We start from the raw sequence: 115,343 nt of genomic DNA on the forward strand, positions 1-115,343 counted from the left end.
TCCGGTATCGCCCACCTCCACAACATCATCCTCGCCGGGTGACACCAGCACCGTTGCCGGGCAACGCCTTCACCGAGTTACGAGACGTCCTTTAGGCACGTGGCGCGACAGATCAAGAGGCGATAGATACAGGATTTGCTCCACGCTCAGCCCATACTGCATTCGTCGTTTGTAGGCAAGCCAACCTGAGTTGGCGGCCTCTATCGTCGGCCGCTTTCACTTGGCCAACGACACCAGAAGTACCCGAAAGGCCGCAGACGGGCCGCCTTGTTGGGGCTTGGAGCGCGATCGATTACGTCTCAATGAACGCGTCCGGAACGAGGCAAAGGACGCCTCTCGTAATATTTAGCACCTGTTCCATTACTCGCAAGCGATGTACCGGCGTGCAATGCACGGTGGTGCCGGCACAGCGTGGCCCCGACTGTAACCTCCGATGGTTCCCGGCGGCCCGGTTCTGCCGGGCCGCCGTCAGTGAACGTCGTTCACCTGGGTTCGCCTGTGGCTGTGGCTTCATTACGAAGCCACTCCTCTGCGGCCTCGATCAAAGAGGTTGACCCCTTCCCGACGGCATAGCGAATCGGCGCGGTCGGCCGTTCCGCTTTAAGGGCGGTGGTGGCGGCATGGGCCGCGGCTCGGTCCATCACCACGAACAGGTCCGCCGCCCGCGCCGCAGCCCGCAGCGAGTCGGTCGCGACACGCTCGGCGCAGACCAGCACCTCGAGGCCGGGATATCGCGAGCGCAGGATCCGGGCGGCGCGCTCCAGCGCTTGTGCCTGAAGTGAGTACAGGGCGATGCGGGTCCCGGGACGAATCGTCGCTGGCTGCTCGCCGATGACTCGCTCCGCTGGCGGGAGGGTGATAGTAAGCCCGAATGACGGGGCGAGGTCAACGGCGACGGCCAGCGCTGCCGACGGGATCCGCCCGGCGTTGTGTGGACCGATTCGCGACAGCATAGGCACGGCGAATCTGTCGAGACTGTCAGCGCGGCCGGGTCGATGTGCCAGGAGGTGTTCGAGCAGGTCCAGACCGAGCGGCACGTCGGCGTCGGTGAGAAAGGGATCCCATCCGGCGCGGACCAGTTCCACCACCTCATCGAATGCCTCCACGTTGAGACCGAGTTCGACGAGGCCATCAATCAGCCGCGCGATTCGCGACACGCGGTGGCGATCCCCACTGTTGTCGTGGTACGCCCACAACTCCAACACGCGGTAACTGAGCGAGCGAACGTCGTCGACCGTCGCATTACTGGTCTTCAGATCGCGCACCAAATCGATGCACACGTCGAGTCCGGGTGACAGGCGCCCCGGCCCGCCGCCTGCCGTGATCTTTTGAATCGCCAGACAGGCGGCGTCGGTTCCACCGGGGACCCGCAGTTCGGAGACGCCGGTCTGTGCGATGGACTCGGCGAGTTCAGGCAGTCGTTGTGGCGTCGTTGAGGCGGCAAACAGGTCGGCGATCCTGTCCGGCAGCGCAGTCGGTTCGATGCCCCTGTCGACGCGCGGTGCCGGGCCGAAGGCGCGGCGGATGGCCTCCTCGCCATGCGCGGCACGGTGACGTGCCAGCAGGGCCAGTGCCGTAGTCGTGAGGGTGTGCGACACCGCCTCGACCACTGCGGGTAAATCGGCAACGTCTGTGGGCATGTGCGATAGCAGATCGACCGCAGCATCGAAGCGCCCGGCCTCAATGGATTCCTGGGCACGGCGGCGAAGTTCCGTGACGGAGGAGCCGGCCAGCTCTGCGTCGTCGGGGCTAGCGGACGGCTGGGCGTCCAGCACGGCGACGATGCCTGGGTCGCTCGCCCAGCCGGCCCGTGTAAGTCGCTCTCGCAGCATGTCGGGTGACTCGCCGGCGGTCAGAGCCCACAGCGTGTAGTACCGGGCGCCTGCCGTGGACCGGATCCTCGACACGGAGTCAATCAGGGCGTTGAAACGGGTGGCGACCGGTCCGAATGCTGCCAGACCGAGTGTATTGGGGAGCTTAGACATGGCCAGGCGCGCCAGAGCGTCAGAAGCCAAGCTTGGCCGGGGCAACTTCAGGAGCGTGTCCAGTTCCGGATGCTGATCGAGTTCGTCCCAGCGTTCGAACGCGGCGAGCACCTGGATTTGGAGGAACATTCGGTTCGCCTGCGATAACCGGTGATCGGAAGCGAGTACTGCGTAGGCCGCTGCGGACTCCTGCTCCGCCCGTGAGGCGCAGGCATCGGCGAGGTCGCCGATAAGGCGTCCGATGGGCAGGGAGAGACGTGCGTTCCGCCGCGGCGCTCCGGCAATCGAGGTTAGTAGGGCCTGGACCGATTCTCGTACCGATATGCGGGCGGCCAGGGGTGTGCCGGCGACTCGAAAGCGGTAGACGTATCGGCTGTCGCCGGCAAGCGCGATTGCCGCCCGCTCCAGCAGGTCACCGGATGGCTTGGCAGCCAGGCTTTGGCCATCGAAGTCGGTCCAGGTCTTGCCGATGTGCGACTGCAGCAACTCCCGCAGCATACGGGATTGCTCCGCCCCGAACGCCATCGCGAAGTAGTGGGTAACGCCGTCGATGCGCGCGGGCAGCACCACTGGCTTCGGAGGGTCCTGGGCAACGAGTTGCTGCGCGATGGTGACGAGTTCGTCGAGTTGCCGCACAGCACCGACGCGCAGTTCGTTGGGCGGGGCGAAGAACGCGTGTTGAAATGATTCCCAGCGCTGTACTACCGGGGCTCCGGCGGCCCGCGTACTCATGCGAACAAGCTCATCAGTTCGGTGGTAACCGTCGCGACGTGGCCAGGGTCGGTGGACACGGTCACCAACTCCCCGTTGATCTCGACTCCTCGGTAGGTCAGGTTCATCGATCCATGGACGATCCAGTCATCGCCACCAATCGCCTTCTCGTGGTCCAGGGCACTCCCGGGTTCGTGTGTTGACTGCCGCGGATGAAATAACGCCTCTGTTCCATCGCGTCGTGCGACATCGTGGAGCCGCTCTACGAAGCGGGTTTGCGGCGCGCCCGGCCCGCAGTGCAGATAGATGTTGGTCTGCTGGGCGAGAAGGGCGCGCAGGATCACCGACAGGCGGATAACCTGTGCTCCCCAGGTCGCATCGAGGGCGCTGAAGCGCCCGCCGCGGTTGTCGAGCAGCGGCACGTCGCTGATCCAGGGCGAGGCGATCAACAGGCGGCGCCCCGGCGCCAGCAGTTCGCTTACGATCAGACTCTGGAGAGCCTCTGCGATAAGACGGTGCGGGCGGGCGGCGAGCCGGTGAATGTAGCGAGTGGTCACTGTGGTGACTCCTCCAAAGACACGTCCACCGCCAACAGTCCGTCATGGCGCGAGGTGGCATCGACGTGCGGGTGGACATGAAGCCAGCCCAACTCGATCGGCTGGATGACGATGTGCTGCAACGCCCGCTTGAGTCGGACTCGGTCATTACTTCCCGACACCAGCCGGCAACGCCCCGCCGTAGCGATGATCTTCGTAAGCTGGTCGGTCCAGTCAGGTTGGTCGACATCGACGTCGTCGTAAGACTCGGGCAAGGTATCCAGCACCAGTGTCCGTTCAGTCATCGGGGGGTCGCTGACGAAACGATTCGATGCTACGAGGGACTGTGCCCGGCGCGCCTCGGCGCTGGGCCACAACAGTCCCTGAAGCACGGATTGCATCCAGGACTGATTCTGCACGGCTCCTTCCGGAACCGCCTTGACCAGTTCAGCGCGGATGATCGGATCGGTTGCAAGAGCCATGCAGATGCTGCGGTGATCAATGGCGAACCCGGCACGCACCTCGACGTTTTCCCAGCGGGTGAGGCATTCCCGCAGCAGCAGGTCGGACTCGCGTCCGGAGTTGGCCCGGAACACGCGGCTGGCCAGTGTGGTGACGGTGGCGTGAGCCGGGCTGACCCCGTAGTTGGTGAGCAGAGCAAGCAGGCTCTGCCAGCAGCCGAGCCGATCCGTGGTGGCGTGGCGGAACCGAAGGGCGGCCTCATCAATCTCAGGCTCTGTGTTGAGCAAGTCCAAGGTATGGCGAAGCGACCGGTCGACCTCCTCCAAGTCAGACGGCTGCAGCGCAGCAACCACGAGGTAGTCGAACTGCCGCGGATCGTCGCTGATACGGGAGGTCAACGACTCCACCATGCCCCCACCGCCGATCATCGCATCGCTAAGGACGAATGCCACTGTCGAGTTGTCGGTGACCGGGTCAACGTCAACAATGCTGTCGAGGTCGGCGTCGAAATCGGGGCAGAGTTGTTGTGCTGCGGCTTGCCAGGCGGCAGCCACCGTGTGCACGTACCGGGCGCGCAACCAGGGAAGCCACGTGTCGTCCGGTTCGGCGGTGAGGAGGCCGGTGCTGTCGGCGATCACATGCATCACCGCAGGGTCAAGTAGCGCGTCGAGCAACTGCTGCTGCCGTGGACTCAGGTCGTTGTCATCGTCTTCGTCCTCGTCTTCTTCGAGTCCGACTAGTCCCTGGCTGAGCACATCGGAGACGAGTTCCCGCCAGCGCCCCGCGGGCAGGCCGGACAGGTGCACCGGGTCAGTGCTATCCCGCACTGCCGCCGCAGCCGCCGCAACAAGGGCTTCCGCGATGTTGTGGGAAAGGAACGGATCGATACGCAGCGCATGCAGCCCCGTGCGAAGCCGGTCGACGAAGATGTCCCGGCGCAACTGCCGAAGCCGGCGTGGTGAGCAGTGAAGGTCAAACTCCGCCAGCGTCTGCGGCACCGCGACAGTCACGACCTGCGCATCGACGCTGGCCTCATACCCCACCGCCGCCGGCTGCCCATGCCAGGTGAAGCTGTTGGCGATCTGCTGGCGCCCGCCGGCACGCCGCAGCACCGCGGCCGACGTTGCCGTGGCATACCGCCAGGTGTGCAGCGCACCGCAGCCGGAGTGCAGATATGCCTCCACAGACAACACAGTGCCAACCAGCGGTCCGCTCCGTGGTCGGAGTACCTTAATCGCGTCGGCAGGTGCCTGTCGGCGCACCTGCCAATGCAGACGACCGTTAGACGACGACTGCACCTCCGGATCTGGCACCTGTGGTGCGGTGACGAGTGGGCGAACCAGAGGAAGCGTTCCGTGATCGTCGGATACCTCTCCGATGACGTCTCCGCATTGTGCAAGGCCCAGTTCGAGTGCGACGGCCTGGCCGTCGGGCGCGGGTTCGATCCAGAGGCCTCGTCCCCGCTCCACCGCCCAGCGCATGGTCACCTTGCCTGGTGCTAACTCATTGAGCGCCATATGCACTGCGATCGATTCACGGGCCGCCTCGTCGTAGCTGGGCGGCGGTTCGATGGCGACCTCAGGCAGGCACAGGTCGCTAAACAGTGCCTTGGGAATAAACTCCGGCAGGGGCGAGTCGTTGACCCACTCCTCCCGCTCGGGTACAGCTTTGCCGTTGTCGTAGGCTGCCCACCGGCTCACTAGCCGGCGCCGAGCCGTGGGCACCGCGTCCAGAAGCAGGGAGCGGGGCTGTTCCCAGCACACCGCCTCGACTTCCTCTAGGCTCAGCCGTAGCGACGAGCCGATGAAGGTCATCAGTTCCTGGCGCTCGGTTCCCCCGTTCATCACCTGGGTGAGCAATTTTGCCACCGCTTCGCGCAGGTGCGCATGAGTGGAATCTGGTTGGACAAACACGCTACGCATGCGTTGGCCACCGGTGCGAGCCGTAACGTCCAATCGGTGCGCCGCCCAGTCAATGAGGCACATCGCCGCCTGCATCTTGCGCACGGACTGGTTGCCCAGCGGCAGACGTTTCTCCGGTAGGGCCGGGGCGAGCAGCGTTTCGTAGTCCTGGTACGCCGTACGGTCGCGTCCGAAGTCTGACAACACCACGACGGTCCACGGGCGCTGCGTCTGCGTCCGCCCGGCGCGTCCTCGGCGCTGCAGGAACGACGCCACGTCGCGAGGGGCTTTGTGCTGCAGGACCGCCCCCACGGATGGGTCGTCAAACCCCACCTCAAGGGAGGACGTGGTCACAACGATGTCGGATCCCACCTTGACGCCGGTGTCCTGCGACGACGTCCGACCGATCCTCAGCCCCTGGTCGTCGAAACCGAGCCGTTCGGGCATCCACCACTGCTGGCCGTCGGCATCTCGCCGTTCCCAATCGGTCACCGGGCCGGACCGTCCGGCAGCGCGGCTTAGGCGCAGACTCGCGAGGGCGACTCCGTTGCGCAAACGCCGACCCGTCTCGGTAAAGCCCTCAGCGGACAGCATTTGTCGATAGAGCCGGTTGACCAGATCGAGGTTGTCGCAGAACGCGAAAACACGGTTTCCATACGCCCCCAGCGAGGTGGGCTGGCGGTCGAGGACACGTCGCAGCAGCATGAGCGACTGGATCGTGCTCGACAACAGAGCGGTTTGCTGGCCGGGGTCGCCACGCAGCACCACCTGGTACTCCCGCCCGCGCGGCCTCATGTCCTCCTGCCGCGGCTCGACGGTGGTCACTGTGCCATCGGCGAGCCCGCAGAGCGTTTCGAAGAAGCGGCCCGCGTTCGCCAAGGTCGCGCTTAGCCCCACCCAGGTGGTGGGCCGACCCAGCAGGCGTCGCCACCGTCGCAGCAGATAAGCAACCTGGGCACCGTTGCTGCCCTCGTAGGTGTGCACCTCGTCGAGTAGCACCAGCCCGGGTCGGCTCGCTGCCTTCGGCCCTACGCCGAACACATGCATGCTCCAGCCGTCGCTTAGAGATCGGTTGAGCATTTCTGTAGTCGTGAACAGCAGGTCGGGCGGGCGAGCGTGCATGGACCGACGGGTCAATGCGACCTCATCGTCGCCGACCTGCTCGCCGCAACGGACGCAGGTCAGCCGCTCGTGCTTCCGCTGCGCGGAAGGGGCATAGTCGGTGAAGCGCCAGACGAGCTCGCCCCCGCACCGGCTTTCAGTCTCTGAGCCGGGGCACGTGAGATACGGGCACACCCAGCCCGTGGCGGCTCTGCGCCACGCCCGGTTGGGGGCTCTTGCCGCTTCGGCCGCTTTCGGGGTGTTGCCAAAGTAGGCGCCAAGGCGAATCTGCCGACCACCCGCCTTGCGCAGCCGCCGCGTCTCGTCAAGGGCCGAGGCGAGTTGGTCCTTGAGCAGTTCGTTGCGTGGATATATCGCTACGACACCGACGCCACGGGGAGACTCGGGCCGGGTGGCGAGATAAGTAAGCGCCGGCAGGTAGAACGCGAGGGTTTTGCCACTGCCGGTACCCGCGCTGACAACCACACCGCGATCGCGACCCGCCATCGCGGCGAACACGTCGATCGTGGAGTCCAACTGAAAGGTCGACAGTTTGCGTCCGTCGAGGATTTGGCGCGCCGCTTCGACCTGTGCATCGGAGAGTTGACGGGCCGCCAACTGTGCCGCGACCGCGTCCGGGGTGAGGTTGCGTTCGGGAAACCAGCGGGGTTCGTGACGGAAGCGGAAGTCGGCGACCAGAGGCGGGGCAGCCTGCCAGGGACGGTTGGGAAACTGCTGGCGAAGATGCGCCATGAGACGCATCGTTTCAGCCATCCGTGTGCGGTACTCCGTCGGCCACCGCCGGTCGAGTTCGAAAAGGAGATTGTGTTGGAGAAGTTGTTCGAGGAGTTCCCGGGGATCGTACGACGGTGCCGCTGTTCTGATGGTCTCAAGAAGATGTTCCTCCGTCCAACTCTCCTCCGTCAGCCCCCAGACTAGGTAACGGGCTTCCACGTCCTCGACAGCGTCGAGCACTCGCAGAAGGCAGGCGGACAGATCATTCACCACTTACGGACCCCGTATCCCTCACCGTTGCCCTCGCTGTCCAGCCACGTGCGGACGGCTGGGGTGACCAGCGACCATGGTGCGCCACTGCCGCCAGCGGCGGCCTCAACGAATGCCTTGATCTCAGGCGGCAGTTCGGCCATACGCCGATCGATTTCTGCACGGACCTCCGCCCAATCCGTTGAGTCCTGTCGCCATCGCTCGACGGCCGCAGGAGCCTCTCGAGCGGTCCCGGTGTATGGACGCGACAGCGACAACTGGATCCTGTTGATGCGGATCTGCAGCGATTCGTGACCCGGCATCGCGGGGATGGGCCGGTCAAGGTCGGCGGGCTTAAGGCGGCGCTGTTCCTCCGTTGCGGCGCGGATGAGGGCCCGCTCCAAAAGTGAGACCGTGACGCCTGCTGCCGCGAGTGCGTCCTGAAACGCGCCGCCTCGTAGACGTTCGGCGAGTTCTCGGTTGGGGTTGGCAGCCTCCGTCGCGGCTCTGCGCAAATTTGGTATTGCCTTCCTAGCCGCTGGCGATATCGCTGGCCGGGCATATTCGACATCGAGCGACGAGAGTTGTTCGCCGATGCGCACGCAGTCCTTGAGGCTGGCAGTCAGGGTCTCTGCACGGTTGCAGGCCGCAGCAATCGCGGTCAACTCTGCCTCGGTTTTCTTCCGATCAGCACGGTCGGCAAGGGCCAGGAGTGTCTGGTTAGCCCGTGTAACCAGCGAGTCGGGTTCGGGACCGGTGTCTGTACGGGGCAACTCGGTCACTGCTTGCCCAGCCCTTCGAGAGTGTCCGCGAGTTCGCGCAGCGCGCGCTGCAGCCGGGCGCGATCGTACGTGTCCGAGGCGCCGCTGGGGGTGCTTGAGGTGTCGCGCAACGAGTGCAGGATGTGATCACACAGCCGCCAGTAGTTGAGCAAGTCGGCAAGAGCGGGAGAAGGATCGACCGTCAGGTGCCAAATCGCCCCGGGGTCTGCCACGGATGGCAGGAGTTTGGTGAGCCGTCGCAGCAGGCTCAACTGCTCATCGGTCACCTTGTCACGCAGCCGGTCATAGGTGGCCTTAGCACCAGCATCGGCCAGCACGGACTCCCTGTGTGCCTGAGATACCAACCTGTCCATGGTCGTCAGCGCCTCTTGGAGATCCTCACCCTCCACGATGTGCTGGCCGATCTCGCGCAGACTGTCCCTCACTGGCCTCCATAAGGAGTCGGCCGCGCTGCTCTGGGCGTCGTGGAACCCGCGGACGCTAACTCGCGTCTCGGACTGGGTGCGCAGTTCGGGAGGAAGTTGGGTCAGTTGCGCGTAACGCATGAGGTCTTTCAGCACGGCCCCTGCGTCGAAGATCGAGGGAGCGCCGTCGCTCTTGCGTTGGGTGAGATTGTCGCGTACGACGCTTAGTGCGGAGGTGCGTTGCCGCGCCACCTCGTCTAGGAACTTGGCCATGCCGGGATTGAGGGGGTCCGGACGTTTCGGTCGGATCATGACGCCAAGGGCTTGACCGGGCGACTCCACCCGACGGCCGTCAACGCGGCTGAGGACTCCCAAGATTGCGAGAGCCGGCCCGAGCCTGGACGACGTCTCCCGCCGCACGTGCTCGACGATCTCTGCTTCCAGCGCGGCCAGTCGGGTCTGTAACTCGAAGAACCAGCGGCCGCCGTTGGGGCCTGCAAGGTTCCCTGAGGCGGCGAGAACTCCCTTCAGGAGCACCGCATCCCGGTCATTAGGGAAGAACTTCATGGTAAGGCTGTCGGGAGGCGTGCTGCCACCGCCGGCTGAGTTGTCCACCCACACGTTGCTGGTCTTGATGGTCACCGGCCCGACCAGAATGCTGGTGCCGGAGCGCTTGACGTTGATTCCGTGTGGGCCGCTCTGTAGGCGAGCAGCCAGCGCGTCGAGAATCCACCTGCGGATCTTCTGCGATGGGTTCGCCCCCAGCCGTACGCCGCCAACCCACTTGTCGATTTCGTGCACTGACGCTGGCGCCGGCGCGACCGGCTCTTCGGGTGTGGCCGGCGCTGCGCCGGCTTCACCGATGTCGGTCAGGCGCACGCCAAAGACGTCAGCGATGCGGCGCATGTGATCGTCGACGACCGGCGGATTGGTCGCGTAGAACGCCCGCAGGCTGATCTCTGGTTGCGGAGTGCTCGACTGTCGGGTGATCGTGTCACGAACCTCGACGGGCACCGACAGCCGAGTGGGCTCGAGACCCGACGCGAAGCGCGCCGAGGGGAACTCGCCCGGCTTGGACAATTCATCCTCGGCGACCTCGAGCGGTTCCCGGATCACCTCCCGGAGAATGTTGCGAGGGTCGAAGCCGCCCTTGGGACTGGCGAGCGTGATCAACCGATCGACTGCCGCACCGTTGAACGGGAACAGCCCGTGGCCCTCGTGGGTCACACCAAACACGGGATGGCACCGATCTCGGTAGATGCAGTCCGTGCATGCGTTGGGAACCTCGTCGCCGGCCTGAGCGGCCGCAGCGAGGACGTGGCGTCCGATGCGACCCGCGTTGAGGTACTTGCCGACGAACGACCTCAGGTCTGCGCTCTGCACCTCGGCGAGATCCACATCCATCGTGTAGTGGATGCCCCGATCGGCGAACGTGGCATATCGGTCGTCGAGATACCCGGAGGTAACCGCGATCGCGGCCCGGATCCGGCAGAGGTTCGCCCGGGCAGGTACCGTCAGCGCCTGAGCTAACTGCGCGTCAATGCCGTGCAACAACACCAGGTCTTCAATGAATAACACCAGTTCGTGGCCACGCCGGGCCAACTCGGCGCGCACGTCCTCGAAGACCTGCAGGAGGTCGCTGGCGCTGCCGGTGAAGACCTCCGCGATCGCGCGCGGGAGGTAGTAGTCCAGAACGGCGGCTGCCGCAGCGCGGAAGGCGCGGTTGGTTGCGAACTCGCGGATCTTGCGTTGAAAGTCGTCCGTGAAGTCGGCAAAGTCATCAGGGTTGATCCGCAGATCGGCTTCGCCGATGTGAAGATCCTCGGCGTCCACGTCCGCCTCGGGACCGTGGCCATCCTTGGCCAGCCTCGCGATTCGCTCGATCGGGCCGCCGGACCGCGACAGTTGCTGTTTGAACGAGTAGTCGCCGACCAGCCGCGCGAGGCGCTCGCGGATGGCCCGCAGGTCCTCCCCCGACATGTTCTGGATGGCGGGAGTGTCGTCGAACTGCACCATTCGGTGCAGATGGTTGAGCAGCGCCAGCATCGCTTCCTGGACCGTGGTGACACGCGATGCCGCCTGCGCCAGGCGGACGCGAATATTGTCTGCGGTAGGGGTATTTATGCCTTCAAGGACGCATTCAATGATGCGGCGCAGGGAGGTGTTGCGCTTCTCGATGTAGACGACGTGCCAGTCGTCGCGGCGCGGGGCGTGGATGCTCAGCCACCGGACGAGGTGACTCTTGCCCGTGCCAACCCGACCGGTGATGAACCGAATGTGGGGTTCGTTCGAGTTGAGCGGCTGACACAGATCCCTTAGGACATCGCCTTCGGTGACGGGTTGGTTGACGCCTGCCTTGGTCCGCCGTGCCAGCGGGACGGATTGATGGACGGCGCTGAACACCGCGTCGGACGCCGGGTCACCAATGTCCAAACCGCCGGCGTCGACCTGCGCAGCAATCTGGATTTCGGCCCGCGACCAGCACGGCGGAATCGGTGTCGACGTCACGAGCGCTCCTTCGCCGGGATCTGAGGATGCCAGTCGAGGTGGGAGACCCGGGCGGCTTCGCCCGGGACCCCGAGTGTGACCACCAGCGTGTCTGTGTCGCTTTCGGCGGGTGGCAAGGTGAGGTGCCCGCCCGCCTCGAGTTGGCGTAGCGACATTGACATCCCTGGAGATAGTTCCTGGGCATCGTCAGGCTTCCAGAGCGTGTGGAGCCCGCCGTCGCTCACCGGCAGTTGCTCAGCACAGCGAGCAACGAACTCGGACGCCCGCATGCGTCCATGTGGCAGGTCGGCGAGGTCTTGCAGCAGGGCACTGCTGGCGTCCACGACGAGTGACCTGCCGGTGATAGGCGTCGCGAACCCGAGGTAGGGAGCCCATCGGCAAAACGACCGATACTGTTCCACGTTGGTTACCGGCCAGTCGCTCTTACGCTGGCCAAACCACCGTTTCTGGGCCTCGTCGAACCTCCGGCCCGTGCCGGTCTCGAAGTCGAATGGCCGCAGCGGCTCCGGTGCGGCGAACATGACTGACACTGCGTTGACCAGGTCCCAGACCCGGGCATCCACACTGCCTTCGTTGGTCATGGATGCGGTACTCCAGACGTGTGACCGCAGAAGCCGACTGAATGAGAAGGCCGTCACCTCCTGGGGGGTGCGCCAGTGCCGGAGAGCGGCTTCGGCTACCTTCACCTCCGCGCGTTCCAACTCCACGATCCCCAGCGCCGCCAGAGCGCTCAGCGACTTCTCAGCGATTAGCCGCCCGCTCGCCGCAGTGCCGTCGATGTCGCGATCCGTCTCCCTATCGGTGTCCAGCGGCTTCATCACTTCTGGGAGGCCGCTCGGCGCCACCAGTTGGATTAGCTCGTCCTTGGCGCACCGTCCACCCCGATGGGCCAACGCTGCGCGAAGCAGGTACCGCATCGCCTCGGGTAGGACGTCGGGAGGGTTGAGCATAGGCACGTCAGATCCTCCTCAACAGATCCTCGATCGTGTAGCTCGGCGTCCACGCCTCGTGCAGGAGTCGCCGTGGATCCGCTGGGTCACGACGCGTTGCGGGCGTTAGCACAATGCCGAGCGGCTGACGGGCGAGCAGGGATATCGCTCGGGCAAGTACTGCGTCGTCGATCGCCGTGTCGACCATGAGGAGGGTAGGGGCCCGCCAGGGGGTATCGAGTTGCTCCGCCCACGTGTGGAGGTCCTCCACCCACCATGGCTCAGTTGCACCTGTACGCCAAGCGACAGCCTCCGAATTCGCGACGACGACGGAGACGCCCCGGCGGAGGAGACGATCACCTAAAGCTCGTATGGCTGTATGGTCATGGGGAAATGTCAGCCGCACGCTCATCCTGCCGCTCTCTGCCAGGCGCCGCAGGTCGTCGGCGGCCTGCGCATGTAGATGTCCGGCCACCAGAGTGATGCTGGCCCGGGCTCGGGTGGGCAACCGTCCAGTACGCCGACAATGTGGACAGCCGCCGCACGCCACCGTCACAGAAAACTGGTTTCCATCCTCGTCTTCTAGCCGATACCGGCGTGCCAGATACCGGTTCGTGCATTCATTGAGACCGCGAACGAGGGTTGTCGCGGCGGTCAGCGCGGCATCGCTAGCCGTCAAGGTGGACCGCCGGCCCTGAGTGAGTCGCTGTGCGAACTTCGTCGCATCGTCGATGTCGCTGTGGACGAGTTCGATAGTGGCAGCGGTTCGCTGGGTGTCGAAGAACGCTTCCATATCATCATCTGATGCATCCGCAGGCACCTCCTGCGGCGTCGGCCACCGCCGCTTGATCATTCCCGCCCGACTCATCGCAGACAGCGTCTGTACGTTCCAGTAGATATTGGCGTCGCTCGCCGGGTAGGTGACCCCGGCGTGTTCGGCGCGCAGGTCAACGGTGAGCTCATCACCCAACCACCGTCCGTTACGCATGCTCTGCCAGCGTTGCCAGGCTAGATCCGGACCGATTAGACGTTCACGCGCCATGTCATTGGCCACATCCACGTCCGCGTGCGTCCACAAGAGCAGCGACGTTGCCGCATAACCGTCGCGGCCGCAGCGCCCAACTTCCTGATAAAGCCGGTCGACGGACTCAGGTACGCAGACGTGCACGACGGTGCGGACGTCTGGGATGTCGATTCCGAGGCCGAAAGCCGAAGTGGCCACCACGATGTCCAAGTCCTCAGCCGGAGCACCGTCTAGGCGCAGGCCGTGGACGGCCGCCTGCCTGTCGCTCGGCTTCGGGTTGCCGGCGATTCTTGTCACGGCGCCGAACCCTGCGTCGGCCAGCCAGGAAAGCACGGTCCCGGTGTTGGTAGAACGGTCCGAAAGGTGCAGCGTGGTGTAGACCAAAGCAGGCCGAGGAAGATGCCGCAACGCCTCGATCAACTTATCGCGCTTGTCGGCCTCGTCTGCGCAGTGTGCTGACCACCACGCCGGCTCTGGTCGGGTCGTCTGCCCGGACACGAGGAGACGGTGGCGACCGGGAAACAGCCGGGTCAGCGTCGCCAGGCCGTAGGTGTCCAACGTTCCGGTGAGCAGGACGGTGGCTGCTTGGCGGCCCTGCGGGGCGATGTCGAGCAGACGGTCCCGAAGACCGGCGAACGTCTGAAACGCCGGCCGGAAGGCATCTCCCCACTCCGCCACCATATGGGCTTCATCGATGGCGATGAGATCAAGGGTTCCCCGTTCGGCTGCCTGCATTAGAGGCATGGCGAGCCCGGTGCAGGCTGCCTCCGGTGCAGCGATGGTCAGCCACTGCGAACCTGCCGCGATGCCGTTACGGATGCGTTCCTTGTCCGATGCATCGGCTGCGCCAACATAGGCGAACCGGTCGCGGCCGTCGCCGACTAGGCGCCGTACGCGCCTCTCGAGATCCATTGCAAGAGAGACAGTGGGCACCACGATGATCGCCTGACGCGGCCGATTGCGGAATGCTCGTGTGAGGACCACATCACTCTTACCTGATCCCGTCGGCAGCACGGCGATGACTGTGTCGCCAGCGCCGGCTAGGGCGGCCGCCCGGAGTGCGTCGCGCTGTGCCAGGCTTTTAGCCACTACACGATTCATTGTCTGCTTGTAGAACGGGTCCGCGGGTACAGCCTCGTCGGACCGTCGTGGCAGACGGCGGCTCGGAGCGTCGTCCGGCGACGTGATGTCGTAGTGGTCGAGCCATGTCGGCTTCCACGCCGTCGGTCGCACGGTCGTGCCCTCGTGGAGCAGGCCGTAACCCGACCATAAGTGCGTATTCCAGTGCTCGAGCGGCGTACCGGCCAGGGTCAGCGATGCGTAGCCTGCAGCCACCAGTTCCGCACGGATCATCACGGCGATGTCGGCGGTTGACGCCTTGCGCCAGGACAGCCGGCGATCCAGCCGACGGTTCCGCGCGCGGAGCTCGTCAAAAGTCACGCTGGGCATGCTCATGCCTCCGGCCCTGTGAGGAAGACGACGCCACAGGAGTCGATCGTGACTTGCGGAGCCTCGACGGCCGCCAAGACTGCTTCCAGGATGCGCGGGTCGTTCGAAGCCTCTGCCCCGGCACGGCGACGCGCCTGCACCACGGCCTCCTCCTGCGCACGCATCGCCTTGGCTCCGGCGGACGCGTCAGATGTGTGTCGCTGCACAATGGGACGGCACACCACCCATCGCAACGCGTCGCGAGCCGCCTGTTCGCACTGATCCGCCCAGTTCACCGCCCGGGTCAACTGTTCCAACCGTTCCGGGCGGCTCCCGAGATCATCGCCGGCAGTGGTGTCGAGTCCCCGGCACACCTCGTCTGGGGGCTCGCCCTGTCCGGGCCGCCACCACACTCGCTGGGACAGCGGCGGAAACAGTTGGCCCAGCCGCGCTCTGGCGGCCGCCGCAGCCGCTTGGCCGACCACCCTCAGGTCGTCTATGGGCGTGGGATCGGGTGCGACGACGACGCTAAACATGAATACCGTCACGACGGAGCCGGGCTCCCGGCGCGGTTGGTAGATCTCAGCCGCGAAGGCTCGCCCTCGATCGTCGTACATCGCCAGGTCCGCGAACCGATCGACAATCGGTTCGCCCCACCGAAGCAACCCGGCACCGCTTACCGCCCTGGCGCGCCGGTGAGCGTAATGGCGGCGCAGGTTAGCCGGTCCGATCTTGTGGACATCCGACTCCGTGACGCGGGGCGGGCGCCTGGTGCTGACGCCGAAGCGGGTAAGGTGCTTGTCCACATCCTCAGTGAATCCGAGCACCTTGACGGCATAGCCGCGGAATGCGCTCAGGGTAGCGTCTGGGCGATCGCCCTCGACCATGCTTCGGGCCAACTGCCCGTCCTCCGCGCGATCCTCGATCGCGTCGAGCAGGTCCTGTCCCTCGATACGCCTCCGCTGCTTATCGAGATTCTCTCTGCGTCCGGCCATGCGTTCGCTGGCGTCGGGAAGCCCTCGGTCAATGGCGTCAGCGAGAAAGTCACGTTCTACATCTGGAAGCACGTACTGCAGGGTTGCGCTGGACTCGCCGAACAGGCTCAGCCCTTCGTCAATGGCGTTCCGCCATCCTCCCAGGTTCGCGTCGAGCGTCTCGGATTGCTCTCGAAACGTTGTCGAGCGAACGGGCGTCTTGGCTGAGTGGCGTTGTGGAGCCCATCGGTCAAACCGTCCCAAACGCTGTTCGATGCGGGCGATGTTCACGGGCAGGTCAAGGTGCAAGACGTTTTCAATGACCTGCAGGTTGATGCCTTCCTCCCCGCTCCGGTCCATCACGATCACGGCTCGAGACGGCTCGTCGACGAAGTGGCGGGCCGCCTTGCCGCGTTCAGCAGCGCTCATCGTCGACAACAGGCGCACCACGCGGCCAGTACCGAACTGGGCCTCCAGACGCTGCGCGGCGGCTTCAGCCGTCTTAGGGAAAGAGCATGCCACCGCGACACGATGACTCCCGATATACGGCCACGCCCACTGCACCACGGCCGTTAGCCGGTCATCGTCAGTGGCCAGGTCGAGGATCGCCTCGATCTGGTCGGCGATCGAGATGCCAAGCGCAGTACCGGCGAAGGCAGCCAGCGATGCCGTCTCTGCAGCGTCAAGATCGTGGCCAGTCTCGCCACGCAGGGCCATCGCAAGATCCGCGAGCGCAATTACCGGTGCCGTGGCTCGGCCGAGAACAGTGCGAAAGAACTCTTGGGCGTGGTGCGGCTCCAGCGCGGCCAACTCGACACGCAGATCATCAATCATCCTCAGGACGGCAGGGCGCCTTGGATCCGGATCAGTCACCAACCAATCCCGCCCCACGGTGCGGCCACGTACAGGGAACAGGCGGGCCAACGAGGCAGTCCTGCGCGTCCGGATCATGCGGCGATGGATGCGGTGCGTCTCGGCGAGTTGCGTTCGGACGCGGTGGCAAACCGCTCGGACAGCATCGGTGTCACGGCTTGCGATAAGGCGCTCAAGCACGTCCAACTCCTGCTGCAGCCAATGCTCATGGGGCAGCATCTGCCGCAGCGCCGAACATGGCTCATCGAGGAACATCACCGGGGCATCATCGCTGAGAGCGGCCAGGGCCTGCGCGAGTTCATCGCGGATCTCGACCCGATGCCGGAACTCCCGAATACTGTCGAGTGGGTAGGCAGAGGGGTCGAGTAGGTGAAGCATTCTCAGGAAGCCATCTTCGTTTGACCGCACAGGAGTCGCGGACAGCAGCAGCGCACTTGACGCTGCGTGGCTAATCTCGCACAGGCGTCGGTAGTCCCTACCACCGTGACCATTCGCGGCAGTAACCTGGTGCGCCTCGTCGATGATTACGATCATCCGCTCCGTCGGGGCGACCGACGGGATGGCAGAGTGAGGAAGCACCCGGACCCGACCTGGAAACTGATCGACGCGAAACTTCGAGAGCAACTCGTCCCGCCACTGGTCGGACAACCCGTCCGGCGCGAGAACGAGCGCCTCACCGGTCTCATTGAGGAGGAGTTGCCGCAACACCATCCCCGCCTCGACCGTCTTGCCCAGGCCGACCTCGTCCGCGAGCAGGTATCGCTTGACAGGGTCGGCAAGGATGCGCCGCGCGGCTCCAACCTGGTGAGCGTGAGTCTCGACGCCCGAGGACCAGATCCCGGCCAACCCCTGAGCGGCGACACGCTGACGGAGAACATCCCTCACGAACGCAGTACGACGGTCATGCACGAACCGACTCTCGACGGTGCCGGCCTTCAAGAGCGCCACCGGGTCATGAACGGGCTGTGACCACCGAACGTACAGCCGATCGGCCGGGATGCACTCGGAGCGGCCGTTGGGAAAATCGACCAGGTATGATTCATCGCTCGAATCACATTCATCGATGAATCCGGCCTGCCATGTTCCGCCGTGGAGGCACCAGACTCGCTGATGCCGCTGCAGCCGCACTAACCGAAGGGCAGCATTGCCCACTGGTATCGCTATCTCCTCCGTCGCAGGCCCGTCGAAAAAGCGAACAACTCCCGATTCTTTGCCGAGCTTCCCGATGCCATACACCGGATGCCGGACGAACACATCGTCACTCTTGGCAACTGCGTCATTCATGGTGCGCTCTCACCTGCTCAACGGGCGGAGCATCCCCTGCCTGAGACACCCCCACCCTTACCCATAGGGGTTCAACCGCGAGGCTCGGGACCTTCAGGTCCGACCACGCCAACCCCGGCCGAGATCCGTGATCCCACGGCCGGCCCGCCGTCACATATGCTGACAGCACCCTCGCGCAGGCGCGCAGATCCAACCTCCCCACTGGCGGTCCCCGGACCCTACCCGCACAAGTCCCACCTGCGGGACCCCCGATGTTCCGCCAATCGGCTGGCCTCTGTTGACCTCTTCCCGCCGTCAATTGCCTTCGGGGTCAATATTGCGCCGAGGCAACTACTTGCCGACGATGTACCCCTCGCCTGCTCAGCGGCGGGACGGCGGCTCCTGACCGGCGTCGCGACCCTCACCGCAGCGTCGGCCGTCAAGACGATTCACGCGCGCGAAGCACACTGTCGGAGATGCGACAGTGTGCGAAACGACAGCTCCGCGCACATCGCGCGCAGTCGGGGGAGGCAGGTGTAGGGCCGACCGCCTGCTTCAGACAGGCGTCAAACGTCCGTCGCGTAGTACACCCGCTCACTCTCCTCGAACCCATCGAGGAACAGCGCGTACACCGCCGCCATCCGCAGCGCTGCGACCGGCCGCAGCAGCTCGACGGCCCGCTCCCGATCGCGCCCCGGCACGTCCGCCCGCAGCCAACGAAGACATCGGCCGGTTCGGTGACCTTGTCGCCGTCTACCCGAACCGGTCCGAGCGCTCCACAGACCTGCCAGCTGACCAACTGCTCGGCGGAGCACAGGACGTGCAGGCGATCGGGCTGTCGCTCAACCAGTTGTCGCAGGGCTATGCCGATCGCCGGTGGCACGACCTGATCGCGGCCGGCGCGCACGTCCGCCTCATGCTCCTCGGCCCGACGGGCAGGCCGTTCAGGCGCGCGAGGCAAAGGAAGGCTTTCCGGCGGGGCAGCTTTCCGGACTGGCGAAGCTCAACATCGGAAACCCTGGTGCGGATACCCGACAGGCTGCCCGATGGGCTCCAGGGCCGCACGAACCGGCCGTCTACGACGACAGGCTCCGCTTCAACGTGGTCCTGGTCGACGATCTCTGCGTCACCCAGCCGTACCTGGCGGAAAGTCGAGGAGTGGAATCGCCCGCGTTCGTCGTCAGAAGGAGACCGGGCCGGGGTGGGCTGTATCCGGTGTTCGAACAATTCTTCGAGACAAAGTGGCGACCCGGGGCGGCAACTGTGAACGACTACAGACACCTGGTGCCTGTTGCGATCGAAGCGGTTGCGCGGGCGGCCGAGACAATGCGACGTCGGCCACCAGGCGCGCTAATCGTCAAGGGTCATGGACCCGACACCAGTTTCGACAACACCGCAGCGTGAAAGCAGCTACGTTGCCCGAGTGACGGATCTTGGGCGGGGCGTCTACGAGCACCTCATCACCCGTGAGCTGGCCACCCGCCTTCAGCAAGTCGACCCCGCCCTCGTTCAGCACCACAAGCTCGACCCCGCCGACGCCACCGACGCCCTCGCCCGTCACATCGCCGCACTGGCCCACCGCGCCCTGCACGCCGTACCCGCCGGCGACGACAAACTCCACCGCCAGATCGAGCTCGCCAACCGCATCGCCGACGCCATCGCCGCCGAGAGCCCGCAGGCGTCGACGGCACAGGACCAGGTCACCGACGCCAGGCACCTCCTATACGCCATCGCCGCCCCACCCACCCCTCCCGCGCAGCCAGCCTTTCCGCAGCGCCCCACCACCCCGCTCTCCACCGGCGCCCTGCTGGTCAACGGCCGCCACCAGCCGCGCATAGGCCACGAAGTCACCCACGAGATGGCGTCGGCAGAGCAGGTCGACCTGCTCTGCGCGTTCATCAAGTGGTACGGCCTGCGCATCGTCGAGCCCGCCATCCGCGACCTGATCGCCCGGGGCGGCAAGCTGAGGGTCATCACCACGACCTACCTGGGCGCGACCGATCAGCGGGCCCTCGACCGGCTCGCCGAGCTGGGCGCCGAGATCAAGGTGTCCTACGAGACCAGGACCACCCGACTGCACGCCAAGGCGTGGCTGTTCCGCCGCAACAATGGCATGACCACCGCGTACGTCGGCTCGTCGAACCTGTCGAAGACCGCGCTGATCGACGGCGTGGAGTGGAACGTGCGCGTCTCCAACGTCGAGCAGCCGCACGTCATCGACACGTTCACCGCCACCTTCGAGGACTACTGGAACGACCCGGCGTTCGAGGACTACGACGCCACCCGGGATTCCGAGCGGCTGCGGAACGCCCTCAGCGGGGAGCGGCGCAAGGACTCGCCGACGCAGATCGCCAACCTGGACGTGCGGCCGTACCCGTACCAGGCCGAGATCCTGGCCGACCTGGACGCGGAGCGGCAGGTGCACGGCCGGCACCGGAACCTGGTGGTGATGGCGACCGGCACCGGCAAAACGGTCGTCGCGGCGCTGGACTTCCGGCGCCTGCACCGCAAGGGTCAGGTCGACTCGCTGCTCTTCGTCGCCCACCAGGAGCAGATCCTCACCCAGAGCCTGGCGACGTTCCGGCAGGTAATGCTCGACGGCAGCTTCGGCGAAATCCTGGTCGGGGGCAAAACCCCGACCAGGTGGCGGCACGTCTTCGCCTCCATCCAGTCGCTGCACCGGCGGGAGATCGACCCCGAGGCGTACGACATGGTGATCGTCGACGAGTTCCACCACGCGGAGGCACCGACGTACGCCCGACTTTTGGAGCGGCTTCGGCCGCGCGTACTGCTGGGGCTGACGGCGACCCCCGACCGGGCCGACGGTCGGGATGTGCGGCGGTGGTTCGACGGCCGCGTCGCCGTGGAGCTGCACCTGTGGGAGGCGTTGGAGCGGCAGTTACTCGCGCCGTTTCAGTATTTCGGGCTGCACGACGACGTGGACCTGTCGCGGCTGCGCTGGAAGCGCGGTCAGGGGTACGACCTCGGCGAACTCGACGGCCTCTACACCGGCAACGACGCCCGGGCGCGGCTGGTGCTGAAGGCGGTACGCGACACGGTCGACGTGGACCGGATGCGGGCGCTCGGGTTCTGCGTGAGCATCGCCCACGCGCGGTTCATGGCGGAGTGGTTCACCCGGCACGGAGTGCCGGCGGCGGCGGTGACCTCCCAGGTCGACCGGCCCGTGCAGCATGATCTACTGCGGGAGTTCAAGGCCGGCAAGCTGCGGGTGCTCTTCACCGTCGACCTCTTCAACGAGGGCGTCGACCTACCGATGGTCGACACGATCCTGATGCTGCGGCCCACCGAGAGCGCGACGATCTTCCTTCAGCAGCTCGGCCGAGGGCTGCGCCTGGACGACGACAAGCCCTGCCTGACGGTGCTCGACTTCATCGGCGGACAGCACGCCAACTTCCGCTTCGACCTGCGCTGGCGCGCGCTGACCGGCGTCAGCCGCCGGGAGATCAGGGACGCCGTCGAGCAGGACTTTCCGTCGCTGCCCAGCGGATGCCACATCCAGCTCGACCCGGTCGCCCGCAAGGTCGTGCTCGACAACCTGCGCACCGTCATGCCGACGTCGAAGAACGGCCTGCTGGCGGAGCTACGGCACCTCGGGGACGTCGGCCTCGCCGAGTTCCTGCGGGAGACCGGGGTGGAGATCGAGGACGTGTACCGGTCGGCGACCATCGGCGGGTGGACCGGACTGCGTCGGCTCGCCGGGCTGGAGTCGTCGACGCCGGGGCCGGACGACCGGGAGTTGGGCCGGGCCATCGGGCGGATGCTGCACCTCGACGACCCGGACCGCCTAAACATGCTGGCCCGGGTGGCGGCGGGCGAGCGGCCGGACGACGGGCGGCTGTGGGACATGCTGCACTTCGACCTGTGGGGGCCGAACGCGCCGCTGACCTCGCGGGACGAGCGGCTGGCACGGCTCTGGGCGGAGCCGGCCCGCTGCGCCGAGCTGCGGCAGGTGGCCGAGGCGCTGCGCGACCGAATCCACCGGGTCACGCCGAAGCCGCTGTCGGCGGAGGTGCCGCTGCGGGTGCACGCCCGCTACAGCCGCAACGAGGCGTGCGCCGCCTTCGGCATGCCGAACCCGGGATCGCTGCGGGAGGGGGTGAAGTGGCTGCCCGACGCCCAAGCGGATCTCTTCTTCGTCACCCTGGCCAAGTCGGAGCAGCACTACTCCCCCACCACCATGTACGCCGACCGGGCCATCACCGACAGCCTGTTCCAGTGGGAGTCGCAGAGCACCACGTCGTCGGCGTCGGCGACCGGCCAGCGCTACATCCACCACGCCTCGCGCGGCTCGACCGTGCACCTGTTCGTGCGGGAGACCCGGGTCGCGGACCGGGACCTGGGCGCGCCGGCCTACCTCTACGCCGGCCCGATGACCTACCAGGAGCACACCGGCGACCGCCCCATGCGCGTCATCTGGCGGCTGGCGCACGCCCTCCCCGCCGACGTGTACGCCACCGCCCGAGCCATCGCCGCATGAGATCCCGCCAGGAGGGGCGAGCTCCGGCGGGGTCTCGGAGATCTGGCAGGGACCGTAGGTGCCAGGTGGGTCAGTGGTCCTCCGGGTGGGATCTCCTCGCGCCATCGCCGCTCATCGGCGTGCTTCAACCCCTTCGGGGCGGACCAGACGCTGGCGCAGGCTCTGAGCGGGTTGCTATTCGGCGGCGAGGCGCCGGGCGTAGCGGCCAACGGTTTCAGCAAGCGCCAACGTGAAGGCTGTACAGGTGGTGAGGAGAGAGGGAAGACCTTTCAGGTGCTCTGCCAACTCGGTGGCGGCGCCAGGTGATCCGAAGTCATACATGGTCAGCGTGCTGGGATACCACAAGTAGAGGGCTGCCGGGTTGGTGAAGGTCGCTATGCCCCCGTAGGCCATGAAGGTGAGGTCCAGCAGGGCAAACCCGGCGAGGCTTAGCGCCAGAACGGCGGCTGGCCACGGGATTCGAGAAGCGAGTCGCCGGACGGCGACGACAAGGCCGGTCAGGAGCAAGCACCACACCGCGATGGCGACAGCGACAGCTGCCCGAGCCTCGCCGAGGGCGTCGCCCAGGATCGGCACGGACGACAGGGCGAGGATGCTGAGGGCGAGCAGAGCGGGAACGAACAGTGGCCATCCGGCCATAGCAGGTTGCCGGCCCACACGCCATCCGAGCCAGGCCGCCGCGACACCGACCGGGACGACGGCCAGCGCCGTCACGGCTTCGACCAGTGCTCGGCTGGTGCTGGCGTCGATGGTGGCAACGATGAGGATGCTGAGGGAGGCGACTGTGAGCCAGGCCGCGCCGAGCATCGGTGGAATGGCCAGTACCCCGGCCACCCTCGGGGCCCGGGAACGCAGTTGCGGCATCGACACGAAGTTCCCCTGTTCGATGAGGGCGCACCACACGACGTCTATGAGGTCGCGGAGGGGCCGTGGTGATTGGACGAGCAGGTGGACGATTTCCGTGGACGCAACCGGCGGCCGTCGGCGTTCGGGGCGAACCTGACGTCCAGTCTCATGCTGAGTGCCCGTGCGAGACGCTCCAGGACCGGCAGGGTCGGCACAGTGCCGCCCGCCTCGAATCGGGCCACGGCGGACTGGGTCATACCGGCGGACCTCGCCAGCTGGCTCTGGCTCCAACCATTGCGCTTTCGCAGGTGCCGCACCTCCTGCCCGAGCTCGAAGGCGATGCGCGTCGCCTCGTACGCCTCGGCGGCTCCGGGCTCCGCCATCCGGCGGTCACGCAGGTCGTTCCAGTCGACGCGATCACTCATCGCCATAGCGCCAATGCTATGCCGTGGAGTCCCCGACCTGCGCCACCTTGATGTCAGGACATGTGTGCCGAGGCGTCCACCACCCGGTTGCTGGCGATGGCCAACTCCTCGTCGGTGAACAGCGAACGGAAGCGGGGCCGGATCACCACTGCCTCGGCAGTCAGGTCCACCCGCCCCCGCTCCCACAGCGCGGTGAACCCGTCGGAGACCACCGGGTGGTGCAGGAGCTGCCGGGCCGTGGCGAGGCCGCCCTTCTCGGTCACCAGCCGCAGCAGCAGGCTGGCGTGGTAGTTCGCCTCGTCCCGCGCCCGCTCGTACGTACGCACCATCGCGTCGTGGAACGCGGCTTCGAGCGCCCGGCGGTCGGCCGAGACCTCGACCTCCTCGTCCGCCGGCTCGGCCTTTCGGTCGTACGCCCGCACCATCGCCTGGTGCAGCGCCTCCTCCAGTTCCCGCCGGGCGGGCGTCCCCTGCCCCGCCGGCGCGGGCCGCGACCCGGCCGGGCCGCGCTGCTCTGGCGCGGACCGGACCGGCGGCGCGGCCTGGCGGCCGTCGCGGTTCTCGCCGCCCGACAGCCGCAGGAGTCGGGTGACGCTGCGGAAGCGTACGGCGGCGGGGCTGGTGGCCGGGAAGTACTGAACGAGGCCCGCGTGCCGGCCGTGGCTGTCCTCGATCGGCATGTCGCGCTTCATCGACGCCGCGGCAACCACTGCCCGCGCCTCGTGCGGGCGCACCCAGCAGACCAGTCGCGCACCGTTCGGGTGTGCCCGCTCGACGCGGACGTTCGCCCGGTACTTGCGCGCCTCGGCGGAGGCACTGTCGTAGTAGCGGGCCCACCCCAGCACCTTGCCCTCGTGCCGCACGGGCACGTCGCGGCAGTGCTGGTAGCTGTCCAGGGCGGTCACCGCCTCGTACTGCCGCAGCCAGGCCACGTTCCGGTAGCCGGCGGGCACCGGCACGATCCCCTCGTCCGCCGCCTGTGCCGGCTCCTGAGGCGATGGTGGGACTGTGACCGGGGAGGGCCTCGTCGGGGGCGCAACGGTCGGGCGCGGCTCGTCGTCAACCCTGGGCGCCACCGCGGCGGGGCCGGCCGCCGCCTCGGGGCGGACCGGTTCAACGGGGAGGGGCGTCGAGGGGCTGGCCGGCCCGTTCGGCTTCTCGCCGCCGGCCGAGTCCTTCGCCGGGGCGGCAGAGGTGGCCTCGGCGCGAGGCCGGCCCACCAGCGGTTGCTCGATGTCGCCCGGCAGGGCATGGGCATCGGGCTCGGTGTCCGGCGGAACCTCGTCGACCGGCGAATCCGACGCGACGGAGGGCGGCCCAGCGACAAACGACGCCGTGGAGGACGATGCAGCGGCAGACGGCGCGGTCGCACTCGACGGGGCGACCGTCGTGCTGGAAGCCGGGGCAGTCGTGCTGGAAGCCGGGGCAGTCGTGGCGGAGGCCGGCTCGACGACATCCGCGTCGATGACCGGAGCAGCCGTCGGGGACGACACCGCGATGCCCAGCTCGGTGATGCGCTCCCAGAGCGGCTCCAGGGCTGCCTCCGGGTCCCGGCTGAAGACGCTGCCCCGGATGCGGACGAAGACGCAGTTGCCGACGCGCTCCAGCACCGCCTGCCGGCGCATGTCGCTCTCCCACTGGTCCGGCCCGTGGTAGGCGTCGCCGTCGCACTCGATGGCGAGCCGCCGCCCGTCCGGCGCGGGGAGGACGAAGTCGATCCGGTACCCGCCGATGCGGAACTGCGGCAGCGGCCGGTATCCCCGGCCCAGGATGCGCCGGAGCACCGCGCGTTCGAAGTCGCTGTCGCAGCGCCTCTCCAGGTCGTCGTACGCCTCGTCGGCGGCGGTGACGTTCTGGCAGTAGGTGAGCAGCAGCCCCCGGGCGTCGTCCTCGCGCAGGTCGGCGGGCTGGACGGAGTGGAAGACCCAGAGCTGGTCGCGGGCCCGGGAGGCGGCGACGTTGACCCGCCGGTGGTGGTCGCGCTTGGTGAACGCCGAGACGATGCCGTTGTGCGGTGACACGACCGTGGAGACGAGCACGACGTCCCGCTCGTCGCCCTGGAAGGTGTACGAGTCGCCGACGCGCAGCCGACGCCGTTCCATCTCCTCCTCGCCTACCACCTCGCGCAGGCGGGTGAGCAGGTAGACGGCCTGCCCGCTGGTGCTCAGCAGGCTCACCACGCCGATCGTGCGTCCCTCGTACGCGGGGTCGGCGACGATCGCGGCGACCCGCTCGACGAGCGCCTCGGCCTCGGCGACGTTGACGTTGCCGTAGGCGGGGAGGTCCTGGCGGATGCCCTCGGGGACGTGCACGGCGATGACGGGGTCGCCGATGCCGGCGGGCCGGTCGGTGCGCAGCGGCTCGATCTCGCCGCCGTAGTACGTCTGGCTGGAGAAGCCGATGATCGCCGGTACGGAGCGGAAGTGCTCGGTCAGCAGGATGCGCTCCGGCGAGCGCCGTACGGCGTGGTCGTAGAGGCTGCTCTCCGGGTCGAAGTGCTCGGCGGAGGGCACGTCGACCAGATGCGAGTTGATCAGGCCGGTGACCGTGCCGACGAACGACAGCTGCGGGCCGATCTGCTGGTCGTCGCCGACGACGACGGCCCGCTCGGCGAGGCTGAGGATCGGCAGGGAGAACATGTCCGCCTGCGACGCCTCGTCGACGATCACGACGTCGAAGTGGGCGCCGCCGGCGAACTGCTCGATGGCCCGGTCGACGGACATGACCCAGACGGGCACGGCGTCGACCGCGGCGTTCATCGCCCGCTGGGCGTGCGCCTGCCACTGGGCGGCGTTCTTGCCCGTACCCTTGCCGATCTTGCGCAGCGCGGTGGTCCAGTCGGCGAGCGCGGCGCGGCGTCGGTCGTCGAGCGCCTTGGAGACCTCCAGCCAGGAGGACGCGACGACGAGTTCCTGGGTCAGCTTCCGGATCCGCTCCCGCGTCTGCTCGATCCGGCGGCCCAGGGCGACGGGGTCGACGCTGCCGACGACGGCGTCGAACCAGGTCTGCGCGCGGCGCCACTGCCAGCGGTGCGGGCAGTCGGCCCCGGTGCCGCCGATCGCGACGGCGGTGCCGTCCTCGATCTGGGCGGTCCAGCCCGGCGCTGCCGGCCGCAGCCGCTCGGTGAGCTGCGCGAAGCGTTGCGCGTCGGGGCGCAGCGCGGCGAGCCGGCGTACCTCCGCGAGGATGCCGTCCCAGCCGCCGAGGTCGGCGCGCTGGCGGCTCTGGTCGAGCAGCCGCCACAGCTCGCTGGCGTCCGTGCTGGACATGCCCTCCTCGAGCACCGTGCCGAGGGCCCGCTCGTCGACGACGAACCGGTCATGGTCGAACACGGTCGCGCACCGGGAGACCAGGTCGGTGAGGGCGGTCAGCCGGCGTACGTCGACCGCCTGCTCGGCCCGGGGGACCAGCCGGCGGACGGTGGCGTGCAGGGTGGGCCAGCGGCGGCGGTCCCAGTCGAGCGCGGTGGCGGCGTCGGTGAGCAGCCGGCCGACCCACAGGTCGGGCTGGTCGCCGAGGTCGTCGGAGAGGTTGAGCAGTTGCCGCCACTCGGTCCACCGGGTGTTCAGCTCCTGCCGCAGCCGCAGCCGGGTGACGTACGCGACGACGATGTCGACGTCCTCGGTGGTGCGCAGGGGCTCGCCGTCGATGCGGCATTCGGCGGCGAGCCGGGCGAGGGTGCCCTGGAAGAGCCGGCTGACGCCCTTGCCGCTGGCGAACCGCTGCCGCAGCTCCCCGAGCTGGGCGAGGAGTCGGCGCGGCTCGGCGAGCTGCGCCTCGGGGACGCTCGCCTGGTGGCCGGCGAGGATCCGGGCCGCCGCGGTCAGGTCGGCGAGCGCGCGCTGGCAGGCCGCGACGTGGTCCTGCCACATGGTCTGCCAGTTCGGGTCGGCCTGCAGCAGGGTGGCCAGCCGGTCGGTCCACGCGCCCTCCCGGCCGGCGAGCAGGGTCAGCGCCTGACGCAGCTGCCCGACGAGGTCGTCGAGCGCCGGCCGGCCGAACGCCCGTACCTCCGGCAGCAGGACCCCGGCGGCGGCGAGCCGGTCGAGTTCCTCGCGGGCGGCGGCCAGCTCGCGCCGCCCGGCGAGGACGGCGGCCTCCGCGGGCAGCTCGGCCGCCGTGGGCAGGTGCCGCAGCGCCTGCGTGCGGTCCTGCCGGACGGTACGCCGGGCGATGTCGAGCAGCTCGGTGAACTCCTCGGCGTCGAGCGGCGCGGCCACGTCCGGCGCCACGGCGTCGGGGATGTCCCCGTAGCGGTCGGCCCGTTCCCGCAGCCAGTTCCCGACGTCGCTCGGCGACAGCCGGATGCCGTCGATCTCGTAGTGCGCGGACTCGTTCTCGGCCATCGTGCGCAGGCCGGCGAGGGCCTGCCCGAGGTCCCGCTCGGCCTCCTCCAGCTGGCGGCGTAGCCGGTCGACGCGCCGCTGCTCGCCCCGCTTGTCGAGGGTCGCCCCACGGTCGGAGAGTTCGCGGGCTGCCAGTTGGAGCTGCACGAGCTGGTCGGTGGAGCGGCCCAGCACCGCCAGGCACAGCGACTGGATCTCCTGGGGCAGGCCGTCGCGCAGGACCCGCAGCGGGTCCTCCTTCTGCGCCACGACGAGCACCCGCTTGCCGTGCGCCATCAGGTGGCAGATGAGGTTGCGGATGGTGTGGGTCTTGCCGGTGCCGGGCGGGCCCTGCACGGCGACGTTGCGGTGCTGCGCGAGCCGGCGGGCGATGGATTCCTGCGCCTCGTTGGTCGGCAGCGGCATGAGCAGCCGCTCCCCCAGCGGCGCCCACCGGGCCGGCTGGTCCTGCGGCATCTCCAGCCGGCTCGGCTCGTGGGCCAGGATGGCGGCCAGCGAGCCGATGCTCGCGGTGTCGCCGGCGAGCAGCCGCGCGCGCAGTTCCTCCAGGAAGCGGCGCAACATCCGCTGCCGGGGCCGGACGAAGAGCACGCCCGTGTCGTGGACGTGCGGGCCGGCCAGCGCCGCGGCGCCGCTGTCCCGGACGACGGGGTCGTGCCCGAGCCGGCGCAGCGCCCGCTCGAAGAACTCCACCCGGTCGAGGTCGTGCCAGACGTCGAGGTCGAGCTGGCCGCCGGAGCCGGCAAGGGCGAGCAGTTGACCGAGGTAGCGCTCGTCGAGGCCGGTCAGCGGATCGGTCTGGAGCCGGGGGGCGCCCTGCGGCACCACCGTGACCATCGACCGGTCGGCGTCGAACTCGATGGCGACCGGGGTCACCACCAGCGGGTACTGCACCCGGTGCCCGGCGACGTCGGTGCGGATGACGCCGTGGCCCCACACCAGCTCGTGGGTGGCGGCGTCCATGTCGACGCGGTGCTTCAGGTCGAACAGGCTGCGGTGCAGCTGCCGCGTCGTCTCCGTACGCCGGGCCTGGTCTGCCCAGGGGCGCCACTCCCGCTCGCGCCACTGCGCGAACCGCTCCTGGAGCTTCTCGATCGTCTCCTCGTCGCCGACGAGCCGGGGCTCGGCCGCGTACGACGGCGCACCGGCCAGGTACGGCGTGAACTCCGCGGGCGTCCTGATCGGTCTCGTGGCGGCGGGCAGGCCGACCCGCAGCCAGCTGGCGCCGTCGGTGGAGACGCCTACCTCGCAGTCGGCGTGCGCGGGGAAGTCGTGCTGCCAGAAGGCGTCGGCGGTGGGAACCGTCCGGGCCGGCTTCTCCATCTGCGCCCGCACGGCCATCAGGTACTCGACCAGCGAGGTGGCCCGGTCCCGGATCAGTGCGGGCGATTCCGTCGAGGACGTGGAGCGGGAGAGCATGCGGCACCTTTGGTTCTGAATGGATGGACCTGCCACGACGAGGTCGGATCGGCCTGTCGTCAGGAAATCGGCGGGCGCTGCCCGGCCGGTGAGCGCAGGCTGGACCGCCCCGGGCGCGGCGCGGATCGGGTGTGGGGGCGCGGGCGTCGGGCTGGAGCCCCAGGCATGGATGCGCTCCCGCGATGCGACGGCCGGCCCGCTCGTCGCACGAGCAGCCGGTCCCCTCCGCGCTGACGCACGGCTCCCACCTCCCCACTGGCGGTCCCCGGACCCTACCCGCAAGAGTCCTACCAGCGGGACCCCCGATCTTCCACCGATCGGCCGGCGTCGGCTGACTTGTTCCCGCCGTCAATTACCTGCGTAGTCGATATTGCGCACGCGCAACTACTTGCCGGCAACCCGACGTCCGCCCTGCTCAGCGGGAACACCAGCGCCAAGGTCGACACTCGGCGTGGCGTCCACCCCGAACGGCTGGAGCACGTCGGCGGAGCAGCAGTGTCGGAGACGCGACAGCGCACCGAGCTACCGGGCAGGGGTGTCCGTCATCCGCCGAAAAAGGCGACAGCGGGGGCGACCGCCTTCTCCAGGTAGGCGTCGACGTCGGTCGCGTGGTAGATCCGCTCGCTCGCCTCGATGCCGTCGAGGAACATCGCGTACACCGCCGCCATCCGCAGCGCCGCGACCGGCCGCAGCAGCTCCACGGCCCGTTCCGGCTCGCACCCCGGCACCTCGGCCCGCCACCGCGCGCACCACTCGGCGAGCACCAGGGAGGCGGCGGCGTCCGGAAGCCCCTCGGCCAGCCGCAGCGCGTCGAACGCCGGGTGCCCGACGAACGCGTCACCCCAGTCGATGACGACGTGCCGGCCGGCGCTGGCGCGCACGTTGCCGGGGTGCAGGTCGCCGTGCACGAGGGTCTCCGGCAGCCCGCACCCGCGTACCTCGTCGAGCCGCGCCGCCAGGCCCGCCAGCAGGGACGCCACGCAGGAGGTGTCGTAGCCGGCCAACCGGTCGCGGATCCAGCCCGGCAGGGCGTGGGCGCGCAGGTCGGGCACGCCCACCGCGACCAGTTCCGCCGCGTCCGGGACGGACCGCACCTGCACCGGGTGGAAGTCGGCGGCCATCGCCAGGCGCTCCTCGACGGGGGCGGCGTAGCGGTCCTCCCCGGGCACGTGCTCGATCAGCATCCGGCCGTCGCCGTCGTCGGCGAGCAGCGTCGACGTCTTCCCCGGCACGGTCCGGCCGAGCCAGCGCAGCACCGCGGCCTCGTGTCGGAAGAACGCCGGCACCTGCTTCAGCCAGGCCGTCCCGCCCGGGCCGTCGAGCCGCCAGACCGCCGAGAGGTTCCAGGTGCGCTGCTGGGCGACGGTCTCCGCCGGGCGGCCGAGCCGCCGCAGCTCCCCCGTCGCCCAGGCGAGGCTGCGCGCCGGTCCGCCGGACTCGGCGTACGGGGCGCGCAGCGGGTCCGCCGCCAGCGGAATCGGCGTCGGTACGAGCGGCGTGGCGGGCGGCTCGTCGACCTGCCCGAGGTACGTCACCGCGCCGCCCATCGGCCGCGGCCCGTCGCCGGCCAGCAGGCGGAGCACGGCCACCTCGACGCCGTACCGCCGGCGGGCCTCGGCCACGACGGGGCCCACCTCCTGCCACCAGGGCGACGGCACGTCGAAGGGCGGCAGGGCGCCCAGTTCGTCGCCGGCGGTGCCGACCAGGACGAGGGTCACGGTACGGGACACGCCGGGACGCTACCGCCGACCCGCGAACCTCGGCGACAGGTTAAGCCGCTGGCCGGCCGCACCGCCGGTCAGCGCGACTGGCCGCCGGCAGCACCGCCGGTCAACGGGAGAGGATGGCGACGATCTCGGCGTAGCCGCGCCGGCGGGCGTGCTCCAGCGCGTCGACGCCGTCGCGGTCGGGCTGGTGGACGCGCGCGCCGGCGGCCACGAGAATCTCCGCGATCTGCTGGTACGGCCGGCTGCCGTCGCCGAGAATCACACACTCGAGCAGGGCGGTCCAGCCGAGGTTGTTGACGTGATTGACGTCGATGCCGGTGCGCACGACGCGGCGGACGTAGTCGACGTGGCCGCGTTCGCTGGCCGGGATGACGGAGATGCCGCCGTAGCGGTTCACCATCGTCAGGTCCGGACCGGCCGGCAGCAGGACCTCCAGCATCGCGACGCTGCCGGTCACGCCGGTCACCAGCCACGGGGTGTCGTGTTGCTCGTCAAGCGCGTCCGGGTCCGCGCCCGCCTCGACGAGCACCCGGGCGGCCTCGACGTTGTCGTTCGCGGCGGCCAGCAGCAGCGGCGTACGCCGTCGCGCGTCGCGGGCCTCGATGTCGGCGCCGGCGGCCAGCGCCTCGCGCACCTTTGTCGGGTCGCCGGCGCTCGCGGCGGCGAGCAGGTCCTGGTCGGCGGGTCTGGTCACGGTGTCCTCCGGGGCGGGTGCGGTCTCGGGTGCCGCGCATCCGGCCATCGCGACGGCGGCGGCGAGGGCGAGCAGGGCGCGGCGTCTCACAGCCTGATCAGCTTCCGCTCGACGGCGGCGTGCACCGCCGCGGTACGCGAGTCGACGCCGAGCTTGGCGTAGATGCGGACCAGGTGGGTCTTGACGGTGGCCTCGCTGATGAACAACCGTCGACTGATCTCCCGGTTGGCGTGGCCGCGGGCGAGCAGCGTCAGGATCTCCACCTCCCGGGCGCTGAGGGTGGTCTGCGGGCCGCGCATCCGGTCCATCAGCCGGGCGGCGACCGGCGGGGACAGGACGGTCTGCCCGGTCGCGGCGGCGTGCACGGCGCGGAAGAGGTCGTCGGGCGGGCAGTCCTTGAGCAGGTACCCGGTCGCGCCGGCTTCGACGGCGCGCACGATGTCCTCCTGGGTGTCGTACGTGGTGAGCACCAGCACGCGCGGCGGGTCCGGCAGGGCGAGCAGGTTCGCGGTGGCGGCGACGCCGTCGACCCCGTCGCCGAGTTGCAGATCCATCAGCACCACGTCGGGGCGCAGCGCGGCGGCCTGCCGGACGGCGTCACCGGCCGTGGCCGCCTCGGCGACCACGGTCATGTCCGGCCGGTTGCCCAGCAGCGCCCGCAGCCCCGCGCGGACCACCGGGTGGTCGTCGACCAGGATCAGCCGCAACGGGGGCGTCACCGGGTGTCCCGCAACGGCAGGCTGACGGCGAGCGCGGTGCCCTCCCCGGGCGCGCTCTCGACGGCGAGGGTGCCGCCGAGGGACGCGATCCGCTCCCGGATGCCGGTCAGCCCGAAGCCGCTGGTCACGGTGGGGTTGAAACCCGTGCCGTCGTCGTACACGTCGAGCATCACCTCCTGGTCGCCGTAGGTCAGCGTGACGGCGGCCTGCCTTGCCTGCGCGTGGCTGCGGACGTTGGCCAGGGCGCCCTGCGCGACGCGCAGCAGGGCGACCTCGTTGTCGACGCCCAGGGGCGCGACCGTGCCGGTCACGGCGAACCGGACCGGGGTTCCGGTGTCGCGCTCGGTCGCCGCGCAGAGCCGCCGCAGGGCGTCGGTCAGCGAGGCGCCGTCGAGCGCTGGCGAGGCCAGGCCCCGCACGAAGCGGCGCGCCTCGGCCAGGTTCTCCCGGGCCGTCGCGGCGGCCTGCCGCACATGCCCGCGGGCCTGCTCCGGCTCGGCGTCCCAGTCCCGGTCGGCGGCCTGGAGCAGCAGGTTCATGCTCGACAGGCCCTGGGCGAGGGTGTCGTGGATCTCCCGGGAGAGCCGGGCCCGTTCCGCCAGCGTCCCGGCCTCGTGCTGGCTGCGGTCCAGTTCGTCGCGAGCGGCGAGCAGGTCGTCGAGGGCGCGCTGCCGGGCCTGGTTCTGCCGGTCGAGTTCAAGGAAGACGACGGTGGTGATGGCGGCGACGCCCACCGGCCCGAGCACCAGGCTGGGGTCGAGCCGGTCGGCCAGCCGGATCTGCGCGACGATCACCGCGCCGGTCAGCAGCGCGGCCAGCGGCCAGACCGCGCGGCGCGGGAGTTGACGCAGGCCGACGAAGAACAGCGGGATCGCCACGAGGGCGAAGCTCGGCGCGACGAGCACCAGCGCGAGGAAGGTGACGAGCACCGCCGCGAAGCGCGTCGCGGGCGCGGGCCGCCCCAGCTCGTTCGCGGCATACGCGGCCAGCAGCGCCCCGGCCAGCGTCAGCACCACGGCGGTGCGGTCCTCCCAGCCGTGGCGTACGGCGTAGCGGGAGGCGGCGGCGGCCAGCAGGAGCAGGAACCCCCACCGCATCGCCGGGCGCAGCCGGTCCCTCCGCATCGTTCCACCTCCCGCTCCGCACCATTTGATCTTGACAAGTCCAGCGTACGACAGTTCCGGCCCGGCTGAATCAACCATTTGACGTATCGGGGTTGCATCGGGCGCGCCATGCCGGCGCCGTGTGCCGCGGCGAGGCTGGGGGTGCCAGTTCGACCCGACGCCTTCGACCGGAGGAGCACCACATGATCAAGAACATCCGCCGCCGCGCGGCGCTCGGCCTGGGTGCCGCGGCCCTGGGCGTGGCCGCCGTCACCAGCGTCGCCGTCAACGCCTCCGCCGCCGGAACGACGACACCGGCGGGACCCGCCGCCGGGCCGGTGGCGGCGGCGCAGTCCGCCGCGTCGGCGGCCCGGGGCGACGTCGTCGCCAACCCGTCGCTCGACATCGACGCGGCGCTGCGCGCGGCCCAGGCGACCCTGAAGGCGGCCGAGAAGGACGGCCACCGGGTCACCGTCGTCGTCCTCGACCGGTCGGGCACCGTTCAGGTGCAACTCAAGGGCGACGGCGCGGGCCCGCAGACGGCCGAATCCGCCACCCGCAAGGCGTTCACCGCCGTCTCCTTCGGCCAGCCGACCTCCGCGCTCGCCGGCCGGGTCACCGGGCCGGGAGCCACCCTGCGCGACATGCCCGGGACGCTGTTCCTCGCCGGCGGTGTGCCGGTGACCGTCGACCGGCAGGTCGTGGGCGCAATCGGGGTCGGCGGCGCGCCCTCGGGCGACCTCGACGAGCGGTACGCCGACGCCGGCGCGGCCACCCTGCGCTGAGGTCAGCTCACTGACACAGGACCGGGCCCCGGGCGGCAGGCCGGAGCCCGGTCCCTGTCGTGTCTCACGGCGCCGGACCTGTCGCACGGTCATCACATGCCCCGACCTGGGCCGGTCGTCACGTCGCCCGGCCACCCGGTCAGGGCCGGCGGGTGCGGGCCAGGGTGCCGACGACGGCGAGGGATGCCACCGCCGCCCCCGCGACCACCACGGCCATCGGGACGGCGCTGCCCTCGCCGCCCAGCCCGACCAGCGGCGCGGCCATCGCTCCCACCAGCGACTGGATCGTGCCGAGCAGCGCGGCGGCCGTCCCGGCGTGGGCGGGGTGCCGGTCCAGGGCGAGCGCGGTGCCGTTCGGCATCACCATGCCGAGCGAGCCGACGAAGACGAAGAGCGCCACCGCGACCAGCGGCAGGCTGCCGAGGAGCGCGCCCGCGAGCAGGACGGCGGCGGCCAGCAGCCCCAGGCCCAGCGGGCGCACCAGCAGGGTGCGGGGCTCGAAGCGGTCCAGCAGGCGGGCGTTGAGCTGGCCGGCGGCGACCAGGGCGAGCGCGTTGACGCCGAAGATGAGGCTGAACGCGCCGGCCGAGACGCCGAAGACGTCCTGGAAGACGAAGGACGACCCGGAAATGTAGGCGAAGAGCGCGGCGAAGGCGAGGCCCTGCGCCAGCGCGTACCCGAGGAAGATCCGGTCGGTGAAGAGCGAGCGGCCGGCGGCGGCCGTGGCGGCGAGGCCGCCGGTGCTGCGCCGCGCGGCGGGCAGCGTCTCCGGCAGCCGCCACGCGACGGCGACGGCGAGCAGCGCGCCGATCACGGCGAGGGCGACGAAGACGGTACGCCAGTCCCCGAAGCGCAGCACCAGGCTGCCGAAGGCGGGCGCGGCCATCGGGGCGATGCCGAAGACGAGGGTGAGGCGGGAGAAGTACTTCGCGGCCTCGCGGCCGGAGTACAGGTCGCGGACGACGGCGCGGGCGACGACCACGCCCATGCCGCCGGCGAAGCCCTGCGCGAGCCGCGCCGCGGCCAGCGTCTCGGCCGACGGCACGGCCGCGCAGACGAGCGACAGCAGGGTGTACGCGGCGACGCCCACCAGCACGGGTCGGCGCCGCCCGAAGCGGTCGCTGAGCGGGCCGGTGACGAGCTGACCGAGGGCCATGCCGACGAGGCAGGTGGTCAGCGAGAGCTGGATCTGCGCCTGGCTGGCGGAGAGGTCGCGGGTCATCTCCGGGAACGCCGGCAGGTAGGTGTCCAGGGAGAGCGGCCCGAACGCGGTGAGCGTGCCGAGCAGCGCCAGCAGCACGGCGGCGGCCCGCCCGGTGGGCGCGGCGACGCGCTCGTCCGGTCGGACGGGCGGCGCGGTGGCGTGCGGCATGGTGGTCCCCTCATTGACGACTCGGCTCGCATACGATAGCTCTGACAACAGAGCTATTGCGGCGACGAAGGGCCGGACTGTGACGGACGAGACGGTCGACCAGCTCGGCGGGGCGCTCGGCGACCTGCACCGGGTGCTGCGCCGGGCGGCCACCCAGCGGGCCGCCCGCACCGCCCTGCCGGACGCCCAGGTCGAGGTGCTGCGGCTGGTGCAGCGGTGGCCGGGAATCGGCGTGCGCGAGGCCGCCGAACGGCTGGGCACCGCGCCCAACACGGTCAGCACGCTCGTCGGCGAGCTGACCACCGCCGGACTGCTGCACCGGGAGCGGGACCCGGCCGACCGCCGCACCGTCCGGCTGGACCTGACCGACGCGGCGCGGGAGCGGATGGCCGCGTACGGGCGACACCGGCGCGACCTGCTCGCCGCCGCGCTGGCCGAGCTGGACGGCCCGGACCGCGAGGCGCTGCTCGCCGCCGCCCCGGCGCTGCGCCGCCTCGCCGACCGGATGACGGGACGGAGCTGAGCCACCGGAGCCGGGACGGCCCGCGACTTCGGCGCTACGGTGGCGGGGAACGGTGCCCGGTCGCGTCTGGAGGTCGTCGGGTGATGGAGCAGCGGATCAGCCTCGTCACGCTCGGCGTCGCCGACGTGGCCCGGGCACGCGCCTTCTACGAGCGGCTCGGCTGGCGCGGCCAGGAGGTCGACGAGACCGTCTTCTTCCAGGCCGGCGGCCTGGCGCTGGTGCTCTGGGGTCGGGAGAAGCTGGCCGCCGACGCGGGTGTGCGCGACCGGGGCGCGGGCGGGTTCGGCGGGATGACGCTGGCGCAGAACGTCCGCTCCCGGGGCGAGGTGGACGACCTGCTGACGGCGGCAGCCGACGCCGGGGCGGAGGTGACCCGGCCGGCACGCGAGACGTTCTACGGCGGCTACGCCGGCTGCTTCACCGACCCCGACGGGCACGCCTGGGAGATCGCCTGGAACCCGGGCTTCCCCCTCGGCCCGGACGGCACGCTCACCGTCCCCGACCTCGCCCCGCCGGGGTGACGCGCGGTTCGTCGGCAGGGGCGGCAGGTCCCGCCGCCGCGCCCTGACCCCCGGTGCCGCTCCGCCGTCAGGCGGTCACCCGGCGGGGGTACGCCTCGACCTCCCGCGCCCACTGCTCCGCGGCCACGGAGAGGGCGACGGCGGAGACGGTGAGCGTCAGCGGGTAGACCGCGCCGAGCGGCCGCCGCATCCAAGGCGGCAGGGACTCGTACGAGAACTCGACGGTCAGCGCCAGCCGGCGGCGGCGCAGCACCCGGGCGCGGAAGGCCAGGTTGGGCTCGGTGAAGCGCACCACCGCCGAGGGCTCCGCCGGGTCGCCGGTCGTCTCGGCCTGCTGCCGCAGCCAGCCCGCCAGCACGTACGCCTCGGCCACCGTGAGGCAGGGCGTGAAGTGCGACCAGGCCTGCCCGTCGGCGGTGCGGGCGTCGGTCTCGACGAGCAGCCAGTCGTCCCAGTCCGCCGCCTCGTCCGGGTCGTCCGGCGGCTCGACCCCGGGCTGGTAGCCCACCGGCCGGATCCTTACCCGGGCGCCGTCGTCGGAGCGGATCTCCATGCTGCCATCATGACCGATACTCGGGGCGCGGATGGAGGCATCCGCCCAGCTCAGGGTGCCCAGGCTGTCAGCGCACCGGGTCGTGGGTGCCGCGCGGCACGTCGGGCCGGCAGCGGCGCAGCCGGTCGGCGGCCAGCCGCCCACCGACGGCCAGCCCGTACCGCTCCACGGCGGCCAGCCCGTACGCGCTGCACGTCGGGGTGAAGCGGCACTGCCCGGGCCAGCGGTGCGACAGCCAGCGCCGGTAGCCCAGGATCGCGGCCCGCCCGGCCCGGTCCACCAGCGGCGCCCGCCCGGCGGCAGCGGCCGGCGTCGACGCCCGGCCGGGCGCCACGAGCCGGGCGAACAGCGCGCCGAGGGTGAGCAGGAACGAGAAGAGCCCCAGGTCGCAGCAGGGCACGTCGCAGCTGGGCATGTCGCAGTTGCACGCGTCGCAGTTGTCGAAGTAGTCCTTCTTCTTCTTGCGACGCCGGTCGCCCTCCAGGTTGATCACAGGGAACATCATGCGCCGGCCGCGCCACCCGCGAATCCTCGGCCGGCGCTCGGGGTGCTCAGGTCGGGGGCCGGTACGGGAAGTCCCCGATGGAGCACGGTCGGTCACCCGACGATGCTGGGTTGATGACCGACACCGATGCACGCACGTCGACGCGACTCGTGCCGGCGGCCGCCGTCGGCGGCCCGGCGCTGCTGCTGCTCTACGGCCTGCTCCGCCTGGTCGACGGCCTGGACGGCGACCGGGGCGACGGCTGGGCCTGGGACGTCGGCCACACCTTCTTCCTCGCCGGGATCCTGCTCTTCGGCGCGCTGGTCGTCGGCCTGCGCCGGCTGCTGCTCGCCGCCGCGCCCCGGCGACGGGTGCTCACCGAGTCCGCGACCACGCTGGGGCTGGTCGGGGTGGCCGCCTTCGTCTGGGTGATCCTCGGCGACCTGTTCCCGGGCCTCGCCGACGCCGCGCCGCTGCCCGATCCGGCCATGGCGCTGGGGCCGCTGCTGTTCCAGGTCGGCATCCTCGTCCTGCTGGCGCAGGCGGGGCGCACCCGGCCCCGGCTGCTGCCGGCGTGGGTGCCCGTGCCGGTCCTGTTCGGCTTCCTGGGCATCGCCCTGGACCTGGACCTGCTGCCGCTGGCCGCCGCGCTGATCCTCGCCGGCCTGCTCCCCCTGCAACGCCTCCGCTGAGCCCGGCCGCCCGGAGGTCAGCGCCAGACCGTGCGGCGCACCCCGTCGTGCGCGGCGCAGGCGTCGCGCCGCCCGCCGGTCAGGCTGACCGAGCCGTCGCCGCACTGCACGAGGTAGCCACGGCCGGCCCAGAACTCGGGCGTGCAGTCGAACCAGTCGCAGATCTCGACGGCCGGCCTGCGGACGCGGTCGCCGCCGCAGAAGTCGTACCCCATCGGGTTGGCGGGGGCGCCGCAGAGCCGCTCGCGGGTGGCTGTCGGCGAGGGCGAGGCGGTGCCGCGTCGCGGCTTCGACGCGGCCGGCGACGCCTTCGCCGGCGCGGCCGGGAGGGCGACGGGCGGGGCGGCGGAGGCGCCCGGCGCGGGGGTGGCGGCGACGGCGACCTCGGAGCCGGTCGGGTCGGAGGGGTCGGTGTCCAGCAGCGCGGCGGGCACCAGCAGGGCGATGCCGGCGGCGACGGCCACGGTGCGCCGGCCGCCGGGCACGAACGCGAACGGCCGAGCCTGGGCCGGGGTGGCGATCAGCGGCCGGAACGGCTTGAGCTGCGCGTGCTCGGCGATCGCCTCGCCGAGCTGGTCGAGCACCGCGCCGCGCTGCTCGATGGCGTCGGCGAAGGCCAGGGTCAGCTTGAACCGGAAGTCGGCGGCGACGTCGGCGGGAAGCATCAGCCCGGAGGTGCGCCGCCGGTCCAGCACCTGCATCAGGGTGACCGGCGCGTGCGGGTCGTGGGCCAGGCCGGTCATCTTCCCGTACGCCCAGTCGCGCCGGCCACGACCGCCGAGCAGCACCAGCCGGCGGTTGGTGATCACCGCCATGCCGGCGTCGGCGACCCGGATGCCGTCGGGCCTGCGGGGCCGCGGCGGCGCGGCCGTCGGAGCGACCGTGAGGTCGGGCGCGGGCAGCACGGTGGTGTGTCGGACCTCCACCAGCTGCGCGGCCGGCAGCACCCAGAACACCACCTCGTCGGGCGCCAGCTCCAGGGGCAGGCCGGCGCCAGCCGCGGCCGAGCCCTGGAACTCCTCGGCGAGGGTACGCAGGCGGCGCAGTTCGTCGTCGCGTCGTCGCCATGCCTTGTCGGCGCTGCGGAACTCCCGCCGCCGCCGTTCGTTCTGCCGGTGCACCCACCGGTACCGCCACGTGGAACCCGTCGAATCAGTCCTTGCCACGCCGACTCCTTCGCCGCGCAGGCCACCAACCGGGGTGTCACCGGGATCAACGGTGACAACGGCCGGGCGGGACACGTCGTGACGGGCAAAATGGCCGAACGACGGGCGAAATCGGGCGATAGGCGGATTTCGCCGAGTCGATTCACGTCCGTCGGGCGTGTCGACGGGTGCGGAACGCACCACCCCCGAGCCGCGCAGCCGTGAACGCGGTCGCGCCCGCCCGGTCGCGGTGACCGGACGGGCGCGACGGGCGGCGGGTCAGTGGCGGCGGCCCTCCCCCACCCGGTAGGCGCGCAGGTTCGGGTCGGCCTTGATCTGCGCCTCCGTGTACTTGATGGTGTCCCAGCCCTTGCCGGAGTAGAGCCGGGTCTGGTCGCCGTACCAGGGCGAGTTCGGGTTGGCCGACTGGGAGTAGGTGAGGATCTGCCGCCCCGAGGGGCCGTTGCCGCCCAGCTCGACGGCCATCACGAAGGACGAGCCGTGCACCACCTTCGGATAGCCGACGCCCGGCGCCAGCGGACTGACGATCATGTTGAACACGCCGGCCTCGGCGCGTCCGCCGTGGATCGGGATCCGCCGGTCGCCGCGCGGTTCGGTCTGGACGTCGCCCAGGCGCGCGTCGAGCGGGATGCCGGCGAGCTTGCGGACCGCGTCGGCGAGCGCGGTGAGCACGCGCGGGTCGGCGGTGTTCAGCCGGCTCGGGGTGCGCACCGGGTCGGCGGCGTCGAACGCGTCGGCGAACCGGATGCCGCCCGACAGGGCGAACTCGGTGAACAGGTGCGCGCCCCGGCTGTCCAGGTCGACGCGCAGGTCCCAGCCCTTCAGCGCCGCGCAGGCCCCGCGCAGGTCGACCGTGGTCCCGTCCGAGGCGGTCGCGCTGGGGTGCGCGGCGCAGAGCGCCACCAGGTCGTCGCGGAGCAGTTCGCCGCCGTACGCGCGGTTGCCGAAGACCGTCTGCCAGAGCCGGGACGTGGTGTAGCCCCGCCCGGGCAGCCCGTCGGTGCCGGCGAGCCGCCCCTGCACCTGCTCCACGCCGAGGCGGGTACGCAGGCTGCGCTCGGTGCGCTCGTTGCCGACGATCCGCGGGTAGCCCTCCAGCGGCGCCTCCGGGTTGGCCAGCCAGTGGCTGTCGTTGGAGTTGGTCACGTAGTCGGCGCGGAAGCGGATCGGCAGGTGCGCCGGGCCGAGGATGCCGGGCACCGCCGCGTCGGGGTCGCGGCCCAGCGCGCAGGCCGAACGGGAGCCGTCCAGGACGGCCTGGCCGCTGCTGGCGTAGAGCGGCTGGAACGGCGCGGGGATGCAGGCGGCGGCCAGTTCGTCGGTGACCCGGGGCACCACCGAGTGGTCGGCGTAGAGCGCCTCGCCGCGGGCGTCGGCGGCGATCACGTTCACCCAGGGCAGGAACTGGTGCCGGTCGAGGACCTGCTTCAGCTCGCGGACCGTCTTCGCCCGGCCCATCTCGAGCCAGCCGTCGAAGGCGCGGTTGTTGGTCGCGTTGGCGTCGGTGATCGCGTACGCCGCGGTGGTGGTCCAGTCGAAGGTGCCGGGGACGACGACCACCGGGCCGAAGTGGGTGTCGTGGAAGGTGCGGCTGACCGGGACGGTGCCGCCGCCCGGTTCGGGCACCCGGACGGTGACCGTGCGGGTGGTCATCTTCCGGGCCCGGCCGTCCACGTAGTACGAGGTGGGGTCGCCGGGGACCAGCGCGAGCCGGTGCCAGACGAAGCGGCGGGCGGTGGAGACGGTGTGGCTCCAGGCGAGGGTGCGGTTGTGCCCGATCTCGATGATCGGGTCGCCGACCAGCGCCGCGCCCTCCACGTCGTAGCGGCCGGGGACCTTCAGGTGCATCCGGTAGAAGCGTTCCGCCCCCTCCCACGGGAAGTGCGGGTTGGCCAGCACCATCCCGCCGCCGTGCGTGGTGGCCTGCGCGCCCAGCCCGTACGCGTTGCTGCCGACGCCGGCGGGCGCGCCGTCGCGGGCGGCGACGATCGCCGCGGCGCCCGGCGCGTCGAGGACGGCGGCCGGGCCGGTGGCCGTGGGCGGGGCGGCGGCGACGATCCCGTCGAGCACCGCCCGCGAACCGGCCCGGACCATGCTGGCCCAGCTCGTACGCCACATGTCCAGCTCGGTCAGCGGGCGCACCCACGGCTTGCCCCGGCAGGCCGGGTCGGTGAGGTTCGCCGCGCCGGTGTGGCGCAGGTAGTTGTTGTAGCCGGCGACGAAGCCGCGGATCTGGTCGCGGATCTCGTTCGACGGGGAGTGCACGCCGTCGCGGGGCCCGAGCAGCAGCCGCTCCGCCGTGCCGTCGTCGATCGCCTTGCGGAAGAACAGGTCGCTGCGCACGTTCGCGTCCGTGGGGCTCGTCGCCCCGAAGTAGCGGGACCGCTCGGCGTTGACCGTGACGACCTTCTCCGCGATGACGCAGATGTTGTCCTCGGCCTGGACGTGGCCGACGCCGAAGCCGAGGCTGGCGAAGGAACGGGCGGTGATGTGCGGGACGCCGTACGACGCCCGGCGGATCTCCGCCGAGTAGCCGCCGTCGCCGTGCCGCGCGGCGGCCGGCGGGACGCCGGCGACCGCGGTGGTGACGACCGTGGCGAGGGCGGTGACCAGTGCGCAGAGCGGCCGTGGCCTCATCGGGACTTCCTCCCGTCCGGTGGACGTGTGAGAAGTTCACACGACCGGCATTCTCGCCGGGCGCGGGCGTGCCGAGGAAGACCCGACCGGGAAACCGGGTTGTTCCCCCTACGGGCCGCCCGGACGCTGGGTAACGTCGGCGGCACCCAGGGCCAGCGAGGGGGTGGGACCGGTGGGCGACCCGCTCCGCCCGGTGGTGATCGGCGTCGACATCGGCACCACCAGCACCAAGGCGGTCGCGTACGACGTGGACGGTGCGCAACTCGCCCGCCACTCGGTCGGCTACCCGCTCGACGAACCCCATCCCGGCTACGCCGAGCAGGACGCGTGGCACATCCACGCGGCGGTGCTGGAGTCGGTGCGCGCGGTCGTGGCGGAGCTGGACCGGCCGGTCGCCGGGCTCTCCTTCGGCACGGCGATGCACAGCCTGATCGGCCTGGACCCTAACGGCCACCCGATCACCCCGTCGCTCACCTGGGCCGACTCGCGGGCCAGCCGGCAGGCCGAACGGCTGCGCGCGGTCCCGTCCGGGCTGGCGCTGCACCGCCGCACCGGCACCCCGGTCCATCCGATGGCGCCGCTGCCCAAGCTGCTCTGGTTCGCCGAGCAGGAGCCGGTGCTGTTCGGGCGGGCGGCGTACTGGGTGGGCATCAAGGACTGGGTGCTGCTGCGGCTGTGCGACGCGCTGGTGACCGACCACTCGGTCGCCTCCGCGACCGGGCTGATGGACCTGAGCCAGCTGTCCTGGGACGAGGAGGCGCTCGGTATCGCCGGGATCACTGCGGAGCAGTTGCCGGAGCTGGTGCCCACCACCACCGTGCTGCCCGGTCTCACCGCCGAGGCCGCCGCGGCGACCGGGCTGCCCCGGGCCACGAGGGTGGTCGTCGGCGCCGGGGACGGCCCGCTGGCCAACCTGGGGCTCGGCGCGGTCGCCCCGGGCGTGATGGCCTGCACGATCGGCACCAGCGGAGCGATGCGGGTGATGGTGGAGCGTCCCGGCGTCGACCCGCTCGGCGGGGTGTTCTGCTACGCGCTGACCGAGCACCGCTGGGTGGTGGGCGGGGCGATCAACAACGGCGGCATCGTGCTCGAATGGGTCGGCGACGCGCTCGCCCCGGAACTCGGCGAGCACGCCGAGGAGGAGCTGCTGGCGCTGGCCGCCGAGGCGCCGGTCGGTTCCGGCGGCCTGATCATGCTGCCGTACCTGCTCAGCGAGCGCGCCCCGCACTGGAGCGCGCTGCCGCGCGGCGCGTACGTGGGGCTGACCAACGGGCACCGCCGGGCCCACCTGGTGCGGGCCGCGCTGGAGGGCGTCTGCCAGCAGCTGGCGCTGGTGCTGGCCTCGGTGCGGGCCGCCGGCAACGAGGTCCGGGAGATCCGGGCCAGCGGCGGTTTCGCGCGCAGCCCGCTGTGGCGGCAGATGCTGGCCGACGTGCTCGGCGTGCCGGTGCGCTTCCCCGCCACGCGCGAGGGCTCCGGCTTCGGCGCGGCGCTGCTCGGCATGCAGGCGCTGGGGCTGATCCCCTCCATCGACGTCGCCGCCGACCTGGTGCGCATCGAGCAGACGGCACGCCCGGACCCGGCGGCCGCCGCCACCTACGCCGCCCTGCTGCCGCTCTTCGCCGGGCTCTACGACGCGCTGGTCCCCACGTTCACCGCGCTGCGCCGCCTCGCCCCGGGCCTGCCGCCGACGCCGGCGCCGGGGCCCCCGCCCCGGTAGGCCCCCGGGCCGACCGCCACCGGCGGCGAGGTGGTCCGCCGGCTCGCCCGCACCGTCCACCGCCGTCTGACCGCGCCGGACGGACGCCGTGCCGCCCGGCGGGCCCCGTCAGGGCGCCTCGACGCCGGAGATCAGGTACCGGTGCACCTCGGCGCCGCGGATCGCCACCGCCTGCTCCGCCGAGGGGCCGGAGCCCCGGAAGTCGAGCAGTTGCCCCTCGGACTCCCAGCGCTCGTAGACGTTGATCCGGCCCGGCTCGACCAGGTCCGCGCCGATCGCGAAGTCGACGCAGCCCGGCGTGGACCGCGCCTGCCGGACGACCTCCACGCAGTCGGCGAGGTAGGCGTCCCGCTGGTCCGGGTCGACGTAGAGACTGCCGGCGACGATGAGCACTGTGACCTCCGGGGACGGCCGCGCCTCAGGCGCGGGTGATCGCGTTGGCGTGGATGGCCTCGCCCAGGTACGCGGCCATTCCCGGCCTGATCTTCTCGAAGTACGCGGTGAACCGCTCGTCCGCCACGTACATGTCGGCCAGCCCGGTGTGGATCTCGTACGAGCACTCGTAGAACCAGCGGCTGATCAGCTGCCGGTGCTCCTCGGCCAGGTCCATCGCCGCCGGGCTGTCCGCCGGCGCGCCGGAGGACATCACCTCGGCGAACCGCCGGCCCCAGTCCTCGTTCTCCGCCCTGTTCCGCAGCCAGTCGTCCTTCGTGTAGCGGGACACGCGCCGGTTCGACTCCCGGTACGCCTCGCTGCCGCCCCAGCGCTGCTCGGCCTCATCGGCGTGCGCCTCCGGGTCGAAGTCGCCGAAGACCTCGAACCGCTCCTGCGGGGTGAGTGGGACGTTCAACTTGCTCGCCTCCATCGCGAACTCGATCGCCGCGACCATCTCCTGGAGCCGCCTGATCCGTACGGTCAGCAGCTCGTGCTGGCGGCGCAGGTGCGCCGCCGGGTCGCTCGCCGGGTCGTCGAGGATCGCGGCGATCTCCTCCAGCGGGAACCCCAGCTCCCGGTAGTAGCGGATGTGCTGCAACCGCTCCAGGTCGGCGTCGTCGTAGCGCCGGTAGCCGGTGCTGCTGCGGCCACCGGGCGTGAGCAGCCCGATCTCGTCGTAGTGGTGCAGCGTCCGCACGGTCACCCCGGCCGCCTTCGCCACCTGTCCCACCGTGTAGGCCATGGTTTCCCTCCCTTCCGCCAACGAGGCTCCCGCCTGCCGTCACGTGAGGGTCAAGCCCGATCCACGTCGGCGTCGCGGGCCTCGTCGCCGGCGTGGGTCGGCGGTCCGCCGTGCGTCCAGGGCGTCTCCTCCGGGGCCGGAAACGCGCCGACCGGCATGAACGCGTCCGACAGGGTGGTGTAGCAGAGCCGCTCCCCCACCTCGGGCACGCTGCCCGGCGGCGCGGTCAGCCCCCGGCCCATCCCGCCGGAGAGCTCCAGCACCACCTCGGTCTTGCCGTCCGCCGCCGGGGTGACGAAGACCACCCGGGCCTTCTGCGCCGGCCGGGCCAGCGAGTACAGCGTCGCGCCGGGCGGCATCGGCACCGGCTCGGTGGTGACCAGCTGGATCCGGGGGCGCAGCACCGGCCGCTTGCCGCTGTCGTCCACCCGCTTCGGGTCGGCCAGGGTCACCTCGCCGACGAACGCCTCCCCGGTCAGCCGGTGCTCCGCCATCACCAGCGGATCGTCGTAGGCGCGCTGCACCGCGTAGGAGGTCAGGGCCCGTTCCAGCCGGTGCAGCCGCTGGGCGGCGGCCACCGCCCCGTCCCGGCGGGGCTGCGGCGCGCCGCCGGAGTCGACGTGCTCGGCGTAGCCGGTGAAGGAGTCCTTGTCGCCGTCCCACCGGCCGGCCACCCGGGCGCCCGGGGGCAGGCCGCGCAGCAGCCCCACGCCGCGCCACATCAGCTCCCAGGTGGGCGCGAGCTGGTCGCGCAGCAGCCGTGCCAGCTCCGCGTACGCCCTGGCGCGCGCGGCCGGATCGTCCTCGGCGGCGGCGTACGCGGCGATGGCCGGGGCGAACCGCTGGTTGTCGAAGTCGGGGTCGGTGGCCGGGCCGGCGGGCGGGCAGGTCGCCGGGTCCTCGGCCCGGGCCGCCGCCTCGGCGCCGGTGAGCCCGACGGGCGGGTCGATCCAGCCGAGCAGCGCCGGCAGGTGCAGGTCCTCCACCACGCTCTGCCCGGTGGCCCAGTGCAGCGTCAGCGCGTCGGTCATCGCCAGCAGCGCCGACGAGCCCGGGTGCTCGGCCCGCTCGGCGAAGAAGGTCAGCCAGCGCCCGAGCACCGGCACCGACGGGTGCACCGGATACTCCCCGTCGGGGCGGCGGAAGCGGGTGGAGCGGCCGAACAGCCGCAGGAAGGTGACCCCGGCCGGGTTCGGCACCAGCAGCTGCGGGGCGTCGACGTACCGGTACCGCACGTCCCGGCCCCGGTCGACCGGCACCGCCTCGGAGACGCCCCGGAACCCGTCCAGGTAGGGCAGCACGATCCCGGCCAGCTCGGCGGCGAACGCGAACCGCTGCTCGCGGTTGCGGGGCTGCGGCACGATAAGCAGCCGCGCCGCGTCCGGCGCGTCGCCGACCAGCGCCGCCAGCGGCGCGTTCGCCTCGCCGGCCATCGCCAGCGGCACCAGCACCAGCGGTCGCTCGGCCAGGTGCAGGTGCCGGACGGTCGCCACCGGCTGGGCCACCCCGGCGGCGAGCGCCTGGGCCCTGGCGAACGCGCGGAGCGTGCTCACGCGGACCCACCCCACCCGGCGGGCGCGGCGCCCGGAGTGGTCGGTCCGGGGCGGGGGGCGCGGGGCGTACTCATGCGGGAGTCCCGGCGAGGGCGTCGGCGCGCAGCCGGGCGGCGGCCCGCAGCAGCGCGGCGGCCTCCTCCTGCCCGGGCTCCGGCGTGCGCTCGCCGGCGGCCAGCGCCAGCACCTCGTCGACCTCCGCGACCCCGCCGAGCGCCTCCCGGACCGGCCGGCCCAGCGCCCCGGTGTGGCCGCGCGCCTCGTGGCGGCAGAAGTACGCCAGCTCGCAGGCCGCCAGGCAGTCGGGCGCGTAGCGGGCCTCCACGGTCGACAGCGCGGCGAGCAGGGCCGCCGGCTCGGCCGTCAGGTCGGCGGTGAAGTCCCCGGGCACGTCGGCCAGCAGCGCGTCGACCCGGGCCATCCGGTCGAGCTGGCGGCGCAGCACCAGCAGTTGCTTGCGCACGTCGACCAGGCTGGCCACCGGCTGGTTGGCGAAGTCGCGCGGGCAGACCAGCACCGCGTCGTGCGACACCAGCTCCGGGTCGTGGCCGGCGGCGCCGAGCAGCTCGCGCAGGGCCAGCACGTAGACGGCGGACTGGATCGCGGCGGCGGACACCTTGGCCGGGTCTGCCTGGCCGTCGACCACCGGGAACGACTTGATCTCGACGACGTGGAACCGGCCGGCGAGCCGGGCGGCGACCAGGTCCGGCTCCAGGTGCACCCGGCGGCCGGCGACGTCCAGACCGAGCAGCGGGTGGTCGAACAGCGCGGCGGTGTCGTCCGTCCCACCGGGGGCGGCGCCGGTCAGCAGCGTGGCGGAGCGTCGGTGCCGGGCGGCCGTGTCGTCCTCGGCGCCGTCGCCGAGGTCCGTCCAGCTCGCCGCCGCCGGCACGGGTACGCCCAACCGCTCGGCGACCAGCCGCAGCAGCTCGGCCCCGCCGTCGGCCTTGACCTGCGCCTCGAACGCGTTGCCGCGGCTGATGGCGAACCGGGACTGCCCGAACCGGGCGGGAAACCCGATCCGCTCGGCCAGCTTCGGCTTGTCGACCCCCGCGCCGTCCAGCACCGCCCGTCGGGTGCAGCCCGGGTTGCCGGTCAGGGCGGCGATGGTGCGCGCGTTGTGCCGCCTCGGTGGCACGCCGCCGCGGATCGCGGCCAGTCGTTCCTCGGTGCTCGTCACGATCCGCCACGATAGGCGGTCCCCGCCGCCCGCGCCGGGCGCCGCCCCGGCCGGTGGGGCCCGGCGCAGCCGTCAGCCGGGGCCGAACGGGGCGGAGCCGGCTCAGAGCATGGTGGTGAACGGCCCCAGGAAACCGCAGCAGAGCAGCCCGAAGACGCCGAGCGTGAGCAGCGCGATGCTGTAGTTCGACCAGAGCCCGAACTTCGTCACGTCGGTGCCGTACCCGTCGTAGGCGCGGTTGCGCCAGCCACCGAAGCGGAACGACAGGTGGTACGCCACGCCGGGCTGGGCGACCAGCGCGGTGGTGATCAGCGGCATGCCCAGGAAGTCGGTGTACCGGACGTCGTGCGGCCCGGCAGGGATCACCACGTACCAGGTGCCCTCACCGGGGATCGGCACCGACTGGCCGTCGACCTTGAACTTGCTCGTGGTCGGTGCGGGCACGATGTAGGGGCCACGGTTCACCGAGACGACGAGCACCGCGCAGCCCGGCGGGGGCGCGACCGGGTGGGGGTACACCATCGGCGTCATGGGGCCGGGCATGGGCGGGTACGACGCATGAGGGGGGTACGACACCGCCACATCCTGGCACGGCCCGACCAGTCCGCCGAGGCTCGGCGGATCACGATACGGTCAGCGCCCGGCGGAGCGGTTCCAGGGCGAACGGGGCAAAGCGGTGCCGGCCAGCGGCCGGCGGTCGCGGCGACGGCGGCGACGTCCGGGGGTGCACGGCGGCCGGGAGACGGTGTGCACGGGCGCCGGGGCGGGCACGGCGGGTTGCCGGCCGATCAGCCAGCAGAGGAAGCGGGCCATCGGTGGGACTCAGCCGACCGGGAGGCGCTCGGCCTCGGACCGGGAGATCTCGTACTGGGCGCCGCAGAAGGTGCACTGCTGCACGTAGCGGGTGCGGATCGGGATGATCGGCACGAAGAAGAGGCTGAACTTCGTCGACCGGCGCGTGATCACCTGCGCCGCGTGGTTACGGCAGTTGCGGCAGACCTGCTGCACCACGCCGGACTGGCTGACCTTGGTGCGGAGCCCGAAGATGAAGAACATCGCCCGTCAGTACCCACCCGGAGCCCGACTATCACCTGGAATTCCGACCGGTTCCGGGCGCGGCCCACGGCGGGACCGCGCCCGGTACGCGTACGTCAGCTCGTCGCCCTCGCGGACTCGGGCTCCAGGCCCGGCACCTCGGCGGGGAGCCAGATCGGCTGCCAGCTCTCCATCTCGTGGAAGCGGCGCAGCTCGAACAGCCCCGAGACCGACCCGGCCCAGGCCCCGTACGGGGGGTTCTGCTCGTCGAAGCCGGACTGCACGAAGGTCAGCTTCGTCCTCCCCTGCGACTCGGCCAGCTCCCAAGTGGTGACGCCCGTCGGCCCCCAGTCCACCGACAGCTTCCGGCCCGGCTCCAAGTCGACGACCTTGGCCGCGTAGCCGGACTCGAAGCCGCCCATGGCGTAGCGGCCACCGACCCAGGGCTCGATGCCGATGGGGTAGCCGAACCAGGCGCTGGCCTGCTCGGAGTCGGTCAGCGACTCGAACACCTTCGCCGTCGGCGCGTCGATCAGCAGCTCGCCGCGCAGCTCGGCGGAGGTGAAGTCGACCTTCGGCAGCAGCGGTTGCCCTTCCAGGTGGGCGGCCAGGTTGGCCAGCGACAGGCTCCAGAACGTCTGGAGCACGCCCCGGATGGTGCTGCCGCTCATCGCCTCGGCGAAGTCGAAGTGGCTCTGGCTCAGCGTCAGCACCGTGGTGTCGGGACCCTCGGCGCGCAGGGCGAACTCGGTGGTGGTCTCCACCCCGTCGAGCAGCCAGGCGAAGCGCAGCGTGTCGTCGTCGGCGTGCAGCAGCCGCTGGTGCGGCGCGTCACCCTCGGGCGTGTGCCGGCCCCAGAACTCGTACCGTCTCGGCAGCTCGACCTCGGCGTGCTCGGCCAGCCAGACGCGCAGCTCGGCCGGGTCGGTCAGGGCGCGGCGGACGGCCCCGGCCGGCGCGGCGAGCCGGACGGGCAGCCTCATCGGTTCAGTCACGTTCTTTCCCCTTCGGATAGCAGGCCACGGCGAGCTTGAAGGCGTCGCCCTCGGCGCCGCCGTAGCGCGTGAACAGGTCCTGCAGAGCGGTCTGCAGGTCGTGCAGGAACTGCGGGCGAAGCTCCGCCGGCACCCGGATCTCGCCGGCGACCCCGATCGAGGGGAGCTCGGGGGCGGCGCGGTCCAGCGCGGCGACGTCCGCCTGGACCTCCTCCATCAGGTCCAGCAGGTGGCCGAGGCTCAGCTCGTCGCGGGCCCGACGCAGGCCGATCCGGCCGACCAGCCGAGGGGACAGCCAGTAGGACCGGGCCGCGGCCTGGTAGATGCCCTCGGTGATGCCCCGGACCTTGCGCTCGCTGACCAGCTCGACCAGGCCGGCGGCGACGAGCTGCTTGACGTGGTAGTAGACGCGCTGCGGCGTCTGCTCCAGCCGGGTGGCGACCTCGGTGCAGGTGCGCGGCTCGGCCAGTTGCCGCAGCACCTCCACGCGCTGCGGCTTGAGCAGGACCTCGGCCTGCTCGATCTGTTCCAGGTACAGGACGTCTCTCATGGCAAAATCAGTTTGTACGTACAAAACTTCTTTGTCAATGGGTTCGACGACAGCCGCGCCGAGGGTCGGCGCGGCTGTCGGACGCGGATCAGGCCAGCCAGTCGGGGCGCAGCGGGTAGCCGCTCGCCCCCTCCGGGCCGTTGCGGGTGGCCAGCACCTGGTGCAGCTGGATGCCGTTGCGTTCGAACGCCAGCCGGGACCCGGCCATGTAGAGGCCCCAGACCCGGGCCGTGCCCGGCCCCACCTCGGAGACGCAGAAGTCCCAGTGCGCCACGAGGTTGCGGCACCAGCCGGCCAGGGTCAGCGCGTAGTGCAGCCGCAGGTTCTCCTCGTGCTGCACCTCCAGCCCGACGTCGTGGATCTCGCTGACCACGCGCCCCGGGCCTGCCAGCTCCCCGTCGGGGAAGACGTACCGGTCGATGAACGCGCCCGAGCGGTGCGGCGCGTGGTTGTCGGCCCGGGTGATGCAGTGGTTGAGCAGCCGGCCGTCCGGCCGCAGCCGGTCGGACAGGGCGCCGAAGTAGGCCGGGTAGTTGCGCACTCCGATGTGCTCGGTCAGGCCGATCGAGGAGATCGCGTCGAACTGCTCGCGCGGCGCGTCGCGGTAGTCGAGGTGGCGCACCTCGGCCAGGCCGGTCAGCCCCTCCCGCTCGATCGCCGCCCGCGCCCACTCGGCCTGCGCCCGGGACAGGGTCACCCCGAGCGCCTTCACGCCGTACTCGCGGGCCGCGTGCCGGACCATGCCGCCCCACCCACAGCCCACGTCGAGCAGCCGCATGCCCGCCTTGAGCGCCAGCTTCTGCGCCACCAGGTCGTACTTGGCCGCCTGGGCCTGCTCCAGCGTGTCGTCGGGCGAGCGGAAGACCGCGCAGGTGTACGTCATCGACGGGCCGAGCACCTTCTCGTAGAAGGCGTTCGAGACGTCGTAGTGGTGGGAGATCGCGGTGCTGTCGCGGGCCCGGGAGTGCCGCAGCCCGTTCATCAGGCGCTTCCAGCGCGGCTGCGCCTCCTGCGGCGGGGGCGGCGGCGGCACCAGCCGCTCCCAGCCCAGCCCGCGCACGAGGGCCAGCCCCTCGGCCAGCGACGGCGTACGCAGCCGCAGCTCGTCCTTGAGCACCCGCAACGCCTCGTACGGGTCGCCCGGGTGCACCCCCTGCAACGCCAGGTCGCCGCCGACGTACGCCCGGGCCATACCCAGGTCGCCCGGGGCGGTGAGCAGGTAGGTCAGGCCCCGCTCGGAACGGATCGACAGGGTGATCCCGGTGTCGGCCGGGCCCACCGCGCTGCCGTCGTATCCGGTGACCCGCACCGGGAGGGCCCCGGTGGTCAACGCGCGGACGACGTCCGCCACGGTCGGACCCGGGCGCCGGCTCCCCGCCGGCGGACTGGCGGGAGCGCTCGCCGCCCCCTGGTCTCGATCGGTCAGGCTCATGCTCGTGCTACCGCCTTCTCGTACAGTCCGGTGAGCCGGTGGTCCGGGTCGTAACGGTCCTTCACCGCGCGCCACGTCGCGCCGCCGTAGAGCCGGTCGAAGGATGCCCGGTCGTAGTACGCGTCGGAGTAGAGCGACTTGTGGCCACCCGACTCCGACACCGTGCGCTCGATCGCGCGGTTGACATCGCCGTCGGCGGCCCCGGCCGCGATCGGCACGCTTCCCCAGAAGCCGACGTTCACGTAGTTCTGTCCAGCTCGGAGCGGATAGAGCGGCCAGGCCCGGGCCGACCCCGGACCGGACGGCTCGCGCAGCCGCAACGGACACAGCCAGACCGGGGTCATCCCGACGGTGCGGGCGAACCAGCGCAGGAACTCCGCCGTCCGCTCCAGCGGGATCTCCACGTCCTGCACCACCCGCTCGCGCGCCGGCTGGCCGCGCAGGCGGTCGATCCGGGCGGCCACGCCGTGCCGGTGCTCCAACCGAACCAGCCGGTGGTAGACGTCGCTGCGCCGCCACCGCGCCGGCCAGACCCGCCGCAGGACCGGATGCTGCACCCCGAACGCCGCCGAGCACCAGAACCAGTCGGTGTCCCAGCGCCAGAGATAGTCGTACGTGGTCAGTGCGTCGCGCGTGTGCCGGCGCAGCGACCGGTAGTAGATCTCCTGGCCGGTGTAGTCGCTGACCCGCGGGGCGTCGTCGGTGAAGGTGCCGAGCACCAGGTACGCCTCGCCGGGGCTGAACATCACCCCGTCCATCGCGTCCACCGCCTCGCCGGCCCAGGACCGGGTCGCGGTGACCTCGGCGAGCGCGTCGGCGAGGGCCTCCAGCCGGGTGAACCGGACGTTGCGCAGGGCCACGACGCGGCGTACCGGCTGGAGCTCGATGCGCAGCCGGGTGGCGTAGCCGAGGCTGCCCAGCGAGTTCGGGAACGCCGCGAAGAGGTCGGCGTGCTCGCCCTCCGGGCGGGCGGTGACGATCTCGCCGGCCCCGGTGAGCACGTCCATCTCGGTCACCGACTCGTGCGGCAGGCCGTTGCGGAACGAGGTCGACTCGATGCCGAGCCCGGTCACCGCCCCGCCGAGGGTGATGGTGCGCAGCTGCGGCACCACCAGCGGCATGAGCCCGTGCGGCAGGGTCGCGTCGACCAGGTCCTCGTAGGTGCACATGCCCTGCACGTCGGCCGTGCGGGCGACCGGGTCGACGGCGAGCACGCCGGTCAGCCCGCTGACGTCCAGGCCCGGCGCGCGCGGGGCGGACCGGGGACGGAACAGGTTGGAGGTGCGCTTGGCGAGCCGCACCGGCTCGCCCGCGGGCACCGCCGCGTACGACCGTCGCAACTGGGCCACCGCGCCGTCGTGGTCGACCGGATGATGATCCACACGGACCGCACACATGCGATCACTGTACGCGCCGGGCGCCCGTGGCGTGGGACCTCCACGCCCGCGTTCGCGACGTGGTCGGGTGACTGGCCGTCGCCGGCCCGGCGACATAGCGTGGAACCATGCCGAAAGCCGTCTGGAACGCCCTGGTCGTGGCCGAGAGCGACGACACCGTGCTGGTCGAGGGAAACCACTACTTCCCGCGCGCCGCCCTGCGCGACGACCTGATCCGCGAGTCCGACACGCACACGGTCTGCCCGTGGAAGGGCACCGCGTCCTACTACACCCTGGAACACGACGGCCGGACCAGCGCCGACGCGGTCTGGTACTACCCGGAGCCGAAACCGGAGGCGGAGATGGTCCGCGACCGGGTCGCCTTCTGGAAGGACGTCCAGGTCGTCGACTGACGCACCCGCGCCGCGCCTCAGCCGGCACGCAGCATGCGCAGCTGGGCGAGGTGCTTCGGCAGGTGGACGCGGGCGTGCAGGTCGAGGGTGCGACCCCAGGGCAGCGGCTCGTCGACGACGAGGTCGAAGCCCTCACGCAGGTGGGTCTCGACCGGGGTCTGCGCCGCCGGGCCGAGCCGCTCGGTCAGCGCGCAGAGCTTCTGGCTGGTGGCCCGCAGCAGGGTGGCCAGCCCGGCCAGCCCGCCGCACTCGACGACCAGCGCGTCCACCTGCGGGCGGTGGATGGTCTCCAGGTCGTAGTACGCGAACGGCGAGCCGGCGATGACCGCCTCGGTCGCCTCGGTCATCAGCTCGTCGTTGGCGGCGAGGTGGGCGACGATCTGCTCGGCGCTGAGCTGCCCGGCCGGCGGCGGCCCGAACCCGCCCGCGTCGACCTCCGCGAGCACCTCCGCGTACGCCCCCCGCAAAGCCCCGCTGTCCATGTCCCCAGTCAATCCCGGCCCGCGCCGTCCGACCCGGCGTTCCCGCGGACGGTTCACCCGGAAGGGGCCGGCCGAAAACGCATGCCGGGACGCCGCCGGCCGGAGGCTGACCGGACGCTGTCGAGCTGCCCCGTCGATAGGACCAGGAGCGGCGGGCCGGAAGAACTCGGCAGGCGACGCGCGGCGCTCCTCCTTCGACTCCCGGGTCTCGCCGGACCGATCCAGCCGCTGCATCTGGTCGTCAGGCCGGGACCGGGCCTTCAGGGGTAGCTTCGGACGAGGTCCCAGGTTGGTACGGCCTCCCGTCCCGGACGAAGCCTGTGGCCGGCACAGCCTCCCGTCCCGGACGAAGCCTCTGGCCGGCACAGCCTCCCGTCCCGGACGAGGCCTCTGGCCGGCATAGCCCCCCGAGGCGCCCGGCACCGGCACGACCTCCGGCCCCGAACGAGGCCGCGGCATCGGCATGGGCCGGGCCGTGGTCTCACCAACGGGGCAGCTCGACAGCGTCCAGGCGGCGCCCCAAGGCAAGGCGCACCTCAAGGCCGGGCGCACTTCAAGGCTGGGCGCACTTCAAGGCTGGGCGCACCCAAGGCCCGGCACGCCCCGAAGCCCGACAGCACCCGAAGCCCGACAGCACCCGAAGCCCGAGGGCAACCAGAGCCCGGCACCGCGCCCGGGTCGGCCTTCCCTGCCGGGCCGGGGCCACGGGGTGCTGAGCCGCTCGGTCCGTCGAATCCGCCAGGTCAGCGGCGCGGCTGCCGGGTGCGCAGGTAGTCGGAGACCACGTACTCGCCGAGGTCCTCCAGGTCGGGGGTGAACATCCGGCCCTTCGAGCGGCGGGCCACGGCGTCGACGAAGCGGCGCAGGCCGGGATCGTCGCCGAGCATGAACAGGTTGAGCGTGGCGCCGTGGCGGGTGAGCCGGTCCACCTCGCGTACGGTCGCCTCGATCGTCTCGGGCAGCGGCGGCCAGTGGAACAGCGCCTCCCCGTCGTCCGGGTCCAGGTGGGCGGTCGGCTCCCCGTCGGTGACCACCAGCACCACCGGCTCGGCGTCCGGGTGCCGTCGCAGGTGCCGGGCGGCCAGCCGCAGCGCGTGCTGGAGATTCGTGCCCTGCCGCATGTCGGGCTCGACGGCGGCCAGCTCCTGCTGGGTCAGCGGCAGCGCCTCCAGGCCGAAGCCGACGATCTGCAACGCGTCCTGCGGGAACCGGGTGGCCATCAGGTGCGCCAGCGCCAGCGCCGTCTGCTTCATCGGGCCCCACCGGCCCTGGGAGATCATCGAGTAGGAGAGGTCGACGCAGAGCACCACGGCCGCCGAGGCCCGCCGCTCGGTCTCCACCACCTCGAAGTCCTCGACGGCCAACCGCACCGGCACGCCGGAGCCGGCGCGGCGGACCGCCCGGGTCAGCGTCCGCACCACGTCGAGGGGCTGCTCGTCGCCGTACTCCCACGGCCGGGAACCGCCGCTGACCTCGCCGGCGGCGCCCGCCGAGCGCAGGTCGTGCTGGCCACGCGGCCCGGCGGTCAGGTCCGCGAAGACCCGCCGCAGCGCGGTGCCGCCGAGGCGGCGCAGCGCTTTCGGGCTCAGGGTCAGCCCCTCGGCGTCCCGGCTCACCCACCCCTGCCGGCGCAGCTCCCGCTCCAGCTCCCGCAGCCGGCGTACGTCGTCGGCGGCGTCCCGGCCCAGCGTCCGGGCAACCGCGTCGACGTCGACGTCGTCCAGGGTGGCCCCCGGATGCTCCTGGTCGAGCTGGTCCAGCAGCTCGTCCAGCTCGGCGATCTCGCCGAGCGCGCCGGCCGCCTCGCCGTAGCCGAGGGGCCGCTCGCCCCGCACCCGCTCGCCCGGGCCCCGGTGCAGGTCGGGGCGGAGCGCGCGGAGGTTGGCGTCCAGCGCGGACAGCTCCCCGGCGAGCCGGTCGCCCAGCGACTGCCGCATCAGGCCGGCCAGCTCCTCGCGCTGCCGGTCGGACAGCGAGCGCATCAGCCGCTCACCGGCGGCCGACCGCCGGGCCAGCACGTCGACCAGTTCGTCCACGTCGGCCGGCTGCTCGGGGAAGAACTCGCCGTGCCGGCGCATGAACTCGGCGAAGGCGTCGGTGGTGTCCTCCGACCGGGCGTGCCGGGCGAGCAGGTCGTTCAGGTCGCGCATCATCTCGGCGAGCCGCTGCTGCGCGCCCGGGTCCGCCGAGGCGCGCACCGCGTCCCGCAGCCCGGCGAAGCGCTGGCCGAGCACGTCGTCGCGCAGCCCGTCGAGGATCCGCTGGTACGTCCGGCGGGCCTCGTCACTGCTCCACCGGTATCCGGTCAGCTCCTCCACGGCGCGGGCCGTCGAGCGGGGCAGGTTGTCCAGCACCGCCTCGGCGAAGCGCGCGTCGTCGTCCTCGCGCCCGCGCAGCTCGTCCCGCTCGGCGGCGAGCGCCTGGTCGAGCAGGGCCCGGGCCCGGGTGACCGCCCCGTCCAGGTCGCCCCGGCGCAACGCCTCCCGGCGCAGCCGCCTGGCCCGGGCGGCGAGGTCGTCGAGGCCGCCGCGCCCCTGCGGCCCCTGACGCAGCAGGTCCCGCAGCGCCTCCCGGAGGCTGCCGCCGGCCAGCACCTCGGCGCCGACGGCGTCCACCGCCCCCCGCACGTCGTACGGGGGCGCGAGCGGGTCGGGGCCGCCCCGCCACTGCCCGTACCGGAACCGGTCGCCGGCCATGCTCAGGCCCGGCCGCCGTAGCGGGTCCGGCCGGAGTCGGTGACGTCCTTGCCGAGCCGGCGGGTCAGGTGCAGCCCCTCCAGGACGAACTCCACGCCGGCCGCGGCCTGCTCCGGGGTGGGCGCGTCGCCCAGCCCCAGCCGGTCGAGCGCCTTGGCCAGCCCGGGGACGGTGCCCACCTGGCGCAGCAGCTCGGCGGAGCCGACCAGCTCCCCGGTCTCGATCACCGCGTCCTCGTCGACCAGCGCGGTGAAGCCGGAGAGGTCCAGCCCGGCCAGCCGGGACCGGAACGTCTCGGCGGTCGCGGTCCGCAGCAGATGGCCGAGGATCTCCACCTCCCGCCCCTCCTCGCCGCTCTCGAACTCGACCTTGCCGCGCAGGGTCGACGTCACCGGCACCGCGTCGCCGACCCGGGCGACCGGCGCCTCGGGGCGCACCCCGTCGGCCGGCTCCGTGCCGGCGGCGAGCAGGCCGGCGCGGCGCAGCGCGGCGGCGGCGACCGTCTCGGCGGCGGCGATGGCGAACCGGGCGGAGACCCCGGAGCGCGGGTCCACCGACGGCGACTCGCGCACCGCGCGGGCGAACCGCGCGAGCACCTCCAGCACGTGCTCGGGCACCTCGGCGACCAGGTCGACCTCCTGCCGGATCAGCTCCAGCTCCAGGTCGAGGTCGACCGGGTAGTGGGTGCGGACCTCTGCGCCGAAGCGGTCCTTAAGCGGGGTGATGATCCGGCCCCGGTTGGTGTAGTCCTCCGGGTTGGCGCTGGCCACCAGGAACAGGTCCAGCGGCAGCCGCAGCTGGTAGCCGCGGACCTGGATGTCCCGTTCCTCCAGCACGTTGAGCAGCGCCACCTGGATCCGCTCCGCCAGGTCGGGCAGCTCGTTGACGGCGAAGATGCCCCGGTTGGTGCGCGGGACGAGGCCGAAGTGGATGGTCTCCGGGTCGCCGAGGGTGCGCCCCTGGGCGATCCGGATCGGGTCGACGTCGCCGATCAGGTCGCCGACGCTGGTGTCCGGGGTGGCCAGCTTCTCGCCGTAGCGCATCGAGCGGTGCAGCCACGCCACCGGCAGGTCGTCGCCGGCCTCGGCGACCAGCGCCCGCGAGCCCGGGGTGAGCGGGTGCAGCGGGTGCTCGTTGAGCACCGAGCCGGCGATCACCGGCGTCCACTCGTCGAGCAGGCCGACGAGCGAGCGGATGAGTCGGGTCTTGCCCTGGCCCCGCTCACCGAGCAGCACCATGTCGTGCCCGGCGAGCAGGGCCCGCTCGACCTCGGGCAGCACCGTGTCGTCGTAGCCGACGATGCCGGGGAAGCGGTCGGCGCCGGACCGCATCCGGGCCAGGAGGTTGTCGCGGAGTTCCTGCTTGACCGTGCGGTACGCGTGGCCGGCCGCCCGCAGCTCGCCGAGCGTGCGGGGCAGGTCGGCCGGTGGGGCCGGGGTAACCGGGGAAGGCGCAGTCACCCGACCCACGCTAGCTCACGAAAGCGGGGACGCCCGGGCCGTCGACCGGGCGCCCCCGCCGGCGGGACGCTCAGCCCCCGCCCGCAGCGCCGGCAGGCGCCCCGGCGGCGCAGGTGGTACGCGTACGTGGCGGCGCCGAGCGCGACGCCCCAGAACGGCCAGAGCAGCATCGGGGCGGTGGCCGCGCCGAGCCCGGAGAAGTCCCAGAAGTCGGGGGTGGCGAGCAGGCCGAGGGTCGCCGCGGTGACCGCCACCGCGACCAGCGTCGCCGGGACGACGGCCAGCCCGACCGGCACCGGCCGCCCGGCCAGGCCGACCATCCAGCGCGGGAACCGCTCCCCCCACCGCTGCACCAGCCCGAGGGTGAGGACCGCGCCCACCAGGGCGAAGCCGCCCAGCCCGGCCCCGGCCCAGACCAGCCCGGACTCGCGCATCCCGTCGAGGAACGACCGGTCGATGCCGAGCGGGACGCCGGCCGCCCAGGCGAGCCGGGTGACCGCGTACAGGGCGGGGATGGTGGCCGCGGTCCAGGCCGCCACGCGCCCCCAGCGGGCGGCCAAGGCGGGCGAGGTCCAGCCGTGGTCGGCGCCGTCGCGCCCGCACGCCGGGCAGGCGCCGGCGGTGCGCCGCCGCCAGCGCAGCGCCGCCCCGGCCAGCAGCACCCCGCCGACCATGGCCGCGAACCGGGCGAACAGCGCCCAGGTGAACACGTCGGCGTAGTCCACCGGCGGCCAGCCGAACGGCGCGCCGACGATCAGGATCGGGGCGTAGCCGAGGATGGTCAGCACCCCCACGTCCGGCACGACGACGGCGAGCAGGAAGGCGACCGTCCAGGCGTACGCCAGCAGCAGGGTGCGCAGCGGCCGGGCCGGGCGGGGGGCCGGGCCGGTCATGGCGAGCGCGGCCACCGCGGCGCCGAGCAGCAGCACGGCGAACAGGGGTGGCCCGACGTCGGTCGGGACCAGCCGGAGCAGGTTGGCGTCGCCGCCGCGCGGATCGTTCGCCCCGAACGGGTAGCCAGCGCCGGTGACGGCGGAGACCAGGGCGAGCAGGCCCCAGAGGCCGAGCCAGCCGGCGGCCAGCGGGGCGAGCCGGTCGGGGGCCGGGCCGTGGGTGGGAGCATCGGTCGTCGTCATGCTTCCCAGCCTCGGCCGACGGGCCGCGCCCGCCCTCCCGTGCGGCGGTGAACCGGCTCCCCCGCGGGAGGGAACGTTCAGCCCGACGGGGTGACGAACCCCGACTCGTACGCCGCGATCACCGCCTGGGTGCGGTCGCGGACGCCGAGCTTGGCCAGCACGTTGCCGACGTGGGTCTTCACGGTCTCCACCCCGACCACCAGGTGCGCCGCGATCTCCGGGTTGGACAGCCCGGTGGTCATCAGCCGGAGCACCTCGGCCTCCCGGTCGGTGAGCCGGGCGGCGGCCAGCCGGTCGGCGCCCCGCCCCCCGTACGCCCCGGCGAGGCGGCGGATGGCGGCCGGGAAGAGCAGCGACTCGCCCCGCGCGACCACCCGGACCGCCTCCACCACCTCGGCGGGCCGGGCCCGCTTGAGCAGGAACCCGCTGGCCCCGGCGCGGAGCGCGTCGTAGACGTACTCGTCGTTCTCGAACGTGGTGACCACCAGCACCCGGGGCGGGTCGGCGGAGGTGGCGAGCAGCCGCCGGGTGGCCTGGATGCCGTCGATGCCGGGCATCCGCACGTCCATCAGCACCACCCGGGGGCGCAGCCGGGCGACCAGCGGCGGCACCTCCGCGCCGTCGGTGGCCTCGCCGAGCACCCGCAGGTCGGGCTGGGCGTCGAGGATCGCCCGCAGCCCGATCCGGATCAGCTCGTCGTCGTCGACGATCAGCACGCCCGTGGTCGTCGTCGCGGTTCCGGTCGTCATCGGGTCCCCTCGAACGGCAGTCGCACCCGGATCCGCCAGCGGTCGCCGTCCGGCCCGACGGTGAGCCGGCCGCCGAGCAGCAGCACCCGCTCCCGCATCCCGTCCAGGCCCCGGCCGCCCCGCCCCGGGTCGGCGCGGCGTCGCCGGCCCACCGCGTTGTCCAGCTCCAGCTCCAGCGCGTCGGCCCGCACGTCGAGGCGCAGCGCGACCGGTCCCCGACCGTACCGGGCCGCGTTGGTCAGCCCCTCCTGGACGATCCGGTAGCCCTCCCGGGAGACCGCCGCCGGCAGGTCGGCCGGGTCGCCGGTGCGCCGGGCGTCGACCGGCAGGCCGGCCGCGCGGGTGTCGGCCACGAGCCGGTCCAGGTCGGCGAGCGTACGCTGCGGCGCCGGCGCGGCCCGCCGGCCGTCGGGCTCGCGGAGCAGCCCCAGCACGTGGTCCAGGTCGTCCATGGCCCTCCGCCCGGCCTCCTCGATCGCGCCCAGCGCGCGCCGGACGAACTCCGGGTCCCGGTCGAGCAGCTCGCGGGCGGCCCCGGCCTGGAGGGTGGCGACGGTGAGGGCGTGGCCCACCGAGTCGTGCAGCTCCCGGGCCAGCCGGTTGCGCTCGGCGAGCCGGGTGGTGCGCGCCTCCAGGGCCGCGATCCGTTCCGCCTGGGCCGGGCCGAGCAGCACCGGGGCCATCGACACCGCCAGCGTGCCCAGCCCGGCCACGGCGTAGCCGAGCGCCACCAGCAGGACGATCCCGGTGAGGGTCAGCCAGCCGGTGTCCCGCCCGTCGAACGGCCCGAACCGGTCACCGCCGGTCATCGGAGTGTCGAGGCCGAACTGCTGCCCGATGAAGGCCAGCGCCATCGGCACGGCGCTGAACAGGGCGGCCACCACGAGCCCGCCGCTGACCAGGTGCAGCCCGATCCAGAGCGCCGAGCGCAGCCGGGTCTCCCGGTCGACGGCGTGCCCGGGCGCCGGGTCCGGCAGGTCGACGCCGAGCAGGGCCCGCGCGGCGGCGATCTCCAACGCCCGGGGACCGTCGAGGAAGACCGGGACCGCCGCGACGGTCGCCGCGACGCCGAGCAGGGCCAGCACCAGCGGCCGGGGCACGTCCGAGCGGGTCAGCATCTGGGCGAAGGCCACCGCCAGCAGCACGTACGGCAGCACGAGCACCCCGCCGAGCAGCAGGAACACGCCGCGCCGCCAGGTGCTGCCGGCCACCAGCGGGGCGAGGACCGTGCGGGGTTTCACCCGCCCATTCTGTCCCGGTCCCGCCCCGCGCCGACTCCCCCGCGTCGGGGAGATCGGCGACCCGCCGAGGTGCGTTCAGCGGCGGTGCTCGTCGACGTAGCGCTGCGGGTCCTTGTCGGCGAAGGCCAGGTCGCGGCCGAACTTGTGCTCGCCGTGGAAGGTCAGCCAGCGGCGGCCCAGCTCGGCGCGCAGCTCGGCGCTCGCGTGCCGGCGGAAGTCGGGCAGCGCCTCGTCCTCCTCCTCGGCGAGGTGTTCGCTGTTCTCCCGGCGGGCGGTACGCACCGCCGCCCACCACTCCTCGGAGCCCACCGGGTGCAGCTTGGACTCCGCGACGGCGTCGCGGATCTTGTTGTGGTCGCCGATCGCGTCGACGGTCTCGGCCTCGCCGTCGTCGCCGTGGCGCACCAGGTGCGGGTAGAGGATCGCCTCCTCCGCCTCGGCGTGGACGTCGAGGTGCAGGGCGAGCGCGTCCCAGATCGCCAGCAGCTCGTGCTCGTCGCGGGCGTCGTCGAGGCGGGCGAAGCCCCGCCGGAAGGCGGCGTGGTCGTCGAGGATCAGCGCGGTGATGTCGTCCATCGGCTCACCTTCCGGCACGGGCCCGGAGCAGGCGGGGCGCCGCCGCGAGCCCGGTGATCGGGCGGAACTCCCTGGCCGCCCGGGCGAGCGCGGCGTGTTCGTCGTCGGCCAGGTCGATGTCGGCGGCCGCCGCGTTGCGTTCGACCTGTTCCACGCCGGACGCGCCGGGGATGGCCAGCACGTTCGGGTGGCGCAGCAGGTAGGCCAGGGCGATCTGGCTGGGGGTGGCGTCGTGCGCGTCGGCCACCTGCCGCAGGGTGTCGATCAGCGTCGCGCCGCGCTCCAGGTTTTCCGGCAGGAAGTACGGGTTGGCCCGGCGCACCGCCCCGCTCGGCGGGTTCTTCGCGTCGTACCGGCCGGACAGGAAGCCCTGGGCCAGCGGGCTGTACGCGATGACCACGCGGCCGGCCTGCCTGGCGTACGGCAGCAGGTCGTGCTCGGGCCCGCGGTCGACCATGCTGTAGCGGACCTGGTTGCTCAGCACCCGCCGGCCGAGCGCCGCCTCGGCGACCTGCCAGCGGCGCAGGCCGTAGTTGCTGACGCCGACCTCGCCGACCAGCCCGACGTCCTGCAACGCGCGCATGCCGCGCATGGTGGTGTGGTCGGCGACCAGCGGGTTGGCCTGGTGCACCTGGTAGAGGTCGAGGTGGGTGACGCCGAGCCGGGCGGCCGAGGCGACCGCCCGCTGCTGCACCACCGGGGCGACCGGCAGGATCGGGAAGATCTTGGTGGCGAGCACCACCTTCGGCCGGTCGTCGCCGAGCGCCTCCCCGAGGATCCGCTCGCTGCGGCCGAAGCCGTACAGCTCGGCGGTGTCGAAGACGGTGATGCCGAGGTCGACGGCGCGCCGGACGATGTCGGCCGCCCGGCGCTCGTACTCGGGGCCGTAGCCCCACTCCCGGGACCCGAACTGCCAGGTGCCGAGGCCGATCTTGGAAAGGGGCTTCGGGGTGTCGAGCGGGACGAAACGCATGGTCCCGAAACTACCCCGGGGTCCGTCGCGGCACGCCCGTTCGCCGCGCACGGCCGGGACCGGCGGTCGCCACGGGGTCGGCGCTCCCGGCGCGGGCCTACGCTGGTGCCCATGGCCACGGGAGACACCGGAGTCGGGCCGCTGCTGCGGGAGTGGCGCCGGCGGCGCGGCCTCAGCCAGCTCGAACTCGCCTCGCGGTCCGGGTCGGCCGCCCGGCACATCAGCTTCGTCGAGACCGGCCGGTCCCGGCCCAGCGAGGAGATGGTGCTGCACCTGTCGGAGCACCTCGACGTCCCGCTGCGCGAACGCAACGCCCTGCTGTACGCGGCCGGCTACGCCCCCCGCTACGCCGACGCGCCGCTGGCGGCACCGGGCATGGCGCCCGTACGCGAGCAGCTACGGCACCTGCTGGCCGCGCACGAGCCGTACCCGGCCTTGGTGGTCGACGCCGGATACGACGTGGTCGCGTCCAACCGGGCCGTGGCGCTGCTCCTGGCGGGCGTCGACCCGGCGCTGCTGGAGCCGTCGCCCAACGCGATGCGGCTCACCTGCATCCGGCCGGGATGGCGCCGCGCATCCGCAACCTGCGGGCCTGGCGCGGCCACCTGCTGCACCAGATGCGGCGCCAGCTCGCCACCGTCCGCTCGCCCCGGCTGGGCGCGTTGTACGACGAGGTCGCGGCGTATCCCGTGCCGGAGCGCGACGACAACGACGACCACGCGGCCGGCGGACCGTTCGCCCTGCCCCTCGTCCTCGACCACGAGGGCGAGGACCTCACCTTCCTCTCGGTGATCACGACGTTCAACACCCCGGCCGACGTCACCGTCTCCGAGCTCGCCCTGGAGACCTTCCTTCCCGCGGACCTGCGGACGGAGAAGCGGCTGAGGCTGCTCATCGGCTAGCGACCGCACGGGCTACCGCGCCTCGGCGGGGGCAGCCGGCGGTAGCAGGTCCTCCGCCAGCTCCGCCGCCACCCGCTCCGGCTCGGCCAGGGCACGCCACGCCGGTACCCGACGGACAGGCTGAAGGCCGCTGGCGACGTCGAGATGCGCGAGCACCTTCCGTAGCCGTCGGCCGTCGGGATCCCCCGCCGGGTCGTCGACGACGACGGCCAGCTCGACGTCCGCGTGCCGTACCACGAGGTCGGCGGTGCGTCCGGCCAGGGCGACGTCACGCCGGACGGTGAGGCCGGCGTCCCGGAGGGCCCGGTGCAACCGGTCGGCCGGCCCGGTCGTGGCCGCCGGTCCGACGCCGGCGCCGCCCGGGCCGAGGGCCAGTGCGGCGAGCAGCCCTCGTTGACCCGACCACCACGAACGGTCGCCGACCACGACGAGCTGGGAGCGGGCCCGGGTGATGGCGACGTTCCACAGGTTGGTCTGGTGCACGAGCCAGCCCAGGGTGCGGTCCGGGATCCCGTGCGCCCCGACCGGCGAGACGACCATGATGTCCCGCTCGCTGCCCTGGAACTTGTGGATGGTCGCGCAGAGCAGGTTGTCGGTGAGCCCGGCGTCGCGCAGGGCCGCGGCCAGGCGCCGCTGGTGCGCGGCGAGCGGCGTGACGACCCCGATCGACGCGTCGGGGTACGCCGTGCGCAGCTGCGCCACCTCGCACGGCGTTCAGCCCGAGCGTCCTCACGAGCACGTCCACGGTGGCGACCAGGGCGTCTGCGTCGCCGGGCGTGAAGGCCTGCTCGACGCGCTGCGCCAGCTCGTCGCCTTCGATGGAACAGGTCGACGAGCGCGGGGCTGGGACGCGGCGGGAAGGAGGCGTGCAGGACGTCGTCCGCCCCGACCGTGACGTCACAGACCAGCAGCGGGGCGAGCCGTACGGGCTTCTGCCGACCGGGCCGCACGGCGACGACCGGGTAGCCGTACTGCAACTCCCTGCCGTCGGCGCGGGCCCGGGAGGCCAGACTGGCCGCCGCGCCACGCAGCCGGCCGGGCCTGTCCGAGGTGAAGACGGGCTCCGCGCCGGGCGACGCCGCGACGTACGCCCCGGTCGCGCGGGGATCGATGAGGGACTGCAGTACGGTCGAGCGCCGCATGCAGTTGACGTAGTAGGTGATCAGGCGGCGCCACTGGTCGGCGTCGAACGGCGCCTCGTCGGAAGGGCTGCTCCCGGCCGACGCGGCCTGCCCGGCGGCGGCAGCAGCGGCGGATCCCGGCGTCGTCGCCAGCCGGATCGGCTCGGTGACCCCCTCACTCGACTCGACCGGGTTGTGCTGCCGCCGCCGGGCATCTCGGTCAGGGCGTACCGGGAGAGGTCGTTGGTGGTGATCCAGCCGTCGTCCGCCGTCCCCTCGGCCGCACCCCGCAGGCCGGCGAGGAGCACCTCGGTGAAGATCGACGGCTGGTCCCCGCCCTGCGCCTTCGACGCCTTCATGTGGGTGCTGGAGGTCAGGATGAAGGTGCCGCGCTCACGCTTGGCGCGGCGTGGCTCCTCGCGTACGCCGCCACGGAAACGGTGCCGGGCCGTGAACGCGCCGGAGAAGCAGCAGTCGAGGAACACCACCTTCTGGCTGGCCTTGGTGTTGTTTAGCAGGTGACGCAGCGTGCCGTCGGTGTCGAACGCCGTCGCGTGCAACTGCCCGCAGACCGTGTCTGTGGCGGCCAGGAACAACGACTGCCCGTCGCCGTGCAGCACCCCGTGACCGGAGTAGTAGAGCAACGCCAGGTCGCCGTTGCGCCGCACGCCGTAGAACTCCTCGACGGTCTGCCGCAGGCGGCTGGCTGGCAGATCCACTTCCGCGTGTACGGAGTCGAACTCGCCGGCGCCGTCCAGCAACGCTGTTGCTTTGCAGGAAGGCCAGAACCACGTCGACCAGGGCCTGCACGTAGCCGGGTTCGGCGCCCGCCAGCACCGTCACCGCGCCGAGCACCAGTTCGCCGACGCCCTTGGCGTCCGGGTCCGTGGCGAGGTGCTCCACGCGTTCGACTTCGCCGATCTCGCGGAGGTCGTCGGCCAGGTCGTCGGTGAGCTGCCCGAGGACGAACTCGTCGTCGTCGGCGAGCGGCGTGAAGTCGATCCGGATGTGGACGTGGGCCACCCGACCTCCTTGATCTGCGGTGCTACGGAGGCGGTGGTGTGGCAGGCGACGACTGTCGACTTTCCGATCGATCCCACTCCTGCGGGGTTCTCCGCTGCTTTACTGCCGTGCCGGCGACAGGTATACGTGCCTTTGCCGTCAGCCGTCCGCCGGGCTGATTGACGCCCCGCCGGGCCACCGGACAGGAGGCCGGGGCACTTGGTGCACGGAACACCCGTTGTGGCATCCTTCACGAAAGTTTGGAGTCAACGCCGGACGGAGCGCAAGCGATGAGTGTGGCCGATTCCCTGAACGAGTCGTCCGACCACGACGCTATGGCGGAAAAGTGGCTGCCGGTCTGGGACGGGTTGCGCTCTTTCGAGGCGGACGGTCTTGTCGAAGGCGATGACGCGCGGCCACGCTCCTATGTCGTCAGCATGTTTCCCTATCCTTCCGGCGACCTGCACATGGGCCACGCCGAGGTGTACTCCATCAGCGACGCCATCGCCCGTTACCTGCGGATGAGTGGTTCCAACGTCCTCAATCCGATCGGCTGGGACTCCTTCGGTCTGCCCGCCGAGAACGCCGCCGTCAAGCGTTCACTCGATCCCCGCAGCTGGACCTATTCGAACATCGCCGTGCAGGCCGAGTCGTTCCGGCGACTGGGCATCTCGTTCGACTGGCGCACCCGCCTGCACACCTCGGACCCGTCCTACTACCGGTGGAACCAGTGGCTGTTCCTCCGCATGTTCGAGGCCGGCCTCGCCTTCCGCAAGGAGGCGGCGGTCAATTGGTGCCCCAACGATCTCACGGTGCTCGCCAACGAGCAGGTCGTGGGCGGGCGGTGCGAGCGCTGCGGCACCGAAGTCGTGCAGCGGGCCCTGACCCAGTGGTTCTTCCGCACCAGCGCGTACGCGCAGCGCATGCTCGACGACATGGCCCAGCTCGAAGGGTCCTGGCCGGCCGAGATCCTCGCCATGCAGCGCAACTGGATCGGCCGATCGGTCGGCGCTTACGTCGACTTCGCGGTCGAGTCCCGAGCCGAGCCCGTCCGCGTCTTCACCACGCGCCCCGACACCCTGTTCGGCGCGACGTTCTTCGTGGTCGCCGTGGACTCGGCGCTCGCTGAGGAACTCTGCTCGCCGGAGCAGCGCGACGAGTTCGAGCGCTACCGCGCGGAGACCGCGACGGCGACCGAGATCGAACGACTGGCTAACGACCGGCCGAAGACCGGCGTCTTTCTCGGCCGGCAGGCCGTCAACCCGATCAACGGGGAACGGATCCCGGTCTACGCGGCCGACTACGTGCTGGCGGACTACGGCACGGGCGCCGTCATGGCGGTACCCGCACACGACCAGCGCGATCTCGACTTCGCCCGCGCACTCGGCCTGCCGGTGCGCGTGGTCATCGAGACCGGTGCGGCTGACCCGGCCGAGACCGGTGTGGCCGCGGAGGGACCGGGCCTGCTGGTCAACTCCGGCCGATTCGACGGGGCGACGATCACCGACGGTGCGGCGGCTGTCATCGCCGCGCTGGAGGAGGCGGGCGTCGGCACGTCCGCCGTCACCTATCGGTTGCGCGACTGGCTGCTGTCGCGCCAGCGGTACTGGGGCACGCCGATCCCGATCATCCACTGCCCCGACTGCGGCCTCGTGCCGGTGCCGGATCACGACCTTCCGCTGGAGTTGCCCAGCCAGGGCTACCAGCTGCGCCCCGACGGCGGTCGGTCGCCGCTGCAGAGCGCCGAGGACTGGGTACGCGTGCCGTGTCCAAAGTGCGGCGGACAGGCCGCACGGGACACCGACACGATGGACACGTTCGTGGACTCGTCGTGGTATTTCCTGCGCTACCCGAACCCCGACTACGCCGACGGCCCGTTCGCCCCGGCCGGGGTGGCCCGGTGGCTGCCCGTCGCCGAGTACGTCGGCGGCAAGGAGCACGCGACCGGCCACCTGATGTACGCCCGCTTCATGACCAAGGCCCTGCACGACCTCGGCCTGGTGCCGTTCGTCGAGCCGTTCGCCAAGGTGATCAGCCAGGGTCAGGTGATCATGAATGGCAAGGCCATGAGCAAGACCCTGGGCAACGTGGTCGTGTTGCAGGAGCAGATCGCGCAACACGGGTCCGACGCCGTTCGCGTGACGATGCTGTTCGCCGGCCCTCCGGAGGACGACATCGACTGGGCCGACGTCTCGGTGACCGGATCCGTCAAGTGGCTCCGCCGCGTGCTGCGGCTGGCCGACAACGTCGCGGCGGTGCCCGCCGACGGCCCCGGCGACCAGGCGCTGCGCCGGGCCGTGCACCGGCTGATCGCAGCGGCGACCGAGGCGATGGACCATCGGCGCCTCAACGTCGCCATCGCCCGGCTGATGGAGCTGACGAACCTGCTGCGCAAGGCGATCGACACCACGCCCGGCCCTGCCGATGCCGTCGTACGGCAGGGCACGGAGGCACTGGTGCAGATGCTGTCATGCTTTGCGCCGTTCACCGCCGAGGAGGGCTGGCAGCGACTGGGCCACGAACCGTCGGTCGCCACCACGTCCTGGCCGCAGGCCGATCCCGACCTCCTGACGCAGCAGACGACGACCTGCGTCTTCCAGGTGAACGGCAAGGTACGGGACACCGCCGAGGTGCCCACCGCCATCTCCGACGAGGAGGTGCGCGAGCTGGCCCTGGCCTCGCCCCAGGTACGCCGGGCCGTCGGGGACGCGCCGATCGCCAAGGTCATCGTCCGGGCACCCCGGATCGCGAACGTCGTCACCGGCGGCTGACCCGCCCGGGGATCGCGCCGACTCCCGTACCAGACCCTCTGGCCGTCGCCGTTCCGCTCCGTACGGCGGCGGCCACCAGCAGCGGCGCATCCAGGTGCCGACGGCGGCCTCGTCGACGCGGCACCCGAGCCCTGACGGCGCGCCGCTGAGTTCACACCGGCGCTGTTCCGCCTCGTCGAGGGCCACCTGATGGCGCTGGCGTGACCTGACGACACGGGCGGTGGCGCACCGTGCTGGACGTACCGCGCGTCCGTACGCCCCTGACCCCATCTTCCGCCGGAACGCACCGCCACGCTGGCCCGCCTGCTGTCCGAGCAGGCGAAGGCGGCCGTGCGGCTGTGTCCCCCGCCGCTCGATCCGGCCGCGGTGGGCGCGCACGGGATACCGATGGCGAACCTTGAGGCCCCTGGTTGGGTTGACCCCCGGTGGCCGGGTCGGGGCGTGGGCACGGCGACTGGTCCGGAAGATCGCGGCTCGGCCGTTCGGGGTTGCGTCGACGGCACTGTCCGCCACGACGCCGTCCGGCGTCGGCCCGGCGATCAGGTGGCGGTGAAACGTCTTGGGCACCCCGCGCCGCGAGGAGGAGCGCGGGCCGCAACCTGCTGGTTCACCGCGAGCAACGCCCACGCCAGCCGTCCAATGTGTCCTCGATCGACATACTGGAGTTCCGGAACAAGCTGACGAGGTTCACATGACAGTGCCCGACACCCACGCCACGAGCATGCCTTAATCGGGAACAGCCGTTCGCGCGGCGGTTCCGGCGGTACCCATCGCTGAGAAGGGACATGGCACATAAAGATGGTTGAACGAGACCTGACGAACACCGAGTCGGTCGGCCAGCGGATCCAGGCGCTTCGTCTTCGCACCGGTCTGACGCAGCAGCAGCTCGCCTCGAAAGCCAACATCAGCCTGGGTGGACTGCGTGATCTCGAGCAGCACCGGGTCAGTCGACCACGGGCCAGTACGTTGTACCGCCTCGCGTCCGTGCTCGGGCTGTCGCCGGCCGAGGCGCGTGACCTGATCCAGCTCGGCCAGGAGCATCCGCTGCTGGCCAGGGATCTGCAGATCAGGGTGCTGGGTATCCTGTCCGTCCGGGTCGACGGCGTGGCGGTGACCCTGGGGTCGGAACCCCGACGCATCCTGCTCGGCATGCTCGCCCTCTCCCCACGCGTGCCGGTCAGCATCGAGTCGCTGGTGGAGCAGGTGTACGGACGCAGGCCGCCGCCGAAGGCGGGCGAGCTCGTGCGGTCCCAGGTCTCTCGGCTGCGGCGCAAGCTGCAGTCCACCCAGTCACCGGCGCGAACCAGTGACGTGCTGGTTTCGGCGGGCGGCGGGTACATGCTCACCGCCGATCACAGCCAGCTCGACCATCTCGCGTTCGAGCGTCTGGTGTCCCGGGCCCGCCGCGACCGGGACGCCGGGCGGCTGGAGGAGGCGTTCACCGTCTACCAGCAGGCGATCGGCCTGTGGCGCGGCCAGACGTTGGAGGACCTGCCGATGCTGCAGGTCCAGTCCGCGGTGGCGGCGCTGAACAGGCACCAGGAGATGGCGATCCTCGAGTACGCGGCCACAGCGAGTGCCTTGAACCGCCACGATGACGTGCTACCGGTGATGTATCGCCTCATCGAGGCCAACCCGTTGCACGAGCCGGCGCACGCCCGGCTGATGGTCGCCCTCGCCGGGAGCGGGCAGCAGGCCGCGGCGCTGCACGTGTTCATGGGGTTGCGTGACCGGTTGGCCGGCGAGCTGGGTCTGGATCCCAGTCCTGATCTGCGTGACCTGCACCAGGCGATCCTGCGTGGCGAACTCGACAGTGTGAGCAGCGTGCCCTACTTACCCTCGGCGCCCTCCAGACAGACAGTCGTCGTCGCGAGGCCGGTGCCGACTCAGTTGCCGACCGCGCCGCGCGGCTTCGTCGGCCGCGCCGAGTCCATCGCACAACTCGACGCCATCCTCGCCGACGACCAGCATCCGACCGCGGTGACCAGCGTCGCCATATCCGGCATGGCAGGCGTGGGCAAGAGCGCGCTCGCGGTGCACTGGGCCCGGCGCGTGGTGGAGCAGTTCCCTGACGGACACCTGTACGCCAACCTCGGTGGGTTCGGTCCGGAGCCGGAACCGGTGCCGCCGAGCGAGGTCCTTCCTGGTTTCATCGAGGCGCTCGGGGGCAGGGCCGACCGTGTTCCCGCCGGACTCGCCGACCGGGCCAGCGCGTACCGCAGCCTGCTGGCGGGCAAACGGGTGCTCGTGGTGCTCGACAACGCCCGGGACGCCGACCAGGTCCGTCCTCTCCTGCCCGGCTCACCGGGATGCCACATCGTGGTGACGAGCCGTGACGCGCTGCTCGGGCTGGTCGCCGCGGAGGCCACCCATCCACTGACACTCGACCTGCTGACCGCGACCGAGGCGAGAGCGTTGCTGAGCAGGCGGCTGGGCGCCGACCGGTTGGCTGCTGAGCCGGAGGCAACGGACGAACTGGTCGCCCGGTGCGCTCAGTTGCCGCTCGCGCTGGCCGTCGTCGGCGCCAGGGCCGCCATCAACCCCACGCATTCCCTGTCCGCACTGGCCGGTGAGCTCGCGAACGGACGGATCCTGGACGCACTGCACGACGGCGACCCGTCGACCGACCTGCGAACGGTGTTCTCCTGGTCCTACCGCAACCTGAGCTCGAGAGCGGCGCGACTGTTCGTCGAGCTGGGAACGCGTCCACAGACGGAGATCGATCTGGCTGCCGTGGCCGCGGTCGCCGGTGAGCCCACGGAACACGTCCGCCCATCGCTCGACGAGCTCGTCCGTGCTCACCTGATCAGGGGCATCCTGCCTCGGCGGTACGGCATGCACCCCCTGCTGCACGCGTACGCCGTGGAGCTGGCGGCCGGCGCGCGGCCACGGGTGTGACGGATCGACCGTCGAACGTGGCGGCGACACCCGTAGTCGACCCGCTTACCGGCAGCGCCGAAGACATTGACCAGCGCTTTTGGCCGGCTCGGATGATCGCGGTCGTGTCCGCGTCCGGCCACGCGCGCGCACAATCATGAAACGCGTCAGTCCGATCACCACGATGGAAGTCTCCATCGCCAGCGATCTACGCCCTTGGAGGCCATGTGGACGTCAACCCCAGTGTCGCAACCGCACGTTCGCTGGGCGGATCGGGGCTCACGGTCTTCCCGGTCGGCCTCGGGTGCATGGGCATGTCGCAGGACTACGGACCAGCCGACGACGACGAATCCATCGCCACGATCCGGCACGCGATCGATCACGGCGTGACGATGATCGACACGTCCATGAGCTACGGCGCCGGTGACAACGAACGACTCGTCGGCCGGGCCCTGGCCGGGCGGCGGGACGAGGTGGCGCTGGCGACAAAGTTCGGCATCCTGCGGGAGGAGCGGGACGGTCCGGCACGGGTCTCGGCGAGGCCGGAGGACGTCGCGCGCTTCTGCGACGCGTCGCTGTCCAGGCTGAACGTGGACCACATCGACTTGTACTACCTGCACCGCCTGGACCCCGACGTGGCGATCGAGGAAACCATTGGTGCGATGGGCGAACTCGTCACCAAGGGAAAGGTGCGGTATCTCGGGGTCTCGGAGATCGGGCCGGACGACCTCAAGCGCGCCGCGGCCACCCACCCGATCGCCGCGTTGCAGTACGAGTGGTCCCTGTGGTGGCGTGATCCGGAGGACGACGTGGTCCCCGCCGCACGTGAGCTCGGCATCGGGATCGTCCCGTACAGCCCGCTCGGCCGGGGCTTCCTGACCAGCAACGACCTGCGGACGACGGATCTGACCGCCGGCGACGACCGTCACCTCGACCCGCGCCTGCGTGGCGAGCACCTGGAGCGCAACAGCGCCGCCCTCGCGCAGATGCGTGAGCTCGCGGCGGAGACCGGCACCACGCCCGCTCAGCTCGCACTCGCCTGGCTGCTGGCGCAAGGCGACGACATCGTGCCGATTCCCGGCACCCGCAGCCGGGCTCGGGTCGCCGAGAACGTCAAGGCCGCGACGTTGTCGCTGTCGGACACGGACCTGGCACGCCTGGAAGCCGTGGCGTCCCGGTCGGCGTGGTCCGGAGACCGCCAGACCTTCGCACCGCACCGCACGAGCCGGCGGGCCACCGACACGACGAAGACACTTGGGGAAGCACAGCGTGACAGCTGAAGCAGTGGAGACCAGTGCCTCGGGCGCGGTCGCGAAGAACCTGCAAACGGGTCCGGTGTGGTGCCACACGGAGTGGGATCCGCTGGAGGAGGTGATCGTCGGAATTGTCGACGAGGCACACTTCCCGCCCTGGCACATCGCGCTTCCGCCGGTGTTGCCCACCAATCAGCACGACACCTTCCAGCGCAACGCGGGCAAGCCGTTCCCACCGGAGGCGGTAGCGGCGGCCAGGAAGGAGTTGGACGAGTTCGTCCACATCCTGGAAGGCGAAGGGGTGACCGTCCGGCGGCCGGAACCCATTCCCCAGAACGTCCCGTACAGCACGCTCGACTGGTCCAGCACGGGCATGTACGCGGCAATGCCGCGCGACGTCCTCCTCGTGGTCGGCGACGAGATCATCGAGTGCCCGACCGCGTGGCGCTCCCGCTATTTCGAGACTCTCGCCTACCGGCCGCTGCTCAAGGAGTACTTCCACGGCGGTGCGAAGTGGAGCGCCGGCCCGAAGCCGGAGCTGAAGGACGAGCAGTTCGACTCCACCTGGGTCGATCCCGGCGAGGATGGGCCACGGCGGCTGGTCGTGACAGAGTTCGAGCCGACATTCGACGCGGCGGACTTCACGCGGTGCGGGCGCGACATCATCGCCCAGATGAGCAATGTCACCAATGCGTTCGGCATCGAATGGCTCGCCAGGCACCTCGGTGACGACTACCGGATCCACGTCTTCGAATTCGAAGACACCCATCCGATGCACATCGACGCGACCCTGGTTCCCATGGCGCCCGGCAAGGTGTTGATCAATCCTGAGCGCATCCGCAAGGTGCCGGACCTGTTCAAGGGCTGGGATGTCATCACCGCGCCGAAGCCCATCATCCCGGACTCGCACCCGCTGTACATGACCAGCAAGTGGATCAACATGAACATCCTCATGCTGGACGAGGAACGGGTGGTCGTCGAGCGTCAGGACGAGCCGATGATCTCACTGCTGAAGAACTCCGGCTTCACTCCGATTCCCTGCAACTTCCGGAATTTCAACAGCTTCGGCGGATCGTTCCACTGCGCCACGTTAGACGTGCGCCGCCGGGGTGCTCTGCGATCCTACTTCTAGGGGGCTGACGTGCGGGTGTGGAAGAACACGCCGAAGGACGCCCTGCTGCTCGGATACAGCGTCGCGCAGCTGGTGGTCACGCTCTGGCTGGCCACCGTGTGGGAAGAGTCATCGCTCCTCTGGAAGGTGGCTTCGACCGCGGGCATCGCCGTGCTGATGTCCTACAACATCATCGTGGTCAGCCACCTGTTCACCCATGTGCCATGGTTCACGTCGGTACGGTTGAACGCGATGGTGTCGCTCCTGAACTCGGTCAACATCGCACAGTCGGTTCAGGCGTACCACCTCACGCACGTACGCAACCACCACCGATTCAACAACGATCCGGTAGGCGAGGACGGCGCCACGAGGGATCTCTCGTCCACGTATCGCGACGGCAAGGACGGCGAACACGCCCCACTCCTGCGCTACGCCGTCGGGGGCGCGCTGGACAGCCTGAAGAACCGCGCCCGGGAGCTGTCCTATGTCTACCGGCTGTGGCGGGTCGGCGACGACGAGCACGAACTGCAGTCGCTCGCCTCCCGCCGCGAACCCCGGCGTAGCCGGGAACTGCTCCAGGTACGTGCCGACCGGGCCGCGTACTGCCTGTCCATCGTGCTGTTCGCGGCCGTCTCATGGCAGTGGGCCCTGCTGTCGTACCTGCCCGCGACCTTCCTGGCGCTGACGATGGTGAACGTGCAGAACTACTACCGGCACTACGGGGCGGACCCGGGTGACCGGGCGGCGGACTCGGTGAGCCACTACAGCCGCCTGTACAACAAGTTGACGTTCAACGACGGGTACCACCAGGAGCACCACCTCAGCCCGAACTCCCACTGGTCACAGCTGCCCACGGTGCGGGAGAGGTTCCGCGACCGGCTGGACGGCAGGACGCGGATCATCAGCCCGGTGCCCGCGATGCTCGGTTTCCTCCACACCCGCCGTTCGCTGCTGCACCACGACAGCGTCGGCGAACCACGATGACCGCGACCGAGAACGGAGAAGCCCGTGGACCACAAGGCGACGGTGTCTCGGATCACGGGCAGAGCGCTGTCGCGTGAGGGGTTCCGGCTACACGAAACCGTTCGCGAGGTCGACGTCGATGCCGTGTTCGACGTCCTGCGAGGCGAACTGGCCGCGTACCGGATCCGCAACTTTGTCGCTCCGGCGGACTGCGCACAGATTGCCGCGAACTTCTGGGCTTCCGACAGACGGACGCCACGCTACGGCGACGGTGCGGACGGCGTCGAGGGCTACCTGGTCGGCGCCTCGCACATCGAGATAACCACCGACGAGTACCTGACCCGGGCCGCGCGGGTCGCTCACGCGGTTGCCGATCTCTACCGAGACGCCACCAACCCGGTGGCGGAGTTCCGTGACCGTCTCGCCGGCCAGGGCCTGGTGAAAGGGGTCCGCCCGGCCACGCACGACGGCCGCGCCGCCGGTGACTCCAAGGCGGTGTGCTGGAACAAGACCGGCGAATACCTGCTCATGCCGCACGACGACCTGGCTCAGCTCAGTGACCCGCTCCAGGCGGGTTTCGAGGTGCAGACCGTGCGGCGGGTGATGGCGGTGAACGTCTACCCGCACGTCCCGGTGGGAACAGGTCAAATCAAGCTGTGGAACGTCGAGCCGGATGATCCCAGCAGGGACCGGTTGGGGCTCACGCACAGCGGATTTCCCTATCCGCCGGAGTTGCTCGACGACATCCCCAGCCTGGTCGTCCCCGCCGACACCGGGGATCTGTGTGTCATCAACGGGAACCTCGTGCACGCGGTGCTCGGTGGACCGCTGCCGGACTCCGGCAGGCGGTTGCTGCTGACCTGCTTCACCGGCCTGACCGGGGACGACGAGCTTATCTGGTGGACCTGATGCGCCGAGGAGACAACTGTGCCTGACCCGACGCAACCCGGCGCCGCCGGGGTTGACCCGGGGCGTTCGGCTAAGCTCAAGCGGCTGATCGACGCCCGGTTGCGGGCCACCACGCAGGACTCGTTACGGCGGCGCGACGCCGGCTCCTCCCCCGTGGCGTCCTACGCCCAGGAACGACTCTGGCTGACCGAACAGTTGCTCGACGAGCGCTCCGCGTACAACGTGCACCACGCGTTCCGCCTGCACGGGCCGGTGGACGCCGGGGCGCTGGAGCGCGCGGTCGCCGAGGTCGTCCGGCGTCACACGGTGCTCCGCACCGTGTTCACCGAGCGCGACGGTGTGTTGGAGCTGAGCGCCAGCGCCGACTCCTGGCTGGACTTCGAGCACCACGACCTCGTCGGCCACAGCGACGGTGCCGAGCAGTTGGCGCGGTTGCTCGAGGGCTGCGCCTTCGGCGTGTTCGACCTGCGGCTCGGACCGCTGATCCGTGGCCTCTTGGTGCGGGTCGACGACGAGGAGTTCGTCTTCGTCCTCGTCGCCCATCACATCGTGGTCGACGGGTGGTCGATGACCATCTTGTGGGACGAGTTGTCCCATGCGTACCGGACGGCGACCGACGGCGATGCCCCGGGTCTTCCCGAGGTGTCGCTGGATTACTCGGACTACGCGGCCTGGCAACGGGAGTGGCTGGAAGGCGCCGCCGCGGAGCGACAGTTGGCCTACTGGCGGGAGCATCTGGCCGGCCTGGTCACGACCGAGATCCCGGCCGACCGGCCCCGCCCGGTCGTGAGCTCCGGCCGGGGCGGCGTGGTGAGCTTCGAGGTGCCGGACGCGGTGGCGGGACAGTTGCGTGAGGTGGCGCGCGACTGCGGGGCGACGCTGTTCATGGTGGTGCTGGCCGCCTGGTACGCAGTCCTGACGCGCTGGTCCGGGACGACCGACGTGGCCGTGGGCACTCCGGTCGCGGGCCGGAGCCGGGCGGAGCTCGAGCGGATGGTCGGTTTCTTCGTCAACACACTGGTGCTCCGGGTGGAGCTGTCCGGCGATCCACGCTTCAGCGAACTCGTCCGGCGGGTGCGCGACGTCGCCACGAGTGCGTACGCGCATCAGGACGTGCCGTTCGAACGGCTGGTGGAGAAGCTGATCCGTCGGCGCGATCCCGGCCGTACGCCGTACTTCCAGGTCATGTTCTCGGTGGAGGACGGCGAGCCGGCTGTTCCGCGACTGCCGGGCGTCGCGGTGACCCCGATGCCACTGGGCGTCGACACGGCCAAGTTCGACCTCGGCGTCCGCGTACAGGTCGAGGGCGACAGGATCATCGGCACCGTCAACTACTCGGCGGACCTGTTCGACCGCGACACCGCGCAGCGCATCGCGACGCACTACGAGACCGTGCTGACGGCGGCCGCCACGTCACCGGGCGCGCCCCTGAGCGCTCTCGGTTCTCTCTCCGCCGACGAGCGCGACCACCTGACCAGACTCGGAGACGGGCCGCGAGCCCCTGAGACGCTGCCGTATCTGCATGAGGTGATCACGGAACGAGCCCGGCGCGACGCTGGATCCGTGGCCGTGGTCTGGGACGGCGGCGAACTGACGTACCGCGAGTTGGATCGCCAGGTCGGCGCCGTCCGCGAGTCGTTGAGCGACAGCGGAGTCGGACCGGAGTCCGTGGTGGGCATCCTGATGGAACGCTCGCCGGCGGTCATCGTCTCGATGGTCGCCGTTCTGGCGGCAGGTGGCGCCTTCGTCCTGATCGATCCGACCTATCCGGCCAACCGGATCGAACGCATCGTGACGTTGTCCGGGGCCACGGCCGTCGTGGTCCGGGACGGGATCCGAGCCGACGGGCTGCCCACGTCCGTGACCGCGATCGACTTCGACCGGGCGACGACGCGGCCTGTCGTTCCCTCCGCGCAGCCGGGGCATCAGGCCGCCGACCCGGACACGTTGGCCTACCTCGCCTTCACGTCCGGCTCGACCGGTGAGCCCAAGGGTGTGATGATCACCCACCGGGGACTGGCCAACATGATGCTGGACGTGTGCGACCGGCTCGAACTGACCCCGTCCGACACCATGGGCGCCATCGCGTCCCAGGCGTCCGACGTGGTGATCGTGGAACTGCTGGCGCCACTGGCATGTGGCGCGCGGGTGGCCGTGCTGTCCCGTGAGGTCGCCGCGGACGGCGACCAGTTCGCGGCGGCCATCGATCGGCACCGTGTGACGGTCACGCACGCCTCCCCCGCGACCTCGTCGCTGCTTCCCGAGGAGTGGAGCTCGGCCGAGCTGCGGGTTTCCTCCGGTGGTGCGACGTTGCCCGGCGATCTGGCCCAACGGCTGGTTCCGCGGCTGCACACCCTGTGGAACGTCTACGGCCCGGCCGAAGGCACCGTCTACACGACGATGTACACCGTGGAGGACGGGGCACCTGGCGTCCGGGTGCCCATCGGTCGTCCGATCCGTGGCGCAGTGGTGCGGGTCCTGGACGACAACGGCCAGATGGTGCCCATCGGCGTGCAGGGCGAGCTCGTCATAGGTGGACTCGGGGTGGCGCGCGGCTACGTCGGCAGGCCGGCTCTCACCGCCGAGCGCTTCGTACCGGATCCCTACGGGCCGCCGGGCTCGCGGGTGTACCGGACCGGCGACCTCGCGTCCTGGTCCGCCGACGGATCTCTGATGTACGGCGGCCGGCGGGACCACCAGGTCCAGCTCCACGGGCACCGGGTCGAACTGGGCGAAGTCGAAGCCGCACTGTCCGCTCATCCCGCGGTGGCCCATGCGGTGGTGGCCGTGCGCGGCGAGGAACGTGATCCCGTACTGACCGGCTACGTGGTCTGGCAGACCGGACTGCGGGCAACCTGGTCGGAACTACGCGCCCACCTGCGGGTGACCCTGCCCGACCACATGGTTCCCACCGCGTTCGCGGCACTGGACCAGCTCCCGATGACGCCGACCGGCAAGGTGGACCGGGCGGCCCTTCCCGACGTCGTGGTCACCCGGTCCGAGCGGACCTACGTCCCGCCCCGCGACGACATCGGGAAGATCGTCGCGGGCGTGTGGGAGCGCGAACTCGACATCGACCGGGTGGGGCTCGACGACGACTTCTTCGAACTCGGCGGGCACTCGCTGCGGGCTGCCAGGGTGGTGTCGCGGCTCCGCCAGGCGCTGCGGATCGAACTGGCGGTGAGAACACTCTTCGAGTTCCCGGTGCTGGCCAGATTCGTCGACGCGGTCAAGCGCGCGCGTCATGAGGCACAACCGGAGATACCCCCACGTCCCGACGACGTCCAGGCCCGGTTGTCCGCATACCAGCTACGACTGTGGTTCCTCTACAACCTCGACCCGCGCCGCCGCGACTACAACAGTTACGTGGCGCTGCGGCTGTCCGGAGCGCTCGACGAGCAGGCCTTCACCGACTCGCTGTCGTACCTCGTCACCCGGCATGAGCTCCTCAGGTCACGCATCCACGGCCGGGACGACAACCCGACGCTGGTAACCCTGCCACCGGGTTCCTTCCGCACCGAGGTCGTCGACCTGACCGGAGTCGACCCCGATCGGCGGGACGCCGAGCTGGCTCGGCTGGTCGACGGCTGCGCCTTCGGCGCGTTCGACCTGCGGGTCGGGCCACTGGCGCGGGGCCTGCTGGCGCGGATCGGCGTCGAGGAGTTCGTCTTCGTCTTCGCCGCGCACCACGTGGCGGTCGACGGCTGGTCGATGAACGTCCTGTGGGACGAGTTGTCGCAGGTGTACGGGCAGGTGGCCGAGGGCGGAGCGCCGGATCTGCCGGCCGTGCCACTGCGCTACTCGGACTTCGCGTACTGGCAGCGGAACTGGCTGGACAGCGGAATCGCCGAGCGGCAGTTGGCGTACTGGCGAGCGCAGCTGGCCGGATTGGCGACGGCGCAGGTCCCGGCCGACCGGCCCCGCCCGAGCGTGGCCTCCGGCCGGGGCGGCGTGGTGGAGTTCTCCGTACCGGACGTCGTGGCCGCGCGCCTACGCGAGGTGGCCCGCGACTGCGGGGCGACGCTGTTCATGGTCGCGCTGGCCGGATGGTGCGGGGTGTCGGCGCGATGGTGCGGGACGACCGACGTGGCCGTGGGCACTCCGGCCGCGGGCCGCAGCCGGGTGGAGCTCGAACGAATCATCGGGTTCTTCGTCAACACGTTGGTGTTGCGGATGGACCTGTCCGGTGATCCGGACTTCACGGAGCTGGTCAGGCGGGCCCGGAACGTGGCGCTGGACGCGTACGCCAACCAGGACGTCCCGTTCGAGCGGCTGGTCGAGCGGCTGGCGCCACGACGAGAACCCGGTCGCACGCCGTTCTTCCAGGTGATGTTCTCCGCTGAGGAAGGCGGAGAGAGCCTTCCCGAGTTGCCTGGCATCAAGGTGAGCACCGTGCCGCTGGGCGACGAGGCCGCCAAGTTCGACCTCGCTGTCGGTGTCCGGGTCGACGACGGCCGAATCGCGGGCGCGATCACCTACTCCGTCGACCTGTTCGACCACTCGACCGCACGGCGACTTGCCGACCACTACACGACGTTGCTCGCGACAGCAGCCTCGGCACCCGACAAGCCGCTGAGCGCTCTCCACGGCACACCAGCACCTTCTTCCGCGGAAACGATGTGATCAGGATGGAGAGCAGCAATGGCAGAGCTGGACGGGTCGTCGATCGGGACCGATCTCGATGTGATCGCTCGGGCCAACAGCACACGGGTGGACTTTCCTGACGGCGACTCGACTCTCCATGCGCTCTTCTACTCGTCGGTCGACCGGACACCGGAGCTGCCCGCGATCGTCCACCCCGACGGGGAGCTGACCTACCGCGAGGTCGGCGATCGGTCGGACGCCTTGTCCAAGGCGCTCGTCGCACGCGGAGTCGCGCCCGGCGACATCGTCGCCATCGTCCTGCGGAAGGGATGGGAGCAGGCGGTCGCGGCGCTGGCCACGCTGCGCGTGGGTGCTGTCTTCGTGCCCGTCGACCCGGACTTCCCGGCGGCCCGGATCACCCAGCTGCTCCAGCACTCGGGAGCGGGTTGCGTGATCACCCGCACGGATGTGGACGATCACCTGAGCTGGCCGGAGGGCATCCAGCGCGTACGCGTCGACGACCAGCATCCGGGCGACGCTCCGTTGCCGGCGGTCGTCACCAGCCCCGATGAGCTGGCATACATCATCTACACCTCCGGGTCGACCGGCGCGCCGAAGGGCGTGATGATCACTCACCGGGGCGCGGTCAACACCATCCTCGACATCAACTCCCGGTTCGAGGTCCGTCCCGGCGACCGGGTGATCGCGGTCTCCTCCTTCACGTTCGACCTGGCCATCTACGACATCTTCGGCACCCTCGGCGCCGGGGCGACGATCGTCTTCCCGCCGCACACCGCGGTGCCCGACGCAGCGGTGTGGCTGGACACGGTCAGCCGGCATGGCGTGACCATCTGGAACTCCGTGCCCGCACTGATGGACATGATGACGGAGCTGGCGCAGAGCCGGAGCAACGGCGCGACGGCGCTGTCCACGCTGCGGCTCGTGCTGCTGAGCGGTGACTGGCTGCCGCTGCTGTTGCCGGACCGGATCCGGGCCCTGGCGCCGGGCGTACTCGTGGTGAGCGCGGGTGGCGCGACCGAGGGGTCGATCTGGTCGGTTCTCTACCCCATCGGCGAGGTGTCGCCGGACTGGCGGAGCATCCCGTACGGCAAGCCGATGGCGAACCAGCGATTCCACGTCCTGGACCCCGACCGCAAGCCCTGTCCGATCGGAGTGGAGGGCGAGCTCCACATCGGTGGGATCGGAGTGGCCAGCGGCTACTGGCGCGATCCGGAACGCACCGCGGCGAGTTTCGTCACCGATCCACGCACCGGCGAGGTCCTCTACCGGACCGGCGACCTCGGTCGCTACCTGCCCGACGGGAACCTGGAGTTTCTCGGGCGAAAGGACTTCCAGGTCAAGATCCAGGGCTTTCGGGTCGAACTGGGCGAGGTCGAGTTCGCGTTGCGCGAGCATCCGGACGTGAAGAACGCCGTCGCCGTGGCCCGTCCCGATCCCGCTGGCGACCGTCGACTCTTCGCCTATGTCACCACCAGGTCGGAGAACCTCGACGATGCGGGACTGCGGGCCTATCTCGCCGAGAAGCTGCCGAAATACATGGTCCCGGACGTGGTGTCCATCCTGCCCGCCCTGCCGCTCACGACCAGCGGCAAGGTCGACCGGGCCGCGCTGCCCGAACCTGCGCCCCGGTCTGATCGCCGAGGCGGCCCACGGGCGGCGGACTCGCCCGTCGAGGAAGTTCTCATGAGCCTGTGGGAGGACGTTCTCGGCGCCCCCGTCCCCGGCACCGACGCCAACTTCTTCGAGTCGGGCGGGAACTCACTGGGGGCCATGCGGCTCGTCGCCGCGGTCAACGCCGTGCTCGGCGTGGAGGTGGCGGTCACGCAGGTCTTCGCGGCGCCGACCATCCGGGAGTTCTGTTCCTCGCTCGCGGAGGATGCGCCGACATGGCGGAAGATCACCGCAGCGGCGGAGCAGTTGCTACAGGAGGCATCGGCGTCCAGCGATGCGGCCGTGCGGACGTGACCGGAGGGGACATCGTGCGAGAAATGCCGGAAGCCGCCTCCGTCGATGGATGGGCCGGCGGCATACCCGCACGGATCAGGTCATACGTGACGCGTACGCCCGCCGCGCCCGCCGTGCTGCACGACGGTGGTTCGTGGACGTACCAGCGGCTCGGTGAGACCGCCGACCGGATCGCCCGCCAGCTCCGACGGCACGGTGCTGGACCCGGCACGTTCGTCGCCGTGCACCTGAACCGTTCGCCCTGGCTCGTCGCCACGATGATGGCGGTGTGGCAGTCGGGAGCGGCGGTCGTGCCACTCGACTCCGATCACCCAGGCGATCGACTGCGGCGCGCGCTGTCCGTCGGACCGCCGCTTCTCGGCGTGACCGACAGCGACCGGGCGGAGCTCCACGGGACCACCACCTGGCTCGACCTCGCCGAGATCCTGTCCGCCGAGGACGACACCGTCGTCGGCGACCCGCCGACGATCCAGCCGGACGACGTCGCCTACGTCTACTTCACCTCGGGTTCCAGCGGCACACCCAAGGCGATCGCGGGCATGCACGGCGGCGTGCTGAACTACTTCGACAATCTGCGCCGTGAGCGGTACATCGGCGCCGACGACCTGGTGGTCCAACTCGCCGCGGTCTCGTTCGACGCCTCGCTGCGTGACATGTTCTTCCCGCTCACGGTGGGCGCCCGCACCGTGATCACGCCGACGGGCGGCCGGGACGCCGCGGCGGCGTTGCGGGTGGTCGTGGACGCCCGGGTGACCGCCGTCCTCGCGGTCGTGCCCTCGCTGGTGCGTGAACTCGTCCGGGAAGCGGACCGGCTGGACACCACCGTTCCAGGCGTACGCGTGATCCTGGTCAGCGGCGAGAAGCTGCACCATGCGGATGTCGCCGCGCTGCGGCGGATCTTCGTGAACGCGAAGATCGTGAACATGTACGGGCCAAGCGAGTGCACGATGACGGCCACCGCGTACGAGATACCCGCAGGATCGGCCGGCACCGACGTGCCGATCGGGCAGCCGATCCCCGGCGTCTCCGTCCGGCTACTCGACCAACTGCTGAATCCGGTGCCGGACGGCATGTCCGGAGACGTCTACATCAGCGGAGCCGGGCTGACCCTCGGGTACTGGCAGAGCCCCGGCATCACCGCGGAGAGCTTCGTACCGAATCCGTACGGCCGTCCCGGTGAACGCATGTACCGCACGGGCGACACGGCGCGGGTGGGTGCGGACGGGGCCCTGGAGTTCCTCGGCAGGACCGACAACCAGGTCAAGATCCGCGGTCAGCGCGTCGAACTGGGCGAGGTCGAGGCCGTCCTGTCCGCCCTGCCAGCGGTCAGGGAAGCAGCGTGCCGGATGTGGGACGGCGCGCTCGTGGCCTACGTGGCCTGGTCGGACAAGGGTCCACGACCGACCATCGGCGACCTGCGGGCGAGCCTGGCCGAAACGCTGCCGGACCACTCGATACCTACGACCTTCGTGCCGATGGACAGCCTGCCGCGCAACCGGACCGGCAAGATCGATCGTCAGGCACTGCCCGAGCCTGAGGCGGACCGCTCCGAGCTGCTCGACGCGCCCACCGCCGCGAGCGATCCGCTCGAGGAGGCCCTGATCCCCGTCTGGGCCGAGGTGCTGGACACGACCGTGGTGGGCGTCCACGACAGCTTCTTCGACCTCGGTGGGCACTCCCTGCTCGCCATGCGGTTGGCCGCCCGGATCTCCGACGTGTTGGACACGGAGATACCTCTCCCGGCGGTCTTCGAGGCGCCGACGGTGGCGGCCATGGCCGACCTACTCCGGCGCACCACCGGCGACCATGAACGCAGACCGGTGGTCGGTCGCTCGCCGGGCGACAGTCCGCGGCTCTCGCCGTCCCAGGCGCGCATCTGGCACATCGACCGCCACCTCGCCCCGGGCAATGCCTGCTACAACGTGGCGGGAATCTTCCGCATGCGTGGCGGGCTGGACGTCGCCGCCCTCACCGACGCCACCACGGAGATCGTCCGCCGTCACGATTCGCTCCGCACGGTGTTTCCCGAACTGGACGGCGAACCTGCGGTCCGCACGCACCCACCCGCGCCGGTCATCCTGCCCGTGGAGGACCTCGAGACAGAGCCGCCGGACGCGTTGACCGAACGCATCCGCGAGGTGGTGCATCGGGGCTTCGACCTCGCGGACGGGCCGCTATGGCGGGCCGGTCTCCTCCGACTGTCCGCACAGGAGCACGTCTTCTTCCTGGTGGCGCACCACATCGTGTTCGACGGCCACTCGATGGGCAACTTCTACCGGGAGCTGACCGCGTCGTACCGGGCGTTCTCGTCGGGGCTGCCCGGGGCGCTGGCACCCGTACCGCTCCAGTACCCGGACTTCGCCACCTGGCAGCGCACCCAACTCGAGTCGGGCACCTGGGATTCCGACATCACCTACTGGCGCAAGCAGATGGCAGGAGGAGCGCCACTGATCACGTTGCCGGACGGGTACCCCTTCACCGAGGAGCGCTACCAGCGCCGAGGGCATCGCGTGGGAACGCTGGGCGAGCAACGGACCTGGGACCTGCTCCGGCTGGCATCCCGTACCCAGACGACGCCGTCCATGCTGCTGATGGCCGTGTTCCAGGCAGCGCTGTTCCTCTCGTTCGGCCAGGAGTCGTTCCATGTCGCGACACCGGTCGCGAACCGTGCGCGTCCCGAACTCAAGGACATGATCGGCTTCGTGGCCAACACGCTGCTGCTACGCGCCGACGTCACGGCGGATCTGACGCTGCCCGAGTTGTTGACGCGGGTCCGGGCCAGCCTGCTCGACGGTTTCGCGCACGCCGAGCCACCGCTCGAGAGCGTGCGCGAGAGCCTGACGGACGTGCATCTCGCCCAGGCGCTGTTCAACATGCAGGAGGGAGCCGACGACGGCGCCGGGATCCCCGGCCTTACGATCACTCCGGTCGATCCGCCCGATGCCTGGTCGCGTTATCCGATAGCACTGTTCGCCACCCAGCGCCCCTCCGACATCGATCTGCACCTCGTGTACGACAGCGTGCTGTTCGACCCGGGTTGGGCGGACTCGACCGTACGAACCGTCGACCGGCTGATCGACTCCATGCTCGACGGTGACAACGTGCCGATCTCCGTGTTCTCGAAGGACTCCTGATGGCCGCTAGCCTCAGCGCACCTGCCGCGCAGGTGGGACGACGAAGCCGGTACCCGCTGTTCGCGGTGCTGACCGCGCACGGGATCTCACTCGCCGGCAACTCGATGACGTATCTCGCGGTGCCGTGGTTCGTGCTCCACACGACGGGAAGTGCCACCCAGACGGGCTTCGCGGCCGCGGCGTCCTTCCTGCCGATCCTGCTGTCCTTGACGTTCGGCGGCGTCCTGGTCGACCGCATCGGATATCGCCGGGCGAGCGTCATCGCCGACCTCTTCGGCGCGGCGATGGTGGCGCTGATCCCGCTGCTGCACCTCGCCGGCGTGCTGACGTTCCCGGTGCTGCTCGCCCTCGTCTTCCTCGGGGCCGCCTTCGACGTACCGGGCAACGCCGCCCGTGAGGCGTTGCTGCCGGCGTTGACGCAACAGGCCGGGATGACCATCGAGCGGGCGTCGAGCATGCTGGAGGTGGTCGAACGTGGGGCGCGGATGGCCGGCGCTCCGCTCGCCGGTCTCCTGATCGCGCTGATCGGTCCGGTCAACGTGCTGCTGGTGGACGCGGGGACCTTCGTGCTGGCGGCGTTGATCGTTGCCGTGTCGGGAGCGACGCAGCCCAAGACCGACGCCGCGCAGGAGTCATACCTCGGGGGCCTGCTGAAGGGGTTCGCCTTCCTGTGGCGGGACCGGCTGCTGCGCTCGATCGCGCTGCTCCTGGCCGTGACGAACATGCTCGACGTGGCCTACTACAGCGTGGTGCTGCCGGTGTACGGCGATCAGGTGCTGTCGGGCGCGGGCGCGGTCGGCCTGCTCATCGGCACCTCGGCAGTCGCCGGGGTCGTCGGTGGTATCGCATTCGGCTCGGTGGCCCACCGGCTGCCCCGCAGGCTGCTCTTCACCGTGGTCTTCATGTTGGTCGGGCTGCCCCGCTGTCTCGTCCTTGCCGCCGAACCCGCCCTGCCGTTGATCTTCGCGGTGGTCGCGGCGACCGGGTTCTGTGGCGGCATGATCAATCCGATCCTGCGCACCACGCAGTACCACCGCATTCCGGAGAACATGCGTGCCCGGGGGCTGGGCGCGATATCCGCCGCGGCCTTCGCGATGGTCCCACTCGGCCCGATCGTCGGAGGCGGTCTCATCTCCGCCGCCGGCCTCACCGGGACCCTGCTCATCTTCGCGGGCATCTACGCGGTGGCGACGTTGAGCCTCGGTCTCTTCAAGGTGTGGCGGGAGATCGATACGGCACCGAGCAAGCCACGAACGGAAACAGAGGAAATGCAGTGAGGCGATGCGGGGTCTGAACAACGGCACCGGTGTCCGGACAGCTCCGGTCGTCGGGATCATCGGCGGCCTCGGCCCGCTGGCGGGATCTCATCTGTACGAACGGTTCATCCGGTTGACCGCAGCCGAAACCGACCAGGATCACTTCTCCGCCGTCCTGCTCAGTCGGCCGTTTCCGAGCCGGATCGGGCACCTCAGTGGGGTGCCCGGTGTCGAGTCGCCCCTCCCCCACCTGGTCGCGGCGACCAGGTCCCTGCAGTCACTCGGATGCACGGTGGTGGCCCTCGCGTCGGCCACGACCCACGCCTACCGGGAGGACGTCCAGGAGCGGACCGGCGCCACCATCGTCGATGGGCTACGGGCGACCACGCGGGAGGTGGCCGCCCGTGGTGCCACTCGATGCGTGGTGTTCTGCACGGCACCAACTCGGCGGCGACGGCTGTACGAACCTTCGTGGCCGGACGATGTCGAACTGCACTATCCGACGAGGGCGGAGCAGGAAGCTCTGAACCAGCTCATCACCGCCGTGAAGAGCGGCCGGACCGGTCCGGCCGAGGTCGAGGCCCTCGACGAGCTTGTCAGCCGCTACCGCAACCGTGGTTTCACCGCCCTGCTCGGGTGCACCGAGCTACCGGTGCTGTGGTCGCCGCGCGAGCCGGACGCCACGGTCGTGTCGATCAACGACGCGATCGCAGCGGCGGCGATAGCCGCGATGAGCGAGCCTGCTGTCCTGGCCGACGCCGAACAGCTCAATTAGCGTCGGCGCGGCGATTCGGACCTCGGTGGTGACGAGTCGTCGTCACCGGTCTCATAGACCCGGCAGCGAACGGTATCCGACTGCGGTGATCAATTCAGCGACCGTCGCGTCGGTATCGGTGACGATCATGTGCAGAACCGAGGTGACGCACCTCTCGATGTCCTCGATCATGGTCGGGCTGTACTTGCTGCGGTCGTACTGCATCTCGAATTCGTACGGGGCTCCGCCGTTGACGATCAAGCTGAGCGGGTAGTTGTTCATCTCACGAACCCGCAGGTTCCGCGCGGACATGCCGCCCAACGCGGTCCGGACCGGATCGTCGACCGGATAGTTCCCGACCACCACGATGCTGTCGAACAGTGGTTCCCGCGGCGGAATCTCGCTCCATGCCGTGATGTCCGCGAGAGAGGTCTGTTCGGACGGCATTCGACTCCAGTCCGTCTGGATCTGCCGAAGCCACTCGTCGAGGCGTTGGTCACCGCGTCCGAGCCGCACGCGGACCGGGAGCGTGTTGATGAACAGACCGACGATCGTTTCCATCCCGGGCATGTCGGCGCGGCCGGACACGGTGGCCCCGAAGACCACGTCGGTGGCGTTGGTGAACCGGTTGAGCATCAGCGACCAGCTGGCCTGGAAGAGGGTGCTGGCGGTGATGTGCAGGCGTCGTGCGCAGTCCTGCACCGCCTCGGACAACTCCGCCGGCAGCTCTCGCTGGTGCACGCCGTACCCGGTGGCGTCGGACGGGGTGACCGGCAACCTCGTCGGCTCGGTGAATCCCGCGAGGTAGTTCTGCCAGTACCTCTCGTCCGCGCCGGCCTTCCGGTCCACCTGCCATTCGATGAAGTCCCGGAACGGACGACGGGCGGGCAGCCGCAGCTCCGTGCCGGCGACCAGGGCCTGATACACGGCCAGCGCGTCGCCGATGAGCATGGTGATGCTCCAGCCGTCGAACAGGATGTGATGTGTCTCCACCAGAATGCGCCAGGTCGCGGGACCACCCTTGATCAGAGTGACCCGGGCGATCGGGGCCCGTTCGAGATCGAAGGTGTTCCGCCTCCCGGCGTCGAGCAGGTCCTCCAGGGCCGCCCGCTGGTGCTCGTGATCGCGGTCCGACCAGTCCAAATGCGCGACCGGGAGGTCCACGTCGCGCTCGACCACCTGGAGCGGCGGGTACACCGCCTTCCAGGTGAATCGGGTACGCAGCATGGCAGCCCTGCGGGTCACCTCGTGCCAGGCCCGGGTCATCGCGTCGGCGTCGATGTCACCGAGCTCCCAGCTCACCTGCGTCAGGTAGACATCGGCGTTGGCAGCGGTGAGCGTGTGGAACAGGATGCCCGTCTGCAACGTGGACAGGGGATAGATGTCCTCGATGCCACGGCAGGAGCCGAACAGCCGCTTCAGGTCGGCCGTGGACAGGCCGCTGAGCGGGTAGTCGGACGCGGTGCGCCCTCCGCTGTCCGGCAGGCGGCAGAACTCGACGATCCGTTCCAACGCCCCGGTGAAGGCAGCGGCGACGCCTTCGACACGGCCATGGTCGAACTCGTTGCGGTCGTACGACCAGTGCACGACAAGGCGCCCGTCCTGGATCCGGGCATACGCTTCGATCGGGTAGGTACGAGGGCGGGTCGGTGCGTTCCCCGCCCGCAGCGAATCCGGTACCTGGCGGACCAGGGCGTCCCCGCCGGAGGGGGTGTCGATCCGGCCGAGGTAGTTGAACAGGACCTCGGCCTGCGGCAGATCGTCGATGCGGTGCTCGTCCGAGCACACGTGCCGCAGCAGGCCGAAGCCGATGCCGCGGCGGGGAACCGCACGCAACGTCTCCTTCGCCGCGATCAGACAACCACCGATGTCGGCGGGGTCGGGCAGGTCCAGGTGCACCGGGAAGATCGAGGTGAACCAGCCGACGGTCCTGGTGAGGTCGACGTCGTCGAAGAGCGGTTCCCGGCCGTGGCCCTCCAGATCCACCAACAGCCGTGGCGAACCCGTCCACGTGCCGAACGCCAGCGCCAGCGCGGTCATCAGCACGTCGTTGACCTGGGTCCGGTAGACGTCGGGCACCTCCTCGATCAGGGCACGGGTGGTGTCACGGGACACCACCGAGTGGAACTGCCCCATGTCGCCGTGGGTGCTCCGACCGGATGCCACCGCACCGTCACGCGGCAGGGACGACACCTCGCGGGGAACCGCCGAGCGCCAGTGACGTGCCTCGTCGGCCAGTTCGGCAGATCCGGCCAGATCGTGCAGGCGTCCAGCCCACGTCTGGAAGGAAGTGGTCTTGGCGGGCAGCACCGGATCGGTCCGGCCGTCGAGCAGCTGACGGCACACCGAATCGAGGTCCTCGATCAGGATGCGCCACGAGACGGCGTCCACGCAGAGGTGATGGATGATCACCAGCAACACCGGTCCGGCCCCGCGGCGATCCAGGTACACCGCTCGCACCATCCGGCCCGCCACCGGGTCGAGGGATTCGGCCGCCCTCGTCGCGTAGTCGTCCAGCAGGGCGCCGAGGTCCACGTCATCCACGGTGTCGCGATCCAGCCGCTCTTCCGGCCGGTACGCGTCCACAACCTGGGTCCAGGCCTCGCCGTCGAACGCCAATCTCGTCCTGAGCACGTCATGGTGCCGTACCAGATGGTCGACGGCGGCGCCGACGATCTCGGCGGGCAGGTCTGCGGTGATCTCCAACGCCAGGTACTGCGTCTGGTAGTCCCGGCGGGGGTCGCCGACCGACACGAAGGAACGCTGGATCGGGGTGAGGTGCACCGGCCCGGTGACCTCGCCCTGCTCGGCCAGGCACACAGCCACGCTCGCGTCGTCCGCCTCGGTCACGACCGCGGCCAGGTCGGCAAGGCTCTGGTGCTGGAAGAGCTGGTTGGGTTGCAGCCGCAGCCCGGCGGCCGCCGCCAGGGACGCCACTTCGATTGCGCGTATCGAGTCGCCGCCGAGCGCGAAGAAGTTGTCGTGCACTCCGATCTCGTCCACACGTAGCACTCGCTGCCACGCATCGCCCAGTGCTCGCTCCGCCTTCGTACGCGGCGCGACCAACGCCGGACGGTCGGCCGAGACGGTCGACGTCGGAAGTGCGTTCACGTCGACCTTGCCGTTGCGGTTGAGCGGCAGGGAGTCGACGACGACGAACGCCGACGGCACCAGGAAGCTCGGCAGGCGACTCGACAGGTTGGCACGCATCGCTGCGGACATCTGGCCGGGATCAGCCGTGTCGTGTGCGACCACGTAGGCCACCAGTCGCTTGACGCCAGACGAATCCTCTCGCGCCACCACAATCGCCTGACGAACGGCGGGATCGGCGGTCAGGTGACTTTCGATCTCGCCGGGCTCGATCCGGACACCGCGGATCTTTACCTGGTGGTCGCTACGGCCGAGGAATTCCAGCGTCCCGCCGGGGAGCCACCGGACCAGGTCGCCCGTGCGGTACATCCGACTGCCGGGTTCGCCGAAGGGATCGGGCAGGAAGCGCTCGGCCGTCATGCCCGGCTGGTGGAGATAGCCACGGGCGAGTTGCACACCCGCCAGGTACAGTTCGCCGACCGCACCCTGCGGGACGAGGTTCCCGGCGGAATCGAGGACGTACAACCGGGTGTTCCACACGGCGCCGCCAAGCGAGGCCTTCTCTTCTCCTGGCCGCAGGTTGCACCCGGTGACCTGGATCGAGGCCTCGGCTGGGCCGTACTGGTTGTGCAGCACGGCATCGAAGGTCTGATGGAAGCGGTTCACCAGATCCGTGGTGATGGCCTCGCCACCGCAGATCACCAGACGCAGCGTCGCGCAGTCCGCGACTGCCGGCTCGGCGACGAAGAACCGCAGCATGGACGGCACGAAGTGCGCGACGGTGATTTGCGTGTCCCGGATCAGTTCGGCGAGGTACCTCGGGTTTCCCTGCTCACCGGGCCGCGCCAGGACCACCGCGGCTCCGGCGCTCAGCGGCCAGAAGATCTCCCACACCGAGACGTCGAAGCCGAACGGGGCCTTGTGCAGCACACGGTCGTCCGCCGACAGTTCGTGCTCGGCCTGCAGCCAGGAAAGGTAGTTCACGACGCCCTCGTGCGGCGTGACCACACACTTGGGACGGCCTGTGGATCCCGACGTGTGGATGGCGTACGCGAGGTTCTCGGGAACGGTGGTGCTGAACGGCGGGGTGGAGGGGTACTTCTCGGTGACGGCCCAGTCGCGTTCGATGACGTAGGTCGCGATGCCGTCCATCGCGGAAGTCAGGGTCTTCTCGGTCCGGGTGATCAGCATCGACGCGCCAGCGTCGGTGAGCAGCGAAGCCATCCGGTCCACGGGCTGGTCCGGATCCAGCGCCAGATAGACGCCACCGGCCTTGAGGATGGCGAGGAGGGCGATGACGACCTCGACGGAGCGCTCGACGCAGACGCCGATCGTCGACTCGGTCCCCGCGCCGAGGGCACGCAGGTGGTGGGCCATCGCGTTGGCGCGGTCGTCGAGCTCGCGATAGGTCAGGCGGACGTCCTCGGCGATCACCGCGATCGCGTCCGGTGTGCGTTCCGCCTGCGCCTGCACGAGTTCGTGCAGGCAGCGCCCACCTACACCCGGGCGGCCGGTGTCGTTCCACTGCGTCAGGAGACGAACGCGCTCCCGCTCGGCGAACATCGGCAGGTCGGACAACCTGCTGTCCGGCCGGGCCACGATTCCCTCGAGCAGTGCGGTGAGGTTGTCCGCGAACCGCTCGATGGTGGACCCGTCGTACAGGTCCGTGGAGTACTCGATCTGGCCGACGAAATCTTGACCGGTCCCGCTGAACTCGACGGAGAGATCGAACTTGCTCGTCCGCGTCCCGACCCGCAGGGACTCGACGTGCAGGCCAGACAGCGTCAGGTCGTTGTCGTGTGCGGAGGTGTGCCCCGCCGAGGAAAGCCGGGCCGAATCGAGGTTCTGCGGTTCGTAGACCTGGAAGTTCACCTGGGCCAGCGGATTCACGTTCAGCGTGCGCGTCGGCCGCAGTTCGTTCACCAGCTTCTCGAACGGCAGGTCCTGGTGCTCGTAGGCATCGAGCGCGGTGTGGCGGACCCGCCTGACGAGTTCGGTGAACGGTGGATCACCGGCAAGATCGGTTCTGAGCACCAGGTTGTTGACGAAGAAGCCGACAAGCGGCTCAAGTTCGACGTGGCCCCGGCCGACGACCGGCGAGCCGACGACGATGTCGGTCTCGCCGGAGTACCGGGACATCTGCACCTTGAACGCGGCCAGCAGCACCATGAACAGCGTCGCGTCCTGTGCCGCGGCGACTGACCGCAACAGCGACTGAGTCCGCTCGGGCACGGTGAAGACGTGATCGGCACCGCCGAAGGACGGCGCGGCACGGCGTTGCCGGTCCGCGGGCAGGGTGAGTATCTGGGGCGCCCCGCTCAGCCGCTCGCTCCAGTGGGCGAGTTCCCGCCGCAGGCGCTCACCGGACATCGTCCGGCGCTGCCAGGCGGCGAAGTCCGGGTACTGCACGGCGAGTGCCGGCAAGGTCGCCGGCGCCCCGTCGCGTGCCGCGGCGTACAGCGTGGCGATCTCCCGGAACATCACGCCGAGCGACCACTGGTCGGTCACGATGTGGTGCAACGTGATGAGCAGGACATGGTCGTCGGCGGCCAGCTCGATCAGCTTGATCCGGAGCAGCGGGCCGCTTTCCAGATCGAAGGGGACTCTGGCCTCGGCCATCGCCAGTCGGACGGCTTCGGATTCCCCGTCCGGCACCCCGGCCAGACTCACCACCGGGATCTCGACAGGACGGGGTGCCTCGATCACTTGGACGGGGGTCGCCGCACGCATGGCCACCGTGGTCCGCAACGCCTCATGACGGGCGACGACGCCGGTGACCGCGTTCTGCAGGGCGGACCGGTCCAGTGGGCCTCGCAGCCGGTAGGCAAGCGGCGCGTTGTACAGAGAGCGGTCAGGCAGCAGGCGGTCGAGCGTCCACAACCGTTGCTGGGCGAACGAGAGCGGCAGGTCCGAGGCTCGATCGACCGGGACGATCCGATTCGACCTGCCTTCTCTGGCGAGCAAGAGATCCAGCAGCCGCTGTCTCTTCGCGACCGATTGAGCTCGTGAAACTGCGCTCATCCTGCGATGCCCTCGCTTCCGACGCCGCGTGAGGCGGACTCACCAGGTTCGGTGCCCACTATGGCTTTGCATGCTGGTACAGCAACGACACGTCCATGGTCGGTGGACAGCTACGACACCGCTGGTCGGGCGCGTTGCCCTTGATGCACATGGGAGTGCTACGGGCCGGGTACGGGGATGACGGCGACGGTCGGGGCCACGTCTCGCCAATCGGCCGGCATACATACGCCCTGCCAAGCCGCTGCCCTCCGCGGCCCGGACACGCATTCCGTAGGTTACCCGTACCCCATCGGGCGCGGGCCGCGGTCACCAGCAGATACCGGCGCCCACGCCGATGACGTCGGTGACCCTCGATCGTCCGTGCCAGACCAGGCGCGGGATCCACCATGAGCGAGCAGCGAAGCCACGTGAAAGAAATCGTGATGCGGGAGCCCGTCGATGAAGCAGCCAGTCAGCCGGGGAGGACCAGTGGGCACTCGATGAACGCCGCGCCCGGTCCAGGAGCTCACACCGACGTCCCTTCCGTGTCGCGGGCCGCCGCCGAGGACGCCAGCCCGCACGGGCCGACCCCGGAGGAGTACCACCGGCAGGTCGTCGAGTGGAACGCGACCGACGTGGCGCGGCCCGTCACGCCGGTCCACGTCCAGGTCGCGGCACAGGCCGCCGCGCGCCCGGACGCGGTCGCCGTGACCGACGGAACGCGGTCGCTGACCTACGCGGATCTCGACGCCAAGGCCGGGCGGCTGGCTCGGCGTATGCGTGAGGCAGGCGTGGCGCCGGAGGTCACCGTGTCGATCTGCCTGCCGCGCTCGATCGAACTCATCATCGCCATGTTGGCCGTGCTCAAGGCCGGCGGCGCCTACATCCCCCTGGACCCGGAGCATCCCGCCGCACGCATCGAGTACTCGCTGACGGACTGTGGCGCTCCCATCCTGATCACCACCGACGACGTCCGCGCCCGGCTCTCCGTCCCCGAGGGCGTACGAGTCCTTCGCCCGGACGCGCAGGGCGACGTTCTGGACGACGTACCGGCAGATCCCGGCAATCTCGCCTACGTGATCTACACGTCCGGGTCGACGGGACGGCCGAAGGGCGTCGCGGTGGAGCACGCGGGCCTCGCCAATCTGGTGGCGTGGCACCTGGATTCCTACCGGATCAACGATGTCGACCACATCGGTCAGTTCGCCGCCGTCGGGTTCGACGCGTCGGTGTGGGAGATCTGGCCCGCGCTGGCCGCCGGAGCCACGCTGCACATCGCCGGCGAAGACGTACGGATGCGGCCCGACCTGCTGCTGAACTGGTTGGCGGACAACCGGATAACGGTCACGTTCCTGCCGACTCTGCTCGCCGCCGAGGTCCTGAAGCTGCCGTCCCCCCCGGGCCTGGTGCTGCGCGCGCTGCTCACCGGTGGCGACAAGCTGGGCGAGCGACCTCGGACCGACGCCGGATATGAGCTGGTCAACCACTACGGGCCGACGGAGGCCAGCGTGGTGACCACGGCCGGTGTCGTGCCGCCACGCGCCGGTTCGTGGCGGGCACCTTCGATCGGACGGCCGATCGACAACGTCCGCACCTACATTCTCGACCACGCCTCGCGACCGGTTGCCATTGGTGACACCGGTGAGCTGCACATCGCCGGCACGAGCCTCGCCCGCGGCTACCTCGGCAGCCCGGGCCTGACCGCCGAGCGATTCGTTCCCGACCCGTTCGCGGCCCGGCCGGGTGGGCGGATGTACCGCACGGGAGATCTCGCCCGCTACCGCCCCGACGGGACGATGGAGTTCGTCGGGCGAATCGACAGTCAGGTCAGCATCCGCGGTGTCCGGGTCGAGACCGGCGAGATCGAAGCCAGGCTCAGAGAACACCCGGCAGTGGCTGACGCGCTGGTCGTGGCGCACGTCGACGAGCGTGAGAACACCTACCTTGTCGGCTATGTGACTCCTGCGACGGACGGGGCGATCGACCTCGACGCCGTTCGCGGACACCTGGTTGATCACCTGCCGGCCACGATGGTCCCGGCAGGCCTCGTGCCGCTGCAGCGGTTTCCCGCGACGCCGAACGGAAAGGTGGATGTCGGCAGTCTCCCGGCACCCGGGCCGTCCGGCACCGACACGCCGCGAGACCCCCTCGAAGCTGTGATCGGCACGATCTGGGCTCTGGTGCTGGACCTGCCCGAGCCTGACCAGATCGACATCCATGCGAACTTCCTCATGATGGGCGGCCACTCCCTACGCGCGCATCAGGTGGTCACCCGCGTCAACGCGACCTTCGACACCAGCCTGTCCGCCCGCGCCCTGTTCAGCGCTCCCACGATCGCGTCGTTCGCCGACGCGGTACGCCGCACCGGCACGCCAGAGCGGATCGACACCGTCACCCGGCTGGCCCGACAGATCGACGAGATGTCCGACGACGACGTCGACCGGCTACTCGCCGAGCACTAGGCCGTCGGAGCACCCCTGACCGAAGGATGGAAAGGAGAGCAGGCAGATGACCTCGACCGAGGATGCCGACCAGTCGTACCTCGTCGTCGTGAACGACGAGGAGCAGTACTCGATCTGGCCGGAGGGCCGCGAGGTTCCAGCTGGCTGGAAGCCGGTGGGCACAGCCCGATCGAAGCAGGACTGTCTCGACCACATCGAGTCGGTGTGGACCGACATGCGACCGCGCAGTCTGCGCGAGCGGATGGCGGCTTCCTGAGCGCGCCGACCATTCGACGGCACGGGAGTGGTGAGGAGTGAGGTGAACGAGATTCCGTCGAAGGCCTCCGTCGTGATCATCGGTGGCGGAGTGATCGGGGTCAGCGCTGCGTACCACCTGGTCGCCGCCGGAGTGCGCGACGTCGTGCTGATCGAGCGCGGTGCTCTCGGCTCCGGATCCACCTGCCGTGCCGCGGGTGGAGTCCGCGCCCAGTTCTCCGATCGCGTCAACATCGAGCTCGCAACGCGCAGTCTCGAGACGTACCAACGTTTCGGCGAACGCTTCGGCCAGGACATCGACCTCCGGCAGGTGGGTTACCTGTTCCTGGTGGACGACCCGGATACCGTGGCCGAGTTCGAGGCAGCCGTCGCCCTGCAGAACGACCTCGGCGTGCCCAGTCGGATGGTCTCGGTCCCCGAGGCACAGCGCCTGTCGCCGTTGATCAGCACCGACGGGCTCGTGGCGGCGGTGTACTCGCCGACGGACGGACACTGCACTCCCGAGTCGGTGGTGCTCGGGTTCGCCACCGCAGCCCGCAGGCTCGGCGCGCGGCTGGTCACCAACTGCGCAGCGACCGGTATCGAACAGGACGGGGACCGGATCGTCGCGGTCGGCACGCAGGGCGGGCGGATCGAGACCGACACGGTCATCTGCGCGGCGGGTGCCTGGTCGCGCGAGGTGGGTACCTGGGCCGGTGTCGACCTGCCCGTCGTCCCGTTACGGCGGCAGCTCGTGCTCACCGAGCCGGTGGCCGACCTCGATCCCGCGACACCTTTCACCATCGACTTCGGAACCGCGTTCTACTTCCGCGCCGAGGGCGCGGGATTGTTGCTGGGAATGTCCGATCCGAATGAACAGCCCGGGTTCACCACCGACTGGTCGGAGGACTGGCTGACGGATGTGGCCGCGGCCGTGCAGCGAAGGGCACCCGCGCTCACGGATGTCGGCCTCACCACCGGTTGGGCAGGCCTTTACGAGATGACCCCCGATCACAACGCGCTGATCGGGACCGGCGGTGACGGCAGGTTCCTCTACGCCGCCGGGTTTTCCGGGCACGGCTTCATGATGGGTCCCGCGGTCGGTGAGGTCCTCCGGGACCTCTTCCTGCAGCGGCCGACCTTCACCGACATCAGCGGATTTCACGCGGGCAGGTTCGCCGACGCCGCGAGCCGTCGCGAACTGAACGTCGTGTGATCACTAACGAGAGGCTTGGGATGACTGACAGCACCGGCCGCACCCCGCGGCGCATTTCGATCTTCGACACGACCCTGCGGGACGGCGAGCAGGCCCCGCGCAACGCGATGAGTCCGCAGACGAAACTCGACCTCGCCCTGCGGATCGAGGCACTCGGCGTCGACGCCGTCGAGGCCGGCTTCCCCGCCTCGTCGGCGAAGGATGTCGAGGCCACCCGCCTGATCTCCGCGGCACTCACCACCGCGCGGGTCGCGACCTTGTGCCGCGCGGCTCGCGGTGACGTCGAAACCGCGGTCGAGGCGGCCGGCACCAGGAACCACCAGTTGCAGGTCATCGCCACCGCCAGCGAGATCCACCTCGAGCACAAGCGTGGCATCACCCGTGACACCGCGTTGCGGGAGCTGCACGACGCCATCTCGCTGGCCTCCTCGCTCGGCGTCCCGTTCATCACCCTGGCGATGGAGGACTCCAGCCGCGGCTCGATCGACCTCCTGCGCGCGACCGTCGAGACCGCGCTGGAGGCCGGTGCGACCCAGATCGGCGTCGGGGACACGATGGGGTGTTCGACCCCGGGTGAGTTCGGCGAGCTGGTCGCGACGGTCCGGGAGTGGACGCCGGCGTCGGCGAGCCTCACCGTGCACTGCCACAACGACTTCGGGCTCGCACTGGCCAACACCATGGCGGCCATCGAGGCCGGTGCGGACGAGGTCCAGGTGACGCTGGGCGGCGTCGGCGAACGTGCGGGCAACACGGCACTCGAGGAGGTCGTCGGTCTGCTGGCGTACAAGAGTGACGTCTACGGGGCCACGACCGACGTCAAGACCGAGGGAATGTACGAGGTCTACTCCGCGATCCGCGCGGCGATCGGGCTCGAGGAGCCACGCAACAAGGCGCTGTTCGGCACGTACGCCTTCGCCACTGTGGCGGGCATGCACCAGCAGGGGATGCTGCAGAACCCCTTGACCTACGAGTACGTCGAGCCGGGCCGGTTCGGTCGCGAGTCGCAGCTGCTGGTGGCCCGCCACTCCGGCCGCGCGGTGCTGCGGCACGTAGCCGCACAGGCCCAGCTCGACCTCTCCGAAGACACGGTGGACCGGCTGTACGAGAAGCTCGTCAACGGACGTGCCGACGGCGACTGCGTCCAGCTCAGTGTCCTGCGTGAGGAGATCGTCGCCGAGATGGCGAGCGTCGCGGAGTCGGCCCGATGACCGGCAGGACGCTGGCTGAGAAGCTGTGGCAGCGCCACGTCGTTCGAGAGCTCGACGAACGCACCGATCTGCTGTACATCGATCTGCACCTGATCCACGAGGTGTCGTCGCCCCAGGCGTTCGAAGGTCTCAAGCTGTCCGGCCGCAAGGTCCGTCGCCCGGAACTCACGCTCGCGGTCGAGGACCACAACGTTCCGACCCACTCGCTGACCATCGCCGACGACGCGAGCAGGGCGCAGATCGACGCCTTGCGCGCCAGTTGCGCCGAGCACGACATCGAACTGTATTCCATGGGCGACGCCAGCCAGGGCATCGTGCACGTCGTCGGTCCGGAGCTCGGCCTCGTGCAGCCCGGAATGCTGGTGGTGTGCGGCGACAGCCACACGTCGACCCACGGCGCCCTCGGCGCACTCGCCTTCGGCGTGGGAACGAGCGACGTCGAGCACGTACTCGCCACGCAGACGCTCGCGGTCGCCCGCCCCAGGACCATGGCGGTCGAGTTCACCGGGCTGCCGCCGGCGGGCACCGAGGCGAAGGACATCATCCTCTCGGTCATCGGCGCCATCGGTACCAACGGCGCACAGGGCTTCCTCATCGAGTACCGCGGTGAGGCGGTGCGCTCGTTGTCCATGGAAGGCCGGATGACCATGTGCAACATGAGCATCGAGGCTGGTGCGCGGGCCGGCATGATCGCCCCGGACGACGTCACGCTCGCCTATCTGCGGGACCGGCCCTACGCGCCCTCGGGCGTCGCCTGGCAGGACGCGGTGTCGGACTGGGAGACGCTGGTAACGGACGACCCGGACGCCTTCGACCGGGTGGTTCGTATCGACCTCGCCGGGCTCAGCCCCCACGTCACGTGGGGAACCAACCCCGGGCACGCCCTTCCGCTCGACGCGACGGTGCCCTCGCCCGAGTCGTTCACCGATCCGGTCGAGCGCGCGAGCGCCGAGCGCGCGCTCGAGTACATGGACCTGCGGCCGGGTACGCGCATGCGCGACATCCCGATCGACACGGTCTTCATCGGTTCGTGCACGAACGGGCGGATCGAGGACCTGCGGGCGGCGGGAGAGATCCTACGTGGCCGCCGGGTCAAACCCGGTGTCCGAATGCTCGTGGTCCCTGGCTCCGGCCGGGTGCGCGTCCAGGCCGAGCAGGAGGGCCTGCATGAGGTCTTCAAGGCGGCGGGTGCCGAGTGGCGCCTGCCCGGCTGCTCGATGTGCCTGGGCATGAACTCGGACCGGATCTCCGGCAGTGAACGGGTGGCATCCACGTCGAACCGAAACTTCGAAGGGCGGCAGGGCGGCAGGGCCCGTACCCATCTGGTCTCTCCCGCCGTCGCGGCGGCAACGGCGGTGACCGGCAGGCTCGCCGCCCCACACGATCTGGTCTGAGAGTAGGCATGGAACCGTTCTCCACACACACGGGCCGGGCCGTCGTGCTCCGGCGCAGCAACGTCGACACCGATCAGATCATCCCGGCCGAGTTCGGCAAGCGGATCTCACGGCACGGCCTCAAGGACGCCCTGTTCGCGCGGTGGCGAAAGGATCCCGCCTTCATCCTGAACTCCAAGGAGCACGAAGGCGCGACGGTGCTGATCGCGGACACGAACTTCGGCACCGGAAGCTCCCGTGAGCAAGCGGTCTGGGCGCTGCGCGACTGGGGATTCGTGGTGGTCGTCTCGACCCGCTTCGGCGACATCTTCCACCGCAACGCACTGCGCAACGGCCTGCTGGCGGTCGTCCTGCCGGACGAGGCCGTCGCGTCGCTGATGGACCGCGCCGAGGCCGATCCCGCCTTCGAGATCAGCGTCGACCTGACGACGTGCGAGGTGACGGCCGGCCAGGACCGTTGGTCGTTCAGCATCGACGACCGGGCACGCTGGCTGCTGCTCAACGGCCTCGACACCATCGAAGTGACACTGCGCAACGCGGCGGACATCGCGGACTACGAGCGGGGCCGGCCCTCGTGGCTTCCCGAGATCCGACGAGGTGGTAGACCAACGCGAACCAAGGCGGACACGCGGTGACGAGCGCAGCGCCCCCCGGCAGGGTCGCGCGTCGCCTGGCCCGGATACCCGCCGACGGCCTCAGCGAGTTGATCGAGGCGGGACGCAGGATGGGGGCGGTGGACCTCGCGTTGGGCAGCCCCGGGTGGCCCCGGCCGCCGCAGGCGATGATCGACCAGGCGTGTGCCGCACTGCGGGACGGCAACAACCAGTACGGCGACATGCGCGGCAACACCGAACTCCGGGCCGAACTCGGCAAGTCGTTCCGGACGCCGGCCGATCCGGAGACCGAGCTCACCATCACGGTGGGTGCGGCCGAAGGGCTGGCTGTCGCGATGCTCAGCATCCTCGATCCGGGTGACGAGATCGTCGTGTTCGAGCCGTTCTTCGAGCCGTATCTGGTCTCGATCGCGACGGCGTCGGCCGTGCCGAAATTCGTCCGGGTCCGGCCGCCCGACTGGCGGTGGGACGCCACGACACTCGCCGCCGCGATCGGTCCCCGTACCAGGGCGATCCTGGTGAACACGCCCAACAACCCCACTGGCCACGTGCTGGAGGAGGACGAGTGGGCGGTCATCGCGGAACTGTGTGAGCGGCACGATCTGCTGGTCATCTCCGACGAGGTGTACGCGTCATACGTCTACGACGGCGGACAGCACATCTCAGCAGCGGACGTACCGGGGCTGCGGGACCGTGCGATCGTGGTCGGCAGTTTCTCGAAGAGCCATGCCATCAGTGGCTGGCGGATCGGTTTCCTCCGTGCCGCGCCCGAACTTACCCGCGCCATGCGCAACATCCACATCGGCCTCACGGGCGGGGCTCCGGCGCCCCTGCAACAGGCCGTGGCCCGTTCGGGATCGGTTGGCGGGCAGGAGTGGGATCCACGGCCGGAGCTTCAGCAACTGCGGAACAAGGCACTACGCATCTTCCGCGGTGTGGGGTTGCAGTGCTCGTCTCCCCGTGGCGGTTGCTATGTCGTCGCCGAACTCGGGCCGTACGGTCGGGAGGATTGCCGGTCCTTCGTTCGCAGACTGGCGATCGACCTGGGTGTGCTCCTCGTGCCGGGACAGCTCTTCTTGTCCGACCGGACATCGGACTCCGGCTTCGTTCGCATCGCATTCAACAAGCCGCACGCATATCTCGACACCGCGCAGGGGCGGCTGGCGACCCTGGAGCCCAAGCGGTGACGGCCACGCTTCTGAGGAGGTCGCAGTGACGGTGATCGCCGTTGTTCCTGGTGATGGAATCGGACCAGAGGTGACGGAGGAGGCCGTCAAGGTCCTCGACGAACTTCAGCTCGGGCTCGAATTCGACCATCTCGACGACGTCAACGCCGAGACGTTCCGGAAGACCGGAGCGGGCCTGTCCCCGGAGAACTTCGCACGGATACGTTCCGCGAAATCGGTGTTGTTCGGCGCCATGGGCGCCCCGGGCATCAACAATTCGGAGTACGGCCGGGGCGTGCTGATCAAGATGCGTTTCGAGCTCGATCTGTACGTGAACCATCGGCCGGCGTTCCTGTGGGACGCCCGGCTGAGCCCCCTGCGGGACGAACGGCGCAGGAACGTCGACTGCGTCATCGTGCGAGAGAACTCCGAGGGGCTTTACGTCGGAGTTGGTGGCCGGATCCGCCCCGACACACCGGAGGAGATCGCGATCGACGAAGACGTGAACACCTACCACGGTGTCTCACGTGTACTCGAGTACGCGTTCTCGATAGCCAGAAAATCGGTGTGCCTGGTGGACAAGTCGAACGCCGTTCCCAACGGAGGGGCGCTGTGGCAGCGTTGTTGGCGCGACGCGGTCGAGCGGCGTCCCGACATCGACTGCTCCCACCTCTTCGTCGACGCCGCGGCGATGAAACTGATCGCCGACCCGTCGGCGTTCGACGTCATCGTGACCAACAATTCCTATGGTGACATCTTGAGCGACCTCACCGCCGAGCTGGCCGGCGGCATCGGCATGGCGGCATCGGCGAACCTGAACCCGAAGACCGGGTTCGGCGTGTACGAACCGGTCCACGGCAGCGCACCGGACATCGTGGGGCAGGGTACGGCGAATCCCGTGGGGGCCATCCTCAGCGCCGCGCTCCTCTGTGACGGCATCGGACTTCCCGAGGCGGCATCGGCGATACGTGGAGCGGTTTCGACAGCGGTGTCAGCGGGGCGCTGCACGCCCGACATCGGCGGCTCGTTGAGCACTCGGGAGGCTGGCGCCGCCATTCGCGCAGAGCTTCGGTAACACCCACGACGAGCCGCGCAGACTCGGCAGTCGGGCCCGGACGAGTCGCGGGGGTGGCAGGGCGGGTACGCCGCTCAGGACGTCATCGAGGTTCTCTCTACCTCGTTGATCGCCCGGGGCGGTCGGACCCGCCTGGCCACCATCGCCGGTTCCGTTCCTGACCGCAGTCGTCGTCGTGCCACGGCAGCGCCGTTGCTCCAACCGGGTTCGCCCAACCTGGAGTTTCGGCGGCTGGCCGACACGATCGACGAGCGAGTCTGCCGGCTGCGCCGCCGCAAGCGGTCACGCCGTCTCCTCCTCTCTCGCCAAGGACCCGGCTGGGAGCCGGTACACCTCGGCAACCGGTGGGCGATCGGCGGGAGCGCTAACGACTCTGTGGCGCCCCTGGCTGCTTGGCCGCGCCGAGTGCTCGGAGGCTGTCCTGATAGACCTGCTCTGCCTCGCCGGGGGTGGCGCCGATCGCGGTGATTCCGAGTTTTCCGTACACACACGCCGCGCTCAGCAGGTGCAGGACCGCGCCAGTCCCGCGACGCGGGTCGAAGGCGTTGGCTCCCAGGCGGTCGATGACGTCGCCGGGACGGCAGCCGCGGAAGTGGGGAACCCACAGGTGGTCCGTGCCTACGTAGGCCTTGGCGCGCCCGCCGTTCACGACCTGGCCGGTGGTGCCGTCGACGGAACCGCCGGTCACCAGCAACGTCGTACCGAACGGGTGCGTCGTGCCACCGAAACGCAGGTTGGTCTCGCACAACAGGATCTCGTAGCCATCGCGCCCGGCGGCCAGGAAGTCCAGGCTGAACAGGCCGATGACGCCCAGTGCGGCCAAGGCATCCACCACGCGGCGGGCGTTGGCGCGCAGCACCGCTCGGTATCGGTCGTCCGCGGGAGCGCGGCATCCCACGTAGACCATTCCGTCGAGGATCTGGTCCTGGGTGGCGATCACCTCCGGCGTCCCGTCCGGGGTGATGCTGGCGAGCGTGCTCGGCGAACGGAGGTCCGGCGTCGTGAGGTACCGCTCCACGACGGCGCCCCGGGCGGAGATCTCCTTCGCGAACGACGTCCAGGTCTCGTCCTGCGCGGTGAACCTGATCCGGGCCTGGGTCAGGCGTCCGTTCGGCATGGCTTCGACGATGGCGTTACCGAGGCCTCCATAACCATCGTCCAGCTTCAGCATGACCGGGCCGTCCCGGATCAGTCGAGCCGCGACAGCCTCCGCCTCCTCGACGCTGGCCAGTCCGCCGGTGCCCGTAACCGTCGCGACGCGGGCGCTTTCGGCGAGCGCCCGGCTGCCGGACTTCGTTCCCAGGGCGGCCAGCCGCGCGGGCGCGCCGTACAGCGGAAGCCCGGTCAGCTCGGACAGCCGTTCCTCGTGTTCGGTCACGACGAAGGGAAACAGCCATGCATCGCTGCCCGCCACCAGCGCGATCTCGTGGCACATCGCGGGGTCGGCGAGGATCCTGTGCGTCAAGGGACGCAGTTCGGTGTTCTCGGTCAGGCCCGCCGGCATCATCCGCAGCCGGGCGCGGGCACCCGCCGGATCGGGCAGGAAACTCAGGTAGTAGTCGACGACCTCGGGGGCAACGGGCACCGAGGACAGGAAGACCAGGGAGACGGCGGGCTCGCGCAACATGAGCAGGAGGAAAAGGAGTCGCTCCTCGTAGCGGGCATAGCCCTCGATGTGTGTCAGTTCCCTCGGCGGAAGGGTGAGGGAGGGAAGCACGACCACTGTTCCGCTCGTGGGCGTGAACGTCGGCAGTCGCGGGTGCCTCCTGGCGAACTCGAGACGAAGCTCCTCTGCGGAGGCGACGCAGCTTCGTCTCGTCATGACCACATCGCCAAGGTCCCATCAGTTGTGAGGCCGATGAACATGGCAACCGACACCCTGCGCCCGTCCTGCCCGCCTGCCACAGAGTGGTAGAAGCGCGGGTTGAACACCAGGGCGTCACCCGGCTCCGGTCGCACCGTCACCGACTGGAAGCCCGCCACCACCTCCCGGTCGTAGCCGAACCCGATCCGGGCTGCTTCGTCCGCCGGTTCCCATGTCCGGCGCCAGATGGTGGTCGCACCCCCGACGGGCGGCATCATCAGGTAGACGTTGATCGCCAGTTGGGCGACGAGCTTCTGGTCGAAGAGCCCACGTGGGAATTCCCGTGCCACGTCGTCGAAGTGGACCCGCAGCCCGCCGTTCGACTCCCGGATCGTGCCGGCCATGACCGGGCGGCCCGCTATCCGGGCGGCCTCCGGCGGGGCGCCCCACACCTCGCCGAGCCGCTCCAGGCAGATCCGCAGCGGATCGAGGTCCAGGTCGGCCGCTTCCCACGCCGTGCGCGCCGACTCGACGTGCGTCCAGTAGCCGGGATCGAGCTGGCCATCGGTGACGAAGTCGTTGACCGTCGGGCCGAACCGCAGCACGGGCGGGTTGACCCGTTCCGGGTTGACCGAGCTCAGCGGCATCCGGTCCACCAGCCCGGCCAGATCGGTCCACAGTTGGGCGGGCAGGAATTCGCGTGCGTGCACGCACGCGAGGGTTCCGTTGGCCAACCGGACCAATTGATCCTTGGTCAGCTCGGTCACGACCTCCTCACTGAATAGCGGATCCTCGGCTGTCAGGGCGAGAGTCATGGTCGTAGTCCCATCGGCTCAGTGCGAGAGCGGTGACTTGATGTTGGCCGCTGCCCATGCCCGTTCGAGGACAGGTCCCTGGCACCGCGCCATCTGCCTCTTCCCTGGCCACACCAGGTCTGGCGGCCGGCTGACTGGCACGGTACTGCTCTCGTCAGCCTCCATGGCGACGTCGGGGGTGCCAGCCGGGCGGGGGTGGCGGCCGATCGCAGCGAGATTCCGATCCGCACCCACCTGCCGCGAGCAGAGGGGCCGTACCCACCGCCGATCGGCGTCACCTTCAGCCATGGCCCGGACACCCTCGACGGCCCGACCTGCCCGGGCAACACACGATCCCACCAGCGAGGCCCGCACGATCACATTGGCTACCGTCAGTGCGGCGTACGAACACAGCCGCGATCTACACCTCGCATTCGAGCCCGACCGCGGCTACTGGCACTTCGTCCTCTACATCGAACCGCCGATGGAGCCGGGCAGCGGCCTCAACTCCGGCAAGGTGATCGACACCTGCACCAGCCGATATGCCGCGGAATGGATCAACAGACTCACGCCTTGCGCCCCTGACGCCCTCCATGTCGCCCTCGTTGGCAAGATCGATTCTCCGAGTCTGTGGCACGCCTGCGCCTACGACGATCCCGACTCACCGTCGGCGGCCGCCCGCACCGGGTGCGTCTGCTGGCGGACCTTCTACGACCCTGTGACGTGTCTGCCCGTCGCCGCCAACCACTACCGCACGGTCAGTGGCAACCACGAGAACTGGCGGCACCACACCTTCGCCCCTCTCGCACTTCCCGAGAAGGAACGTCTCGAGAGGCTCATCATCGACCACGAGGCGCACACGATCTGGTACGGACCGACTAGGGCACGCTGCACTTCCTGCCCGAGGCGCGGGGAGCTGGCTACAGCGTGGGCCACAACGGCGGCGGCCCTGCGGAACTGGCCCGCATGATCGAGAAGATCGTGAAGTCGGATGGACACGAGGTGATCGCCGGGACGCCGAGCGGCGCGCCAAACGAGAAGGTGCTGTCCTGGGTGAGCAGCAAGGCAGCAGACCGTACGCAGGAACTGCGGCTTGCGGGCCGGCAAGGCGCGCTACGTCGGCGTCTCCAACTACGACTCCGCGCAGACCGAGCGGGCCGCCGCGATCCTGCGCGACCTGGGTACGCCGCTGCTGATCAACCAGCCGTCGTACTCGATGCTCAACCGCTGGACGGAGGACGACGGCCTGCTGGACACGCTGGAGCGGGTCGGCGCGGGCTGCATCGCGTACAGCCCGCTCGCCCAGGGCCTGCTCACCGACCGCTACCTGGGCGGCATTCCCGAGGACTCCCGGGTGCGCACGAGCGTCTTCCTCAGCGAGGGCGACCTCGGCGAGGAGAAGATGGCCACCATCCGGGCGCTCGGCGCGGTCGCCGAGCGACGCGGCCAGTCGCTGGCCCAGCTCGCGCTCGCCTGGGCGCTGCGCGACCCCCGGATGACCAGCCTGATCATCGGGGCGAGCAGCGTGGCGCAGCTGGAGGCGAACATCGCGGCCCTCGACAACCTCGACCTCACCGCCGAGGAGCTCGCCGAGATCGAGCACCACCTCGGCTGACCCGCAGCGCCTCCGGCGCCGGCGTCAGTAGATGTCGGCGTACGGCGACGCCCGGGAGAACGCCCTGAGCGCGTCGAGGTCGTAGCCCTCCTCGAAGTTGGTCAGCTCCGTCAGCAGGTCCTCCGGCTCGTACCGGTACCGACCGGCCCAGGTCTCGAACGACTCGACCTGGGCCGGGTCGGCCCCGCTGAAGCAGCGGTAGCCGCGCGGCGAGTTCCGGATCACCTCGTCGACCGCCGGGGCGAACCGGATGTCGATGTTCCACCGGATGCGGTCCGACACGTTGGACGTCGAGCGGTGCAGCGTGGTGTCCGTGAAGATCACGACGTCGCCGGGCTCCATCCGGGCGGTGCTGACCGGGCCGTCCCCGAGGGCCGCGTCAGACGTGCCGTACTCGCCGTTCGGCAGGCGGTCGCGGGGGATCCAGCCCCGGGTGTGCGAGCCGGTGACGAACTGGAGGCAGGCGGTGTCCTCGTCGACGGGCACCAGCGGGATCCACACCGACAGCAGCGGCCCGACCGAGGGGTCCCAACCCTTGTAGTAGTAGGCGTCCTGGTGCCAGGCGACCTGCTGGGTGCGGCCGTGGGGGTCGCGCGGTCGGGCGTTCCAGACGCCGTGCGCGTAGACCTCGTCGCCGATCAGGCTGCGCACCGGGCCGAGCAGCTCGGGGCTGCGCCACAGGTCGTACACCGGCCGGCCCACCAGGATCCGCCGCCAGGCGGCCGGCACGCGGACCTGGCTGGACTCGATCAGGCGCAGGTAACGCTGGTCGTACGGCAGGTCGGCGAAGGTCTCGGTGACCCCTCCCCGCTGCTGCCACTGCCGGGCGAGGTGGTCGACGACGCGGCTGAACGAGCCGTGCAGCGCGTCCAGGGTCCCGGCCGGGAGCACGCCCCGCAGGATCAGGTGCCCGTCGCGCCGGAACTGGTCCAGCTGCTCGGCTGTCAACGCGTGGGGGTGGTCCACCATCGGCTCCTTCACTGGCCGCACGGGATCGAGCCCAACCACCGGGCGGGGAAAGGCCTCCAGTGTGGCGATCGTGACAGAAGGCCCGAGGTGCGACAACGCCTCATTCGTGCGAGGAGCCCCTATTCCGGTCGCGCCTCGCCGACCGGCGGCACGAGACCGACCAGGAGAAGCCGAAAGCCCTGGTGCGGGATGACTCCCGCACCAGGGCTTTCGCAAGGGTGGAGCCGAGGGGACTCGAACCCCTGACCCCCACACTGCCAGTGTGGTGCGCTACCAGCTGCGCCACGGCCCCTTGCCTCGTCCCGGTCACCCGGGCACGAGAGAACTATACACAGCGCCCCCCGCATGGTCATCTCGCGGGGGCCACCGGCCCGCGGCTCAGTTCAGCGCCACGTCCGGCGGGAAGTGCGCGACCGCCGCCATCATGCCGCCCTGGCGGCGCAGCACCATCGGCCACAGGTCGTCCGGCCGGTCGACGAAGGCGTCACCGGGCAGCGCGTCCAGCACGAACCAGGAGCCGTCCTCGATCTCCTGCTCCAACTGCCCCGTGCCCCAGCCGGAGTAGCCGGCGAAGACCCGGATGCCGGTGATGCCCTCCCGCAGCCGCCCCGGGTCGACGGAGAGGTCGAGGGTGCCGACCGCCCCGGAGACCTGGTGGAATCCCTTGAGCCGCTGCACCGGGTTTCGCATCCGGGCCAGGCAGATCGCCGAGTCGGGCTGCACGGGACCACCCTCGAAGAGCACCGCCGGGTCGCGGGCCAGGTCGCTCCAGTCGCCGAGCACGTCGGCGACCGGCACCTCGGTGGCCCGGTTGAGCACCACGCCGAGGGCGCCGCCGGGCTCGTGCGCCACCAGCAGCACCACCGTACGGTCGAAGTTCGGATCCTTCAGCGCCGGTGTCGCGACCAGCAGCCGTCCGGTCATCGACCCCGTCGCCCGCCCGCCGATCGCCTGCCCCTCTCCCTGCATGCCGGACACCCGGTCAGACCGACCCGACCGGGACGCCCGGGGGCACCGGTGCCATCCGCGCTGTGAACGCCATGCCTGGCACCATAGCTTGCCCCCGGGGCGGTGGCTAAGGTCTGACGTGCGGTAGATCGACGGACACGAGGGAGGACCTGTGGACCCCACGGCGGAACTCGCGGTGATCGGCGGTTCGGGGCTCTACGCGTTGCTCGACGGCGCGACCGAGCACGAGGTGGAGACGCCCTACGGGCCGCCGTCCGACGCCGTCACGATTGCCGAGGTGGGCGGCCGGCGGGTGGCGTTCCTGCCCCGCCACGGCCGGGACCACCGCCACCCACCGCACCTGATCCCCTACCGGGCCAACCTCTGGGCGCTGCGCTCCCTCGGCGTACGCCAGGTGCTCGCCCCCTGCGCCGTGGGCGGCCTGCGGCCGGATCTCGGTCCGGGCACGTTCGTGGTGCCGGACCAACTGGTCGACCGCACCAGCGGGCGGGTGCAGACCTACTACGACCGGGGCGCGGTGCACGTCTCCTTCGCCGACCCGTACTGCCCGACCGGCCGCCGTACGCTGCTCGCCGCCGCGGCCAGCCGGGACGTGCCGGCGGTGGACGGCGGGACGGTGGTGGTGGTCGAGGGCCCACGCTTCTCCACCCGCGCCGAGTCGCGGTGGTACGCCTCGATCGGCGGCACGGTGGTCAACATGACGGGCCATCCGGAGGCGGTGCTGGCCCGCGAACTGGCCCTCTGCTACTCCTCGATCGCCCTGGTCACCGACCTCGACGCGGGCGTGGAGGGCGGCGGCGCGGTGACGCAGGAGGAGGTGTTCCGGGTCTTCGGGGAGAACACCGACCGGCTGCGCGGCCTGCTGCTGGAGGCCGTCGCCGCGCTGCCGACCGAGCGGGACTGCGCCTGCGGGAGCGCGCTGGACGGCATCACCCTTCCCTTCGCGCTGCCCTGAGGCGAAAGGCCCGGGTCGCCCGACCTGCCCCGATAGATTGGGGGGCGATGGCAACGGTCCGCGACACCACGTACGACCTGCTCCGTGCCCTCGGCCTGACCACCGTCTTCGGCAACCCGGGCTCCACCGAGGAGCCGTTCCTGCGGGACTTCCCGGACGACTTCCACTACGTGCTCGCCCTGCACGAGGCGTCGGCCGTGGGCATGGCGGACGGCTACGCGCAGGCCACCGGCCGGCCGGCACACGTCAACCTGCACACCGCCCCGGGCACGGGCAACGGCATGGGCAACCTGGTCACCGCGTGGCACAACCGCACCCCGCTGATCGTCACCGCCGGCCAGCAGACCCGGGAGATGCTGCTGACCGAGCCCCGGCTGACCAGCCGGCGGGCCACCGAGCTGCCCCAGCCGTACGTGAAGTGGAGCCACGAGCCGGTCCGCGCGCAGGACGTCCCGGCGGCGCTGATGCGGGCGTACGCGACGGCGGTGCAGCCGCCCGCCGGGCCGGTCTTCCTCTCGCTGCCCCTCGACGACTGGGCGCAGCCGGCCGACCCCCCGCCGCCGGTGCGGACGGTGGCGACCCGGTTCGCTCCCGACCCGCGCCGGCTGCGCGAGTTCGCCGCCGTGCTGGCCGCCAGCCGCGCGCCCGCGTTGGTGCTCGGCGCGGCCGTGGACCGGGCCGACGGCTGGCCCGCCGCCGTGGCGCTGGCGGAGCGGCTCGCCGCGCCGGTCTGGTCGGCCCCCGCCCCGGAGCGGGCCGCCTTCCCCGAGGACCACCCGCACTTCCGGGGGGTGCTCCCCTTCGCGATCGGGCCGCTCTCCGAGGCGCTGGACGGCCACGACACCGTGCTGGTGGTGGGGGCGCCGGTGTTCCGCTACTACCCGCACGTGCCGGGCGACCACCTGCCCGCCGGGGCCCGCCTGCTGCACGTCACCGACGACCCGGACGAGGCGGCCCGGGCCCCCGTGGGCGACAGCCTGCTCGGCGACGCCGGGCTGGCCCTGACCGCCCTGGTCGACCTGCTCCCGGCGGCGGACCGGCCGGCGCCGCCGGCGCGCCCCGACCCGCCCCCGCCGGCGGACGGGCTGCCACTGGCCCCGGACGCCCTCTTCGCGGCTCTGGCCCGGCACTGGCCCGCCGACGGCATCCTCGTCCAGGAGTCGCCCTCGAACCTGCCGGCGCTGCGTCGCCGGCTGCGCAGCACCCGCCCCGGGTCGTACTTCACGATGGCCAGCGGCGGTCTCGGGTACGGCCTGCCGGCGGCGGTCGGCATCGCGCTCGCGCAGCGCGACACCGGCCGCGGCCGGCCGGTGGTCGCGGTCATCGGCGACGGCTCGTTCCACTACTCCGTGCAGGCGCTCTGGACCGCCGCGCGGCTGCGCCTGCCGCTGGTCGTCGTGGTGCCGGTCAACCAGCAGTACGCCATCCTGAAGGCATTCGCCGACTTCAAGGACACGCCGGGGGTGCCCGGGCTGGACCTGCCCGGGCTGGACATCACCGCGATCGCCCGCGGTTACGGCTGCGCGGCCACCGTCGCGGAGACGCCGGAGCAGTTCGGCGAGGCCCTGACCGCCGGACTGCGCGCGGACGGCCCGACGGTGCTGCCGGTGCCGGTCAGCACGGAGGTCCCCCGGCTCCTGTGAGCGCTCCGGCTGCGTCCGCCTCGCCTTCGAGGACGCCGCCACCATCCACCGACCTCGCACGCCCTGTCGAGCTGATGTCGCAGACGATTCAGCTCGACACGGCCCACCCGAACCTCACCCCGGCAGCACGTCAACGGGTGCGCCGGCAGCAGGCCGCCGGGTTCGGCCGGTCACTGCCCGCTCCCGATCGGTCAGGTCGTCGCGAGCCGCAGCGGCGCGCCGGTCAGCACGTCGAGGACCGGCCGGCCGCCCAGCGGCGCCTTCAGCGTGGCGGTGACCGGTTCGATCTTCAGCATCGCGGTGCACACCCCCGTGGCGGTGACCACGCTGCCGCCCACCACCACGACGTCGTCGCGTTCCTGCACCAGCGGCGTGATCCCGGTGTCGCAGCTGCCCACGCCGAGCCGCCAGGTCAGCTCCGCGCCGTCCACGGACTGGACGTCCTGGGCGCCGACCACGCCCTCCGGGGCCGGGCGGGCCGGCGGGGCGGGCTCGGGCGGGGCGGTGACGGCCTGCGGCGCCACGGCGAGCCGGGCCACCGGCGCGGCGAGTTCCTCGACGGTGAAGAGCCACGCCGGCACCTGCGCCTCGCCCCGGCTGGTGCGCACCGGCGCGGTGCCCAGCTTCACGGCCGTGACCGTCAGCGGGACGCAGGCGGTCTGCGGGGCGCTGCTCACCGGGCCGTCGGGCCCCGGCTCGATGGTGGGACCGCCACCGGGGAGCTTCGGCCCGGCGGGATCCTTGGGGCGTCCGGGGCACGGCGGCGGCTCCCCCCGGTCGAGCTGCCCGTACGCGGTGGCGGCGTCGACGAGCGGGACGGTCAGCGTGCCGTCCGGGAACCGGATGGTGCCGTCGGCGGGCTTCGCCTCCGGCAGGGCGACCTGGTCGCGGTACCAGCCGCTGTGGAAGGCGACCTTGGTCTCCTCGGTGAAGCCCGGGTCGCCGACCAGCACCGTCGGGTCCTGTAACGGCACGTAACCGGACTTCCACGCCGGAAGCGGTCGCCACGCGTCGGCCACCTCGGTGGCCCGTTGGGCGAAGGCGTCCCGGCGCGGGTCGGAGTCGCCCGGGCCGTCGGCCGGGTCGGAGCCGGCCGGCGCGCACCCGGCGACGATCATCAACAGCGGAAGGCCCAGCAGGGCGGCGGTACGGCGCATGTCGGTTGGACGCCGGTACGCCCACGCCGGTTCCCGCCGTCAGGTCTCCCCGCCCAGATCCGTCTCGTACGCCTCCCAGAGCAGGTCCGCGCCGCGCTGCCGGTGCCGGGCGAGGGCCCGCAGCAGGTGCGCGGCCAGGTCGAGAAGGTCGTCGACCGCGGCGTCCGGCGCCTCCGCGGCCTGCTGGAGGGCGCTCAGCGCGGCGGCGATGGCGACGTGCTCGTGGGCCAGCAGCCGCACCCCGCGTTCCAGCCGGGGTGCCTGGCCGAGCAGTTCGGCGTAGAGGCCGGCGGGTCCCTCGGTGGCCCGGACGTGCTCCGCGAAGCCCCGTCGCACGGGTCCCAGCCCGGCGAGGAAGCGTTCCCGCCAGCGCGGTTCGGCCGGCGCGACGGCCAGGGTCCGGGCGAGCGGGTGCAGGTCCCCGAGCGGGGTGACGGGGGGCCGGCGCGCGGCGGGCGGCCGGAGCCCCCCGGAGAGGGTGGGCGGCTGCTGGATCGGACCGGTGACCATGGGCACCTCCCGCGTCGCGTCTGACCGCGTACAGCGATGGTGGACCCGCCGCGTCCGCCCTGTCCAGAGGCGGGGCGGCCTCATCCGTCCCGGCTGCCCCGTCCGTCCCAGGCGGCCCACCGGCCCCGGAGACGGCGATGCGCCCCGGTCCGGTGGACCGGGGCGCATCGTCTGGTGGTGGAGGTGCCGGGAATCGAACCCGGGTCCTTCGCCGGTTTGTCAGGGCTTCTCCGAGCGCAGCTCGCTATGCCTCTACTCGGCCCCACCGCTCACGCGAGCGAGTTGGTGTGACGGGCCCAGTCGCTGATTGATCTCGCCGCACGGACCCCGCGACCGGGTCCGATTGGCCAGCCTTCTAGCTGATGCCGGCTAACTGGGTCGAAGGCGCTCCCAGGCCGACAGACTCACTACTCGCCTCAGGCGGCGAGAGCGAAGTCAGCGCGATTGTTCTTGGCGCTTATTGGTTTCCGACGAACGATTCTCGAGACGACGTCGGCTTCCTCGGCTCGCTTCCCCTGCCGCAACGTACGAAGTCGAAACCAGTCACCCCCTCGACAGGCCGCCGATGTGGCGGCACTGACAAGCGTAACGCCTGCCGCAACGGGTTTCATCCCGAGCCCCGGGGGCGGCGAGCCGACCGGGACGAATGCGACAACTCAGTCGTCCATTCCCTTGCCGCGCCGGCCGGCGACCCGGGCGATCTCCCGGTCCGCGTCCCGCTTGGCGAGGTCCTGCCGCTTGTCGTACGACTTCTTGCCCTTCGCCAGGGCGATCTCCACCTTCGCCCAGCCGTCGGAGAAGTAGACCTGCAGCGGCACCATGGTCAGGCCGCCCTCGCGGGTCTTGCCGATCAGCCGGTCGATCTCCAGCCGCTTGAGCAGCAGCTTGCGGGTCCGCCGGGGCTCGTGGTTGGTCCACGTGCCCTGCGTGTACTCGGGGATGTGCATCCCGTGCAGGTAGAGCTCGCCGTTGCGCTCCTGCGCGAACGCGTCGACCAGCGACGCGCGCCCGGCCCGCAACGACTTGACCTCGGTGCCGGTCAGCGCCATGCCCGCCTCGTAGGTGTCGAGGATCGAGTAGTCGTGCCGGGCCTTCTTGTTGGAGGCGACGACCTTGCGTCCCTTTTCCCGTGGCATCGGCGCCACCCCCTTCCGGTGATCCGCGCCGGACGTGACCGGCCGCGGGGCGGGGATCATGCTACCCGAACGACAAGGACCCTCCCGCGCCGTTTATTCCTGGCGCGGAAGGGCCCTGTCGAGCCGTACGGGCGTCAGACCCGCAGGTAGAAGCGGAGCGTGACCCAGGCGGTGACCGCGCTGACCAGGCCGCCGACGCCGGCCATCAGCGGGAACATGAACAGGATGTCGCCCCAGCTCACCGGCGAGAGCAGGCCCTGCAAGGCCTGCAACGACCCGTCGAAGAGCAGGTACTTCGCCGCGATCAGGGCCACCAGGCCGAGCAGCGAGCCGATCAGGCCGGCGACCACGGCCTCCAGCACGAACGGCGCCTGGATGAACCAGTTCGACGCGCCGACCAGCTTCATGACCGCGACCTCACGCCGTTTGCTGTACGCCGCCACCTGGATCGTGTTGGCGACCAGGAGCAGCGCGGCGACGGCCATCACGATCGCGGCGGCCAGGGCGATGTTCTGGATCGAGGTGAGGATGTCGAAGATCTTGTCCAGCAGCCGGCTCTGGTCGACGATCTCGTCGACGCCCTCGGTGTC

The 115,343-nt window shown here is 70.7% G+C and carries 76 protein-coding genes, 1 tRNA gene, 1 other RNA gene and 6 pseudogenes (1 of these 84 running past the window's edge); 32 read left to right on the plus strand and 52 right to left on the minus strand.

From position 1 onward, the window contains the following. Window positions 1-482: 482 nt before the first annotated feature. The 9 genes from dpdD to AB0G13_RS02045 form a co-directional block, all read right to left on the minus strand. Window positions 483-2,717 carry a protein DpdD gene (gene dpdD, locus AB0G13_RS02005; RefSeq protein ID WP_357867516.1) on the minus strand — a complete coding sequence of 745 codons (2,235 nt, stop codon included), beginning with the start codon at window positions 2,715-2,717 and terminating at the stop codon, window positions 483-485. Continuing rightward, on the minus strand, window positions 2,714-3,253 hold the full coding sequence (dpdK, locus tag AB0G13_RS02010; protein WP_357867519.1) for a phospholipase D-like domain-containing protein DpdK: 540 nt from the start codon (window positions 3,251-3,253) through the stop codon (window positions 2,714-2,716). Before dpdK ends, dpdD begins: the two co-directional genes overlap by 4 nt. Next, on the minus strand, window positions 3,250-7,704 hold the full coding sequence (gene dpdJ / locus AB0G13_RS02015; protein WP_357867522.1) for a protein DpdJ: 4,455 nt from the start codon (window positions 7,702-7,704) through the stop codon (window positions 3,250-3,252). The genes dpdK and dpdJ overlap by 4 nt, the downstream gene beginning before the upstream one ends. Continuing rightward, the gene (locus tag AB0G13_RS02020; RefSeq protein WP_357867525.1) at window positions 7,698-8,462 is read right to left on the minus strand and encodes a hypothetical protein; all 765 of its coding nucleotides are present in this window, start codon (window positions 8,460-8,462) and stop codon (window positions 7,698-7,700) included. The genes dpdJ and AB0G13_RS02020 overlap by 7 nt, the downstream gene beginning before the upstream one ends. Next, window positions 8,459-11,374 (minus strand): ATP-binding protein, encoded by a 2,916-nt coding sequence (locus AB0G13_RS02025; protein WP_357867528.1) that lies wholly within the window; start codon window positions 11,372-11,374, stop codon window positions 8,459-8,461. The genes AB0G13_RS02020 and AB0G13_RS02025 overlap by 4 nt, the downstream gene beginning before the upstream one ends. Further along, window positions 11,371-12,324, minus strand: a complete 954-nt coding sequence (gene dpdG, locus AB0G13_RS02030) for a protein DpdG (RefSeq protein WP_357867751.1) — start codon at window positions 12,322-12,324, stop codon at window positions 11,371-11,373. Before dpdG ends, AB0G13_RS02025 begins: the two co-directional genes overlap by 4 nt. Before the next feature lie 7 nt (window positions 12,325-12,331). After that, a complete protein-coding gene (gene dpdF / locus AB0G13_RS02035; RefSeq protein ID WP_357867531.1) occupies window positions 12,332-14,767 on the minus strand; it encodes a protein DpdF in 2,436 nt (811 codons plus the stop codon). 11 nt (window positions 14,768-14,778) lie between these two features. Continuing rightward, window positions 14,779-17,886 (minus strand): protein DpdE, encoded by a 3,108-nt coding sequence (gene dpdE, locus AB0G13_RS02040; RefSeq protein WP_357867535.1) that lies wholly within the window; start codon window positions 17,884-17,886, stop codon window positions 14,779-14,781. Window positions 17,887-18,431: 545 nt separating this feature from the next. Further along, the gene (locus AB0G13_RS02045) at window positions 18,432-18,566 is read right to left on the minus strand and encodes a hypothetical protein (protein ID WP_357867538.1); all 135 of its coding nucleotides are present in this window, start codon (window positions 18,564-18,566) and stop codon (window positions 18,432-18,434) included. Window positions 18,567-18,685: 119 nt separating this feature from the next. On the opposite strand from AB0G13_RS02045, the pseudogene AB0G13_RS02050 reads away from it, so the two are divergent. Both AB0G13_RS02050 and AB0G13_RS02055 read left to right on the plus strand, forming a co-directional pair. Next, a pseudogene (locus tag AB0G13_RS02050) lies at window positions 18,686-19,269 on the plus strand (DUF5919 domain-containing protein). A 19-nt stretch (window positions 19,270-19,288) separates the two neighbouring features. Then, complete coding sequence (locus tag AB0G13_RS02055; protein ID WP_357867541.1) at window positions 19,289-22,363, plus strand: DUF3427 domain-containing protein; 3,075 nt, start codon at window positions 19,289-19,291, stop codon at window positions 22,361-22,363. Between the two features lie 174 nt (window positions 22,364-22,537). Here AB0G13_RS02055 and AB0G13_RS02060 read toward each other — a convergent pair whose 3' ends face one another. The 7 genes from AB0G13_RS02060 to AB0G13_RS02090 all read right to left on the minus strand — a co-directional run bounded on the left by AB0G13_RS02060 (window position 22,538) and on the right by AB0G13_RS02090 (window position 33,663). After that, window positions 22,538-23,266: a hypothetical protein gene (locus tag AB0G13_RS02060; protein WP_357867543.1), complete on the minus strand. Its 729-nt coding sequence runs from the start codon at window positions 23,264-23,266 to the stop codon at window positions 22,538-22,540. A 5-nt stretch (window positions 23,267-23,271) separates the two neighbouring features. After that, on the minus strand, window positions 23,272-23,640 hold the full coding sequence (locus tag AB0G13_RS02065; RefSeq protein WP_357867546.1) for a helix-turn-helix transcriptional regulator: 369 nt from the start codon (window positions 23,638-23,640) through the stop codon (window positions 23,272-23,274). Window positions 23,641-23,687: 47 nt separating this feature from the next. Next, the gene (locus AB0G13_RS02070) at window positions 23,688-29,399 is read right to left on the minus strand and encodes an AAA domain-containing protein (RefSeq protein ID WP_357867549.1); all 5,712 of its coding nucleotides are present in this window, start codon (window positions 29,397-29,399) and stop codon (window positions 23,688-23,690) included. Between the two features lie 542 nt (window positions 29,400-29,941). Further along, window positions 29,942-31,129 (minus strand): aminoglycoside phosphotransferase family protein, encoded by a 1,188-nt coding sequence (locus AB0G13_RS02075; RefSeq protein WP_357867552.1) that lies wholly within the window; start codon window positions 31,127-31,129, stop codon window positions 29,942-29,944. A 100-nt stretch (window positions 31,130-31,229) separates the two neighbouring features. After that, window positions 31,230-31,910, minus strand: coding sequence for an ankyrin repeat domain-containing protein (locus tag AB0G13_RS02080; protein WP_357867555.1), 681 nt, complete (start codon window positions 31,908-31,910; stop codon window positions 31,230-31,232). After that, window positions 31,907-32,539, minus strand: a complete 633-nt coding sequence (locus AB0G13_RS02085; RefSeq protein WP_357867558.1) for a response regulator transcription factor — start codon at window positions 32,537-32,539, stop codon at window positions 31,907-31,909. Before AB0G13_RS02085 ends, AB0G13_RS02080 begins: the two co-directional genes overlap by 4 nt. Further along, window positions 32,536-33,663: a sensor histidine kinase gene (locus tag AB0G13_RS02090; protein WP_357867561.1), complete on the minus strand. Its 1,128-nt coding sequence runs from the start codon at window positions 33,661-33,663 to the stop codon at window positions 32,536-32,538. Before AB0G13_RS02090 ends, AB0G13_RS02085 begins: the two co-directional genes overlap by 4 nt. 182 nt (window positions 33,664-33,845) lie before the next feature. Between AB0G13_RS02090 and AB0G13_RS02095 the strand changes: the two genes are divergently transcribed. Then, complete coding sequence (locus tag AB0G13_RS02095; protein WP_357867565.1) at window positions 33,846-34,427, plus strand: heme-binding protein; 582 nt, start codon at window positions 33,846-33,848, stop codon at window positions 34,425-34,427. A gap of 139 nt (window positions 34,428-34,566) precedes the next feature. Here the strand turns inward: AB0G13_RS02095 and AB0G13_RS02100 are convergent, their stop codons facing one another. Beyond that, a complete protein-coding gene (locus AB0G13_RS02100) occupies window positions 34,567-35,799 on the minus strand; it encodes a multidrug effflux MFS transporter (protein WP_357867568.1) in 1,233 nt (410 codons plus the stop codon). A gap of 79 nt (window positions 35,800-35,878) precedes the next feature. Between AB0G13_RS02100 and AB0G13_RS02105 the strand changes: the two genes are divergently transcribed. Both AB0G13_RS02105 and AB0G13_RS02110 read left to right on the plus strand, forming a co-directional pair. Further along, entirely contained in the window at window positions 35,879-36,322 is a 444-nt protein-coding gene (locus AB0G13_RS02105; protein ID WP_357867571.1) for a MarR family transcriptional regulator, read from the plus strand. An 83-nt stretch (window positions 36,323-36,405) separates the two neighbouring features. Next, entirely contained in the window at window positions 36,406-36,843 is a 438-nt protein-coding gene (locus AB0G13_RS02110) for a VOC family protein (protein ID WP_357867574.1), read from the plus strand. A gap of 67 nt (window positions 36,844-36,910) precedes the next feature. Here AB0G13_RS02110 and AB0G13_RS02115 read toward each other — a convergent pair whose 3' ends face one another. Both AB0G13_RS02115 and yidD read right to left on the minus strand, forming a co-directional pair. After that, complete coding sequence (locus AB0G13_RS02115) at window positions 36,911-37,396, minus strand: hypothetical protein (RefSeq protein WP_357867577.1); 486 nt, start codon at window positions 37,394-37,396, stop codon at window positions 36,911-36,913. A gap of 67 nt (window positions 37,397-37,463) precedes the next feature. Next, the gene (yidD, locus tag AB0G13_RS02120; protein WP_357867754.1) at window positions 37,464-37,898 is read right to left on the minus strand and encodes a membrane protein insertion efficiency factor YidD; all 435 of its coding nucleotides are present in this window, start codon (window positions 37,896-37,898) and stop codon (window positions 37,464-37,466) included. Between the two features lie 116 nt (window positions 37,899-38,014). Here yidD and AB0G13_RS02125 point away from each other — a divergent pair, with 116 nt between their 5' ends. Continuing rightward, window positions 38,015-38,572 carry a hypothetical protein gene (locus AB0G13_RS02125; RefSeq protein ID WP_357867579.1) on the plus strand — a complete coding sequence of 186 codons (558 nt, stop codon included), beginning with the start codon at window positions 38,015-38,017 and terminating at the stop codon, window positions 38,570-38,572. A 17-nt stretch (window positions 38,573-38,589) separates the two neighbouring features. On the opposite strand, the gene AB0G13_RS02130 is transcribed toward AB0G13_RS02125, so the two are convergent. Both AB0G13_RS02130 and AB0G13_RS02135 read right to left on the minus strand, forming a co-directional pair. Then, window positions 38,590-39,738 (minus strand): hypothetical protein, encoded by a 1,149-nt coding sequence (locus tag AB0G13_RS02130; protein WP_357867582.1) that lies wholly within the window; start codon window positions 39,736-39,738, stop codon window positions 38,590-38,592. 258 nt (window positions 39,739-39,996) lie between these two features. Continuing rightward, window positions 39,997-42,375 (minus strand): acylase, encoded by a 2,379-nt coding sequence (locus AB0G13_RS02135; protein ID WP_357867585.1) that lies wholly within the window; start codon window positions 42,373-42,375, stop codon window positions 39,997-39,999. A gap of 172 nt (window positions 42,376-42,547) precedes the next feature. On the opposite strand from AB0G13_RS02135, the gene AB0G13_RS02140 reads away from it, so the two are divergent. After that, a complete protein-coding gene (locus tag AB0G13_RS02140; protein WP_357867588.1) occupies window positions 42,548-44,095 on the plus strand; it encodes a gluconokinase in 1,548 nt (515 codons plus the stop codon). 108 nt (window positions 44,096-44,203) lie between these two features. Here AB0G13_RS02140 and AB0G13_RS02145 read toward each other — a convergent pair whose 3' ends face one another. The 10 genes from AB0G13_RS02145 to AB0G13_RS02190 form a co-directional block, all read right to left on the minus strand. Then, the gene (locus tag AB0G13_RS02145; RefSeq protein ID WP_357867591.1) at window positions 44,204-44,488 is read right to left on the minus strand and encodes an antibiotic biosynthesis monooxygenase family protein; all 285 of its coding nucleotides are present in this window, start codon (window positions 44,486-44,488) and stop codon (window positions 44,204-44,206) included. A 25-nt stretch (window positions 44,489-44,513) separates the two neighbouring features. Next, entirely contained in the window at window positions 44,514-45,272 is a 759-nt protein-coding gene (locus tag AB0G13_RS02150; protein WP_357867592.1) for a MerR family transcriptional regulator, read from the minus strand. Between the two features lie 50 nt (window positions 45,273-45,322). Continuing rightward, complete coding sequence (locus AB0G13_RS02155; protein WP_357867595.1) at window positions 45,323-46,825, minus strand: hypothetical protein; 1,503 nt, start codon at window positions 46,823-46,825, stop codon at window positions 45,323-45,325. Window positions 46,826-46,895: 70 nt separating this feature from the next. Continuing rightward, window positions 46,896-48,005: a hypothetical protein gene (locus AB0G13_RS02160; RefSeq protein ID WP_357867598.1), complete on the minus strand. Its 1,110-nt coding sequence runs from the start codon at window positions 48,003-48,005 to the stop codon at window positions 46,896-46,898. 102 nt (window positions 48,006-48,107) lie between these two features. Next, entirely contained in the window at window positions 48,108-48,527 is a 420-nt protein-coding gene (locus AB0G13_RS02165; RefSeq protein ID WP_357867601.1) for a hypothetical protein, read from the minus strand. 300 nt (window positions 48,528-48,827) lie between these two features. Continuing rightward, complete coding sequence (locus AB0G13_RS02170) at window positions 48,828-49,061, minus strand: zinc-ribbon domain-containing protein (protein ID WP_357867604.1); 234 nt, start codon at window positions 49,059-49,061, stop codon at window positions 48,828-48,830. A 95-nt stretch (window positions 49,062-49,156) separates the two neighbouring features. Continuing rightward, complete coding sequence (locus AB0G13_RS02175; protein ID WP_357867607.1) at window positions 49,157-50,035, minus strand: SRPBCC family protein; 879 nt, start codon at window positions 50,033-50,035, stop codon at window positions 49,157-49,159. Next, complete coding sequence (locus AB0G13_RS02180; RefSeq protein WP_357867610.1) at window positions 50,028-50,585, minus strand: helix-turn-helix domain-containing protein; 558 nt, start codon at window positions 50,583-50,585, stop codon at window positions 50,028-50,030. Before AB0G13_RS02180 ends, AB0G13_RS02175 begins: the two co-directional genes overlap by 8 nt. A gap of 88 nt (window positions 50,586-50,673) precedes the next feature. Continuing rightward, window positions 50,674-52,017, minus strand: a complete 1,344-nt coding sequence (locus AB0G13_RS02185; protein ID WP_357867613.1) for a class I SAM-dependent methyltransferase — start codon at window positions 52,015-52,017, stop codon at window positions 50,674-50,676. Next, a complete protein-coding gene (locus AB0G13_RS02190; RefSeq protein ID WP_357867616.1) occupies window positions 52,014-53,414 on the minus strand; it encodes an FAD-binding oxidoreductase in 1,401 nt (466 codons plus the stop codon). Before AB0G13_RS02190 ends, AB0G13_RS02185 begins: the two co-directional genes overlap by 4 nt. 107 nt (window positions 53,415-53,521) lie before the next feature. On the opposite strand from AB0G13_RS02190, the gene AB0G13_RS02195 reads away from it, so the two are divergent. Further along, complete coding sequence (locus AB0G13_RS02195; protein WP_357867619.1) at window positions 53,522-53,806, plus strand: DUF427 domain-containing protein; 285 nt, start codon at window positions 53,522-53,524, stop codon at window positions 53,804-53,806. Between the two features lie 17 nt (window positions 53,807-53,823). On the opposite strand, the gene AB0G13_RS02200 is transcribed toward AB0G13_RS02195, so the two are convergent. The 8 genes from AB0G13_RS02200 to AB0G13_RS02235 form a co-directional block, all read right to left on the minus strand. Beyond that, on the minus strand, window positions 53,824-54,288 hold the full coding sequence (locus AB0G13_RS02200) for a hypothetical protein (protein WP_357867622.1): 465 nt from the start codon (window positions 54,286-54,288) through the stop codon (window positions 53,824-53,826). 743 nt (window positions 54,289-55,031) lie between these two features. Then, a complete protein-coding gene (locus AB0G13_RS02205; protein ID WP_357867625.1) occupies window positions 55,032-56,984 on the minus strand; it encodes a VWA domain-containing protein in 1,953 nt (650 codons plus the stop codon). Between the two features lie 2 nt (window positions 56,985-56,986). Continuing rightward, window positions 56,987-58,453: a magnesium chelatase gene (locus AB0G13_RS02210; protein WP_357867628.1), complete on the minus strand. Its 1,467-nt coding sequence runs from the start codon at window positions 58,451-58,453 to the stop codon at window positions 56,987-56,989. After that, a complete protein-coding gene (locus AB0G13_RS02215) occupies window positions 58,441-59,580 on the minus strand; it encodes a hypothetical protein (protein ID WP_357867631.1) in 1,140 nt (379 codons plus the stop codon). Before AB0G13_RS02215 ends, AB0G13_RS02210 begins: the two co-directional genes overlap by 13 nt. A 77-nt stretch (window positions 59,581-59,657) precedes the next feature. Continuing rightward, complete coding sequence (locus AB0G13_RS02220) at window positions 59,658-60,329, minus strand: response regulator transcription factor (RefSeq protein ID WP_357867634.1); 672 nt, start codon at window positions 60,327-60,329, stop codon at window positions 59,658-59,660. Further along, window positions 60,326-61,570, minus strand: a complete 1,245-nt coding sequence (locus AB0G13_RS02225; RefSeq protein ID WP_357867637.1) for a histidine kinase — start codon at window positions 61,568-61,570, stop codon at window positions 60,326-60,328. The genes AB0G13_RS02220 and AB0G13_RS02225 overlap by 4 nt, the downstream gene beginning before the upstream one ends. Before the next feature lie 75 nt (window positions 61,571-61,645). Beyond that, window positions 61,646-62,146 (minus strand): hemerythrin domain-containing protein, encoded by a 501-nt coding sequence (locus tag AB0G13_RS02230; RefSeq protein ID WP_357867640.1) that lies wholly within the window; start codon window positions 62,144-62,146, stop codon window positions 61,646-61,648. Between the two features lie 4 nt (window positions 62,147-62,150). After that, window positions 62,151-63,119 (minus strand): aldo/keto reductase, encoded by a 969-nt coding sequence (locus AB0G13_RS02235; RefSeq protein ID WP_357867643.1) that lies wholly within the window; start codon window positions 63,117-63,119, stop codon window positions 62,151-62,153. Window positions 63,120-63,230: 111 nt separating this feature from the next. Here AB0G13_RS02235 and AB0G13_RS02240 point away from each other — a divergent pair. Further along, window positions 63,231-64,021, plus strand: a pseudogene (locus AB0G13_RS02240) (helix-turn-helix transcriptional regulator). 12 nt (window positions 64,022-64,033) lie between these two features. On the opposite strand, the pseudogene AB0G13_RS02245 reads toward AB0G13_RS02240, so the two are convergent. Then, window positions 64,034-65,903 (minus strand): annotated as a pseudogene (locus AB0G13_RS02245) (AAA domain-containing protein); the annotation flags it as partial. A 1-nt stretch (window position 65,904) separates the two neighbouring features. Then, window positions 65,905-66,165: pseudogene (locus tag AB0G13_RS02250) on the minus strand (hypothetical protein); the annotation flags it as partial. Between the two features lie 269 nt (window positions 66,166-66,434). Between AB0G13_RS02250 and leuS the strand changes: the two are divergent. The 11 genes from leuS to AB0G13_RS02305 all read left to right on the plus strand — a co-directional run bounded on the left by leuS (window position 66,435) and on the right by AB0G13_RS02305 (window position 87,763). Then, complete coding sequence (gene leuS, locus AB0G13_RS02255) at window positions 66,435-68,915, plus strand: leucine--tRNA ligase (protein ID WP_357867645.1); 2,481 nt, start codon at window positions 66,435-66,437, stop codon at window positions 68,913-68,915. Between the two features lie 798 nt (window positions 68,916-69,713). Next, the gene (locus AB0G13_RS02260) at window positions 69,714-71,813 is read left to right on the plus strand and encodes a BTAD domain-containing putative transcriptional regulator (RefSeq protein ID WP_357867647.1); all 2,100 of its coding nucleotides are present in this window, start codon (window positions 69,714-69,716) and stop codon (window positions 71,811-71,813) included. 206 nt (window positions 71,814-72,019) lie between these two features. After that, window positions 72,020-73,072: an aldo/keto reductase gene (locus tag AB0G13_RS02265; RefSeq protein ID WP_357867650.1), complete on the plus strand. Its 1,053-nt coding sequence runs from the start codon at window positions 72,020-72,022 to the stop codon at window positions 73,070-73,072. After that, complete coding sequence (locus AB0G13_RS02270; RefSeq protein ID WP_357867652.1) at window positions 73,062-74,177, plus strand: amidinotransferase; 1,116 nt, start codon at window positions 73,062-73,064, stop codon at window positions 74,175-74,177. The genes AB0G13_RS02265 and AB0G13_RS02270 overlap by 11 nt, the downstream gene beginning before the upstream one ends. Before the next feature lie 9 nt (window positions 74,178-74,186). Beyond that, window positions 74,187-75,140 (plus strand): fatty acid desaturase, encoded by a 954-nt coding sequence (locus AB0G13_RS02275; protein ID WP_357867655.1) that lies wholly within the window; start codon window positions 74,187-74,189, stop codon window positions 75,138-75,140. A gap of 24 nt (window positions 75,141-75,164) precedes the next feature. After that, on the plus strand, window positions 75,165-76,028 hold the full coding sequence (locus AB0G13_RS02280) for a hypothetical protein (RefSeq protein WP_357867656.1): 864 nt from the start codon (window positions 75,165-75,167) through the stop codon (window positions 76,026-76,028). A gap of 18 nt (window positions 76,029-76,046) precedes the next feature. Beyond that, a complete protein-coding gene (locus AB0G13_RS02285) occupies window positions 76,047-80,651 on the plus strand; it encodes an amino acid adenylation domain-containing protein (protein ID WP_357867659.1) in 4,605 nt (1,534 codons plus the stop codon). Window positions 80,652-80,669: 18 nt separating this feature from the next. Continuing rightward, window positions 80,670-82,598 carry an amino acid adenylation domain-containing protein gene (locus tag AB0G13_RS02290; RefSeq protein WP_357867661.1) on the plus strand — a complete coding sequence of 643 codons (1,929 nt, stop codon included), beginning with the start codon at window positions 80,670-80,672 and terminating at the stop codon, window positions 82,596-82,598. 86 nt (window positions 82,599-82,684) lie between these two features. Further along, window positions 82,685-85,732: an amino acid adenylation domain-containing protein gene (locus tag AB0G13_RS02295; RefSeq protein ID WP_357867663.1), complete on the plus strand. Its 3,048-nt coding sequence runs from the start codon at window positions 82,685-82,687 to the stop codon at window positions 85,730-85,732. Next, window positions 85,732-87,009, plus strand: a complete 1,278-nt coding sequence (locus tag AB0G13_RS02300; RefSeq protein ID WP_357867665.1) for an MFS transporter — start codon at window positions 85,732-85,734, stop codon at window positions 87,007-87,009. Before AB0G13_RS02295 ends, AB0G13_RS02300 begins: the two co-directional genes overlap by 1 nt. 4 nt (window positions 87,010-87,013) lie before the next feature. Next, the gene (locus AB0G13_RS02305; RefSeq protein WP_357867668.1) at window positions 87,014-87,763 is read left to right on the plus strand and encodes an aspartate/glutamate racemase family protein; all 750 of its coding nucleotides are present in this window, start codon (window positions 87,014-87,016) and stop codon (window positions 87,761-87,763) included. 51 nt (window positions 87,764-87,814) lie between these two features. On the opposite strand, the gene AB0G13_RS02310 is transcribed toward AB0G13_RS02305, so the two are convergent. Then, entirely contained in the window at window positions 87,815-93,853 is a 6,039-nt protein-coding gene (locus AB0G13_RS02310) for an amino acid adenylation domain-containing protein (RefSeq protein WP_357867670.1), read from the minus strand. 524 nt (window positions 93,854-94,377) lie between these two features. On the opposite strand from AB0G13_RS02310, the gene AB0G13_RS02315 reads away from it, so the two are divergent. From AB0G13_RS02315 to AB0G13_RS02350, 8 genes are read left to right on the plus strand one after another with little or no spacing between them, the layout of a single operon-like run. After that, a complete protein-coding gene (locus tag AB0G13_RS02315) occupies window positions 94,378-96,294 on the plus strand; it encodes a non-ribosomal peptide synthetase (RefSeq protein ID WP_357867673.1) in 1,917 nt (638 codons plus the stop codon). A 46-nt stretch (window positions 96,295-96,340) separates the two neighbouring features. Beyond that, window positions 96,341-96,550: an MbtH family NRPS accessory protein gene (locus tag AB0G13_RS02320; protein ID WP_357867676.1), complete on the plus strand. Its 210-nt coding sequence runs from the start codon at window positions 96,341-96,343 to the stop codon at window positions 96,548-96,550. Between the two features lie 42 nt (window positions 96,551-96,592). Then, entirely contained in the window at window positions 96,593-97,744 is a 1,152-nt protein-coding gene (locus tag AB0G13_RS02325; protein WP_357867679.1) for an FAD-binding oxidoreductase, read from the plus strand. 20 nt (window positions 97,745-97,764) lie between these two features. After that, window positions 97,765-98,952, plus strand: a complete 1,188-nt coding sequence (locus AB0G13_RS02330; RefSeq protein WP_357867682.1) for a pyruvate carboxyltransferase — start codon at window positions 97,765-97,767, stop codon at window positions 98,950-98,952. Next, on the plus strand, window positions 98,949-100,346 hold the full coding sequence (gene leuC / locus AB0G13_RS02335; RefSeq protein ID WP_357867684.1) for a 3-isopropylmalate dehydratase large subunit: 1,398 nt from the start codon (window positions 98,949-98,951) through the stop codon (window positions 100,344-100,346). The genes AB0G13_RS02330 and leuC overlap by 4 nt, the downstream gene beginning before the upstream one ends. An 8-nt stretch (window positions 100,347-100,354) precedes the next feature. Continuing rightward, window positions 100,355-100,981 carry a 3-isopropylmalate dehydratase small subunit gene (gene leuD, locus AB0G13_RS02340; protein ID WP_357867687.1) on the plus strand — a complete coding sequence of 209 codons (627 nt, stop codon included), beginning with the start codon at window positions 100,355-100,357 and terminating at the stop codon, window positions 100,979-100,981. Then, window positions 100,978-102,147, plus strand: a complete 1,170-nt coding sequence (locus AB0G13_RS02345) for a pyridoxal phosphate-dependent aminotransferase (protein ID WP_357867690.1) — start codon at window positions 100,978-100,980, stop codon at window positions 102,145-102,147. Before leuD ends, AB0G13_RS02345 begins: the two co-directional genes overlap by 4 nt. 25 nt (window positions 102,148-102,172) lie before the next feature. Then, window positions 102,173-103,201 carry an isocitrate/isopropylmalate dehydrogenase family protein gene (locus AB0G13_RS02350; protein ID WP_357867693.1) on the plus strand — a complete coding sequence of 343 codons (1,029 nt, stop codon included), beginning with the start codon at window positions 102,173-102,175 and terminating at the stop codon, window positions 103,199-103,201. A gap of 364 nt (window positions 103,202-103,565) precedes the next feature. Here the strand turns inward: AB0G13_RS02350 and AB0G13_RS02355 are convergent, their stop codons facing one another. Then, complete coding sequence (locus AB0G13_RS02355) at window positions 103,566-104,924, minus strand: peptide ligase PGM1-related protein (RefSeq protein WP_357867696.1); 1,359 nt, start codon at window positions 104,922-104,924, stop codon at window positions 103,566-103,568. A 95-nt stretch (window positions 104,925-105,019) separates the two neighbouring features. Continuing rightward, complete coding sequence (locus AB0G13_RS02360) at window positions 105,020-105,772, minus strand: proline hydroxylase (RefSeq protein ID WP_357867699.1); 753 nt, start codon at window positions 105,770-105,772, stop codon at window positions 105,020-105,022. 409 nt (window positions 105,773-106,181) lie between these two features. Between AB0G13_RS02360 and AB0G13_RS02365 the strand changes: the two are divergent. After that, window positions 106,182-106,894 (plus strand): annotated as a pseudogene (locus AB0G13_RS02365) (hypothetical protein); the annotation flags it as partial. Further along, window positions 106,893-107,414, plus strand: a pseudogene (locus AB0G13_RS02370) (aldo/keto reductase); the annotation flags it as partial. The pseudogenes AB0G13_RS02365 and AB0G13_RS02370, both read left to right, overlap by 2 nt. A 24-nt stretch (window positions 107,415-107,438) precedes the next feature. Here AB0G13_RS02370 and AB0G13_RS02375 read toward each other — a convergent pair. From AB0G13_RS02375 to AB0G13_RS02385, 3 genes are all read right to left on the minus strand, one after another. Then, a complete protein-coding gene (locus AB0G13_RS02375) occupies window positions 107,439-108,380 on the minus strand; it encodes a phytanoyl-CoA dioxygenase family protein (RefSeq protein WP_357867702.1) in 942 nt (313 codons plus the stop codon). Between the two features lie 222 nt (window positions 108,381-108,602). Beyond that, window positions 108,603-108,675 (minus strand) — tRNA-Ala (locus tag AB0G13_RS02380). Between the two features lie 86 nt (window positions 108,676-108,761). Continuing rightward, window positions 108,762-109,352, minus strand: coding sequence for a YqgE/AlgH family protein (locus AB0G13_RS02385; protein ID WP_357867705.1), 591 nt, complete (start codon window positions 109,350-109,352; stop codon window positions 108,762-108,764). Between the two features lie 151 nt (window positions 109,353-109,503). On the opposite strand from AB0G13_RS02385, the gene AB0G13_RS02390 reads away from it, so the two are divergent. Then, the gene (locus AB0G13_RS02390; RefSeq protein WP_357867708.1) at window positions 109,504-110,307 is read left to right on the plus strand and encodes an S-methyl-5'-thioadenosine phosphorylase; all 804 of its coding nucleotides are present in this window, start codon (window positions 109,504-109,506) and stop codon (window positions 110,305-110,307) included. A gap of 47 nt (window positions 110,308-110,354) precedes the next feature. Then, window positions 110,355-111,950, plus strand: a complete 1,596-nt coding sequence (gene mdlC / locus AB0G13_RS02395) for a benzoylformate decarboxylase (RefSeq protein WP_357867711.1) — start codon at window positions 110,355-110,357, stop codon at window positions 111,948-111,950. 191 nt (window positions 111,951-112,141) lie between these two features. Here mdlC and AB0G13_RS02400 read toward each other — a convergent pair whose 3' ends face one another. The 5 genes from AB0G13_RS02400 to ftsX all read right to left on the minus strand — a co-directional run. Then, the gene (locus AB0G13_RS02400) at window positions 112,142-113,107 is read right to left on the minus strand and encodes a hypothetical protein (RefSeq protein WP_357867714.1); all 966 of its coding nucleotides are present in this window, start codon (window positions 113,105-113,107) and stop codon (window positions 112,142-112,144) included. Window positions 113,108-113,146: 39 nt separating this feature from the next. Then, window positions 113,147-113,617, minus strand: a complete 471-nt coding sequence (locus tag AB0G13_RS02405; protein ID WP_357867717.1) for a hypothetical protein — start codon at window positions 113,615-113,617, stop codon at window positions 113,147-113,149. A gap of 175 nt (window positions 113,618-113,792) precedes the next feature. Then, window positions 113,793-114,168, minus strand: a transfer-messenger RNA (tmRNA) gene (gene ssrA / locus AB0G13_RS02410). A 105-nt stretch (window positions 114,169-114,273) separates the two neighbouring features. Next, complete coding sequence (gene smpB, locus AB0G13_RS02415; protein WP_357867720.1) at window positions 114,274-114,753, minus strand: SsrA-binding protein SmpB; 480 nt, start codon at window positions 114,751-114,753, stop codon at window positions 114,274-114,276. A 134-nt stretch (window positions 114,754-114,887) separates the two neighbouring features. Continuing rightward, window positions 114,888-115,343, minus strand: partial view of a permease-like cell division protein FtsX gene (gene ftsX, locus AB0G13_RS02420; protein WP_357867723.1) — the 3' portion only. Its footprint extends 420 nt past the window's final position; only the last 456 of its 876 coding nucleotides appear in the window; the start codon falls outside the window, past its right edge — the gene reads right to left on this strand; it ends in the stop codon at window positions 114,888-114,890.

The organism is Micromonospora sp. NPDC023633 (assembly GCF_040640035.1).
Lineage (GTDB): Bacteria > Actinomycetota > Actinomycetes > Mycobacteriales > Micromonosporaceae > Micromonospora.

Bases quoted from the DNA above. Each gene is read 5' to 3' on its own strand.
- dpdD (WP_357867516.1), bottom strand. From the start codon at position 2,717: ATGAGTACGCGGGCCGCCGGAGCCCCGGTAGTACAGCGCTGGGAATCA.
- dpdG (WP_357867751.1), bottom strand. From the start codon at position 12,324: ATGCTCAACCCTCCCGACGTCCTACCCGAGGCGATGCGGTACCTGCTT.
- dpdE (WP_357867535.1), bottom strand. From the start codon at position 17,886: ATGAATGACGCAGTTGCCAAGAGTGACGATGTGTTCGTCCGGCATCCG.
- AB0G13_RS02065 (WP_357867546.1), bottom strand. From the start codon at position 23,640: ATGGCGATGAGTGATCGCGTCGACTGGAACGACCTGCGTGACCGCCGG.
- AB0G13_RS02070 (WP_357867549.1), bottom strand. From the start codon at position 29,399: ATGCTCTCCCGCTCCACGTCCTCGACGGAATCGCCCGCACTGATCCGG.
- AB0G13_RS02090 (WP_357867561.1), bottom strand. From the start codon at position 33,663: ATGCGGAGGGACCGGCTGCGCCCGGCGATGCGGTGGGGGTTCCTGCTC.
- AB0G13_RS02095 (WP_357867565.1), top strand. From the start codon at position 33,846: ATGATCAAGAACATCCGCCGCCGCGCGGCGCTCGGCCTGGGTGCCGCG.
- AB0G13_RS02100 (WP_357867568.1), bottom strand. From the start codon at position 35,799: ATGCCGCACGCCACCGCGCCGCCCGTCCGACCGGACGAGCGCGTCGCC.
- AB0G13_RS02110 (WP_357867574.1), top strand. From the start codon at position 36,406: ATGGAGCAGCGGATCAGCCTCGTCACGCTCGGCGTCGCCGACGTGGCC.
- AB0G13_RS02115 (WP_357867577.1), bottom strand. From the start codon at position 37,396: ATGGAGATCCGCTCCGACGACGGCGCCCGGGTAAGGATCCGGCCGGTG.
- yidD (WP_357867754.1), bottom strand. From the start codon at position 37,898: ATGTTCCCTGTGATCAACCTGGAGGGCGACCGGCGTCGCAAGAAGAAG.
- AB0G13_RS02125 (WP_357867579.1), top strand. From the start codon at position 38,015: ATGACCGACACCGATGCACGCACGTCGACGCGACTCGTGCCGGCGGCC.
- AB0G13_RS02135 (WP_357867585.1), bottom strand. From the start codon at position 42,375: ATGAGGCCACGGCCGCTCTGCGCACTGGTCACCGCCCTCGCCACGGTC.
- AB0G13_RS02150 (WP_357867592.1), bottom strand. From the start codon at position 45,272: ATGGCCTACACGGTGGGACAGGTGGCGAAGGCGGCCGGGGTGACCGTG.
- AB0G13_RS02165 (WP_357867601.1), bottom strand. From the start codon at position 48,527: ATGGTGTACCCCCACCCGGTCGCGCCCCCGCCGGGCTGCGCGGTGCTC.
- AB0G13_RS02170 (WP_357867604.1), bottom strand. From the start codon at position 49,061: ATGTTCTTCATCTTCGGGCTCCGCACCAAGGTCAGCCAGTCCGGCGTG.
- AB0G13_RS02180 (WP_357867610.1), bottom strand. From the start codon at position 50,585: ATGAGAGACGTCCTGTACCTGGAACAGATCGAGCAGGCCGAGGTCCTG.
- AB0G13_RS02185 (WP_357867613.1), bottom strand. From the start codon at position 52,017: ATGAGCCTGACCGATCGAGACCAGGGGGCGGCGAGCGCTCCCGCCAGT.
- AB0G13_RS02190 (WP_357867616.1), bottom strand. From the start codon at position 53,414: ATGTGTGCGGTCCGTGTGGATCATCATCCGGTCGACCACGACGGCGCG.
- AB0G13_RS02195 (WP_357867619.1), top strand. From the start codon at position 53,522: ATGCCGAAAGCCGTCTGGAACGCCCTGGTCGTGGCCGAGAGCGACGAC.
- AB0G13_RS02200 (WP_357867622.1), bottom strand. From the start codon at position 54,288: ATGGACAGCGGGGCTTTGCGGGGGGCGTACGCGGAGGTGCTCGCGGAG.
- AB0G13_RS02205 (WP_357867625.1), bottom strand. From the start codon at position 56,984: ATGGCCGGCGACCGGTTCCGGTACGGGCAGTGGCGGGGCGGCCCCGAC.
- AB0G13_RS02215 (WP_357867631.1), bottom strand. From the start codon at position 59,580: ATGACGACGACCGATGCTCCCACCCACGGCCCGGCCCCCGACCGGCTC.
- AB0G13_RS02220 (WP_357867634.1), bottom strand. From the start codon at position 60,329: ATGACGACCGGAACCGCGACGACGACCACGGGCGTGCTGATCGTCGAC.
- AB0G13_RS02230 (WP_357867640.1), bottom strand. From the start codon at position 62,146: ATGGACGACATCACCGCGCTGATCCTCGACGACCACGCCGCCTTCCGG.
- AB0G13_RS02235 (WP_357867643.1), bottom strand. From the start codon at position 63,119: ATGCGTTTCGTCCCGCTCGACACCCCGAAGCCCCTTTCCAAGATCGGC.
- leuS (WP_357867645.1), top strand. From the start codon at position 66,435: ATGAGTGTGGCCGATTCCCTGAACGAGTCGTCCGACCACGACGCTATG.
- AB0G13_RS02260 (WP_357867647.1), top strand. From the start codon at position 69,714: ATGGTTGAACGAGACCTGACGAACACCGAGTCGGTCGGCCAGCGGATC.
- AB0G13_RS02290 (WP_357867661.1), top strand. From the start codon at position 80,670: ATGGCAGAGCTGGACGGGTCGTCGATCGGGACCGATCTCGATGTGATC.
- AB0G13_RS02300 (WP_357867665.1), top strand. From the start codon at position 85,732: ATGGCCGCTAGCCTCAGCGCACCTGCCGCGCAGGTGGGACGACGAAGC.
- AB0G13_RS02305 (WP_357867668.1), top strand. From the start codon at position 87,014: ATGCGGGGTCTGAACAACGGCACCGGTGTCCGGACAGCTCCGGTCGTC.
- AB0G13_RS02310 (WP_357867670.1), bottom strand. From the start codon at position 93,853: ATGAGCGCAGTTTCACGAGCTCAATCGGTCGCGAAGAGACAGCGGCTG.
- AB0G13_RS02320 (WP_357867676.1), top strand. From the start codon at position 96,341: ATGACCTCGACCGAGGATGCCGACCAGTCGTACCTCGTCGTCGTGAAC.
- AB0G13_RS02330 (WP_357867682.1), top strand. From the start codon at position 97,765: ATGACTGACAGCACCGGCCGCACCCCGCGGCGCATTTCGATCTTCGAC.
- leuC (WP_357867684.1), top strand. From the start codon at position 98,949: ATGACCGGCAGGACGCTGGCTGAGAAGCTGTGGCAGCGCCACGTCGTT.
- leuD (WP_357867687.1), top strand. From the start codon at position 100,355: ATGGAACCGTTCTCCACACACACGGGCCGGGCCGTCGTGCTCCGGCGC.
- AB0G13_RS02385 (WP_357867705.1), bottom strand. From the start codon at position 109,352: ATGCAGGGAGAGGGGCAGGCGATCGGCGGGCGGGCGACGGGGTCGATG.
- mdlC (WP_357867711.1), top strand. From the start codon at position 110,355: ATGGCAACGGTCCGCGACACCACGTACGACCTGCTCCGTGCCCTCGGC.
- AB0G13_RS02400 (WP_357867714.1), bottom strand. From the start codon at position 113,107: ATGCGCCGTACCGCCGCCCTGCTGGGCCTTCCGCTGTTGATGATCGTC.
- AB0G13_RS02405 (WP_357867717.1), bottom strand. From the start codon at position 113,617: ATGGTCACCGGTCCGATCCAGCAGCCGCCCACCCTCTCCGGGGGGCTC.
- smpB (WP_357867720.1), bottom strand. From the start codon at position 114,753: ATGCCACGGGAAAAGGGACGCAAGGTCGTCGCCTCCAACAAGAAGGCC.